At 71.6% G+C, this 111,373-nt stretch carries 108 protein-coding genes and 1 tRNA gene (1 of these 109 running past the window's edge); 61 read left to right on the top strand and 48 right to left on the bottom strand.

Annotation, left to right across the window (positions count from 1 at the left end):
• Nucleotides 1-547, bottom strand: the 5' portion of a protein-coding gene (locus tag IE246_RS01305) for a NifU family protein (protein WP_189987108.1). 17 nt of this gene lie to the left of the window's left edge; only the first 547 of its 564 coding nucleotides appear in the window; its start codon is at nt 545-547; the stop codon falls past the left edge of the window.
• Between the two features lie 87 nt (nt 548-634).
• Here IE246_RS01305 and IE246_RS01300 point away from each other — a divergent pair, with 87 nt between their 5' ends.
• Together IE246_RS01300 and murJ (IE246_RS01295) are read left to right on the top strand one after the other, a co-directional pair.
• Nucleotides 635-1,948: an adenylate/guanylate cyclase domain-containing protein gene (locus tag IE246_RS01300; RefSeq protein ID WP_189987107.1), complete on the top strand. Its 1,314-nt coding sequence runs from the start codon at nt 635-637 to the stop codon at nt 1,946-1,948.
• Between the two features lie 7 nt (nt 1,949-1,955).
• On the top strand, nt 1,956-3,326 hold the full coding sequence (gene murJ / locus IE246_RS01295) for a murein biosynthesis integral membrane protein MurJ (protein WP_189987106.1): 1,371 nt from the start codon (nt 1,956-1,958) through the stop codon (nt 3,324-3,326).
• On the opposite strand, the gene IE246_RS01290 is transcribed toward murJ (IE246_RS01295), so the two are convergent.
• Both IE246_RS01290 and trpS read right to left on the bottom strand, forming a co-directional pair.
• Nucleotides 3,323-4,468, bottom strand: coding sequence for a glycosyltransferase family 4 protein (locus IE246_RS01290; RefSeq protein WP_189987105.1), 1,146 nt, complete (start codon nt 4,466-4,468; stop codon nt 3,323-3,325). The genes murJ (IE246_RS01295) and IE246_RS01290 overlap by 4 nt on opposite strands.
• Nucleotides 4,469-4,487: 19 nt before the next feature.
• Nucleotides 4,488-5,492 (bottom strand): tryptophan--tRNA ligase, encoded by a 1,005-nt coding sequence (gene trpS, locus IE246_RS01285; protein WP_189987103.1) that lies wholly within the window; start codon nt 5,490-5,492, stop codon nt 4,488-4,490.
• Between the two features lie 114 nt (nt 5,493-5,606).
• On the opposite strand from trpS, the gene IE246_RS01280 reads away from it, so the two are divergent.
• Complete coding sequence (locus IE246_RS01280) at nt 5,607-6,434, top strand: SpoIIE family protein phosphatase (RefSeq protein WP_189987102.1); 828 nt, start codon at nt 5,607-5,609, stop codon at nt 6,432-6,434.
• Nucleotides 6,435-6,494: 60 nt separating this feature from the next.
• Here the strand turns inward: IE246_RS01280 and murJ (IE246_RS01275) are convergent, their stop codons facing one another.
• Together murJ (IE246_RS01275) and IE246_RS01270 are read right to left on the bottom strand one after the other, a co-directional pair.
• Nucleotides 6,495-8,042, bottom strand: a complete 1,548-nt coding sequence (gene murJ / locus IE246_RS01275; protein WP_189987100.1) for a murein biosynthesis integral membrane protein MurJ — start codon at nt 8,040-8,042, stop codon at nt 6,495-6,497.
• Nucleotides 8,043-8,110: 68 nt separating this feature from the next.
• The gene (locus tag IE246_RS01270; protein WP_189987098.1) at nt 8,111-10,975 is read right to left on the bottom strand and encodes a [protein-PII] uridylyltransferase; all 2,865 of its coding nucleotides are present in this window, start codon (nt 10,973-10,975) and stop codon (nt 8,111-8,113) included.
• A gap of 141 nt (nt 10,976-11,116) precedes the next feature.
• On the opposite strand from IE246_RS01270, the gene IE246_RS01265 reads away from it, so the two are divergent.
• The gene (locus IE246_RS01265) at nt 11,117-12,298 is read left to right on the top strand and encodes an NAD(P)/FAD-dependent oxidoreductase (RefSeq protein ID WP_189987097.1); all 1,182 of its coding nucleotides are present in this window, start codon (nt 11,117-11,119) and stop codon (nt 12,296-12,298) included.
• 52 nt (nt 12,299-12,350) lie between these two features.
• Here IE246_RS01265 and IE246_RS01260 read toward each other — a convergent pair whose 3' ends face one another.
• The 3 genes from IE246_RS01260 to mutS are packed head-to-tail and all read right to left on the bottom strand — an operon-like array spanning nt 12,351 to nt 15,486.
• Entirely contained in the window at nt 12,351-12,554 is a 204-nt protein-coding gene (locus tag IE246_RS01260; RefSeq protein ID WP_189987096.1) for a hypothetical protein, read from the bottom strand.
• A 1-nt stretch (nt 12,555) separates the two neighbouring features.
• Nucleotides 12,556-12,801: a hypothetical protein gene (locus IE246_RS01255; RefSeq protein WP_189987094.1), complete on the bottom strand. Its 246-nt coding sequence runs from the start codon at nt 12,799-12,801 to the stop codon at nt 12,556-12,558.
• Nucleotides 12,802-12,858: 57 nt separating this feature from the next.
• Nucleotides 12,859-15,486, bottom strand: coding sequence for a DNA mismatch repair protein MutS (mutS, locus tag IE246_RS01250; protein ID WP_189987447.1), 2,628 nt, complete (start codon nt 15,484-15,486; stop codon nt 12,859-12,861).
• 311 nt (nt 15,487-15,797) lie between these two features.
• Between mutS and IE246_RS01245 the strand changes: the two genes are divergently transcribed.
• The 8 genes from IE246_RS01245 (at nt 15,798) to phoB (ending at nt 26,082) form a co-directional block, all read left to right on the top strand.
• Nucleotides 15,798-18,062: an NADP-dependent malic enzyme gene (locus IE246_RS01245; protein WP_189987093.1), complete on the top strand. Its 2,265-nt coding sequence runs from the start codon at nt 15,798-15,800 to the stop codon at nt 18,060-18,062.
• A gap of 46 nt (nt 18,063-18,108) precedes the next feature.
• Entirely contained in the window at nt 18,109-19,620 is a 1,512-nt protein-coding gene (locus IE246_RS01240) for an ATP-binding protein (protein WP_189987090.1), read from the top strand.
• Between the two features lie 163 nt (nt 19,621-19,783).
• The gene (locus IE246_RS01235) at nt 19,784-20,821 is read left to right on the top strand and encodes a PstS family phosphate ABC transporter substrate-binding protein (RefSeq protein ID WP_189987089.1); all 1,038 of its coding nucleotides are present in this window, start codon (nt 19,784-19,786) and stop codon (nt 20,819-20,821) included.
• 215 nt (nt 20,822-21,036) lie between these two features.
• The gene (pstC, locus tag IE246_RS01230; protein ID WP_189987087.1) at nt 21,037-22,419 is read left to right on the top strand and encodes a phosphate ABC transporter permease subunit PstC; all 1,383 of its coding nucleotides are present in this window, start codon (nt 21,037-21,039) and stop codon (nt 22,417-22,419) included.
• Complete coding sequence (gene pstA, locus IE246_RS01225) at nt 22,412-23,734, top strand: phosphate ABC transporter permease PstA (protein ID WP_189987085.1); 1,323 nt, start codon at nt 22,412-22,414, stop codon at nt 23,732-23,734. Before pstC ends, pstA begins: the two co-directional genes overlap by 8 nt.
• A gap of 11 nt (nt 23,735-23,745) precedes the next feature.
• Complete coding sequence (gene pstB / locus IE246_RS01220) at nt 23,746-24,603, top strand: phosphate ABC transporter ATP-binding protein PstB (protein WP_189987083.1); 858 nt, start codon at nt 23,746-23,748, stop codon at nt 24,601-24,603.
• Between the two features lie 29 nt (nt 24,604-24,632).
• Entirely contained in the window at nt 24,633-25,361 is a 729-nt protein-coding gene (gene phoU, locus IE246_RS01215; protein ID WP_189987081.1) for a phosphate signaling complex protein PhoU, read from the top strand.
• A gap of 22 nt (nt 25,362-25,383) precedes the next feature.
• Entirely contained in the window at nt 25,384-26,082 is a 699-nt protein-coding gene (gene phoB / locus IE246_RS01210) for a phosphate regulon transcriptional regulator PhoB (RefSeq protein ID WP_189987446.1), read from the top strand.
• A gap of 4 nt (nt 26,083-26,086) precedes the next feature.
• On the opposite strand, the gene IE246_RS01205 is transcribed toward phoB, so the two are convergent.
• The 3 genes from IE246_RS01205 to IE246_RS01195 are packed head-to-tail and all read right to left on the bottom strand — an operon-like array spanning nt 26,087 to nt 28,945.
• Entirely contained in the window at nt 26,087-26,608 is a 522-nt protein-coding gene (locus tag IE246_RS01205; RefSeq protein ID WP_189987080.1) for an O-acetyl-ADP-ribose deacetylase, read from the bottom strand.
• On the bottom strand, nt 26,605-27,945 hold the full coding sequence (locus IE246_RS01200) for an AmpG family muropeptide MFS transporter (RefSeq protein WP_189987079.1): 1,341 nt from the start codon (nt 27,943-27,945) through the stop codon (nt 26,605-26,607). Before IE246_RS01200 ends, IE246_RS01205 begins: the two co-directional genes overlap by 4 nt.
• Before the next feature lie 10 nt (nt 27,946-27,955).
• Nucleotides 27,956-28,945: an adenosine kinase gene (locus IE246_RS01195; protein ID WP_189987077.1), complete on the bottom strand. Its 990-nt coding sequence runs from the start codon at nt 28,943-28,945 to the stop codon at nt 27,956-27,958.
• Nucleotides 28,946-29,182: 237 nt separating this feature from the next.
• Here IE246_RS01195 and IE246_RS01190 point away from each other — a divergent pair, with 237 nt between their 5' ends.
• The 3 genes from IE246_RS01190 to IE246_RS01180 all read left to right on the top strand — a co-directional run bounded on the left by IE246_RS01190 (nt 29,183) and on the right by IE246_RS01180 (nt 31,072).
• Nucleotides 29,183-29,881, top strand: a complete 699-nt coding sequence (locus IE246_RS01190) for an EI24 domain-containing protein (protein WP_189987076.1) — start codon at nt 29,183-29,185, stop codon at nt 29,879-29,881.
• 259 nt (nt 29,882-30,140) lie between these two features.
• Nucleotides 30,141-30,635, top strand: coding sequence for a bactofilin family protein (locus IE246_RS01185; protein ID WP_189987075.1), 495 nt, complete (start codon nt 30,141-30,143; stop codon nt 30,633-30,635).
• Nucleotides 30,632-31,072 (top strand): hypothetical protein, encoded by a 441-nt coding sequence (locus IE246_RS01180; protein WP_189987074.1) that lies wholly within the window; start codon nt 30,632-30,634, stop codon nt 31,070-31,072. Before IE246_RS01185 ends, IE246_RS01180 begins: the two co-directional genes overlap by 4 nt.
• Before the next feature lie 16 nt (nt 31,073-31,088).
• On the opposite strand, the gene nth is transcribed toward IE246_RS01180, so the two are convergent.
• A complete protein-coding gene (gene nth / locus IE246_RS01175; protein ID WP_506054836.1) occupies nt 31,089-31,730 on the bottom strand; it encodes an endonuclease III in 642 nt (213 codons plus the stop codon).
• Nucleotides 31,731-31,842: 112 nt separating this feature from the next.
• Here nth and IE246_RS01170 point away from each other — a divergent pair, with 112 nt between their 5' ends.
• The 4 genes from IE246_RS01170 (at nt 31,843) to IE246_RS01155 (ending at nt 37,390) form a co-directional block, all read left to right on the top strand.
• Nucleotides 31,843-32,370, top strand: a complete 528-nt coding sequence (locus tag IE246_RS01170; RefSeq protein WP_189987072.1) for a DUF2244 domain-containing protein — start codon at nt 31,843-31,845, stop codon at nt 32,368-32,370.
• A gap of 152 nt (nt 32,371-32,522) precedes the next feature.
• The gene (locus tag IE246_RS01165) at nt 32,523-33,515 is read left to right on the top strand and encodes an HlyD family secretion protein (RefSeq protein ID WP_189987071.1); all 993 of its coding nucleotides are present in this window, start codon (nt 32,523-32,525) and stop codon (nt 33,513-33,515) included.
• A complete protein-coding gene (gene rbbA, locus IE246_RS01160; protein ID WP_189987070.1) occupies nt 33,512-36,256 on the top strand; it encodes a ribosome-associated ATPase/putative transporter RbbA in 2,745 nt (914 codons plus the stop codon). The genes IE246_RS01165 and rbbA overlap by 4 nt, the downstream gene beginning before the upstream one ends.
• 15 nt (nt 36,257-36,271) lie before the next feature.
• Nucleotides 36,272-37,390 carry an ABC transporter permease gene (locus IE246_RS01155; RefSeq protein WP_189987069.1) on the top strand — a complete coding sequence of 373 codons (1,119 nt, stop codon included), beginning with the start codon at nt 36,272-36,274 and terminating at the stop codon, nt 37,388-37,390.
• 208 nt (nt 37,391-37,598) lie between these two features.
• Here the strand turns inward: IE246_RS01155 and hslU are convergent, their stop codons facing one another.
• From hslU to IE246_RS01135, 4 genes are all read right to left on the bottom strand, one after another.
• Nucleotides 37,599-38,909: an ATP-dependent protease ATPase subunit HslU gene (gene hslU, locus IE246_RS01150; protein ID WP_189987068.1), complete on the bottom strand. Its 1,311-nt coding sequence runs from the start codon at nt 38,907-38,909 to the stop codon at nt 37,599-37,601.
• Between the two features lie 14 nt (nt 38,910-38,923).
• Nucleotides 38,924-39,484, bottom strand: a complete 561-nt coding sequence (gene hslV / locus IE246_RS01145) for an ATP-dependent protease subunit HslV (protein WP_189987067.1) — start codon at nt 39,482-39,484, stop codon at nt 38,924-38,926.
• Nucleotides 39,485-39,564: 80 nt separating this feature from the next.
• The gene (locus tag IE246_RS01140; RefSeq protein WP_189987066.1) at nt 39,565-39,963 is read right to left on the bottom strand and encodes a type II toxin-antitoxin system VapC family toxin; all 399 of its coding nucleotides are present in this window, start codon (nt 39,961-39,963) and stop codon (nt 39,565-39,567) included.
• Nucleotides 39,963-40,208 carry an antitoxin gene (locus IE246_RS01135; protein WP_189987065.1) on the bottom strand — a complete coding sequence of 82 codons (246 nt, stop codon included), beginning with the start codon at nt 40,206-40,208 and terminating at the stop codon, nt 39,963-39,965. The genes IE246_RS01140 and IE246_RS01135 overlap by 1 nt, the downstream gene beginning before the upstream one ends.
• Nucleotides 40,209-40,389: 181 nt before the next feature.
• On the opposite strand from IE246_RS01135, the gene hisB reads away from it, so the two are divergent.
• From hisB to IE246_RS01075, 12 genes are all read left to right on the top strand, one after another.
• Nucleotides 40,390-40,989, top strand: a complete 600-nt coding sequence (gene hisB, locus IE246_RS01130; RefSeq protein ID WP_189987064.1) for an imidazoleglycerol-phosphate dehydratase HisB — start codon at nt 40,390-40,392, stop codon at nt 40,987-40,989.
• Between the two features lie 60 nt (nt 40,990-41,049).
• Nucleotides 41,050-41,715, top strand: coding sequence for an imidazole glycerol phosphate synthase subunit HisH (gene hisH / locus IE246_RS01125; RefSeq protein ID WP_189987063.1), 666 nt, complete (start codon nt 41,050-41,052; stop codon nt 41,713-41,715).
• Nucleotides 41,712-42,383 (top strand): GNAT family N-acetyltransferase, encoded by a 672-nt coding sequence (locus IE246_RS01120; protein ID WP_308434470.1) that lies wholly within the window; start codon nt 41,712-41,714, stop codon nt 42,381-42,383. The genes hisH and IE246_RS01120 overlap by 4 nt, the downstream gene beginning before the upstream one ends.
• Nucleotides 42,380-43,111: a 1-(5-phosphoribosyl)-5-[(5-phosphoribosylamino)methylideneamino]imidazole-4-carboxamide isomerase gene (gene hisA, locus IE246_RS01115; protein WP_189987062.1), complete on the top strand. Its 732-nt coding sequence runs from the start codon at nt 42,380-42,382 to the stop codon at nt 43,109-43,111. The genes IE246_RS01120 and hisA overlap by 4 nt, the downstream gene beginning before the upstream one ends.
• Nucleotides 43,111-43,875 (top strand): imidazole glycerol phosphate synthase subunit HisF, encoded by a 765-nt coding sequence (hisF, locus tag IE246_RS01110; RefSeq protein WP_189987061.1) that lies wholly within the window; start codon nt 43,111-43,113, stop codon nt 43,873-43,875. The genes hisA and hisF overlap by 1 nt, the downstream gene beginning before the upstream one ends.
• A complete protein-coding gene (locus IE246_RS01105; protein ID WP_189987060.1) occupies nt 43,875-44,228 on the top strand; it encodes a phosphoribosyl-ATP diphosphatase in 354 nt (117 codons plus the stop codon). Before hisF ends, IE246_RS01105 begins: the two co-directional genes overlap by 1 nt.
• A 27-nt stretch (nt 44,229-44,255) precedes the next feature.
• Entirely contained in the window at nt 44,256-44,624 is a 369-nt protein-coding gene (locus IE246_RS01100) for a histidine triad nucleotide-binding protein (protein ID WP_189987059.1), read from the top strand.
• Nucleotides 44,625-44,828: 204 nt separating this feature from the next.
• The gene (locus IE246_RS01095; protein WP_189987058.1) at nt 44,829-46,106 is read left to right on the top strand and encodes a pentapeptide repeat-containing protein; all 1,278 of its coding nucleotides are present in this window, start codon (nt 44,829-44,831) and stop codon (nt 46,104-46,106) included.
• Nucleotides 46,107-46,406: 300 nt separating this feature from the next.
• Nucleotides 46,407-47,924, top strand: coding sequence for a YifB family Mg chelatase-like AAA ATPase (locus tag IE246_RS01090; protein WP_189987057.1), 1,518 nt, complete (start codon nt 46,407-46,409; stop codon nt 47,922-47,924).
• A 22-nt stretch (nt 47,925-47,946) separates the two neighbouring features.
• The gene (locus IE246_RS01085) at nt 47,947-48,516 is read left to right on the top strand and encodes a HutD/Ves family protein (RefSeq protein WP_189987056.1); all 570 of its coding nucleotides are present in this window, start codon (nt 47,947-47,949) and stop codon (nt 48,514-48,516) included.
• A gap of 130 nt (nt 48,517-48,646) precedes the next feature.
• Nucleotides 48,647-49,342: a hypothetical protein gene (locus tag IE246_RS01080; RefSeq protein WP_189987055.1), complete on the top strand. Its 696-nt coding sequence runs from the start codon at nt 48,647-48,649 to the stop codon at nt 49,340-49,342.
• 14 nt (nt 49,343-49,356) lie between these two features.
• A complete protein-coding gene (locus IE246_RS01075; protein WP_189987054.1) occupies nt 49,357-51,006 on the top strand; it encodes a Na/Pi symporter in 1,650 nt (549 codons plus the stop codon).
• Nucleotides 51,007-51,181: 175 nt separating this feature from the next.
• Here IE246_RS01075 and gshB read toward each other — a convergent pair whose 3' ends face one another.
• The 4 genes from gshB to IE246_RS01055 all read right to left on the bottom strand — a co-directional run bounded on the left by gshB (nt 51,182) and on the right by IE246_RS01055 (nt 54,133).
• Nucleotides 51,182-52,120 (bottom strand): glutathione synthase, encoded by a 939-nt coding sequence (gshB, locus tag IE246_RS01070; RefSeq protein WP_189987053.1) that lies wholly within the window; start codon nt 52,118-52,120, stop codon nt 51,182-51,184.
• A gap of 122 nt (nt 52,121-52,242) precedes the next feature.
• Nucleotides 52,243-53,091: a transglutaminase family protein gene (locus IE246_RS01065; RefSeq protein ID WP_189987052.1), complete on the bottom strand. Its 849-nt coding sequence runs from the start codon at nt 53,089-53,091 to the stop codon at nt 52,243-52,245.
• A 10-nt stretch (nt 53,092-53,101) separates the two neighbouring features.
• Nucleotides 53,102-53,701, bottom strand: a complete 600-nt coding sequence (locus tag IE246_RS01060) for a BON domain-containing protein (protein WP_189987051.1) — start codon at nt 53,699-53,701, stop codon at nt 53,102-53,104.
• 69 nt (nt 53,702-53,770) lie between these two features.
• On the bottom strand, nt 53,771-54,133 hold the full coding sequence (locus IE246_RS01055) for a YraN family protein (protein WP_229836197.1): 363 nt from the start codon (nt 54,131-54,133) through the stop codon (nt 53,771-53,773).
• 111 nt (nt 54,134-54,244) lie between these two features.
• Between IE246_RS01055 and IE246_RS01050 the strand changes: the two genes are divergently transcribed.
• Nucleotides 54,245-55,555, top strand: coding sequence for a penicillin-binding protein activator (locus IE246_RS01050; RefSeq protein WP_229836195.1), 1,311 nt, complete (start codon nt 54,245-54,247; stop codon nt 55,553-55,555).
• A 4-nt stretch (nt 55,556-55,559) separates the two neighbouring features.
• Here the strand turns inward: IE246_RS01050 and IE246_RS28090 are convergent, their stop codons facing one another.
• The 4 genes from IE246_RS28090 to rph all read right to left on the bottom strand — a co-directional run bounded on the left by IE246_RS28090 (nt 55,560) and on the right by rph (nt 59,933).
• On the bottom strand, nt 55,560-57,287 hold the full coding sequence (locus tag IE246_RS28090) for a glycosyltransferase family 4 protein (protein WP_189987048.1): 1,728 nt from the start codon (nt 57,285-57,287) through the stop codon (nt 55,560-55,562).
• Nucleotides 57,288-57,368: 81 nt separating this feature from the next.
• Nucleotides 57,369-58,583, bottom strand: a complete 1,215-nt coding sequence (hemW, locus tag IE246_RS01040; RefSeq protein ID WP_189987047.1) for a radical SAM family heme chaperone HemW — start codon at nt 58,581-58,583, stop codon at nt 57,369-57,371.
• Nucleotides 58,564-59,184, bottom strand: a complete 621-nt coding sequence (gene rdgB / locus IE246_RS01035) for an RdgB/HAM1 family non-canonical purine NTP pyrophosphatase (protein ID WP_229836295.1) — start codon at nt 59,182-59,184, stop codon at nt 58,564-58,566. The genes hemW and rdgB overlap by 20 nt, the downstream gene beginning before the upstream one ends.
• Nucleotides 59,185-59,189: 5 nt before the next feature.
• Entirely contained in the window at nt 59,190-59,933 is a 744-nt protein-coding gene (gene rph, locus IE246_RS01030; protein WP_189987045.1) for a ribonuclease PH, read from the bottom strand.
• Between the two features lie 134 nt (nt 59,934-60,067).
• Between rph and hrcA the strand changes: the two genes are divergently transcribed.
• The 4 genes from hrcA (at nt 60,068) to dnaJ (ending at nt 65,192) form a co-directional block, all read left to right on the top strand.
• The gene (gene hrcA, locus IE246_RS01025) at nt 60,068-61,138 is read left to right on the top strand and encodes a heat-inducible transcriptional repressor HrcA (protein WP_189987044.1); all 1,071 of its coding nucleotides are present in this window, start codon (nt 60,068-60,070) and stop codon (nt 61,136-61,138) included.
• Between the two features lie 105 nt (nt 61,139-61,243).
• Nucleotides 61,244-61,873 (top strand): nucleotide exchange factor GrpE, encoded by a 630-nt coding sequence (gene grpE / locus IE246_RS01020; RefSeq protein WP_189987043.1) that lies wholly within the window; start codon nt 61,244-61,246, stop codon nt 61,871-61,873.
• A gap of 151 nt (nt 61,874-62,024) precedes the next feature.
• Complete coding sequence (gene dnaK, locus IE246_RS01015; protein WP_189987042.1) at nt 62,025-63,962, top strand: molecular chaperone DnaK; 1,938 nt, start codon at nt 62,025-62,027, stop codon at nt 63,960-63,962.
• 102 nt (nt 63,963-64,064) lie between these two features.
• Complete coding sequence (gene dnaJ / locus IE246_RS01010; protein ID WP_189987041.1) at nt 64,065-65,192, top strand: molecular chaperone DnaJ; 1,128 nt, start codon at nt 64,065-64,067, stop codon at nt 65,190-65,192.
• A 57-nt stretch (nt 65,193-65,249) separates the two neighbouring features.
• On the opposite strand, the gene IE246_RS01005 is transcribed toward dnaJ, so the two are convergent.
• Nucleotides 65,250-65,786, bottom strand: coding sequence for a PadR family transcriptional regulator (locus tag IE246_RS01005; RefSeq protein ID WP_189987040.1), 537 nt, complete (start codon nt 65,784-65,786; stop codon nt 65,250-65,252).
• A gap of 145 nt (nt 65,787-65,931) precedes the next feature.
• Here IE246_RS01005 and dapB point away from each other — a divergent pair, with 145 nt between their 5' ends.
• Nucleotides 65,932-66,732, top strand: coding sequence for a 4-hydroxy-tetrahydrodipicolinate reductase (dapB, locus tag IE246_RS01000; RefSeq protein WP_189987039.1), 801 nt, complete (start codon nt 65,932-65,934; stop codon nt 66,730-66,732).
• A gap of 7 nt (nt 66,733-66,739) precedes the next feature.
• On the opposite strand, the gene IE246_RS00995 is transcribed toward dapB, so the two are convergent.
• From IE246_RS00995 to IE246_RS00965, 7 genes are all read right to left on the bottom strand, one after another.
• A complete protein-coding gene (locus tag IE246_RS00995; RefSeq protein WP_189987038.1) occupies nt 66,740-67,093 on the bottom strand; it encodes a helix-turn-helix domain-containing protein in 354 nt (117 codons plus the stop codon).
• Complete coding sequence (locus IE246_RS00990) at nt 67,090-67,764, bottom strand: Smr/MutS family protein (protein WP_189987037.1); 675 nt, start codon at nt 67,762-67,764, stop codon at nt 67,090-67,092. The genes IE246_RS00995 and IE246_RS00990 overlap by 4 nt, the downstream gene beginning before the upstream one ends.
• A gap of 19 nt (nt 67,765-67,783) precedes the next feature.
• Nucleotides 67,784-68,482, bottom strand: coding sequence for a LutC/YkgG family protein (locus IE246_RS00985; RefSeq protein WP_189987036.1), 699 nt, complete (start codon nt 68,480-68,482; stop codon nt 67,784-67,786).
• Entirely contained in the window at nt 68,479-69,927 is a 1,449-nt protein-coding gene (locus IE246_RS00980; protein ID WP_189987035.1) for a LutB/LldF family L-lactate oxidation iron-sulfur protein, read from the bottom strand. The genes IE246_RS00985 and IE246_RS00980 overlap by 4 nt, the downstream gene beginning before the upstream one ends.
• A 5-nt stretch (nt 69,928-69,932) precedes the next feature.
• Nucleotides 69,933-70,703: a (Fe-S)-binding protein gene (locus tag IE246_RS00975; RefSeq protein WP_189987034.1), complete on the bottom strand. Its 771-nt coding sequence runs from the start codon at nt 70,701-70,703 to the stop codon at nt 69,933-69,935.
• Nucleotides 70,704-70,808: 105 nt separating this feature from the next.
• Nucleotides 70,809-72,023: a murein transglycosylase A gene (mltA, locus tag IE246_RS00970; protein ID WP_189987033.1), complete on the bottom strand. Its 1,215-nt coding sequence runs from the start codon at nt 72,021-72,023 to the stop codon at nt 70,809-70,811.
• Nucleotides 72,007-72,678, bottom strand: coding sequence for a Tim44/TimA family putative adaptor protein (locus IE246_RS00965; RefSeq protein ID WP_229836192.1), 672 nt, complete (start codon nt 72,676-72,678; stop codon nt 72,007-72,009). The genes mltA and IE246_RS00965 overlap by 17 nt, the downstream gene beginning before the upstream one ends.
• A 162-nt stretch (nt 72,679-72,840) precedes the next feature.
• Here IE246_RS00965 and IE246_RS00960 point away from each other — a divergent pair, with 162 nt between their 5' ends.
• Genes IE246_RS00960 through secB form a run of 3 tightly spaced genes read left to right on the top strand, consistent with a single transcriptional unit; the run spans nt 72,841 to nt 74,505 of the window.
• Nucleotides 72,841-73,395, top strand: coding sequence for an FxsA family protein (locus IE246_RS00960; RefSeq protein ID WP_189987031.1), 555 nt, complete (start codon nt 72,841-72,843; stop codon nt 73,393-73,395).
• Nucleotides 73,396-73,399: 4 nt separating this feature from the next.
• Nucleotides 73,400-73,957 carry a histidine phosphatase family protein gene (locus IE246_RS00955; protein WP_189987030.1) on the top strand — a complete coding sequence of 186 codons (558 nt, stop codon included), beginning with the start codon at nt 73,400-73,402 and terminating at the stop codon, nt 73,955-73,957.
• A 38-nt stretch (nt 73,958-73,995) separates the two neighbouring features.
• Nucleotides 73,996-74,505 (top strand): protein-export chaperone SecB, encoded by a 510-nt coding sequence (gene secB / locus IE246_RS00950; protein ID WP_189987029.1) that lies wholly within the window; start codon nt 73,996-73,998, stop codon nt 74,503-74,505.
• Between the two features lie 28 nt (nt 74,506-74,533).
• Here secB and dnaQ read toward each other — a convergent pair whose 3' ends face one another.
• From dnaQ to IE246_RS00930, 4 genes are read right to left on the bottom strand one after another with little or no spacing between them, the layout of a single operon-like run.
• On the bottom strand, nt 74,534-75,238 hold the full coding sequence (dnaQ, locus tag IE246_RS00945) for a DNA polymerase III subunit epsilon (protein WP_189987028.1): 705 nt from the start codon (nt 75,236-75,238) through the stop codon (nt 74,534-74,536).
• A complete protein-coding gene (coaE, locus tag IE246_RS00940) occupies nt 75,151-75,837 on the bottom strand; it encodes a dephospho-CoA kinase (protein WP_189987027.1) in 687 nt (228 codons plus the stop codon). Before coaE ends, dnaQ begins: the two co-directional genes overlap by 88 nt.
• Nucleotides 75,837-76,475: a Maf family protein gene (locus IE246_RS00935; RefSeq protein ID WP_189987026.1), complete on the bottom strand. Its 639-nt coding sequence runs from the start codon at nt 76,473-76,475 to the stop codon at nt 75,837-75,839. Before IE246_RS00935 ends, coaE begins: the two co-directional genes overlap by 1 nt.
• Nucleotides 76,468-77,295, bottom strand: a complete 828-nt coding sequence (locus IE246_RS00930) for a pyruvate, water dikinase regulatory protein (protein WP_189987025.1) — start codon at nt 77,293-77,295, stop codon at nt 76,468-76,470. Before IE246_RS00930 ends, IE246_RS00935 begins: the two co-directional genes overlap by 8 nt.
• A 406-nt stretch (nt 77,296-77,701) precedes the next feature.
• Between IE246_RS00930 and hemE the strand changes: the two genes are divergently transcribed.
• The 3 genes from hemE (at nt 77,702) to rho (ending at nt 80,662) form a co-directional block, all read left to right on the top strand.
• The gene (gene hemE / locus IE246_RS00925) at nt 77,702-78,724 is read left to right on the top strand and encodes a uroporphyrinogen decarboxylase (RefSeq protein WP_189987024.1); all 1,023 of its coding nucleotides are present in this window, start codon (nt 77,702-77,704) and stop codon (nt 78,722-78,724) included.
• Nucleotides 78,725-78,757: 33 nt separating this feature from the next.
• Nucleotides 78,758-79,189, top strand: a complete 432-nt coding sequence (hemJ, locus tag IE246_RS00920) for a protoporphyrinogen oxidase HemJ (protein ID WP_189987023.1) — start codon at nt 78,758-78,760, stop codon at nt 79,187-79,189.
• Between the two features lie 213 nt (nt 79,190-79,402).
• Complete coding sequence (gene rho / locus IE246_RS00915) at nt 79,403-80,662, top strand: transcription termination factor Rho (protein ID WP_189987022.1); 1,260 nt, start codon at nt 79,403-79,405, stop codon at nt 80,660-80,662.
• 163 nt (nt 80,663-80,825) lie between these two features.
• Here rho and IE246_RS00910 read toward each other — a convergent pair whose 3' ends face one another.
• From IE246_RS00910 to IE246_RS00900, 3 genes are all read right to left on the bottom strand, one after another.
• Nucleotides 80,826-81,800, bottom strand: a complete 975-nt coding sequence (locus IE246_RS00910) for a quinone oxidoreductase family protein (RefSeq protein WP_189987021.1) — start codon at nt 81,798-81,800, stop codon at nt 80,826-80,828.
• A gap of 127 nt (nt 81,801-81,927) precedes the next feature.
• Complete coding sequence (locus tag IE246_RS00905) at nt 81,928-82,623, bottom strand: dienelactone hydrolase family protein (RefSeq protein ID WP_189987020.1); 696 nt, start codon at nt 82,621-82,623, stop codon at nt 81,928-81,930.
• Nucleotides 82,624-82,727: 104 nt separating this feature from the next.
• Entirely contained in the window at nt 82,728-83,201 is a 474-nt protein-coding gene (locus IE246_RS00900; protein WP_189987019.1) for a methylated-DNA--[protein]-cysteine S-methyltransferase, read from the bottom strand.
• A gap of 198 nt (nt 83,202-83,399) precedes the next feature.
• On the opposite strand from IE246_RS00900, the gene mnmE reads away from it, so the two are divergent.
• From mnmE to IE246_RS00875, 5 genes are all read left to right on the top strand, one after another.
• Complete coding sequence (gene mnmE / locus IE246_RS00895; RefSeq protein WP_189987018.1) at nt 83,400-84,743, top strand: tRNA uridine-5-carboxymethylaminomethyl(34) synthesis GTPase MnmE; 1,344 nt, start codon at nt 83,400-83,402, stop codon at nt 84,741-84,743.
• A gap of 84 nt (nt 84,744-84,827) precedes the next feature.
• A complete protein-coding gene (mnmG, locus tag IE246_RS00890; protein WP_189987017.1) occupies nt 84,828-86,732 on the top strand; it encodes a tRNA uridine-5-carboxymethylaminomethyl(34) synthesis enzyme MnmG in 1,905 nt (634 codons plus the stop codon).
• Nucleotides 86,729-87,334 carry a 16S rRNA (guanine(527)-N(7))-methyltransferase RsmG gene (gene rsmG / locus IE246_RS00885; RefSeq protein ID WP_189987016.1) on the top strand — a complete coding sequence of 202 codons (606 nt, stop codon included), beginning with the start codon at nt 86,729-86,731 and terminating at the stop codon, nt 87,332-87,334. The genes mnmG and rsmG overlap by 4 nt, the downstream gene beginning before the upstream one ends.
• A complete protein-coding gene (locus tag IE246_RS00880) occupies nt 87,327-88,145 on the top strand; it encodes a ParA family protein (RefSeq protein WP_189987015.1) in 819 nt (272 codons plus the stop codon). Before rsmG ends, IE246_RS00880 begins: the two co-directional genes overlap by 8 nt.
• Nucleotides 88,146-88,179: 34 nt before the next feature.
• Entirely contained in the window at nt 88,180-89,322 is a 1,143-nt protein-coding gene (locus IE246_RS00875; RefSeq protein ID WP_189987014.1) for a ParB/RepB/Spo0J family partition protein, read from the top strand.
• Nucleotides 89,323-89,325: 3 nt separating this feature from the next.
• Here IE246_RS00875 and holA read toward each other — a convergent pair whose 3' ends face one another.
• The 4 genes from holA to IE246_RS00855 form a co-directional block, all read right to left on the bottom strand.
• The gene (gene holA / locus IE246_RS00870; RefSeq protein WP_189987013.1) at nt 89,326-90,366 is read right to left on the bottom strand and encodes a DNA polymerase III subunit delta; all 1,041 of its coding nucleotides are present in this window, start codon (nt 90,364-90,366) and stop codon (nt 89,326-89,328) included.
• Nucleotides 90,363-90,878, bottom strand: coding sequence for an LPS assembly lipoprotein LptE (gene lptE, locus IE246_RS00865; protein ID WP_189987012.1), 516 nt, complete (start codon nt 90,876-90,878; stop codon nt 90,363-90,365). The genes holA and lptE overlap by 4 nt, the downstream gene beginning before the upstream one ends.
• A 1-nt stretch (nt 90,879) precedes the next feature.
• On the bottom strand, nt 90,880-93,444 hold the full coding sequence (leuS, locus tag IE246_RS00860) for a leucine--tRNA ligase (protein WP_373297838.1): 2,565 nt from the start codon (nt 93,442-93,444) through the stop codon (nt 90,880-90,882).
• A gap of 72 nt (nt 93,445-93,516) precedes the next feature.
• Nucleotides 93,517-94,050: a DUF3576 domain-containing protein gene (locus IE246_RS00855; protein WP_229836182.1), complete on the bottom strand. Its 534-nt coding sequence runs from the start codon at nt 94,048-94,050 to the stop codon at nt 93,517-93,519.
• 267 nt (nt 94,051-94,317) lie between these two features.
• On the opposite strand from IE246_RS00855, the gene IE246_RS00850 reads away from it, so the two are divergent.
• The 5 genes from IE246_RS00850 to IE246_RS00830 all read left to right on the top strand — a co-directional run bounded on the left by IE246_RS00850 (nt 94,318) and on the right by IE246_RS00830 (nt 100,194).
• Entirely contained in the window at nt 94,318-95,424 is a 1,107-nt protein-coding gene (locus IE246_RS00850) for a porin (RefSeq protein WP_189987010.1), read from the top strand.
• A 113-nt stretch (nt 95,425-95,537) separates the two neighbouring features.
• Nucleotides 95,538-96,722 carry a JmjC domain-containing protein gene (locus tag IE246_RS00845; RefSeq protein ID WP_189987009.1) on the top strand — a complete coding sequence of 395 codons (1,185 nt, stop codon included), beginning with the start codon at nt 95,538-95,540 and terminating at the stop codon, nt 96,720-96,722.
• Nucleotides 96,723-96,729: 7 nt separating this feature from the next.
• On the top strand, nt 96,730-97,578 hold the full coding sequence (locus tag IE246_RS00840; RefSeq protein ID WP_189987008.1) for a sulfotransferase domain-containing protein: 849 nt from the start codon (nt 96,730-96,732) through the stop codon (nt 97,576-97,578).
• A gap of 7 nt (nt 97,579-97,585) precedes the next feature.
• A complete protein-coding gene (locus IE246_RS00835) occupies nt 97,586-99,514 on the top strand; it encodes a tetratricopeptide repeat-containing sulfotransferase family protein (protein WP_189987007.1) in 1,929 nt (642 codons plus the stop codon).
• Nucleotides 99,511-100,194, top strand: a complete 684-nt coding sequence (locus tag IE246_RS00830) for a YggS family pyridoxal phosphate-dependent enzyme (protein WP_189987006.1) — start codon at nt 99,511-99,513, stop codon at nt 100,192-100,194. Before IE246_RS00835 ends, IE246_RS00830 begins: the two co-directional genes overlap by 4 nt.
• A gap of 27 nt (nt 100,195-100,221) precedes the next feature.
• Here the strand turns inward: IE246_RS00830 and IE246_RS00825 are convergent, their stop codons facing one another.
• The 3 genes from IE246_RS00825 to ribA all read right to left on the bottom strand — a co-directional run bounded on the left by IE246_RS00825 (nt 100,222) and on the right by ribA (nt 102,908).
• Nucleotides 100,222-100,743, bottom strand: a complete 522-nt coding sequence (locus IE246_RS00825; protein WP_308434469.1) for a L,D-transpeptidase family protein — start codon at nt 100,741-100,743, stop codon at nt 100,222-100,224.
• A 15-nt stretch (nt 100,744-100,758) separates the two neighbouring features.
• Nucleotides 100,759-101,697: a hypothetical protein gene (locus tag IE246_RS00820; RefSeq protein WP_189987005.1), complete on the bottom strand. Its 939-nt coding sequence runs from the start codon at nt 101,695-101,697 to the stop codon at nt 100,759-100,761.
• 71 nt (nt 101,698-101,768) lie between these two features.
• A complete protein-coding gene (gene ribA, locus IE246_RS00815) occupies nt 101,769-102,908 on the bottom strand; it encodes a GTP cyclohydrolase II (protein WP_229836180.1) in 1,140 nt (379 codons plus the stop codon).
• Nucleotides 102,909-103,052: 144 nt separating this feature from the next.
• Between ribA and IE246_RS00810 the strand changes: the two genes are divergently transcribed.
• The 3 genes from IE246_RS00810 (at nt 103,053) to IE246_RS00800 (ending at nt 104,999) form a co-directional block, all read left to right on the top strand.
• Nucleotides 103,053-103,919, top strand: a complete 867-nt coding sequence (locus IE246_RS00810) for an alpha/beta hydrolase (RefSeq protein WP_189987003.1) — start codon at nt 103,053-103,055, stop codon at nt 103,917-103,919.
• 29 nt (nt 103,920-103,948) lie between these two features.
• Nucleotides 103,949-104,233 (top strand): DUF427 domain-containing protein, encoded by a 285-nt coding sequence (locus IE246_RS00805; protein WP_189987002.1) that lies wholly within the window; start codon nt 103,949-103,951, stop codon nt 104,231-104,233.
• Nucleotides 104,234-104,309: 76 nt separating this feature from the next.
• Nucleotides 104,310-104,999 (top strand): response regulator transcription factor, encoded by a 690-nt coding sequence (locus IE246_RS00800; RefSeq protein WP_189987001.1) that lies wholly within the window; start codon nt 104,310-104,312, stop codon nt 104,997-104,999.
• 28 nt (nt 105,000-105,027) lie between these two features.
• Here IE246_RS00800 and IE246_RS00795 read toward each other — a convergent pair whose 3' ends face one another.
• On the bottom strand, nt 105,028-106,242 hold the full coding sequence (locus IE246_RS00795) for an MFS transporter (RefSeq protein ID WP_189987000.1): 1,215 nt from the start codon (nt 106,240-106,242) through the stop codon (nt 105,028-105,030).
• A 229-nt stretch (nt 106,243-106,471) separates the two neighbouring features.
• Between IE246_RS00795 and IE246_RS00790 the strand changes: the two genes are divergently transcribed.
• The 3 genes from IE246_RS00790 to IE246_RS00780 are packed head-to-tail and all read left to right on the top strand — an operon-like array spanning nt 106,472 to nt 109,628.
• Nucleotides 106,472-107,305 (top strand): MBL fold metallo-hydrolase, encoded by an 834-nt coding sequence (locus IE246_RS00790; RefSeq protein ID WP_229836178.1) that lies wholly within the window; start codon nt 106,472-106,474, stop codon nt 107,303-107,305.
• 15 nt (nt 107,306-107,320) lie between these two features.
• Nucleotides 107,321-108,196: a class I SAM-dependent methyltransferase gene (locus tag IE246_RS00785; protein WP_189986998.1), complete on the top strand. Its 876-nt coding sequence runs from the start codon at nt 107,321-107,323 to the stop codon at nt 108,194-108,196.
• A 58-nt stretch (nt 108,197-108,254) separates the two neighbouring features.
• Entirely contained in the window at nt 108,255-109,628 is a 1,374-nt protein-coding gene (locus IE246_RS00780) for an adenylate/guanylate cyclase domain-containing protein (protein ID WP_189986997.1), read from the top strand.
• Nucleotides 109,629-109,665: 37 nt separating this feature from the next.
• Here IE246_RS00780 and IE246_RS00775 read toward each other — a convergent pair.
• Nucleotides 109,666-109,740, bottom strand: a tRNA-Gln gene (locus IE246_RS00775).
• A 121-nt stretch (nt 109,741-109,861) separates the two neighbouring features.
• Between IE246_RS00775 and IE246_RS00770 the strand changes: the two genes are divergently transcribed.
• Together IE246_RS00770 and IE246_RS00765 are read left to right on the top strand one after the other, a co-directional pair.
• Entirely contained in the window at nt 109,862-110,338 is a 477-nt protein-coding gene (locus tag IE246_RS00770) for a hypothetical protein (RefSeq protein ID WP_189986996.1), read from the top strand.
• A gap of 152 nt (nt 110,339-110,490) precedes the next feature.
• Nucleotides 110,491-111,294, top strand: coding sequence for a hypothetical protein (locus IE246_RS00765; protein ID WP_189986995.1), 804 nt, complete (start codon nt 110,491-110,493; stop codon nt 111,292-111,294).
• Nucleotides 111,295-111,373: the final 79 nt, after the last annotated feature.

Below are 111,373 nucleotides of genomic sequence, written 5' to 3'. Positions count from 1 at the left end.
CGCGCACTTCCCGGACTTCCGGGATATAGTGCCGCAGCATGTTCTCGATCCCCATCTTCAGGGTCGCCGTCGAGCTCGGGCAGCCGGCGCAGGCGCCCTGCATGTGCAGGGTCACGACTCCGTCCTCGTAGCCCTGGAACACGATGTCGCCGCCGTCCATGGCGACCGCCGGACGGACCCGGGTGTCGAGCAGTTCGCGGATCTGCGCGACGATCTCGGCGTTCTCTCCGGACACCTCGACTTCGTCGGCCGTCGCCGCATCCTCAACGATGGTCGGGCGTCCGGCCACGAAATGCTCCATGATGACGCCGAGCACGCCCGGCTTCATCAGGTACCATTCCTTGTCGTCGCGCTTGCTGACGCTGATGAAATCGTAGCCGAGGAAGACGCCCGTGACCCCGTCGACCTGGAAGAGCGCCTGGGCCAGAGGCGACCGCGGGGTCTCCTCCTCCGTCTTGAACTCGGCCGTGCCCGTCGCCATAACCTGCCGGCCCGGCAGGAACTTCAGCGTCGCCGGGTTCGGCGTCTCTTCGGTCTGAATGAACATGCTCGTCCTCCACGCGGTTCCGACATCGCGGCGCGCTCCCATCCGCGCCGACCACCGGACTCGCCCGCATACTTGGGAGCGCCGGCCGTGACGTCAAGCGATCCCCGCGCCGACCGGACGGCCGCGCTGCTGATGCCGCGCACCGATCCGAGCATCGCCAGCCACCTGCGGATCATGCACGACGGCGGCGAAGACGACGGCGAGCGGCCGGATCCTTCGATCCCGCCGATCAGCTGGCTGCTGGCCGGGGCCAGCAAGCACACCTCGACCCGCACATTGATCCGCGATCTGGCAGCACTGCTGTGCGATCGCGGCATGCCGCTGCTGCGCATCACCTGCTTCGTTCGCACCCTGCACCCGCAGGCCAGCGGCACCTCGGTGGTGTGGATGCGCGAGCGGCCGGACCCGCGGGCGGTGCGGGTGCTGCGCGGCATGGAGGACACCCCGGCGTTCCAGGCCAGCCCGCTGCCACTGATCTTCCAGGGAGCGGCCGCCATCCGCCGCCGGCTCGACGTGCCGGAGCAGACCCTGGACTTCCCGGTGCTGGCCGACCTGCGCGAGCTCGGGGCCACCGACTACGTCGCCATGCCGCTGGCGTTCTCCGACGGCATGATCAACTTCATCACCTGGGCGACCGATCGGCCGGGCGGCTTCAGCACCGAGGAGCTGACGGTGCTGTGGGAGCTGCTGCCGGCCTTGGCGCTGCGCATCGAGGTGATCGAGCGGCGCGAGCTCACCTCGCAGCTGCTGGAGGTGTATCTCGGCCGCCAGACCGGCCGCCGGGTGCTGGCCGGGGCGATCGCGCGCGGCGAGACCGCGTCGATCCGGGCAGCCGTCTGGTACTCCGACATCAAGGACTTCACGGTGCTGTCGGACCGGCTGCCGCGCGAGGACCTGATCGAGCTGCTGAACGGCTACTTCGAGGCCTCGGTCCAGGCGGTCGAGGAGCGCGGCGGCGAGATCCTGAAGTTCCTCGGCGACGGCATGCTGGCGATCTTTCCGGCCGAGGCCGACGACGTCCGGGACCAGGCCGGCGCCGACCGTGCGGCCTGCCACGCCGCCATGGCGGCCGCCCGCGACACCGTCAAGCTGGTGCGGGCGCTCAACCGGCGCCGTCTGCGCCAGGACAAGCCGACCGTCGACTTCGGCATCGCCCTGCACCTCGGCGAGGTCGGCTACGGCAACATCGGCGGCCTGGAGCGCCTGGACTTCACGGTGATCGGACCGGCGGTCAACCTGGCCAGCCGGATCGAGGGGCTGACCCGCGGCCTCGGCGTCCGGGTGCTGGCGTCGGCCGATTTCGCGGCGGCCGCCGGCGAGACCCTGACGCCGATGGGCCGCCACCCGGTCAAGGGCCTGTCGCACCCGGTCGAGGTGTTCGCCCCGTCCGACCTGCTGTGAGCCGGGCGTGAGCGCCGAGACCCCGGCCCCGAATCGGCCCGACGACGCCGGCGATCACGACGACCGATCCCACGACGACCGGGCAGTGGCGCGCGCCGGCATGACCATCGGCGTGCTGTCGGTGGTCGCCAAGCTGACCGCGTTCGTGCGCGAGGCGGCGATCGCCGCGGTGTACGGCCGCGGCCCCGAAGTCGACGCGTTCTTCCTGGCCCTGGCGGTGCCGGTGTTCCTGCTGGCCCTGATCGCCGGCTCGTTCCAGATCGCCCTGGTGCCGGCCTACCTGGCGCGCCGCCGCGCCGCCGGCGAGGCCGCCGCCGACTCGCTGTTCGCCGCCGCCTTCGGGCGCATGCTGCTGGTGGTGGCGGCCGGCTCGCTGGTCATGGCCGCCGCCGCCCCGGCCTACCTGCCGTGGCTGGCCCCGGCGCTGGCGCCGGACACCCTGGCGCTGACCGCCGACCTGCTGTGGATCATGACCCTGTTCGTGGTGGTCGGGGCCGCCGCGGTCGCCTGGGGCGGCGTGCTGAACGCCCGGCGCCGGTTCGCGCTGCCGGCGATCGCCCCGGCCTTCACGCCGCTGGTGATGGCGGTGCTGCTGCTCCTCGCCCGCGACAGTCTGGGCGTCGCCGCGCTGGCCTGGGGCGCTGTCCTCGGCACCGCGATCGAGGCCACCCTGGTCGGCGGCGCCCTGCGCCGGCTCGGCGGCCGCCTCTCACCGGCCGCCGGCGCCCCCGACCTGGCCCCGCTGCTGCGGCGCTGGGGGCCGATCCTGCTCGCCAACCTGCTGCTGTACGGCGCCGGCGTGCTCGACCAGATGATGGCCGCCATGCTCGGTCCCGGCTCGGCCTCGGCGATCGGCTACGGCGCCAAGCTGGTGCTGGCCGGCCTGCACGTCGCCACCCTGGCGATCGGCGTGGCGATCCTGCCGGCGTATTCCGACCAGGCGGCTTCCGGCGACCTCGCCGCCCTGCGCCGCCGGCTGCGCCGGCACGTCGCCGCGGTCGCCGCGCTGTCGGTGCCGGCGGTCGCGGCCGCCGCGGTCCTGGCCGAGCCGGTGGTGCGGCTGCTGTACCAGCGCGGCGCGTTCGGGGCCGACGACACCGCCCTGGTGTCCGACGTGCTGGTCGCCTACGCCGTGCAGCTGCCGCCCTACGCCGCCGCGGTGGTGCTGGTGCGGGCGGCGGCGGTGCTCGGGCTCGGCCGGGCGCTGGCCGGGGCGGCAGCGGCCAACCTGGTGCTGACCGTGGCGCTCAATGCCGGCTTCATGGCGGTCTGGGGGGTCGTCGGGATCGCCCTGGCGACCGCCCCGGCGTTCCTGGCCACGGCGCTGATCCTGTATGTCGCGGTGATGCGCGCTCCGGCGACCCGGACCGCCGGCTAGCCGAGGCGCTTGGCATACAAGGCCACCAGCTCCCGGCGCACCGCCGGCAGGCCGAACCGGTCCTCGACCCTGGCCCGGGCCGCCGCCCCCATCGCCCGCCGCCGAGCCGGGTCGGCCGCCAGGGCGGCCAGCGCATCGGCCAGCGCCACCGGGTCATGGGCCGGCACCAGCAGGCCGGTGACGCCGTGCTCGACCGCCTCGCGGCAGCCGGGGACGTCGGTCGCGACCGCCGGCCGGCCGCAGGCCGCGGCCTCCAGCACGCTCATGCCCAGGCCCTCGCGGTGCGACGGCAGCACCGCGATATGGGCGGCCCGCCACACGCCGGGCACGTCGGCGGTCGGGCCGGTCCATTCCAGGGCACCCTCGGCGCTCCAGGCCCGCAGCCGCTCCTCGGGGATCGCGGTCGGGCTCTCGCGGTCGGGCGCCCCGACCAGCCGGATCGCCACGGCGCCCCCGCGCCGGCGCAGCAGCCGGGCCGCCGCGGCGAGCTCGTCCAGCCCCTTCTCGCCCAGCATGCGGCCGACGAAGGCAGCGACCGGCGGCCCCTCGGGCTCCGGTTCGACAACGAAACGATCCAGGTCGACGCCGGTGCCGGGCAGCACCGCCACCGAGTCGAGCGGCCGGCCGGCCAGCCGGGCCACCGCGGCCCGGTCGTCGGCGTTCAGCACCATCGGGGTCACCGCCGGTCGGCCCAGCACCCGGCGCAGCAGCAGCGCGACCGCCGGCCGCAGCAACCGGGCCTTCAGGCTTCGGCCGGTGAACACGTGGCCGAGCCCGGGCAGCCAGGCGAACCGCGCCGGCACGCCGGCACGCTCGGCCGCCAGGGTGCCGTACAGCACCGGCTTCATCGCCACGCTCTGCACCAGGTCGGGCCGCAGCACGCGGCACAGCGCCGTCAGCTCGCCGACCGCGGTCAGGTCGGCGAGCGGGTTCAGCCCGGTGCGGTCGAGTCGCTGCAGCCGATGGACGGTGATCCCGGCGGCCGTCACCGCGGCCTCGGCCTCCGGCCCGCGCCGGCCGCAGCGGGCCGCCAGGTGCACCTCGGCCCCGGCTTCGACCAGGGCCGTGGCCAGCGCCAGGTAGTGCAGCCGGAAGAACCAGTCCTCGGCGACGATCCAGAGAACGCGCCTGCCGGTCAGCATCCGCGGCGCCCGAACCGCCTCAGGGCCGCAGGAAGCCAACGATGTCGTAGACTTCCTTGACGATCGGGCTCGCCAGCTCGCGGGCCCGCTCGCCGCCCTTGTGCAGGATCGCGTCGATGGTCGCCGGGTCGTTCGACAGCCGGCGCATCTCTTCGCCGATCGGGGCCAGAACCGAGACCGAGACCTCGGCCATGGCCTTCTTGAAGTCGCCGAAGCCGCGGCCGCCGAACTCGGCCAGCACCTGCTCCGGCGTCTGGTCGGCCAGCGCCGCGTAGATGCCGACCAGGTTGCGGGCCTCCGGCCGCTCGTCCAGCCCGGCGAGCTCGCTCGGCAGCGGCTCCGGGTCGGTCTTGGCCTTGCGGATCTTCTGGGCGATGGCGTCGGCGTCGTCGGTCATGTTGATGCGCGACATGTCGGACGGATCCGACTTGCTCATCTTCTTGGTGCCGTCGCGCAGGCTCATCACCCGGGTGGCGGTGCCGAAGATCTGCGGCTCCGGCAGCGGGAAGAAATCGACCCCGAACATCGAGTTGAAGGCCTGGGCGATGTCGCGGGTCAGCTCCAGGTGCTGCTTCTGGTCGTCGCCGACCGGCACGTGGGTGCCCTTGTAGGCCAGAATGTCGGCGGCCATCAGGTTCGGGTAGACGAACAGCCCGACCGTGGCGTTGTCGCGGTCCTTGCCGGCCTTCTCCTTGAACTGGGTCATGCGGCCGAGCCAGCCGACTCGGGCCACGCAGTTGAACACCCAGGCCAGCATCGCGTGCTCGGGCACGTAGGACTGGTTGAACAGGATGCAGTCGTCCGGATCGACGCCGCCGGCGATCATGCCGGCCGCCACCTCGCGGGTCGCCCGACGCAGCTCCGCCGGGTCCTGCGGCACGGTGATGGCGTGCTGGTCGACCACGCAGAAGATGCATTCGTAGCTCTTCTCGCGCTGCAGGAGCGCCCAGTTCCGGATCGCGCCCAGGTAATTGCCGAGGGTCAGGTTTCCGGAGGGCTGGATGCCGGAGAAGATGCGTCTCATCGTCGTTTGCTCGCGATGCGCGTGGTTGCCATGGTATCCGGCCGGGGGCGGGACCGCCGGACGGGCCCGGGTTTATCCCCGGCCGGGCCGCCGGAATCAAGGGAGACCGGAATCATGCTGCGCGTGCTCGACCACGCCAACGACCCCGGCAAGGGCCGGGACTCCGAGGACCGGGTCGGCCACCGCGCCGCCGAAGGCATCGCCTGGATCGTCGACGGCGCCACCGACATGTGCGCCACCCGGCTGTTCCCGGAGGCGCCGAGCGACGCGTTCTGGTTCGCCGACGCCGCCCACGACCTGCTGCGGACGCTGCCGGCGGGCGCGCCCGAGGCGGTGGTGGCGGCCCTGATCGACGGCCTGCGCGAGCGGGTCGAGGCGCATACCGGCGCGCCGGCCGGCCGCATCCCACCGGGCGACATGCCGAGCGCCGCCCTGACCCGCCTGCACGTCGATCCGGCCTCGAAACGGATGGTCTTCGCGTCGTTCCCGGACTGCACCGCGATCGTGCTGCCGGCCGCCGGCCCGGCGAGGCCGGTCGCGAAGGCGCCGCCGCGGCTGGACGAGCAGGCCCAGGCCCGCGCCCTGATCGCCGCCGGCGCCGAAATCCCGTCGGTGCTGCGGGCCCAGCGCGCCATGATGAACCGGCCGGACGGCTATCCGGTGCTGAGTGTGCACCCGGCGGCCGCCGCCCGGCTCGACCTCCGGACCGAGCCCGCCGCCGCCGGCACCCGGGTGCTGCTGTGCACCGACGGCTTCTACCGGCTGGTCGACATGTACGGGCTGTATGACGACGACGGGCTGATCCGCGCCGCCCTGGACGGCGGGCTGGCGGCCCTGGTCGGCCGGCTGCGCGGGTTCGAAGCCGACGCCGCCGAGAACGCCCGGTTCGGCCGCTTCAAGACCTCCGACGACGCCGCGGCCCTCTTGTTGGAGATCCAGTAAGCCTATGGATTGAGGGACCGATTCACCGGCCGCATCGATCCGATGCGATCGGATCGGGCCCTAGCCCCGCCGCCGCAGCGCCGACTTCAGCTCGGCCGGGCGGGCGGCGCCGAGCAGGGTCGCCGCCGTGCCGTACACCACCAGACCGACGGCGATCACCACCGCCAGGGCCGCGACGCCGTGGACGCTGCCGGCGGTCAGCCAGGGCTCGAGGCCGGCGGCCGCCGCCCACACCGCCGCCGCCATCGCCGCCACCGCCCCGGCGATCCGGAGCGCCCGCCGGCGCAGCCGGGCGTCCGGCCGGAAGTGCCCGCGGCGCATCAGCAGCCAGGCCAGCAGGCCGGCGTTCAGCCACGCCGACAGCGTGGTCGACAGCGCGATCCCGACATGCTGCAGGGTCGGCATCAGCAGGGCGTTGAACGCCAGATTGGCGGCCACCGCGCAGGCCGCGACCTTGACCGGGGTCGCGGTGTCGCGGCGCGCGAAGAACCCGGGCTGGAACACCTTGATCAGCACGAAGGCCGGCAGCCCGCCGGCATAGGCCGCCATCGCCGCGGCGGTCGCCAGGCTGTCCGCCGCCCCGAATTTGCCGCGCTCGAACAGCACCGAGGTCACCGGCAGCGCGATCACCGCCAGCGCCGCCGCCGCCGGCAGGGTCAGCAGCAACGCCATCTCGAGCGCCCGGTTCTGGGTGTCCCGGGCGTCGGCGTCGTGGCCGCCGCGCACCTGGCGCGACAGCATCGGCAAGAGCGCGGTGCCGATCGCCACCCCGACCACGCCGAGCGGCAGCTGCACCACCCGGTCGGCGTAATACAGGAACGACACCGAGCCGGCCGGCAGCAGCGAGGCCAGCAGCACGCCGATGAAGGCGTTGACCTGCACCACCCCGGCGCCGAGTGCCGCCGGCAGCATCAGCACCAGCAGCTGGCGGACCTCCGGGGTCAGCCGCGGCAGCCGGAACCTCGGCAGGGCGCCCTCGCGCCGGCACGCCTCGGCCAGGAACAGCGCCTGCGCCAGCCCGGCCGCCGCCACGCCCCAGGCCAGCGCGTGGCCGGGGGTCTCCAGCACGTTGGCCATGGTGGCCAGCGCGGCGATCAGGACCAGGTTCAGCAGGATCGGCGCCGCCGCCATCGCCCAGAACCGGTCCAGGCTGTTCAGGATTCCGCCCCACAGCGCCACCAGCGAGATCAGCGGCAGGTAGGGGAAGGTGATGCGGGTCAGCTCGACCGCCAGGCCGTAGCGTTCCGGCTCGTCGGCGAAGCCGGGGGCCAGCACCAGGATCACCCACGGCATCAGGATCTCGACCGCCAGCAGGAAGGCCAGCAGCACCGCCACCAGCACCGCCTGCACCTCGGCCGCGAACGCCACCGCGCGCTCCCTGCCGTCGGTCTCCAGCCGGCCGGCGAACAGCGGCACGAAGGCGACGGTCAGCGCCCCCTCGCCGGTCAGCCGGCGGAAGAAGTTCGGCAGCTGGAACGCCACGAAGAACGCGTCGGCCACCGGCCCGGCGCCGAGCAGGGCGGCGATCAGGATGTCGCGCACGAAGCCGGTGACCCGGCTGACCAGGGTGAAGCCGCCGACGGTGGCGATGGCGCGGGTCAGGGACATGGGCTGGAGGATCTACGCGATTCGGAGATCCACGGATAGCGCATGATCGCGGCGGAACCGCGGCGGGCTCACGCCGTCTTGCGCTCCTCCTCGGCCCCGAGCGCCTTCATCAGCGCCTTGCGAATGTCTTCGAGCTTGCTCTTGCTGTCGATCTTCAGGCCGAACACGTCCTTCAGGTAGAACACGTCGACGAACCGCTCGCCGTAGGTCGAGATCGAGGCCGAGTGGATCTGCACGCCGACCCCGGCGAGCGCCCGGGTCATCCGCCACAGCACCCCCGGCTCGTCGCGGCCGTTCACCTCCACCACCGTGTGGGTGACGCTGGCCTTGTTGTCGATCAGCACCCGCGGCGGCACCCTGAGCGCCCGGGTGCGGCGGCCGAGCGTCGGCTTGCGGGCCGCCAGCGCCCGGTCGACCCTGAGCGTGCCGCCGAGCGCCCGCTCGATCGCCGAGGCCAGCTTGGCGATCCGGTCCGGCCGGTCGAACGCCTTGCCGCCCTCGTCCTGGATCATGAAGGTGTCGAGCGCCATGCCGTTGGACAGTGTGAAGATCCGGGCGTCGACCACGTCGGCGCCGGTGGCGGCCATGGCGCCGGCGATCCGCGAGAACAGCCCCGGGTGGTCGGTGGCGTAGACCGTCACCTCGGTCACCGCGCGGTCCGCGTCGACCCGGGTTTCGACCGCCAGATGGGCGCCGTCCCGGGTCGCCTGGCGCACCAGCCGGGCATGCCGGGCGTGGGTGTCGGCATCGAACGCCAGCCAGTAGGCCGGATAGCCGAGTGCGGTGTGCGCCTCGACCTCGTCGGCGCTCCAGTCCGGCAGGGCGTCGGCCAGCCGCCGCTTGGCGGCGTCGATGCGGGCGGCGGTGCCGCGCCGCGCGGAGTCGCCCGACAGCGCCTCCTGGGCCCGGTAGTACAGGTCGCGCAGCAGCTGGGCCTTCCAGCCGTTCCAGACATGCGGCCCGACCCCGCGGATGTCGGCGACCGTCAGCACCAGCAGCAGCCGCAGCCGTTCCGGCGACTGCACGATTTTCACGAAGTCCTCGACCGTCTTCGGGTCGTTGACGTCGCGCTTGAAGGCGGTGTTCGACATCAGCAGGTGCCAGCGCACCAGCCAGGCGACGGTGTCGGTCTCCTCCTCGCTCATCCCGAAGCGCGGACACAGCCGCCGGGCCACCCGCTCGCCCAGCACCGAGTGGTCGCCGCCGCGGCCCTTGGCGATGTCGTGCAGGAACACCGCCACGTGCAGGGCCCGGCGCGACAGCACCTTGTGCACCACCTCGGTGGCGATCGGCGCCACCTCCTTGAGGGCGCCGGCCTCGATGTCGTGCAGCACCGACAGGCACTGCAGGGTATGCTCGTCGACGGTGTACAGGTGGTACATGTCGAACTGCATCTGCGCGACCACCCGGCCGAAATCCGGCACGAACTTGCCGAGCACCCGGGCCTCGCTCATCCGCCGCAGGATCGGGGCCGGGTTCTTGGTGCCGCACAGGATCTCCAGGAACAGCCGGTTGGCCTCGGGGTCCTTGCGCAGCTCGCCGTCGATCCGGTTCAGGTTCTGGGTGATCAGCCGCAGCGCGTGCGGGTGCACCATGGCGTTGCGGGCCTGCGCCTCGTGGAACATCCGGACGATGTTGACCGGGTCGCGGGCGAACGCCTCGTCGTCGGCCACGGTGATGCGGTCGGCGGCGATCCGGAAGTCGCCGAACCGCTCCTCGGTCAGCAGCCTCGGCAGCCGGATCCAGGGGCGCCGCCGCTTGTGCTGCGCCTCGATGGCGGCGCAGAAGATCCGGGTCAGGTCGCCGACGTCCTTGGCGGTCAGGTAGTAGTGCTTCATGAACCGCTCGACCGCGACCGCGCCGGCGTGGTCGGTATAGCCGAGCCGCTCGGCGATCACCGGCTGCATCTCGAAGGTCAGCCGCTCCTCGGCCCGGCCCGACAGGTAGTGCAGCCAGCAGCGGATGGTCCACAGCAGCTTCTGGGCCTTGGCGAAGCGCCTTGCCTCGCCCAGGGTCAGCACGCCGCGGTCGACCAGCCGGGTGACGTCGTCGACCCGGTAGACGTACTTGCCGATCCAGAACAGGGTGTGCAGGTCGCGCAGGCCGCCCTTGCCGTCCTTGACGTTCGGTTCGACAACGTAACGGGAATCGCCGAGCCGCTGGTGGCGCTCGTCGGACTCCTGCAGCTTGGCCTCCACGAAGTCGAGCGGCGAGCCGGCCGCGAACTCCTTGTCGAAGGCCTGCCGCAGCTCCCCGTACAGGGTCTCGTCGCCCCACAGGAACCGCGATTCCAGCAGCGCGGTGCGGATGGTCGCGTCGGCCTTGGCCTGGCGGATGCATTCGTCGCACGACCGGGTCGAGTGCCCGACCTTCAGGCCGAGGTCCCACAGCAGGTACAGCAGGTACTCGACGATCTGCTCGCCGCGCGGGGTCTGCTTGTAGGGCCGCAGGAACAGCAGGTCGACGTCGGACTGCGGTGCCATCTCGCCGCGCCCGTAGCCGCCGACCGCCGCGATGGCGATGCGTTCGGCCGTGGTCGGGTTGGTCGCCGGATACTCGCGCTCGGTGGCCAGCCGGGCCGCCGCCTCGATCAGCCGGTCCATCAGCCAGGCGTTCTGGCGCACGCAGGCGGCGCCGTCGTTGCTGGCCTCGAACCGCCGGCGGATCTCGGCGGTGCCGTCGGCCAGCGCGGTCTTCAGGCGTGCCAGGACCGCCGCGCGCCGTCGCACGCCGTCGTCTTCGCCGGCCGCGATCGACTCCATGTCGGCGGTCAGCGCCGCCGCGTCGCAGATCGCCCGGGCGTTCGGCACGCGCTTGCGCACCACCACGAGGTCGGCGACGTCGCCCGGCTCGCCGCCAGGACCGGCATCCGCGGCTCCGGCGTCGGCATCTCTCAGGGTCTCGATCTCCGACACCGACTCGGTGGCGACCATGAATCCTCCGGCAAATCGATCCGCGCGAGCATAGGGCCAGCGCCCGCCGCCGTCACCCGGCCGCCGACCCCCGCGAACCGCTTGCGGCGGCCCCGCGAATCCCCGAGGCTCGCCGGCAAGCGAGGATCGGAGGGCATCCGGGTGGCGACGCAGCGGGCGGACGTGGTGATCATCGGCGGTGGGGCCGTCGGCTCGGCAGCCGCCTACTTCCTGGCCGCCGAGGCCGGATTCGGCGGCAGCGTGGCGGTGGTCGAGCGCGACCCGACCTATGCCCGCGCCTCGACGCCGCTGTCGGCGGGCGGCATCCGCCAGCAGTTCTCGATCCTCGAGAACGTCGAGATCGGCCTGTTCGCCCGCGACTTCGTGGCCCGCGCCGGCGAGCTGCTGGCGGTCGACGGCGAAGCGCCCGACCTCGGCTTCGTCGAGGGCGGCTACCTGTTCCTGTCGACGCCGGAGGGCCGCGCGGTGCTGGCCGAGAACCACGCCGTGCAGACCGGCGCCGGCGCCGCCATCGCCTGGCTGGAGCCGGATGCGCTCACCACCCGCTTCCCCTGGCTGAACGCCGAGGGCCTGGCGGCCGGCAGCTTCGGCGAGCGCGGCGAGGGCTGGCTCGACCCCAGCACCCTGCTGCAGTCCTTCAAGCGCAAGGCCCGGTCGCTCGGCGCCGAGTACCGCACCGACGAGGTGGTGGCGATCGAGCGCGGCGCCGCCGGCGTCGAGGCGGTCCGGCTGGCCTCGGGCGATCGGATCGAATGCGGAACGGTATTGATCGCAGCCGGCGCCAATTCCGGCGCGGTGGCCGGGCTGGCCGGGGTCGCGCTGCCGGTCGGGCCGCGCATCCGCACGGTCTACCAGTTCGACTGCCGCGAGCCGCTGCCGCGCCTGCCGCTGACCATCGACCCGAGCGGGGCCTGGGTCCGCCCCGAGGGCGCCGGCTACATCTGCGGCATTTCGCCGCCCGAGGAGGACGACCCGGAGAGCTGGGCGATCGAGGTCGACTGGCGCTGGTTCGAGGACACGGTGTGGCCGGCCCTGGCGCAACGCATACCGGCGTTCGAGGCGATCAAGCTGACCGGCGCCTGGGCCGGGCCGTACGACTACAACGCGCTCGACCAGAACGCGGTGATCGGCCGGCACCCGGAGATCCCCAACCTGCTGTTCGCCACCGGGTTCTCGGGCCACGGCCTGCAGCAGGCGCCGGCCGCCGGCCGCGCCGTCACGGAGCTGGTCGTCCATGGCGGCTACCGGAGCATCGACCTCACCCGTTTCGGTATCGAACGGATCATCGAGGGCCGGCCGCTGAAGGAAAAGAACGTGGTGTAGGCGGCGGACGGCCCGGCACACCCCCTCTCTCCCTCCATTGGGTGCATGCGGCTCACGCCTCGGCGAGGTCCAGCCGCCGCTCGATGCGTTCGACCCGGCCGTCCAGCCGGTCCAGCCGGCGGTTCACGCCAGCGATCCCCTCTTCCACGCCGGTCGTCCGTCGTTTGAGATCGCCGACATCCTCGCGCAGCAACTGCACGCTGGCGTCGAGACGGCGGAGATATTCCAGAACGAGGCTCTCGTGAGAGGCGGCCATGTCACGCCTCCGCGAGGTCGAGGCGTCGCTCGATACGATCGACGCGTTCGTCCAGACGGTCCAGACGGCGGTTCACGCCGACCAGCCCCTCCTCGACGCTGAGTACCCGTCGGCTCAGAGCGACGATGCCCTCCTCGACGCCGGACATCCGGCGCTTCAGGTCGATCAGGTCCTCTCGCATCTCCTGCTGCCCCCTGTCGAGGCGACGGAGGTACTGCAGGACGAGGTTGTCGGGCTCGCGGGCCATGGCCGGATCCTATCACGGGTGCGGGTCACCGCCGCCTATGAAAGGTCCAGCGCCGTTTCACCCGTCGGCCAGCCTGGCCTTCAGCGCGTACAGCGCCTCCAGCGCCTGGCGCGGGGTCAGCTCGTCGGGATTGAGGCCGGCGAGCGCCTCCTCGACCGGGCTCGGGCCGGCCTCGGCGACCGACACGGTCATCGAGGTCGGGCGGGCCGCCGAGAACAGCGGCAGGTCCTCCATCAGGTCGCGCGGCGCCGCCCCCTGCTCGCCGGATTCCAGGCGGTGCAGCACCTCCTCGGCGCGCGCCACCACCGCCGCCGGCAGCCCGGCCAGCTTGGCGACGTGGATGCCATAGGAGCGGTCGGCCGCCCCGGCAACGACCTCGTGCAGGAACACCACGTCGCCCTTCCACTCCTTGACCGCCATGGTGTGGCAGCTCAGCGCCGCCAGCCGCTCGGCCAGCGCCGTCAGCTCGTGGTAGTGGGTGGCGAACAGCGCCCGGCAGCGGTTGCTCTCGTGCAGGCTCTCGACCGTCGCCCAGGCGATCGACAGGCCGTCGAAGGTCGCGGTGCCGCGGCCGATCTCGTCCAGGATCACCAGCGCCCGCGGCCCCGCCTGGTTCAGGATCGCCGCGGTCTCGACCATCTCGACCATGAAGGTCGAGCGGCCGCGCGCCAGGTCGTCGGCGGCCCCGACCCGGCTGAACAACCGGTCGACCACGCCGATCCGCGCGCTCGCCGCCGGCACGTAGCTGCCGGTCTGGGCCAGCACCGCGATCAGCGCGTTCTGCCGCAGGAAGGTCGACTTGCCGGCCATGTTCGGACCCGTAACGAGCCAGACCCGGTCGTCCGGGCCGAGCCGGCAGTCGTTGGCGACGAACCCGCCCGGCCCTTCCGGCAGGGTCGCCTCGACCACCGGGTGGCGGCCGGCCACCACCTCGAATTCCAGCCCGTCGTCGACCGCCGGCCGGCACCAGTCGCGCGCCGCCGCCAGCTCGGCCAGCGCGGCCGCCACGTCGAGCCGGGCCAGCGCCGCCGCCGCCAGCCCGATCGGCCCGGCCCGCTCCAGCACCTGGGCGGCCAGCGCCCGGAACACCTCCTGCTCGAGCGCCAGCGCCTTGTCGGCGGCGGTCGAGACCTCGCGCTCCAGCTCGCCGAGCTCGACGGTGGTGAAGCGCACCGCGTTGGCCATGGTCTGGCGGTGGATAAAGCCGTCGCGCCCCATCAGCTTGTCGGCGTGGGTGGCGGTGACCTCGACGAAATAGCCGAGCACGTTGTTGTGCTTGACCTTCAGCGAGGCGATCCCGGTGTCGCCGGCGTAGCGGGCCTGCAGGGCGGCGATCATCCGCCGGCTCTCGTCGCGCAGCGCCTTCAGCCGGTCGAGCTCGGGCTCGTAGCCGGCGGCGACGAAACCGCCGTCGCGGGCCAGCAGCGGCAGCTCCTCGGCCAGCGCCCGCCCGAGGGTCCCGACCAGCGCGTCGTGGCCGCCGAGCTCGTCCAGCGCCTCGACCACGGCCGGCGGCGGCGGCTCCAGCGGCCCGGTGCCGGCAACCGCCGACCGCACCGCCGGCACCTCCAGCAGCGCGTCGCGGATCGCCGCGAGGTCGCGCGGGCCGCCCCGCTCCAGCGCCAGCCGCGACAGCGCCCGGTCGACGTCGGGGATCCGCCGCAGGGTCTCGCGGAGATCGTTCCGGGCCCGCGACGACGTCACGAAGAACTGCACGGCGTCGAGCCGGCGGTCGATCGCGGCGGGATCGGTGAGCGGCGCCGCCAGCCGGGCCGCCAGCAGCCGGGCGCCGGCCCCGGTGACGGTGCGGTCGAGCACCGCCAGCAGGCTGCCGCGGCGCTCGCCGGCCAGGGTCCGGGTCAGCTCCAGGTTGCGGCGGGTGGCGGCGTCGATCTCCATCAGCCCGCCCGGGCTCCAGCGCCGCAGCGCCGCCAGTCGCGGCAGCCTGCCCTTCTGGGTCAGCTCCAGGTAGTCGACCAGCGCCCCGGCGGCCCCCAGCTCGGCCCGGCCGAACGCCCCGAAGCCGTCGAGTGCCGCGACCCCGTACAGCGCCTCCAGGCGACGGCGGCCGTTCTCGCTGTCGAACCGGCTGCCCGGCAACACCGACGCCACCGCCCGCCACTCGCCGAGCGCGGCCCGGGCCGCCGGATCCTGGTCGAGCCGCTCGGACACCAGCAGCTCGGCCGGGGCCAGCCGGGCCAGCGCCGCCTCCAGCCCGCGGCCGTCGACCGGCTGGGCCTGGAAGTCGCCGGTCGACATGTCGACCCAGGCCAGCCCCAGGCCGCCGCCGGCCTCGGCCAGCGCCGCCAGGTAGTTGTGGCGGCGGGCGTCCAGCAGGCTGTCCTCGGTCAGGGTGCCGGGGGTGACGATCCGCACCACGGCGCGCCGGACCACCGACTTGCCGCCGCGCTTCTTGGCCTCGGCCGGGTCCTCGGTCTGCTCGCACACCGCCACCCGGTGGCCCTGGCGGATCAGCCGGGCGAGGTAGGATTCGGCGGCATGGTGCGGCACCCCGCACATCGGGATCGGCTCGCCCTGGTGCTGGCCGCGCCTGGTCAGCGTGATGTCGAGGGCCCGGGCGGCGGCCACCGCGTCGTCGAAGAACAGCTCGTAGAAGTCGCCCATCCGGTAGAACAGCAGGCAGTCCGGATGCTCGCGCTTGACCTGGAAGAACTGCGCCAGCATCGGGCTGGCGCCGTCCAGCAGGGCGTCGTAGTCGGGTCCGGCGTCGCGGGAGTCGGTCTCGGGGGCGGTCGCGCTCACGGGTCGTCGTCTGCCAGTCAGGTCTGCTCTTGGGGAACCGCCGGTCGTGGTTGCCGGGCGGCGCTGCAGCCTACCATGCCGATACGGACGGTCACCATCGCGCCGGATCGCCCTTTTCGCGGAACCGGCCGCCCGCTACGGTTAATCGAGAGGCGCGTTACGACGCCGGGAGGAGACGCCGCCCCGCTCGCTGCGAAGCGGTTCGCAGTGGAGGGGCGTCCGCGAGGAGCGAGATGGAAACCGACAAGAACACCATGGCCCGGGACGCGCTGCTGTTCCACTCGACCGGACGGCCGGGCAAGATCGAGATCACCCCGACCAAGCCGCTGACCACCCAGCGCGAGCTGTCGCTCGCCTACTCGCCGGGGGTCGCGGTGCCATGCCTGGAGATCGAGAAGAACCCGGCGACGGCCTACGACTACACCAGCCGCGGCAACGTGGTGGCGGTGATCTCCAACGGCACCGCCGTGCTCGGGCTCGGCGACATCGGGGCGCTGGCCTCCAAGCCGGTGATGGAAGGCAAGGCGGTGCTGTTCAAGCGCTTCGCCGACGTCGACGGGATCGACCTGGAGGTCGACACCAAGGACGTCGACGAGTTCGTCAACTGCGTGCGCTTCCTGGGCCCCAGCTTCGGCGGCATCAACCTCGAGGACATCAAAGCGCCGGAGTGCTTCATCATCGAGCAGCGGCTCAAGGAGCTGCTCGACATCCCGGTGTTCCACGACGACCAGCACGGCACCGCGATCATCGCCGCCGCCGGGCTGATCAACGCCCTGCACCTGACCGGCCGCGACATCAAGGAGACCCGGCTGGTGGTCAACGGCGCCGGGGCGGCGGCGATCGCCTGCGTCGAGCTGCTCAAGGCCATGGGCATGCCGCACGACAACGTCATGCTGTGCGACACCCGCGGGGTGATCTACCAGGGCCGCACCCAGGGCATGAACCAGTGGAAGTCGGCGCACGCGGTGGTCACCGACCGCCGCACCCTGGCCGAGGCGCTGGACGGCGCCGACGTGTTCTTCGGGCTGTCGGCCAAGGGCGCGGTGACCCAGGACATGGTCCGCTCCATGGGTCCGCAACCGATCATCTTCGCGATGGCCAACCCGGACCCGGAGATCACCCCGGAGGAGGTCAAGGCGGTCCGCGAGGACGCGATCATCGCCACCGGCCGGTCGGACTACCCGAACCAGGTCAACAACGTGCTCGGGTTCCCGTACATCTTCCGCGGCGCGCTCGACGTGCGGGCCTCGGAGATCAACGAGGCCATGAAGATCGCCGCCGCCCAGGCGCTGGCCGCGCTGGCCCGCCAGGACGTCCCGGACGAGGTCGACGCCGCCTATTCCGGCCGGCGCCTGCATTACGGCCGCGAGTACATCATCCCCGCCCCGTTCGACCCGCGCCTGATCGTGCACGTGTCGTCGGCGGTCGCCCGGGCGGCCATGGAGACTGGCGTCGCCCGCCGGCCGATCGAGGACATGGAGGCGTATCACGCCGCCCTGAGCGCGCGGCTCGACCCGACCGCCGGCAGCCTGCAGCGGATCCTCGACACCATCCGCAAGACGCCGAAGCGCGTGGTGTTCGCCGAGGGCGAGGAGGAGAAGACGATCCGGGCCGCGGTCGCCTTCCAGGGCGGCGGCTACGGCGTGCCGATCCTGATCGGCCGCGAGGAGCGGATCCGCGACACCATCGCCGAGATGGGCATCGCCGGTGCCGACCAGCTCGAGATCCACAACGCGAGGCTGTCCCGCTTCAATCAAAAGTACATCGAGTTCCTGTACAAGCGGCTGCAGAGGAAGGGCGCGCTGCAACGGGACTGCCAGCGGATGGTCAACCAGGACCGCAACGTGTTCGCCGCCTGCATGGTGGCGACCGGCGACGCCGACGCCATGGTCACCGGGCTGACCCGGTCCTTCGGCGTCGCGGTCGACGACATCACGCGGGTCATCGACGAGCGCCCGAACGAGCTGCTGATGGCGCTCACCATGGTGATCGTGCGGGGCCGCACGGTGTTCATCGCCGACACCAACGTGCACGAGCTGCCGAGCTCGGAACAGCTCGCCGACATCGCCTGCCAGGCGGCCGCCAAGGCCCGGTCGTTCGGCCACGAGCCGCGGGTCGCCCTGATGTCGTTCTCGAACTTCGGCAACCCGCTGCGCGAGAAGGCCGAGCGGATCCGGCACGCGGTCGAGGTTCTCGACTCGCGCGACGTGGACTTCGAGTACGACGGCGAGATGTCGGCCGACGTGGCGCTCGACCCGGAGGTGCGCAAGCACTACCCGTTCTGCCGCCTCAGCGGCCCGGCGAACGTGCTGGTCATGCCGGCCCTGCACTCGGCCAACATCTCCTACAAGCTGCTGCAGCGCTTCGGCGGCGGCTCGGTGATCGGGCCGATCCTGATGGGGCTGGAGAAACCGGCGCAGATCGTCCAGATGGGCGCCACGGTGTCCGATCTGGTGAACGCGGCGGCGATTGCGGCACACGAGGCGACCATCGCCTGACCGCCGCCGCGGATCGACGGCCGGGCGGGCACGGAGTGGAGAGACCATGACCGACGACCGCCCGGTCGACCCCGAAGAGCCTGCCGCCGGGCCGGCCGGCGAGGTCGGTACCGCCGCCACGGTGCGGGTGGCGGCGGCGCGGGCCGCCATCATGCTGATCCTGCCGACGGCGGTCGCGCTGCTGGTCCTGACGGCGCTGGACGCCTTGCCGCCGTTGCACGCGCTGGCCGCGCTGGCCGCGGTGGCCGGCGGGGTATTCCTGCTGGTGCGCCGGCACTTTGCCGCGCTGGCGGTGGTCCGGCGCCGACTCGACGAGCGGGTCGCCGCCGACGACCTGCGCGCTGCCATGTCCGACGGCCGCGACGCCCTCGATGCGGTCGGCGAGGCCGGCCCGGTCGCCGACCTGGCCCTGGCGCTCGAGCGGGCCGATCGCCGCACGCTCGACTGGATGGCCCGGGCCACGGCGCTGTCCGAGGCCCGGGCCCTGGTGATCGATTCGATCCCGGACCCGCTGCTGCTGATCGACGAGCGCGGCCGCGTCTCGCAGGCCAACCGCGAAGCCCGCCGCCAGCTCGGCCGGCAGATCGTCGACCGCGACCTGTCGACCGTGCTGCGTCACCCGGAGATCCTGGCGACGGTGCGCCGGGCGCTGGCCGGCGGCCCGGGCGGCGACGTCGAGATCGGCCTGGCGGCGCCGGTGGAGCGGGTGTTCAACGTCCGCGTCGAGTCCCTGAACAAGGGCGGGCCCGGCGGCGCCGCCGCCCTGATGCTGTTCGTCGACCTGTCGTCGATCCGGCGCGCCGAGCAGATGCGCGTCGACTTCGTCGCCAACGTCAGCCACGAGCTGCGCACCCCGCTCGCCACCCTGCTGGGGTTCATCGAGACCCTGCAGGGCCCGGCCCGCGACGACGCCGAGGCGCGCGACCGGTTCCTGGACATCATGAAAGCCCAGGGCAACCGGATGAGCCGGCTGGTCCAGGACCTGCTGTCGCTGTCGCGGATCGAGACCAACGAGCACAGGCCGCCGTCGGACCGGGTGGCTCTGGGTCCCCTGCTGGAGGGCGTGAAGGCCACCCTCGACCTGGAAGCCCGGCGCAAGGACATGGCCGTGCGCCTGGACGCCGACCCGGCCCTGCCGGCGGTGATCGGGGCCGAGGACGAACTGGCCCAGGTCGCCCAGAACCTGCTGGACAACGCCATCAAGTACGGCCGCCCGGGAACCGAGATCACGGTGTCGGCGCGACCGGCCGACCGGCTGCCGGCGAGCTTTCCCGGCGGCCCGGGTGCCGCCGCCGTGGCGATCTCGGTCCGCGATCGCGGCGACGGCATCCCGGCCGAGCACATCCCGCGCCTGACCGAACGGTTCTACCGGGTCGACACCGCCCGCTCGCGCGAGCTCGGCGGCACCGGCCTGGGCCTGGCCATCGTGAAGCACATCGTCAGCCGGCACCGCGGGGCGCTGGCGATCCAGTCGACGCCCGGCGAGGGCAGCGTGTTCACGGTCTACATCCCGGCGGCCGGGGCGGAATCATGGCCGAGCGGCGCGACCGCCGCCTGACCGGTCCCGGCCGGATCCGCGGCTCTCCGGTGCCGTCATAAAACTTTCATCGATCTGTCTTAAATCCTTTGTCGCCTGGCCGGTAGTTGTCCGCCTGCCAGGGGGGCCTGCAGGGGACCCGTGGCTGACCCGAACCTCCCTAGCGAGAGACTGGAGGACCCCAATGACGACTTCTTTCGGTAAGGTGGCCGCGATCGCCGCGCTCGGCGTGTTCGCGATGGCCGCGCAGGCCGAGGCCCGCGATCAGATCCGCATCGTCGGGTCGTCCACCGTGTTCCCGTTCGCCACGGTCGTCGCCGAGAACTTCGGCAAGTCGAGCGGCTTCAAGACCCCGGTCATCGAGTCGACCGGCTCCGGCGGCGGCCTGAAGCTGTTCTGCCAGGGCGTCGGCACCGAGCATCCGGACATCACCAACTCGTCGCGCCGGATCAAGAAGTCCGAGGTCGAGCTGTGCGGCAAGAACGGCGTCGAGAGCATCACCGAGATCAAGATCGGCTTCGACGGCATCGTGCTCGCCAATTCCAAGAAGGCGCCGCACTACACCCTGACCCGCGAGCAGATCTTCCTGGCGCTGGCCAAGGAAGTGCCGGTCGACGGCAAGCTGGTCGCGAACCCGTACACCAAGTGGTCGCAGATCGACAAGTCGCTGCCGGATGAGGACATCGAGGTGCTCGGCCCGCCGCCGACCTCGGGCACCCGCGACGCCTTCGTCGAGCTGGTCATGGAGCACGCCGCCGAGCAGCTGCCGGTGGTCAAGGACCTGAAGAAGTCGGACAAGAAGCGCTTCAAGCAGGTCTTCGGCTCGATGCGCGAGGACGGCAAGTTCATCGAGGCCGGCGAGAACGACAACCTGATCGTCCAGAAGCTCGAAGCCAACCCGCACGCGCTGGGCATCTTCGGCTTCTCGTTCCTCGACCAGAACTCGGACAAGATCCAGGGCTCGACCGTCGAGGGCGCCGACCCGACCTTCGACAAGATCGCCGACGGCTCCTACCCGGTGTCGCGCTCGCTGTTCTTCTACGTGAAGAACGCCCATGTCGGCGTCATTCCGGGCATCAAGGAGTACATCGCCGAGTTCACCGCCGACAAGGCGAACGGCCAGGAGGGCTACCTGACCGACAAGGGCCTGATCCCGCTGCCGGAGGCCGAGCGCAAGAAGTACGAGGAAGCGGGCGCCACGCTCACCAAGCTGGTGCTCTGATCCCCGGCGGATCGACCGGCGGCCGGAATTGTCCCGGCCGCCGGTTTGTCCCTTCCCGGCCGGCCGGACTGCCCGACGGTTTTCTTTGACGCCTTGCCCCGCACTCCGTACCAGCATTCGTTCGTGACGTTTCGACACCACGCCGACCCCCTGGGACCGCCCGGCCGAAGCGCCGGCGGCCGCCCGCCACGCGCGCCCCGGCAAGGGAACCCCCCATGCAGAGCACGATCCTGATCCTCGCCCTGGTCGGTCTGGCGGTCGTCGGCTACGCCATGGGCCGGGCCCGCGCCCTGGTGGTCTCGCGGGGGCTCGCCCCGCTGCACTCGCTGCCGAGCTACTACGGCCTCTACGTGGCCCTGTGGGCGGCCTTGCCGGCGCTGCTGGTGCTGGCCGCCTGGCTGATCGCCGAGCCCAGGATCGTCGAGGCGGTCGTGCTAGCCGGCCTGCCGCAGGGCACGCTCGACGGCCTGCCGCCGGAGCGCGTCGGCCTGCTGCTCAACGACATCCGGAACACCGCGTTCGGCAACATCGCCAGCCGCAAGGACGACCCGGTCGTCGAGGCCGCCGCCGAGCACCTGGCGAGCCTGCATGCCACCGGTTCCGTCCTGATGGCGATCGCCAGCCTGGCGGTCGCGGCCGCCGGGCTGTGGCTGGCGCGGCGGCGGATCGCGCCGCAGCTGCGCGCCCGCAACGCGGTCGAGCGTACCGTCCACGTCATCCTGATCCTGTCGTCGCTGATCGCCATCCTGACGACCGCCGGCATCGTGCTGTCGCTGCTGTTCGAGAGCTGGCGGTTCTTCACCAAGGTGCCGGTCTGGGACTTCCTGTTCGGCCTGAACTGGAGCCCGCAGACGGCGCTGCGGGCCGACCAGGTCGGGTCGTCCGGCGCGTTCGGCGCGGTCCCGCTGATCGCCGGCACCATGCTGATCACGTTCATCGCCATGCTGGTCGCCGCCCCGGTCGGGCTGATGTCGGCGATCTACATGGCGGAGTACGCCGACCCGCGGTTCCGCGCGATCGCCAAGCCGGTCCTGGAGATCCTCGCCGGCATCCCGACCGTGGTGTACGGGTTCTTCGCCGCCCTGACGGTCGCACCGTTCATCCGCGGCTGGGGCGAGGCGTTCGGCCTGGACGTGTCGTCGGAGAGCGCCCTCGCCGCCGGCATGGTCATGGGCATCATGATCATCCCGTTCGTGTCGTCGCTGTCCGACGACGTGATCAACGCGGTGCCGCAGTCGCTGCGCGACGGCTCCTACGCGCTCGGCGCGACCAAGTCGGAGACCATCACCAGCGTGATCGTGCCGGCCGCCCTGCCGGGCATCGTCGGCGCCCTGCTGCTGGCGGTCAGCCGGGCGATCGGCGAGACCATGATCGTGGTGATGGCGGCCGGGCTGTCGGCCAGGCTCACGATCAACCCGCTGGAGGCGGTCACCACGGTGACCGTGCAGATCGTCACCCTGCTGGTCGGCGACCAGGAGTTCGACAGCGCCAAGACCCTGTCGGCCTTCGCCCTCGGCCTGCTGCTGTTCGTGATCACCCTCGGCCTCAACGTGATCGCGCTCGGCGTGGTCAGAAAGTACCGGGAAAAGTATGACTGACGCCGCCACCACCCCGCCCGATCCGGCGGCCATCCGGCGCCCGGTCCTGACCGGCCCCCACCTGGCCCGCCGCTATGCCGCCGAGCGCCGGTTCCGGCTGTACGGGCTGGCCGGCATCGCGTTCGCCGGGCTGATGCTGCTGCTGCTGGTCGGCAGCATCGTCCAAAAGGGCTACTCGGCGTTCTGGCAGACCTACATGGAGATCGAGGTCGCGTTCCCGGCGGTCCAGACCCTGAACCCCGACGGCGGCGCCCCGACCGAGGAACAGATCCGCCGCAGCGACTACCTGACGCCGCTGCGCGACGCCCTCAAGGAGCAGTTCCCGGAGGCCGCCGGCGACCGCAAGCAGCGCCGCATGCTGTACGGCCTGGTCTCGCCGGGCGCCGACCTGGCGCTGCGCGACATGGTGTTGGCCGACCGTTCGCTGCTGGGCCGGCGGGCGTCGGTCTGGATCAAGGTGTCCGACGACGTCGACAGCCTGGCCAAGGGCCATATCCGCCGCGACGTGCCGGAGGCCAACCGCCGGATCAACGACACCGAGCTCGGCTGGTTCGACACCCTCGACAAGGCCGGCCGCATCGAGGCCCGGTTCAACGTCGACCTGTTCACCCACGGCGACAGCCGCGAGCCGGTGGAAGCCGGCATCTACGGCGCCCTGATGGGCTCGATCCTGACCCTGACGGTAACCCTGCTGGTGTCGTTTCCGATCGGGGTGATGGCGGCGGTCTACCTCGAGGAGTTCGCGCCGAAGAACCGGCTGACCGACGTCATCGAGGTGAACATCAACAACCTCGCGGCGGTGCCGTCGATCGTGTTCGGCCTGCTCGGCCTGGCGGTGTTCCTGAACTTCTTCGGGCTGCCGCGCTCGGCGCCGCTGGTCGGCGGCCTGGTGCTGGCGCTGATGACCCTGCCGACCATCATCATCGCCGCCCGCTCGGCCCTGAAGGCGGTGCCGCCGTCGATCCGCGAGGCGGCGCTGGGGCTCGGCGCCTCGCCGCTGCAGGTGGTGACCCACCACGTGCTGCCGCTGGCGATGCCCGGGATCCTGACCGGCACCATCATCGGCATGGCCCAGGCGCTCGGCGAGACCGCGCCGCTGCTGATGATCGGGATGGTGGCGTTCATCGTCGACATCCCGCAGGGCTTCACCGACCCGGCGACCGTCCTGCCGGTGCAGATCTACCTCTGGGCCGACAGCCCGGAACGCGCCTTCGTCGAGCGCACCTCGGCCGCCATCCTGGTGCTGCTCGGCTTCCTGGTCGTGATGAACGCGCTGGCCGTGCTGCTGCGCAAGCGCTTCGAACGCCGCTGGTAAGGGAGAGCCCGATGTCCGACGCCACCCAGGTCGCCACCCCGGCGGCAGGCGCCCCGAAAGCCGAGGCAACCGGAGCGTCCACGGTCGCACCGGGCGCCCAGGCCGCGCCGGCGGCCGTCAAGATCGTCGCCCGCGACGTCAACGTGTTCTACGGCGAGAAACACGCCCTGAAGCACGTCGACCTCGACATCAACGAGAACGAGGTGACGGCGCTGATCGGCCCGTCCGGCTGCGGCAAGTCGACCTTCCTGCGCTGCCTGAACCGCATGAACGACGTGATCGACATCTGCCGGGTGACCGGCTCGATCACCCTCGACGGTTCCGACGTCTACGACCCGTCGCTCGACGTCGTGCAGCTGCGCGCCCGGGTCGGCATGGTGTTCCAGAAGCCGAACCCGTTCCCGAAGTCGATCTACGACAACGTCGCCTACGGCCCGCGCATCCACGGCATCGCCCGCAGCAAGAGCGAGCTCGACGCGATCGTCCACCACAGCCTGGAGCGCGCCGGCCTGATCAAGGAGGTGCACGACCGGCTCGACCAGCCGGGCACCGGCCTGTCCGGCGGCCAGCAGCAGCGGCTGTGCATCGCCCGCGCGATCGCGGTCAATCCCGAGGTCATCCTGATGGACGAGCCGTGCTCGGCGCTCGACCCGATCGCGACCGCCAAGATCGAGGAGCTGATCGACGAGCTGCGCGAGAACTTCACGATCGTCATCGTCACCCACTCGATGCAGCAGGCCGCCCGGGTGTCGCAGCGCACCGCGTTCTTCCACCTCGGCGACCTGGTCGAGGTCGGCGACACCGAGCAGATATTCACCAATCCCCGGGACAGCCGGACCCAGGGCTACATCACCGGCCGTTTCGGCTGACCCGGCGACCCGACGCGAGGACACGCACCATGGCGGACCAACACATCGTCAAGCAGTTCGACGAGGAGCTGGACGAGATGCGGGCGACCATCGCCCAGATGGGCGGGATGGTCGAGCAGCAGATGACCAACGCCATCATGGCCATCAGCCGGCGCGACGAGGTCATGGCGAAGCGCTGCCAGGAGGCCGATTCCGAGATCGACGCCATGGAGGACAAGATCGAGGCGCTGACCACCCGCATGCTGGCGCTGCGCCAGCCGGTGGCGCTCGACCTGCGGGCGATCCTGGCGGCCCTGAAGATCGCCCACAACCTGGAGCGCATGGGCGACTACGCCAAGAACGTCGCCAAGCGCGCCTCGGCGCTGGCCCAGCTGCCCGAGGTCGGTCCGGTCAACGGCATCGTCCGGATGGGCCGGCTGACCCACGGCATCATCAAGGACGTCCTGGACGCCTACGCCGAACCGAACGTCGACAAGGCGGTCGCGGCGTGGACCCGCGACCAGGAAATCGACCAGATGTACAACAGCCTGTTCCGCGAGCTCCTCACCTACATGATGGAGGATCCGCGCAACATCACGGCCTGCGCGCATCTGCTGTTCGTCGCCAAGAACATCGAGCGGATCGGCGACCACGCCACCAACATCGCCGAGACCGTGTACTTCCAGGAGAAGGGCACCCGGCTCGAGGGCCTGCGGCCGAAGAGCGACCGCACCAGCTACGCGGTCGTCGAGCCGCCGGAGGCCGATGAGGCGATCTGAGGAGGCACCGTCGAGCATGACCATGAAGCCGCTGATCCTGATCGTCGAGGACGAGGCCCCGATCGTCACCCTGCTGCGCTACAACCTGGAGCGCGAGGGGTTCCGGGTGATCGAGGCGAGCGACGGCGAGGAGGCCCTGCTGCTGGCCGCCGAGCGCAAGCCCGACCTGGTCCTGCTGGACTGGATGCTGCCGCTGTTGTCCGGCATCGAGGTCTGCCGGCGCCTGCGCCGGGCCGCCGATTCCCGCAACGTGCCGATCATCATGCTGACCGCGCGCGGCGAGGAGGGCGACCGGGTGCGCGGCCTGAACTCCGGCGCCGACGACTACGTGACCAAGCCGTTCAGCCCGTCCGAGCTGGTCGCCCGGGTGCGGGCGGTGCTGCGCCGGGCCCGGCCGTCGACCGACGAGGAGACCCTGCGCTACGGCGACCTGCTGATGGACCTCGCCTCGCACCGGGTGAAACGCAGCGACCGCGACATCCACCTCGGCCCGACCGAGTTCCGGCTGCTGCGCCACTTCCTGGAGCACCCGGGCCGGGTGTTCTCGCGCGAGCAGCTGCTGGACACGGTCTGGGGCCCGGACGTCTACGTCGAGCCGCGCACCGTCGACGTGCACATCCGCCGCCTGCGCAAGGCCCTGAACGCCGAGCAGGACGACGACCTGATCCGCACCGTCCGCTCGGCCGGCTACGCCCTCGACGCCGCCGGCGCGCTGGCCTGACCGGTCAGAGCGCCGCCAGCGCGGCCCCGTAGGCGGCCAGCGCGGCGGCCCCGAAGCAGCAGAACGTCACCCGCTGGACCCGCGGCTCGCCGGCCAGCACCTCGGCCACGGTGGCGACGGCGATCCGCGTCGCGTCCTCCAGCGGGTAGCCGTAGACGCCGGTCGAGATCGCCGGGAACGCCACGGTCCGGGCGTTGTGCTCGACGGCAAGCGCCAGGCTGTTGCGGTAGCACGCCGCCAGCAGCGCCGGCTCGCCGCGGCCGCCGCCCTGCCAGACCGGGCCGACGGTGTGGATCACGAACCGCGCCGGCAGCCGGAAGCCCGGGGTGATCCGGGCCTCGCCGGTCGGGCAGCCGCCGAGCGCCCGGCAGGCCGCCAGCAGTTCCGGCCCGGCCGCCCGGTGGATGGCGCCGTCGACCCCGCCACCGCCGAGCAGCCGCTCGTTGGCGGCGTTGACGATGGCGTCGACCGCCAGGGTAGTGATGTCGGCCTCGACGGCTTCCAGGCGGTCCCCGACGTCGGTCATGCCGGTTCCTCCGCGGGCTTCTTCGCGACGGGCGAAGGCGGGAACAGCCGCATCAGCACCACCAGCAGGGCCAGCCCCGGTACCGCGATCGCCGTCGAGGCAACGAAGAACGGCACCCAGCCGAGCTGCTCGGCCACCCAGCCGGACGGCGACGACAGCACGGTGCGGCCGAACGCCATGAACGAGCTCAGCAGGGCGTACTGAGTGGCGGTGAAGGCGACGTTGGTGAGCTGCGACAGATACGCGATGAAGGCCGCGGTGCCCATCCCGCCGGTGGCGTTCTCGACGCCGATGGTGATCACCAGCATCCAGACCTCGTGGCCGACCGCGGCCTGTGCCGCGAACACCAGGTTGGAGGCGGCCTGCAGCACGCCGCAGATCAGCAGCGCCCACATCAGCCCGAGCCGCCGCACCATGATGCCGCCGACCACCAGCCCGCCCAGCAGGGCGAACAGGCCGAACACCTTGGTGACCTCGGCGATCTCGGTCTTGCTGAAGCCGACGTCGATGTAGAACGGGTTGGTCATGGCGCCGAGGAAGGCGTCGCCGAGCTTGTACAGCAGGATGAACAGCAGGGTCAGCAGCGCCCAGGGCCGGGCCAGGAACTCGGCGAACGGCGCCACCACCGCGTCGCGGAACCACGCCGCCGCCTTCTCCGCGGAGCCTTCGCCGGCAAACGCCGGCAGCGCCGGCGCCGGCGGCTCCGGGCTCAGCAGGACGGTCGCCAGCCCGACCAGCATCAGCGCCGCCATCGCCAGATAGGCGTGGAACCAGCCGAAACTGTCGGCCAGCAGCAGCGCCCCGGCGCCGGCCGCCAGGATCCCGACCCGGTAGCCGAGCACGTAGGCGGCGGCTCCGGCGCCCTGCTCGGTCTCCTCAAGGCTCTCGATGCGATAGGCGTCGATCACGATGTCCTGGCTGGCCGAGAAGAACGCCACCAGCACCCCGAACAGCGCCATCATCAGCGGGCTGGCGATCGGGTTGGTGGTGCCCAGCCCGACCAGCGTGGCGATCAGCATCACCTGCGTCGCCAGCATCCAGCCGCGCCGCCGGCCGAGCAGCCCGGTCAGCGGCGGCAGCGCCAGCCGGTCCATGGCCGGGGCCCACAGGAACTTCACCGTGTAGGGCAGGCCGACCAGCGAGAACAGGCCGATCGAGGTCAGGTCGACCCCGACCTCGCGCATCCAGGTGCTCAGCGTCGAGAACGACAGCAGCAGCGGCAGGCCGGACGAGAAGCCGAGCAGCAGCACCACCAGCACCCGGCGCCGCAGGTACAGCGTCAGGGTGTCGCGGATCGCCGCCGCCCTGGCCCCACCCGCCCGGCTCTCGCTGACCATGCCGGGTGCCTCAGCCGAGCGTCTTCGCCACCAGCGCCTTCAGGTCGGCCTCCGGGCGGGCGCCGTAGTGCGAGATCACCTCGGCGGCGCACAGCCCGCCGAGCCGCCCGCAGCTGGCGACGTCCCGGCCCTGGGTGTAGCCGTACAGGAAGCCGGCGGCGTACAGGTCGCCGGCGCCGGTGCTGTCGACAACCCGCTCGGCCCTCTCGGCGTCGAGCACGTGGACCTCGTCCCGGTGCATCACCACCGAGCCCTTCTCGCTGCGGGTCAGGGCCGCCGTTTCGACTTCGAAACGCACCTTCTGGAGGGCCTCGTCGAAGCTGTCGGTCTCGAACAGCGAGACGATCTCGTGCTCGTTGGCGAACAGGATGTCGACGTGGTGCCGCACCAGCTCCTGGAACTCCTTGCGGTGGCGGTCCACGCAGAACGGGTCGGACAGGCTGAGCGCGACCTTGCCGCCGGTCTCGTGGGCGATCCTGGCCGCCTTCAGGAACGCCTCCTTGGCCTGCGGCGGATCCCACAGATAGCCCTCGAGGTAGACCACCTGGGCGTCGGCGATCATCGCCGGGTCGATGTCGTCCGGCGTCAGGTTCACGCAGGCGCCGAGATAGGTGTTCATCGAGCGCTGGGCGTCCGGCGTGACCAGTACCAGGCAGCGCGCCGTCGGCGGGCCGTCGGCCGCCGGCGCGGTCTCGAAGCGCACGCCCTGGGCGGTGATGTCGTGCCGGAACACCTTGCCCAGCGTGTCGTCGCTGACCTTGCCGACGTAGCCGGTGCGGGCTCCCAGCGCCGCCAGCCCGGCGGCGGTGTTGCCGGCCGAGCCGCCGGAAACCTCCAGTCCCGGCGGCATGGCGTCGTACAGCGCGTCGCTGCGCGCGGTGTCGATCAGCGTCATGGCGCCGCGCTCGACGCCGTGGGTTTCGAGAAACGCATCGTCGATGCGGGCGATCACGTCGACGATCGCATTGCCGATCGCGACGACATCCAGACTCTTCGGCATTCAGTTCCTCCAGGGTCCCGGGGGATCGCCCGGCCGGGGGCCGATGGCCCGGCCGCGGCGGCGCCAATCTAGCGGCGCCAGCGGCGCAGGGGAACCCGGCCCCCGGCCGGCCGGTCGATTTCGCCCGCTGCCCGCCTGCGGATCGGCGCGTTCGGGCGCGCGCCACGCGGCGAGCGCCCTTGCGGCCGGGCGGGCGGCATGGTTATTCCGCACCGACCGAAGCCATCGGAGGTTTGGATGTTCCAGTCCATCGCGCGAACGCTGGGCCAACTCGGCGATCCCCGGCTGCGCGGCGTGCTGGCGATCGCGGTCGCCGCGACGCTCGGGCTGATCCTGGCGCTGGCGATCGCGGTCGGCGCCGGCATCGACGCCCTGCAGGCGACCGGCATCGACTGGCTGGATGGCACGCTCAGCGTCACCGGCGCGATCGTCACCGTGGTCCTGGCCTTCCTGTTCTTCCCCGGCATGGTGCAGGTGATCAGCGGGCTGTTCGCCGACAGCGTCGCCGAAGCCGTCGAGGCCCGGCACTATCCCGGCCTCGGGGCCGCCCGGCACCAGACGATCGGGGAGATTCTCGCCGATTCGCTGCAGTTCGCGGCGGTGTCGATCGGCCTGAACCTGCTGGTCCTGCCGCTCTACCTGCTGCTTCCCGGCCTCAATCTCCTGCTGTTCTACGGGCTGAACGGCTACCTGCTGGGCCGCGAATACGCCGAGATGGTCGCGCTGCGGCGCTACGACCGCTCCGGCGTCAAGGCGTTCCGCAAGCAGAATCAAGGCGCTCTGTTCACGGCCGGGGTGGCGATCGCGGTCTTGACCACGATTCCGGTGCTCAATCTCGCGACCCCGGTCCTGGCCACCGCCTTCGCCCTGCACGAGTTCGAACGGCTGCGCCACCGGGGCGTCCCGGGCGGGGAAATTCGTGCAACGCCGCATTGACCTGTTGCGATTTAGCACCGTTCAAGGATAATCTCGATATGGCAGGTGGTTAGGGCGACGGGTTTCCAAAGGAGATTAAAATATGTTCGGGCGCCGCAAACCCATTGAGTCCGCATCGCGAAATGAGGCATCACTGGCGGGTGGCTGGAAGGCCGGTCCGGCGGAAGCCAAGGGTCCGACCCTGGTTTCCGACAACGCCGCCACCGGAAGCGACTCGAGCCCCGACAAGCCCACGCCGGAAACCACGAAAGGCCCCGACATGTCGACCCAGCCGACGTCCAAGCCGCCGAGCGGCGGCATCGTTCCCGAGATCCCGCGCCGCGCCGCCGTCGACAACATCGCCGGCACCCCGGTCCGCAAGCCGACGCCGCGCGCCAACGTCGAGAGCAAGCGCCTGCTGGTCGGCCGCGACATCTCGCTGGCCGGCGAGATCACGGCCTGCGACGTGCTGGTGGTCGAAGGCACCGTCGAGGCGACCCTCGAGCAGAGCCAGATGCTGGAGGTGACCGACAGCGGCACCTTCCGCGGCAAGGTGCAGATCGAGGAAGCGGTCATCGCGGGCCTGTTCGAGGGCACCCTGACGGCGCGCGACAAGCTGACCGTGAAGAGCACCGGCCGGATCGTCGGGACCGTGCGGTTCGGCCAGCTCGAGGTCGAGCTCGGCGGCGTGATCAAGGGCGACACCGGCCCGCTCGACGAGCCGATCAAGGACGTCCAGGCGATCGGCGAACCGAAGGCGACGGTGGCCGAATGAACCGACTGCTCGGTGCGTTGACCGCCGCCGCGGCGGCCTTGGTGCTGGCCGGCTGCGTGACCACGCCGGCGCCTGGGCCGCAGGCCGCGTCGCGGCCCGCCGCCGGCCCGGTCCGGCCGGCGTCGACCGGCACGGCCGTGGTGACGGCGCCACCGAGCGAGGCGGAACGCAACCCCGATCGGCTGCGCGGCCTCGACCCTGACGGGGTCGCCCGGCTGATCGGGATGCCCGACTACGTCCGGCGCGAGGGCGGCGCCACGGTCTGGCAGTACCACGCCGGCGCCTGCGTGATGGACCTGTTCTGGTACAAGTCGACCGCCGGCCTCCGGCTGGTCCACTACGAGGTCCGCGGCCTGCGGCTGGCCGCCGTCGCGGAACCCAGCAGCTGCCTCGGCGACCTGATCGTCAACCAGCGGCAGGAGGCCGCCACCAGCTGAGGGCGACCGCCCTCTCTCAGGCCGGCTCCTCGGTCTTGTCCGGATAGTTGCAGAACGCCCGCGCCACACAGCGCGGGCATGCCGGCTTGCGCGCCTTGCAGATGTAGCGCCCGTGCAGGATCAGCCAGTGGTGGGCGTGCCGCAGGAAGCGCGGCGGGACCCGCTTCAGCAGCGCCTTCTCGACCGCCAGCGGGGTCTTGCCCGGCGCCATGCCGGTTCTGTTGGCGACCCGGAACAGATGGGTATCGACGGCGATCGTCGGCTCGCCGAAGGCGGTGTTGAGCACCACGTTGGCGGTCTTGCGGCCGACCCCCGGCAGCGCCTCCAGGGCCTCGCGGTCGCGCGGCACCTCGCCGCCGTGCTCGGCGATCAGCCTGGCGCACAGCGCGACCACGTTCTTCGCCTTGGCGTTGAACAGGCCGATGGTCTTGATGTGCTCGCGCACGCCGTCCTCGCCGAGCGCCAGCATCTTCTGCGGCGTGTCGGCGATCGGGAACAGCTTGGCCGTGGCCTTGTTCACCCCGGTGTCGGTCGCCTGCGCCGACAGCACCACCGCGACCAGCAGGGTGAACGGGTTGACGTACTCCAGCTCGCCCTCCGGCTCCGGGTTGGCGGCCTCCAGGGCGGCGAAGAAGCCTTCCACCTGGGCGTTGGTCATGCGTCGGGCCATGGCGCGCTCTCGCTGTCGGTCGGGCCGCTAGAGGATGCCGAGGCGCCCGGCGATGTCCAGCCGCTTTGACCTGCGGCCCCGGAGGGCGCATATCTGCGCCATGAGCCTCTCGCCGCCCGCCTCCTCCGACGCGGCGCCGGCCGATGCCCGGCCGTTGCTCGACGTCGTGGTGTATCCGCATCGCAGCCTGGGCCCGACAGGGTTCCTGGTGCTGATGGCGGTGCTGATCGCCTGCTCGTTCACCGTCGGGCTGGTCTTCTACCTGAGCGGCGCCTGGCCGGTGGTCGGCTTCCTCGGGCTCGACGTCCTGATCGTGTATGTGGCGTTCCGGCTGAACTACCGGGCGGCCAGGGCCTACGAAACGGTCCGGCTGACGACGGCGGCGCTGGAGATCACCAAGGTCGACCCCCGCGGCCGCCGGCGAAGCGCCACCCTGCAGCCCTACTGGCTGGCGGTCGACATGGACGACCCGCCGCGCCGCGACAGCCGGCTGACGCTGCGCACCCACGGGCGGCGGCTGGAGATCGGCGGCTTCCTGACCCCCGACGAGAAGCTCGACCTGGCCCGCGCCCTGCGCCGCGCCCTGGACCAGGCGCGCCGGCCGCCGGCCGCCGTCCAGCCGCACTGACGACTGCGATCCGCTGCCGCGTACGGGCTGGGCTGCCGCGTCTCGACGGACGGGTGCCGTTGACCTCGCTCAATGCGCGGACCGATGCTACGGCGGATCGTCCGCGCTCCGCTGCAGTGCGGCATCACGGCCCGTCGAGAGCGAGTGCGACGATGAAGGTTCCCATCCGGCCGATCCTTTCAGTCCTGGCGGTCGTCGCCCTGCTGGCCGCCGGCGGCTACGCCTGGTGGGACGGCCGGTCGCGGCTGCCCGAGGACATCGCCGTCGGCAACGGCCGGATCGAGGCGGAGATCGTGCACGTCGCCTCGAAGAGCGCCGGCCGGGTGGTCGAGGTCAGGGTGCAGGAGGGCGATACCGTCGAGGCCCGGCAGATCGTGGCGGTGATGGATTCCCGCGAGCTGCAGGCCAGCCTGGCCCGGGCCAGGGCCGAGTTGGCGCAGGCCGGCGAGGACAAGGCCGAGGCCGAGGCGCAGATCGTCGAGAAGACCAGCCTGCTGCGGTTCGCCGAGCGCGAACTGGAGCGGGCGACCGAGCTGCTGGCGAGTGGCCACACCGCCCAGGAGCGCGTCGACCAGCGCCGCGCCGAGCGCGACAGCCTGGCCGCCGGTCTGCGTGCCGCCCGGGCCCGCAAGGCCGCCGCCGAGCGCGCCGAGGAGGCCGACCAGGCCGAGGTCGAGCGGATCCAGGCGCAGCTCGACGACACCGTGCTGCGGGCGCCGCGCGCCGGCCGGGTGCAGTACCGGCTGGCCGAGCCCGGCGAGGTGCTGGCCGCCGGCGGCCGGGTGCTGACCATCGCCGACCTGACCGACGTGACCATGACGATCTTCCTGCCGACCCTCGAGGCCGGTCGGCTGGCGATCGGCTCGGAGGCGCGGATCGTCCTGAATGCCGCGCCGGAGTACGTGTTCCCGGCCAGGGTCGGCTTCGTCGCCGACACCGCGCAGTTCACGCCGCGCGAGGTCGAGACCCGCAGCGAGCGCGACAAGCTGATGTTCCGGGTCAAGCTCCGGATCGCCCCGGAGCTGCTGCGGCAGTACGCCGAGCGGGTCAAGCCGGGGCTCCCGGGCGACGCCTACGTCCTGCTGGCGCCGGATGCCGAATGGCCGGAGAACCTTGCCGTCCGGCTGCCGCCGGCCGACCGATGACCGCCCCGGCCGTCCGCCTGCGCCGGGTCGGCCACCGCTACGGCTCCGTCACCGCGCTGCGCGACGTCGACCTCGAGCTGCCGGCCGGCGGCACCGTGGGGATCATCGGCCCGGACGGCGTCGGCAAGTCGACGCTGCTGGGGTTGATCGCCGGGGCCCGTCGCATCCAGCGAGGGCGGGTCGAGGTGCTGGGCGGCGACCTGGCCGACGACCGCCACCGCCGGGCGGTCTGCCCGCGCATCGCCTACATGCCACAGGGGCTCGGCCGGAACCTGTACGCCGAGCTCAGCGTGCACGAGAACCTGGCGTTCTTCGGCCGGCTGTTCGGGCTCGCCCGGGCCGAGCGGGAAGCGAGGATCGCCGACCTGCTGGCGGCCACCGGCCTGGACCCGTACCCCGATCGGCGGGCCGGCCACCTGTCGGGCGGCATGCGCCAGAAGCTCGGCCTGTGCTGCGCGCTGATCCACGACCCGGACCTGCTGATCCTCGACGAGCCGACCACCGGCGTCGACCCGCTGTCGCGCCGGCAGTTCTGGGAGCTGATCGACCGTATGCGCGCCGGCCGGCCCGGCATGACCGTGCTGGCCTCAACCGCGTACATGGACGAGGCGGAGCGGTTCGCCGACCTGGTCGCCGTGCACGACGGGGCGGTGCTGGCCACCGGTACGCCGGCCGAGCTGCGGGCGCGCACCGGGACCGACAGCCTGGAGGCCGCCTTCATCGCCCTGCTGCCGGAGGACCAGCGCGGCGACGCGGTCCCGCTGGTGATCCCGCCGCGGCCCGAGGCGCACGCCACGCCGGTGATCGTGGCGCGCGGCCTGACCCGCCGATTCGGCGACTTCACCGCGGTCGACCACGTCGAGTTCGAGATCGAGCGCGGCGAGATCTTCGGGTTCCTCGGCTCGAACGGCTGCGGCAAGACCACCACCATGAAGATGCTGACCGGCCTGCTGCCGGCGACCGAGGGCGAGGCCTTCGTGCTGGGCCGCCCGGTCGGCAACGGCGGGGCCGGGGCCGGCGGCCTCGAGACCCGGCGGCGGGTCGGCTACATGTCGCAGAGCTTCTCGCTGTACGGCGAACTGACGGTCGCCCAGAACCTCGACCTGCACGCCCGGCTGTTCGGGCTCGACGACCGCCACCGCGAGCAGCGGACCGCCGCCGAGATCGAGCATTTCGGGCTGCGGGACGTGCTCGACAAGCTGCCGGACGAGCTGCCGCTCGGCGTGCGCCAGCGGCTGTCGCTGGCGGTGGCGGTGATCCACGAGCCGGAGATCCTGATCCTCGACGAGCCGACCTCCGGCGTCGACCCGCTGGCCCGCGACCGGTTCTGGCGGCTGCTGGCCGCGCTGTCGCGCGAGCGCGGGGTGACGATCTTCGTGTCCACCCACTTCATGAACGAGGCGGCGCGCTGCGACCGGGTGGCGCTGATGCACGACGGCCGGGTGCTCGCCTGCGACACCCCCGAGGCGATCCGCCGGTCGGCCGGCGCCGACAGCCTCGAGGACGCCTTCATCGCCCGGTTGCTCGAGGCCAGCCCCGAGCCCGCCCCGGCGGCCCCGGGGCCGCCTGCCGCGACCGGGGCGGCCGATGCCGTGCGGTCGATCGACAGCGGGACCAGTGCCTGGCGGCGGCTCTACGCCTACAGCCTGCGCGAGGCCCTGGAAGTCATGCGCGACCCGGTTCGGCTGGCGTTCTCGCTGCTCGGCACCGCCTTCCTGATGCTGGTGTTCGGTTACGGTATCTCCTACGACATCGAGCGCCTGAACTACGCGGTGCTCGACGGCGACCGCAGCGCCGAGAGCCGGACCGTGCTCGAGGGCTTCCGCGGCTCGCGCTACTTCGTCGAGCAGCCGCCGCTGGCCGACCACGCCGACATCGACCGGCGGCTGATGCGCGGCGACCTCGCGCTCGCCATCGAGATCCCGCCCGGCTTCGGGCGCGACCTGCAGCGCGGCCGGATTCCCGAGATCGGGGTGTGGATCGACGGCAGCATGCCGTTCCGGGCCGAGACCATCCGGGGCTACGTCCAGGGGCTGGAGGTCACCTACCTGGACGACCTCGCCCGGCGCGCCAGCGGCGCCAGGCTGCCGGTCGACGTCGCCGAGATCCAGGCTCGGTTCCGCTACAACCAGGACTTCCGCAGCATCAACGCCATGGCGCCGTCCAACCTGGCGCTGCTGCTGGTGTTCATCCCGGCGATCCTGACCGCGGTCGGGGTCGTGCGGGAGAAGGAGATGGGGTCGATCACCAACCTGTACGTCACCCCGGTGACCCGGCTGGAGTTCCTGCTCGGCAAGCAGCTGCCCTACGTGGCGATCGCCATGGTCAACTTCCTGGTGATGGTGGCGATCGCCACCCTGGTGTTCGGGGTGCCGGTGCGCGGCAGCTTCCCGACCCTGGTCGCCGGCGCCCTGATCTACGTGCTGGCGACCACCGGGATCGGGCTGCTGATGTCGACCTTCACCCGCACCCAGGTCGCCGCGCTGTTCGGGACGGCGATCCTGACCGCGGTGCCGACCGTGCAGTTCTCCGGCCTGCTGCAGCCGGTCTCGTCCCTGCAGGGCGGCGCCCAGGTGATCGGGACGCTGTTCCCGGCCACCTATTTCATGAAGATCAGCGTCGGCACCTTCACCAAGGCCCTGGGGTTCGTCGACCTGCTGCCGCAGTTCGCGGCCCTGGCGCTGTTCTTCCCGATCCTGCTGGTCGCGGCGGTGCTGCTGCTGCGCGGCCAGGATCGCTGAGCGCGGAGCGCGGCCATGCAGCGACTGCGCGCGATCTTCCACCTGGGGGTCAAGGAACTGCGCAGCCTGCGGCGCGACCCGGTGATGATCGGCCTGATCGTCTGGGCGTTCAGCCTGGCGATCTACACCGCCGCCAACGGCGTCCCCCAGGACCTGCGGAACGCGTCGGTCGCGGTGGTCGACCAGGACCGCTCGCAGCTCTCGACCCGGATCCGCCAGGCGCTGCTGCCGCCGCAGTTCAAGCCGCCGGTGCTGATCGACTTCGACGAGATCGATGCGGGCATGGACAGCGGCCGCTACACCTTCGTTCTGGTGTTTCCGCCGCGCTTCGAGGCCGACGTGCTGGCCGGCAACCGGCCGAGCCTGCTGCTGGAGATCGACGCCACCGCCTCGATGCAGGCCGGCATCGGCCGCGCCTACATCACCCGGATCGTCGCCCAGGAGATCGCCGGTTACCTGAACATCGACGGCGGCGCCCCCCCGGTCGACCTGACCGTGCGCATCGACTTCAACCCGAACCTGGAATCCGCCTGGTTCACCAGCGTGATGACGCTGATCCAGAACGTCACCATGCTGTCGATCGTGCTGACCGGGGCGGCGTTCATCCGCGAGCGCGAGCACGGCACCATCGAGCACCTGCTGGTGATGCCGCTGACCCCGATGCAGATCATGCTGGCCAAGGTCTGGGCCAGCGGGCTGGTGATCCTGATCGCGGTGGCGGTCAGCCTGTGGGTGGTGATCGAGCGGCTGCTGGCGGTCGAGGTCGCCGGCTCGGTGCCGCTGTTCCTGGCCGGCACCGCGCTCTACCTGCTGTTCTCGACCAGCCTGGGAATTTTCCTGGCGACCCTGGCGCGGTCGATGCCGCAGTTCGGGCTGCTGTTCATCCTGGTGGCGCTGCCGATGAACATGCTGTCGGGCGGCAACACCCCGATCGAGAGCCAGCCCGAGACCCTGCAGACCCTGATGCAGGCGGTGCCGTCGGCCCACTACGTGGCGTTCGCCCAGGCCATCCTGTACCGCGGCGCCGGCTTCGAGGCGGTGTGGCCGCAATTCGCCGCGACCCTGGGCATCGCCGGGCTGTTTTTCGCGTTCGCCGCCGCCCGGTTCCGCCGCAGCATCGCCGCGATGGGGTAGCCCTTCGAGGGCCGCCGCCTCTCCTTCGGGTTGATCGAGCGACGGGGCAGCCGGTGGGTTCCGGATGCGTCCCGCCTTCGTCGGGCCGCTCCGGAATGACGACAGGGAGGGAAACCTCCCGTTCGATTGTCGTCATTCCGGGCGGACGCGACGCCCTCGTCGCGGTCGATCCGGAACCCGCGAAGCGACGGGCGGATAGCGCCCGGCCCTACAGGATGAACCGGCTGAGGTCGGCGTCCTTGGCCAGCTCGCCGACCCGGCTGCGGACCAGCTCGGCGTCGACCGTGACGGTGTCGCCGGTGCGGTCGGAGGCGGTGAAGCTGATCTCCTCCAGCAGCTTCTCCAGCACCGTGTGCAGCCGCCGGGCGCCGATGTTCTCGACGCTGCGGTTGATCTCGACCGCCATGTCGGCGAGCGCGTCGATGGCGTCCTCGGTGAACACCAGGGTCAGGCCCTCGGTGCCGAGCAGCGCCTTGTACTGGGTCACCAGGCTGGCCTCCGGCTCGGTCAGGATGCGCCGGAAGTCGTCGCGGGTCAGCGCATTCAGCTCGACCCGGATCGGCAGCCGGCCCTGCAGCTCCGGCAGCAGGTCGGACGGCTTGGCCAAATGGAAGGCGCCGGAGGCGATGAACAGCACGAAGTCGGTCTTCACCGGGCCATGCTTGGTGGCGACCGTGGTGCCTTCGATCAGCGGCAGCAGGTCGCGCTGCACGCCCTCGCGGCTGACGTCGCCGCCGCGGCGCTCCTCGGTACGGGCGATCTTGTCGATCTCGTCGAGGAACACGATGCCGTTCTGCTCGACCGACTCGATGGCGGCGCGGGTCACCGTCTCCTGGTCCAGCAGGTTGTCGGCCTCCTCCTTGACCAGGATCTCGTAGGAGCTCGCCACCGTCATCCGGCGCTTGCGCTTCTGGCCGCCGAACGCCTTGCCGAGCATGTCGCCGAGGTCGATCATGCCCATCTGGGCGCCCGGCATGCCGGGGATGTCGAAGGTCGGCATGCCCTGCGGGGCGCCGCCGCTGACCTCGATTTCGATCTCGCGCTCGGCCAGCGCGCCCTCGCGCAGCAACTTGCGGAACTTCTGGCGGGTGTCGGCGCTGGCGTTCTGGCCGACCAGGGCGTCGACTACGCGCTCCTCGGCGGCCAGCTCGGCCTTGGCGTGGACCTCGCGGCGCATGCGCTCGCGGGTCATGCCGATCGCCGCCTCGACCAGGTCGCGGACGATCGACTCGACGTCCCGGCCGACATAGCCGACCTCGGTGAACTTGGTGGCCTCGACCTTGATGAACGGCGCCTCGGCCAGCCGCGCCAGCCGGCGTGCGATCTCGGTCTTGCCGACGCCGGTCGGGCCGATCATCAGGATGTTCTTCGGCAGGATCTCCTGGCGCAGCGCCTCCGGCAGCTGCTGGCGGCGCCAGCGGTTGCGCAGCGCGATGGCGACGGCGCGCTTGGCGTCGGCCTGGCCGACGATGAACCGGTCGAGCTCGGAGACGATCTCGCGGGGGGAGAAGGCGGTCATCGGGGTTCCCCCAGTTACAGGGCTTCGAGGGTGACGCGGTCGTTGGTGTAGATGCAGATGTCGGCGGCGATGCCCATGGCCTTGCGGGCGATCGCCTCGGCATCCATGTCCGGCCGGTCGGCCAGCGCCCGGGCGGCCGCCAGCGCGAAGGCACCGCCGGAGCCGATGCCGATCAGCCCGTCCTCGGGCTCCAGCACGTCGCCGGTGCCGGACAGGATCAGCGACACGTCGGCGTCGACCACCGCCATCATCGCCTCCAGCCGGCGCAGGTAGCGGTCGGTGCGCCAGTCCTTGGCGAGCTCGACGCAGGCCCGCATGAGCTGGCCCGGATGCTGCTCCAGCTTGGCCTCCAGCCGCTCGAACAGGGTGAAGGCGTCGGCCGTCGCCCCGGCGAACCCGGCGATCACCTGGCCGCCGGCCAGCCGCCGCACCTTGCGGGCGCCGGCCTTGATCACGGTGTTGCCGAAGGTGACCTGGCCGTCGCCGGCGACCACGACGCGGCCGTCCTTGCGCACCGACAGGATGGTGGTGCCGTGCCAGGGCGCGGCGGAGCGGGAGTCGGAAGTGTCGGTCATGGCGAACCGTCGGTGGGTGAACGTCCGCGGAATGTAAGGATCGGGCGCCGGGGATCAAGCGCGAGGGTATGCCGCCGCCGTCAGGCTGCCTCCCAGTCCTCGACCCGCAGCCCCGCTACGCGGTCGAACTCGCGCGCGTTGCGGGTCACGAGCACGAGATCGCGCGACCGCGCCTGCCCGGCGATCAGCACGTCGTAGGCGCCGATCGGCGTGCCGGCCGCCGCCAGCGCCGCCCGCACCTCGCCGGCGTGGCGGGCATCCTCCCGGTCGAAGCCGACGGTTTCGAACTGCAGGCCGTCGACGATCGCCACGTTGCGCTCCTGCCGCCGGCTCCGGAACGCACCGAAATACAGCTCGTGCGCGACGATCGCCGGCAGGCCGATGTCCGCCGGCGTGTGCTGCCGCGCCCGCTGCGACACCCGTCCAGCCGGATCGTTCAGCAGGGCGATCACGGCGTTGGTGTCGAGCAGGTAGCGCATCAGCGGAACAACCCGTCCAGTTCCGGTCGCTCCTGCCTCTCCGGCTGCTCTTCCGCGGCTTCACGGAAGTCGGCGTCGAGCGGTCCGGCCAGGGCGTCGAGCCAGCCCCAATCGGCCGGGATCGGCTCGAGGACGACCGCCGCACCGTGCCGTCGGATGCGGACTTCCTCGGTGTCGAAGCGGAAGGCCTTGGGAAGCCGTACCGCCTGCGACCGGCCGGACCAGAATACCTTCGCCGTCGGCATCTCGGTCTCCCGCTCATGAAGCGTGATATGTATCATATGGATATATCATCCCTGTTCCGCGATCCTCAAGAACCCACAACGAACCGCCAGGGTGCTTTTCCCCAAACCCTTCCCTGCCGCGCCGGTCGCTGGTAAACGTCGCGCCGTCCTCTGCCCGAGGCGACTCCTCGAGGAGACCGGCATGGCCCGAACAGCGACCGTCGAGCGCAACACCGCCGAGACCCGGATTTCCGGGACCGTCGACCTGGACGGCACCGGCGTCTACGACGTGAAGACCGGCATCGGCTTCCTGGACCACATGCTGGAGCAGCTGTCACGGCATTCGCTGATCGACCTGACACTGCGCGCCGAGGGCGACCTGCACATCGACTTCCACCACACCACCGAGGACAGCGGCTACGTGGTCGGCGCGGCGGTCGCCAAGGCACTCGGCGAGCGCAAGGGCATCACCCGCTACGGCGCCTGCCTGCTGCCGATGGACGAGGCCCTGACCCGGGTGGCGATCGACCTGTCGGGCCGGCCGTTCCTGTCGTGGGACGTGCCGATGCCGACCCAGAAGCTCGGCGACATGGACACCGAGCTGTTCAAGGAGTGGTTCCGCGCCTTCGCCCAGGCCGCCGGCGCGACCCTGCACGTCGACAGCCTGAAGGGCGAGAACACCCACCATATCGTCGAAACCTGCTACAAGGGCCTGGCACGCGCCCTGCGCGAGGCGGTCGAGATCGACCCCCGCAAGGCCGACGCCGTGCCCTCCACCAAGGGGGCGCTCCGCAGCGACTGAGCTGCGCCCCACTGACCCAGGTCCCGGATCGCTGTCCGGGACGACCGAACGGCGACCACGATGGGCATCACCGCGATCATCGACTACGGCTCCGGCAACCTCAGGTCGGCCGCCAACGCCTTCGAGCGAGCGGCGCGCGAGTCCGGCGCGCATACCGGGATCGTCGTCACCGACGACCCCGGAATCGTGCGCACCGCCGACCGCATCGTGCTGCCCGGCGTCGGCGCGTTCGCCGACTGCCGGCGCGGCCTGTTCGCGGTCGACGGCATGGTCGACGCGCTGGCCGCCCGGGTGATCGGCGACGGCGTGCCGTTCATCGGCATCTGCGTCGGCATGCAGCTGATGGCGGCGGCCGGCTACGAGCACGTCACCTCCGAGGGCCTCGGCTGGATCGACGGCGACGTCGAGATCGTCCGGCCGGCCCCCGAGGCCGACGGCCGGCCGCGCAAGATCCCGCACATGGGCTGGAACGACCTGAGCCTGGAGCCGGCCGGCCGGGCACACCCGGTGCTGGCCGGGATCGCCGACGGCGACCACGCCTACTTCGTGCACTCCTACGCCATGACCCTGCGCGACCCGGCGCAGCGGCTCGCCACCATCGACTACGGCGGGCCGGTGACCGCGATCGTCGGACGCGACAACCTGATCGGCACGCAGTTCCACCCCGAGAAGAGCCAGGCCACCGGATTGCGACTGATCGCCAACTTCCTCGGATGGAGGCCATGAAGGACGGGAACGAGAACGCGCCGTCGGAGGCCACGCCGGAAACCGCCAGTGCCGAGCCGGCGAACAAGCACCCGGCCCTGACCGGCGACCTGCCGCTGCCGACGCCGCCGGTGCCGACGGTCGAAATGGTCGAGGCGCTCAACAGCAACGACCTGCACGATCTGTGCGACGCCGCCGAGGCCGCGATCATCGACGGCGGCGGGTTCGGCTGGCTGAAGCCGCCGCCGCGCCACACCCTCGAGGCCTACTGGAAGGGCGTCCTGCTGATCCCCGAGCGGATGCTGTTCGTGGCCCGGCTGGACGGCGTGATCGCCGGCTCCTGCCAGATCCAGAAGCCGCCGCGCAACAACGAGGCCCAGGGCTTCGCCTGCAACCTGACCACCAACTTCCTGGCCCCGTGGTCGCGCGGCCACGGCCTGGCGCGCCAGCTCATCGAGATCGCCGAACAGCATGCGCGCGCCGCCGGGTTCCGGGTGCTGAACCTGGACGTGCGCGAGACCCAGCGCGCCGCGATCCGGCTGTACGAGACCCTCGGCTACGTCAAGTTCGGCGAGCACCCGTTCTACGCCTTCGCCGGCGACCGCTACGTGCGCGGTTACTTCTACTACAAGGAGCTTCTGCCGCTGCGCCCGGTCGCGACGGCCCCGAAGCCGGAGGAGCAGCCGTGATCCTGTATCCCGCGATCGACCTGAAGGGCGGCCAGTGCGTGCGGCTGCTGCGCGGCGAGATGGACGCCGCCACGGTCTACAACGACGACCCGGCGGCGCAGGCCCGGGCGTTCCGCGACGCCGGCTGCGCCTGGGTCCACGTGGTCGACCTGGACGGCGCGTTCGCCGGCCGGCCGGTCAACGGCGACGCGGTGCGCGCGATCCTCGGCGCGGTCGACGTCCCGGTCCAGCTCGGCGGCGGCATCCGCGACAGGGCCGGGATCGATCGTTGGCTGGAGGCCGGGGTGGCGCGGGTGGTGCTCGGCACCGTCGCGCTGCGCGACCCCGACCTGGTGATCGCCGCCTGCCGGGCGCATCCGGGCCGGATCGCCGTCGGCATCGACGCCCGCGGCGGCAAGGTCGCGGTCGAGGGCTGGGCCGAGACCGCCGAGATCACCGCCACCGACCTGGCGCTGAAGTTCGAGGACGCCGGGGTCGCCGCCATCGTGTTCACCGACATCGACCGCGACGGCGCCCTGCAGGGTCCGAACCTGGACGCCACCGGCGCCCTGGCGCGCCGGCTGTCGACCCCGGTGATCGCCTCGGGCGGGGTGTCGAGCCTGGACGACCTCAAGGCGATCGCCACGCTGGCCGGCGACGGGGTGGCCGGCGCCATCGTCGGCCGGGCGCTGTACGACGGCCGGGTCGACCCGGCCGAGGCGGCGCGGGTTCTGGCGGAGGCCGCCTGATGCTGAAGATCCGGGTGATCCCCTGCCTCGACGTCAAGGACGGCCGGGTGGTCAAGGGCGTCAACTTCGTCGACCTGGTGGACGCCGGCGACCCGGTCGAGCAGGCGGCGCTGTACGACGCCGAGGGCGCCGACGAGCTGTGCTTCCTGGACATCACCGCCAGCCACGAGGACCGGGCCACGATCTTCGACGTGGTCGCCCGCACCGCCGCGCGCTGCTTCATGCCGCTGACCGTCGGCGGCGGGGTGCGCACGGTCGACGACATCCGCAAGCTGCTGCTGGCCGGCGCCGACAAGGTGTCGATCAACACCGCGGCGGTGAAGAACCCCGAATTCGTGCGCGAGGCGGCGATCAAGTTCGGCAGCCAGTGCATCACCGTGGCGGTCGACGCCAAGCAGACCGCACCCGGCCGGTTCGAGATCTTCACCCATGGCGGCCGCGAGCCGACCGGCATCGACGCGATAGCCTGGTCGCAGCGCATGGCCGAGTATGGGGCCGGCGAGATCCTGCTGACCTCGATGGACCGGGACGGCACCAAGCAGGGCTTCGACCTGCCGCTGACCCGGGCGATCTCGGACGCCGTGCCGGTGCCGGTGATCGCCTCCGGCGGCGTCGGCACGCTGGAGCATCTGGTCGAGGGCGTGCGCGACGGCCACGCCAGCGCGGTGCTGGCCGCCTCGATCTTCCACTTCGGTACGTTCCGGATCTCCGAGGCCAAGGCCGCCCTGGCCGCCGCCGGCGTCCCGGTTCGGGGAGACCGCTGATGGCCGGCGGAAGCAACGCGGGCGCGAGCGACAGCCACGTCCTGGACCGGCTGGCCGCCACCGTGGCGGCCCGCCGCGGCGCCGACCCGTCGACCAGCTACACCGCCAAGCTGCTGGCCGCCGGCCCGGCGAAGGCCGCCCAGAAGCTGGGCGAAGAGGCGGTCGAGACGGTGATCGAGGCGGTGCGCGGCGATCCGGCCAAGCTGGCGGCCGAGAGCGCCGACCTGCTGTATCACCTGACCGTGCTGTGGGCGGCCGCCGGCGTCGAGCCCGCGACGGTCTGGGCCGAGCTGGAGCGGCGCGAGGGCACCTCCGGGCTCGCCGAGAAGGCGGCGCGCAAGACCCAAGGGTAGCAGTCGCAAGGGAAAGGGAACTGAGGCATGGCCTACGATCCGAACAACATCTTCGCCCGGATCCTGCGCGGCGAGATCCCCAACAAGACGGTCTATGAGGACGAGCACGCGCTCGCCTTCCACGACATCAACCCGCAGACCCCGACCCACGTGCTGGTGATCCCGAAGGGCGCGTACGTCTCGTTCGCCGATTTCTCGGCCAAGGCCAGCGACGCCGAGATCGTCGGTTTCGTGCGCGCCGTCGGCAAGGTGGCGCGCGACCTGGGCGCCGAGGAGCCGGGCTACCGGATCCTGGCGAACAACGGCGCCGACGCCCGCCAGGAGGTCCCGCACCTCCACGTCCACGTGTTCGCCGGCACCGATCTCGGCCGGATGATCAAGCCGGCCGGCAAGTAGGCGATCCGCCAGATCCCGGTCCCGAGACTTCCGGCATTTGAGGGAAATGCCGGAAAGCCTTGATTTCCTTGATTTTTCGGCCGCCTTGTCTGCATACTCCCTAATGAAATGCCCATGATCTCCAGGGATCGTGGGCGCCGGTTGCCTAACCGCTAGATGTCGTGGTTGGGCACGGGACGCGCAAAACGCGCGGGTGGGGACGAGATGAGACCGAGCCAGGATCTCGACTGGGACGTGGCGGAGGCAGTCCGCAAGCACGGCCTCTACCTGAAGCAGTACACCGGCGGCCAGCAGGCGGATTTCCGCCACAAGACCCTGCGCGGCACCATGCTGGCGGCGGCCGACCTGCGCAATGCGCTGTTTGCCGGCGCCGACCTGCGCGGCTCCAACTTCGCCGGCGGCAACCTCGAGCGCGCGCAGTTCTCGACCGCCAAGCTGGAGAAGGCCGACTTCGCCGGCGCCAAGCTGATGCACGCCAACCTGCGCGGCGCCAACCTCAAGGGCGCCAAGCTGATGGCCGCCGACCTGACCGACGCCGATCTGCGGCCCGCCAAGATCGTCGACATGAACCGGTCGATCGAGCAGAACGCCAACCTGTCGAAGGCCGACGTCTCCAGCGCCAGGTTCATGCGCACCAACCTGACCGGCGCCAACATGTCGGCGATCGTCGCCGCCGGTGCCGAGTTCCAGTCGGCGGTGCTGCGCGACGTCAACCTCAGCCGCGCCGACCTGTCGAAGACCTCGTTCAAGGGCAGCGACCTGCGCGGCTCGAACCTGCGCGGCGTGAACTTCGCCGACGCGGTCCTGACCGACACCGACCTGACCGGCTCCGACCTCAGGTCGTGCAACCTCGACGGCGCCGACCTGTCGGGCGCCGACCTGACCGCCTGCCTGATCGCGACGGGCCTCGAGAAGGCCGCCCCCGAGGTCCAGCAGCAGGTGATCGACCACTTCGCCTGGATCAGTTCGGGCGGCAAGAAGGGCGCGCGCGCATCGTTCAAGGGTGTCGACCTGTCGGGCATCGACCTGTCGGGGGCCGACCTGTCGGCCGCCGACTTCGCCGGTGCCAGGCTCGACGGCGCCAACCTGCGGCAATGCTCGCTGCGGTTCGCCGACCTGACCGAGGCCAGCCTGGAGCGGGCCGACCTGTCGCGCAGCGACCTGCGCGGCGCCCGCCTGAAAGCCGCCCGCCTGGACGGCGCCACCCTGACCCATGCCCGGCTGACACCGATGCAGATCCTCAAGCCGTCGACCTTGGAGGTCCAGCGCGAGTGGCCGGCCGACCTGACCGGCGCCTCGCTGATCGGCGTCAAGGCCGACAAGGTCGACTTCGGCGGCGCGGTGCTGCACCGCACGGTATTCGACCACGCCGACCTCAGCCACGCCGGATTCAACGGCGCCGACATGGTGGAGTGCTCCTGGACCGACGCCACCGGCCTCGCCTCGTCGGCGGCCGGTGCCGCGGCCAGCGCGGCGGAGTGATCGGCACCCCGCGCTTCGCGGTCCGGCGGCGATCCCTTCCCGGTTCTCAATGGGTTGTCGCGGTTCCCTGCGATTTTGCTGTAATTTAGCGCGAACTTCGGGCGTGTTTCGTTAAAGTTCTACATTACCTTATGGAATCGCTCTAACCGCCCGTAATACCTCTCGAAATCGAACCGGTCGGCATTCGACTTCGGGATCGCCGGCCAATCCCTTGATTCATCGCGGAACTCGGGCAGACCGGGCGGAAACTGCCCTGGCCGCCCCATAGCCGCGGCGGGATCAGCCGAACGGAGCCGCCGCATGCCCGCCCGCGTCGCCACCGCCGCGTTCCGCGGCATCGAGACCCTCGCGGTCGACGTCCAGGTCCATGTCGGCGGCGGCGGCTGGCCCGGCATCTACGTGGTCGGTCTGCCCGACAAGGCGGTCGGCGAGAGCCGGGAGCGTGTGCACGCCGCCCTGTCGGCCCTCGGCCTGGCGATCCCGCAGAAGCGGATCGTCGTCAACCTGGCCCCGGCCGACCTGCCGAAGGAAGGCAGCCATTTCGACCTGGCGATCGCGCTCGCCATCCTGCAGGCGCTCGGGGCGCTGTCGATGGAGGACCTGGCCGGCCGGGTGGCGATGGGCGAGCTGGCGCTGGACGGCCGCATCACCGCGGTGGCCGGGGTGCTGCCGGCGGCGATCGCCGCTGCGGCGGCCGGCCACCGCGGCCTGATCTGCCCGGAGGCCTGCGGGCCGGAGGCGCGCTGGGCCGACGACCTGGAGGTGATCGCCGCCCCCGACCTGCTGTCGCTGCTGAACCACCTGCGCGGCGTCCAGGTGCTGCCCGAGCCGCCGCGCGCCGGCGCCGGCCCCGAGCCGCGCTACCCCGACCTGCGCGACATCAAGGGCCAGGAGACCGCCAAGCGGGCGCTCGAGGTGACGGCGGCCGGCGGCCACAACCTCCTGATGGTCGGCCCGCCCGGCGCCGGCAAGTCGATGATGGCGGCCCGCCTGCCGGGCCTGCTGCCGGCCCTGACCCCGGCCGAGGCGCTGGAGGCCTCGATGATCCGCTCGGTGGCGGGCGAGCTGAAGGGCGGCCGGATCGACCGCGCCCGGCCGTTCCGCAGCCCGCACCACTCGTCCTCGATGCCGGCGCTGATCGGCGGCGGCACCCGGGCCAAGCCGGGCGAGGTGTCGCTGGCCCACCGGGGCGTGCTGTTCCTGGACGAGCTCGCCGAGTTCCCGCGCCAGGTGCTCGACGCGCTCAGGCAACCCATTGAAACGGGCGAGGCGGTGATCGCCCGCGCCAACCACCACGTCACCTACCCCGCGCGGTTCCAGCTGGTGGCCGCCATGAACCCGTGCCGCTGCGGCCATCTGGCCGACCCGTCGCGCAGCTGCGGGCGGGCGCCGCGCTGCGCCCAGGACTACCAGAGCCGGCTGTCCGGCCCGCTGCTCGACCGCTTCGACCTGACCGTCCAGGTGCCCGCGGTCGCGGCCGCCGACCTCGCGCTGCCGCCGCCGGCCGAGGGCTCGGCCGAGGTCGCCGCCCGGGTCGCCGGCGCCCGCGCGCTGCAGGCCGACCGCTACCGGGCGCTCGACCGGTCCGGCGCCACCCTGACCAACGCCGAGGCCGACGGCGAGGTGCTGGCCGCCGTCGCCGAGCCGGACCCGGCCGGGCTCGACCTGCTGCGGCTGGCCGCCGAGCGCCTGAAACTGTCGGCCCGCGGCTACCACCGGGTGCTGCGGGTCGCCCGCACCCTGGCCGACCTGGACGGATCCGACGGCGTCTCCCGCGTGCACGTCGCCGAGGCGCTGGGCTATCGTGCGGGTACCTGAACCACCGCCGGGCCGACCGACCATGCAGATCCTCCGCGCCGCCGCCCACCGCACCATGCCGTGGAAGAACGGCGGTGGCTCCACGACCGAGATCGCGGTCGCGCCCGACGGCGCCGGTCTCGACGATTTCGACTGGCGGATCAGCATGGCGGTCGTGGCCGCCGACGGGCCGTTCTCGGCATTCCCCGGCGTCGACCGCACGCTCGCCGTCCTGCAGGGCAACGGGCTGGTGCTGCACGGCCTGCCCGGTGGGCCGGTGCGGCTGGAGCGCGGGGCCGCGCCGTTCGCCTTCCCGGCCGACGCGGCGGTGTCGGCGACCCTGCCGGACGGGCCGATCACCGACCTGAACGTGATGACCCGGCGCGGCCGGTTCCGCAGCCGGGTCCGGCGGATCGCCGGGTCGGCGACGCTCGATGCCGGCACCGCCATCGCCTTCGTACTCGCGGACACCCCGTGCCGGGCCGCCGTCGACGTCACCGCGCCGCTCGACCTCGCCCGGCACGACGCGCTGCGGCTCGACCGGGCCGCCGGGCTCCCGGTGACTATCGCCGGCGGCAGTGCCTGGCTGATCGAGCTGCTGCCCGACCAGTGACCCGGCCCCTCCCTTCGACCGCCGTCGAAGCTTTGCACATCAACGACTTGACCGTTCCGGCAGCGCCCGGCGGCAGCGATCCGTGCTATACCCGCCGGCGGGAGAGGCAAGCGGCGGGGAGGACAAGCGCATGGCGGCGACCGAGACCGGCTTCGGCGACCGCCAGGCCGCCCGGCGGCAGCTGGTGAAGCTGGCCGGCACCCTGGTGCTGGTCCTGGTGGTGATCAACGTGATCGCGCTGTACGGGCTCGACCGGATCCGGCGCGAGGCCGAGGCCTACGCCAAGGTCACCGAGCGGCTGATCGAGACCACCGACCTGGCGCGCGAAGCCCAGGTGGCGTTCAAGACCCAGGTCCAGGAATGGAAGAACGTGCTGCTGCGCGGCCACGATCCGAAGGACCTGCTGCGCTACCGCGACGCCTTCCACGGTCAGGAGGGGCTGGTCGAGCAGCGGCTCGGCCAGGTGCGCGAGCGGGTCGCCGAACTCGGCATGGCGACCGATGCGGTCGACGCCGTGCTGGCCCTGCACGCCGACCTGAAGACCCGCTACGCCGCGGCGCTCGACGCCCTCGACCCGGGCAGGCCGGATGCCGCCTGGGAGACCGACCGCTCGGTGCGCGGCATGGACCGGCCGCTGACCGAGGCGTTCGACACCCTGGTCGCCCGGGTCCGCGAGCTCGCCGCCGCCCGCCGGCAGGCGGTCGAGGCCAAGGTCGAGGCCATGACGGCGCTCCAGCGCAACGTGCTGATCGGCGTGCATGCCGCCGGCATCGCGCTGGTGCTGCTGACGCTGGTGCTCGCCCTCAGGGCACTGCGGCGGCGCTGACCGCCGGCCCCGCCATGGAGATCGCCGGAGACATCGCCGCCGGGCTCGGCCTGTTCTTCATCGGCATCCGGCTGATCGGCGGCAATTTGAAGGAGCTGAGCGGCCGCTGGTTCCGGCGGCTGATCGCCCGCGCCACCGGCAACCCGGTGCCGGCGGCCCTGGTCGGCACCCTGTCCGGCGCGGTCACCCAGAGCAGCAGCGCCATCACCTTCATCGTGGTCAGCATGATCTCGGCCGGGCTGCTGAACGCCCGCCGGGCGGTACCGCTGGTGGTGTGGGCCAATGTCGGGACCTCGGTGCTGGTGCTGCTGGCGGTGATCGACCTGCGGCTGCTGGTGATGTACCTGCTGGCCGCCACCGGCCTCGGCTACTTCCTGAACCTCGACCGGGCGCCGCGCTGGCGGCACGCCCTCGGCTCGGCGCTCGGGGTGGCGCTGCTGTTCCTCGGCATCGTGATGGTCAAGGAGAGCGGCGGCCACCTGCGGGCGATCCCGGCGGTCGCCGACATCCTGACATTCGCGGCCGGCTGGCCGCCGCTGGCCTTCATGGTCGGCGCCGGCCTGACCCTGGTGGCCCAGAGCTCGGCGACAGTGTCGGTGGTGGCGGTGACCCTGAGCACCGCCGGCCTGCTGACCGTCGACCAGACCGCGCTGCTGGTGTTCGGCGCCAGCGTCGGCTCCGGCCTCAGCGTCTGGCTGCTGTCGGCCAACCTGACCGGCAGCGGGAGGCAGATCGCCCTGGTCCAGGTCATGGCCAAGATCGCCGGCGTCGGCCTGCTGCTGCCGCTCTACCTCGCCGACCTTGTCTTCGCGATTCCCGGCGGCGATGCCGTGCGGGCGGCGGCGACCGCGGCACCCGACCGGGCGGTGGCGCTGCTGTACCTGGCGCTGCAGCTGGTCGCCGCCCTGGCGATGCTGCCGCTCGCCCGCCCGGCCCTGGCGCTGGCCGCACGGGCGGCGCCGGAGAGCGAGGAGGAGCGGCTGTCGCGGCCGCGCTACCTGTACGACCAGGCGGTCGAGGACCCGGAATCGGCGATCGAGCTGGTGCGGCGCGAGCAGGCCCGGATCTTCGCCCGCCTGCCGCTGCTGCTCGACTCGGTCAGGCCGGACGCGGTCGGGCCGGAGGCCGATTACGGCGCCCTGCTCGACGCCAGCCGCAACCTGGTGGCGCGCTGCGAGGTGTTCCTGACCGAGCTGCTCGACGCCACCACCTCGCGCGAGCTCATGCTGGCGGTGCTGCAGCTCGAGAAGCGCAACCAGCTGCTGGGCGAGCTGGTCGACACCGTCGACCGCCAGCTCTCGGCACCCTATCGCGGCCTCGGCCCAGCGGTACGGGGCTCGGCCGACCGGGACCGGCTGCACGGCCTGCTGGAGGCCCTGGTCGAGAGCCAGCACGCCCTGCTGGTCACGGCGGCCGATGCGCTCGACCACGAGGCCGGACAGGCCGGCGGGGTACCGGCCGAGGACGTGGCCATGCTGCTGTCGCTCAGCGGTGACCGCTCGGAGACCATGGACGCGCTGCGCCGCCGGATCGCCGCCGAGACCAGCCTGACGGCCGAGCAGCACGACACCCTGTACGCCGCCACCGCGCTGTTCGAGCGCACGGTCTGGCTAGCCCGCCGCTACGCCCTGCTGCTGGGGCGCGGGCATGGACCGTCGGACTGAGGCAGCATGCCGGTGGTTTCCGGATCGCCCGCGCCTTGGCGCGGCCGTTCGGAATGACGACAATGGAGGGTGTCTGAGGCGCGAAGGATCGTTGCCCACCCTCTCTTTTCGTCATTCCGGCCGAAGCGACGCAGTCGCACAGAGCCGGAACCCACCCGCCGCTCCACCGCAGGATCTACAGCTTCGCCTCGATGGCGTCCCACAGCATGGCCGGCACGTCGATGCCGTCGAACCGCGACAGCTCCTGGATGCCGGTCGGCGAGGTCACGTTGATCTCGGTCAGGTAGTCGCCGATCACGTCGATGCCGACGAACACCAGGCCGAGCCGCTTCAGCTCCGGGCCGATCGCCTCGCAGATCGCGTGGTCGCGCCGGGTCATCTCGCATTTCACGGCCTTGCCGCCGACATGCATGTTGGAGCGCGCCTCGCCGGCCGCCGGCACCCGGTTGATGGCGCCGACGCCCTTGCCGTCGACCAGGATCACCCGCTTGTCGCCCTGCCGGACCTCCGGCAGGTAGCGCTGCACGATCACCGGCTCGCGGTAGAACTGGGTGAACAGCTCCAGCAGCGCGTTCAGGTTCTCGTCGTCCGGCTTGATGTGGAACACGCCGGCGCCGCCGTTGCCGAACAGCGGCTTGACGATGATGTCCTTGTGCTCGTCGCGGAACGCCCTGATCTCGTCCGGGTCGTGGGCGATCAGCGTCGGCGGCATCAGGCCCTCGAAATGCGTCACGAACAGCTTCTCGGGGGCGTTGCGGACGCTGGCCGGATCGTTCACCACCAGGGTCTTCGGGTGGATGTGCTCCAGCACGTGGGTCGTGGTGATGTAGCTCATGTCGAACGGCGGGTCCTGGCGCAGCAGCACCACGTCCATGGTCGACAGGTCGACCGCCGAGCGCTCGCCCAGGGTGAAGTGGTCGCCCTCGACCCGCCGGACCTCCAGCGGCGCCGCCTTCGCCGTGACCCGGCGGTCCTTGAAGGTCAGGTGGCGCGGCAGGTAGTGGTACAGCCGGTGCCCGCGCTTCTGCGCCTCCAGCGCCAGCGCGAAGCTGCTGTCGCCGTGGATCGACACGGTCTCGATGGGATCCATCTGGATCGCGACCTCGAGGGCCATGGGCGGTCTCCCTGAACTGTGCTCGCCCCGAGCCGGGGCCATCGTTGCGTGAGGCTGGCCGACCATCCATCGCGGCCGGCCGCGGCGCAAGAGGCTTGCACGGTGGCGGCGCGGAACTTGTGTCAGTTGAGCCGGGAACCGATGCCGGCGAGCCGATCCTCCAGCGCCCGCCGGGTCGCCGGATCGCCGTGACCGGCATCCAGCCACTCGCGCAGCACCCCGCTCGCCGCCTTCAGCGCCCCGGTCGCCGCCAGAACCGCGGCCTGTTCGTGAACCAGATCCGGCAGCTCGGGAGCCATCCGCCGCATGCGGTCCAGCACCGCCAGGCCGCCGGCGGTGTCGCCGGCCTGCAGGCGCCGCAGCTTGATGTTGTTCTGCAAGCGCAACAGAACCGCCCGGTCGGGTACCGGCGCCAGGGCGGCCGGCGAAGCCTCGGCCCCGGGGGCGACCCGGCGCAGCAGCTCGCGCAGCGCCTCGGAGCCGAGCGGCTGGCCACCGTTGAACGGGTCGAGCGCCCACTGGCGCGCCTCGCCGGACCGCTCCCCTGCCTCGACCCCGATCAGGAAGTGCGAGGGCACGTTGAGCCCGGCCGCCCGGTGGCCGCGGGCCCGGGCGGCGTGGATGTACAGGATGCCGAGCGCCACCGGCAGGCCGCGCCGGCGCTCGACTACGCGGATCAGGTCGGCGTTCGCGAGGTCGTCGTAGGTCTCGGTATCGCCGGTATAGCCGAGCCGGCCGGCGATCCCGGCGGCCAGGGCGGCGGCCGGCGCGACGCCGCGGGACTCGGCCTCGGCAACCGCCGCGACGGTGGCGTCGAGCGCCTCCAGGCAGGCCCGGGTCTCCGGCGCCGGCAGCCCGGCGGCGGCGCGGTCGAGCACCGCCAGCGCCAGCGCGGTCTCGGCGATCGCCAGCGGCGCGTCGCCGGCCGCCGCCACCGCGTCGAGGGCGGCGCGCGCGGTCTCGGGGCTCACGGACGGACCCTCATCCGGGCTTCGCCACCCGCACGAAGTCGACCACCTGGCGCACGTAGGCGATGTCGCGGGCGGTGCCGAGCACGCGCTGCAGCTCGGCCTCGGTGCGCGCCACGCCCATGATGTAGACGGTCTGGTTGACCACATCGATCGAGTAGTTGATCAGCGAGACCTTGTCGTCGACCAGCAGGCGGGCCCGCAGCTTGGCGGCGATGGTGACGTCACGGCCCTTGTCGGTCAGGCTGGTCTCGTCCGACACCTTCAGCTCGTTGAGCACCTCGCGCACCTCGTCGACCGACCAGGCCAGCTTGGACGCCTGCACCCGGTCGTCCGGCTTCGGGACGACGCCGGTCAGCAGCACCCGGCCCTCCTCGACCTTGAAGGTGACGCTCTGGTACAGGTCGGCATCGGTCCTGAAGAACAGGCCGTTGAGCTCGGCCTTGATGCGGGTGTCGTCGACCGCCGCGGCGAAGCCCTTCTCGGTCTGGGTGGCGGTGGCACCCGCCGCCCCGGCACCGACGGCGACCCCGAGAGGCGTGCAGCCGGCGCTGCCGACGGCGATCGCAACGAGCACTGCGAGAAGCGGGGCCGAGGGTGTGCTGCGCGGCATCGAGGTCTCCTGATCCGGTCGGAAGAGCGGCGAGCGGTTCTCCCTATCTAGGGGTTTCGGCGCCCGCCGTCACCGGCCGGGACGCCAGACGTCGACGAGATGCACCGGCGGCCGCCAGGGCAGCATCGCGACCAGGTCGAACCGCCGGTCGAGGCCGGCCAGGTCGGGCCGTCGCGCCAGGAAGCTCTCCAGCCCGCGCGCCACCCGCAGCCGCTGGCGTGCCGACACCGAGTCGACCGCCGCCGCCAGGCTCGGCCGCGCCTTGACCTCGACCGCGACCACGACGCCGCCGCGCCGCACCACCAGGTCGACCTCGCCGGCCGGGGTCCGGACCCGCCGGGCCAGCACCCGGTAGCCCTTCAGCGTCAGCCAGACCGCCGCCCAGGCCTCGGCCCGCAGGCCGCGCCGTTCGGCCGCCCGGCGGCGCGCCACGCGGTCGTCGCCGGGCGCCGCCGCATTCCCGCCACCGCGTGCGCGTTTACTTGGCCGGCGGGCTCGATTAGCGTCCGTCACCGTCGGCGTCCGTCACCGGGGAACTGATCCATGGGCCATCCGCCGCTCCGTGTCCCGTCGCTCCACCCGCGGTCCATGCGCCGCACCGCCGCCGGCGCCGGGGTCGCGCTGCTGGCACTATGGCTCGCCGCCTGTGCCGGTGGCGAGACCGTAGCGGTGCCGCCGAGCCAGCCGCCGGCCCCGCCGCCGGTCGTCTCGGCGCCGCCACCGGCGCCGCAACCGGTGCCGCCCGCCGGGTCGCTGGAGCTCGGCCGCAGCCTGCCGGACACCGGTCCGGCGCGGCCCGCCGGCCCCCCGATGGTCGCGCTGCTGGTGCCGCTCAGCGGCCGCGCGTCCGGCGTCGGGCTGGCCATGCGCAACGCCGCCGAGCTCGCGCTGTTCGAGATCGCCGACGACGCGTTCGCGCTGTCGGTGCACGACACCGGCTCGACCCCGGACGGCGCCGCCGCGGCCGCCCGCAAGGCCATCGACGGCGGCGCCCGGATGATCATCGGACCCTTGTTCGCCGCCGGCGTCTCGGCGGTCGCGCCGGTCGCCCGACCGGCCGGCGTGCCGGTGCTCGCGTTCTCCAACGACCGATCGGTGGCGGGCGACGGGGTTTGGGTGTTCGGGCTGTTGCCGGGCCAGCAGGTCGAGCGCGTGGTGCTGTACGCCGGCGCCCGCGGCCTGTCGCGCTTCGGCGCCCTGGTGCCGGCCAACGCCTACGGCTCGACCGCGCTGCAGGCGCTGAACGCCGCGGTGGTGCGGACCGGCGGATCGGTGGTCGCCTCGGACAGCTACCCGACCGGCCGCGGCACCGAGAACGGCCCGCTGGTCGAGCGCTTCGCCCGCCGGGTCGGCGCCAGCGAGGAGGGCACGCCCTACATCGACGCCGTGCTGGTGCCGGACGGCGGTGCCGAGATCCGCAACCTGGCGCCGCTGATGGCGTATTACGACATCGACAACACCAAGGTCCGGTATCTCGGCAGCACGCTCTGGAACGACCCCGAGCTCGGCCGCGAGCCGGCGCTTGCCGGCGGCTGGTTCGCCGCCCCGTCGCCGCAGACCCGCCGGGCGTTCGAGCAGCGCTACCGCTCGGTGTTCGGGGCCCCGCCCGCCGGCCTCGCCTCGCTCGCCTACGACGCGGTGTCGCTGGCCGCGGTGCTGGCGCGCCAGCCCGGCGGCCCGGCCTTCGACCGGCAGTCGCTGACCCAGCCGAGCGGCTTCGCCGGGGTCGACGGGCTGTTCCGCCTGATGCCGGACGGCAGCAACCAGCGCGGCCTGGCGGTCCTGACCCTGACCCCGCGCGGGATCGACATCGAGGACCCGGCCCCGACCAGCTTCGAGCCGCTGCTGAACTGAGCGGTCAGCCGTCCGGGGCCGGCTGCGTCTCGGTATCCGGCAGCCAGTCGAGCAGGCCGAGCTTGGCCATCCACAGCACGGCCTGCTCGAACCGGTGGCGTTGCGGCTCGGGGCACTCGGCCAGCAGCTCGCCGACCGTGCGCACCCGGCCGCCGGCGACCAGGTCGAGGATCCGGGCGCACTCCTGGGGCGAGGCCCGCCAGAACGGATACAGGTTGTCGAGTGCGACCCCGGCCGTGCGCTCCAGGTCGGACCGGTCGACACCCGGGCGGACCGCCAGCGGCGTCCGGGACGACAGCACGCCGGTCGCGAACCCGGCGAACGCGCGGAACGGGTCGCCCGCCACCGGGTTGAGGACGCGATCGCCCGGCACCGCCGGCGCCGCGGCGCGGATCGCCGCCAGGTCGTCGACCAGCGCGTTGACCTGGGCCGCGACCACCGGCCAGTCGAACGCCTCGCGAACCCTGGCCCGGCCCGCCTGCCCCATCCGCCGTCGCAGTCCGGGCGACCGGATCAGGGCCGCCAGGGCGTCCGCCGCCCGGCCGACGTGAACCGCGGTCGACTGCGCCACCATCCCGGCATAGCTCTGGTAGGAGTCGATCTGCAGGCCGTGCCGGATCGCCAGGGTCCGGCCGAACCGCCCGGCCGACCCGAGCAGGGTCGGGACCAGGAACCCCTCCTGACCGTCGCGGACGGTGGCGCGGTAGCCGTCCCAATCGCTCACGACCACCGGCAGGCCGGCCGCCATCGCCTCGACCGGGGCGATGCCGAAGGTTTCCTGGACGTTGTCGACCAGCGACAGGAACACGTCCGCCGCCGCCCACAGCTCTGCGACGCCGGCGCGGTCGTTGCCGTCGAGGAAGTGCACCGGCACGGCCGGGGCGTAGGCGCGCGCCGCCTGCTCGTACATCTGGCGGTCCTTCACCGGGTCCGGGAACCAGCCCGCCATCGCGAAGTGGACCCGCGCGCCGGCTGCCCGGGCGGCTTCCTGGACCGCCCGGAACATCGGCTGCGGGAACGCCTTCTCGAAGAACGACAGCCGGCCGACCCACAGCACCAGCACGTCGTCGGGCGCCACGTCGAGTCGCTCGCGGACCGCCGCCCGCACCGCCGGCCGGTCGGCCAGCGCCGCCAGCCTCGCGCCGTCGACCCCGAGCGGGATCAGCGGCAGGTGCGGCCGCGACCACCGGGTCCCGCCGAACCGTTCAGCGATATAGGCGCCCCACTCCTCGAACATCCGCTCCATGGCGCTCCGCACGCTCGGGGAGGTGCAGATCAGGGCGTCCCAGGGCTGGATCGGGCCGACGGCGGCGCCGGCGATCTGGCCGCGCACGCCGGGCGGCGCGATCGTGTGGATCGTCCCGATCAGGCTGTAGGCCCGGTCGCCCAGGGTCTGGCGGCGCAGCCAGGCGAGATCGACGAGGTCGGGGCTGCCGCGCAGCATCGCGCCGGTCTCGGCCAGCCGCTGGACGTCGAGGGCGCTGCCCGGGACCAGGGCGCCGGCCGCGGCGGCGCCGGCCGGCAAGTCCCGGCCCGGCAGATCGTCGGCCAGCAGATCCTCGGCCAACTCGGCCGGGTCCATGGTCGCGTGCGACAGCACGTCGAGCCGCTCGAACCCGCCATACCGGGCGAGCGCCCGGAACAGCCCGACATTCGCCACATGCACGCCGACCAGATTGGCGCCGACGCCGATGCGCGCCCCCGGCCAGTAGACCGCCAGCCGCGATGCCATCCGCCCTCCCCCTTCGATCCTGCAAGCGGTGCCGAGGCTTATCCGCCCCGGCGGGGCAAACGGCAATCCGGTTTCGCGGGATCAGCCCGCCGGCGTCACCCCGCGCAGCAGGCGGTCGGTCACGGCGTCGAGGCGGGTCCGGCCGGCGGCGGTGGCGCGCAGACCCTCGGCGTCGAGCTCGAGGAACCCGCCGCCGGTCAGCAGCTCGATCGTTGCGGGTTCGAACAGGGTTTCCGGGCCGGTCCCGAACAGGGCGTGCCAGCGTTCGCGCGGCACCCCCCCGGCGAGCCGCAGCCCGGTCAGCGTCGCCTCGACCAGCGTCTCGTCGCGAGCCAGCGGCCGGTCGTCGACCAGCGCGTGGCCCTCGCGTTCGACCCGCTCCAGCCACAGCGCCGGGGCCCGGTGCGCCCGGGTCGCGACCTTGCGCCCGCGCTCGGTCAGCCGGCCGTGGGCGCCGGGCCCGACACCGAGGTAGTCGCGATAGCTCCAGTACACCAGGTTGTGCCGGCATTCCTGGCCCGGCCGGGCGTGGTTGGAGACCTCGTAGGCCGGCAGCCCGGCCGCCTCCAGGGTCTCCTGGGTGACGTCCCAGAGCGCCGCCGCGGCGTCCTCGTCCGGCAGCCGGAACGCACCGCGGGCGTGCAGGGAATGGAACGGCGTGGTCGGCTCGATGGTGAGCTGGTAGAGCGACAGGTGGCCGGCGGCGTGCCGCAGGGCGTCGGTCAGCTCGCGGCGCCAGGACTCCGGGCTCTGGTCCGGGCGGGCGTAGATCAGGTCGAAGCTGACCCGCTCGAACCGCTCGCGCGCGGTCGCCACCGCCGCCAGCGCCTCTTCCGCCGAGTGGGCCCGGCCCAGGAATTTCAGGACCGCGTCGTCCAGGGCCTGCACGCCGAGCGACACCCGGTTGACCCCGGCGTCGCGGAACGCCTCCAGCTTGCCGGCCTCGACCGAGGTCGGGTTGGCCTCGAGCGTGACCTCGAGGTCGTTGGACAGCCGGAACAGCCGTCCGACGGCGGCGAGTACCGCCGCCACCGTCTCCGGCGCCATCAGCGACGGCGTGCCGCCGCCGAAGAACACGCTCTCGACCCGGCGCCGGCCGATCCGCGCCGCCTGGCCTTCCAGGTCGCGGACCAGCGCGGCCCGCCAGCGGTCGTGGTCGACCGCCGCGGCGACGTGGCTGTTGAAGTCGCAGTACGGGCACTTGGACAGGCAGAACGGCCAGTGCACGTAGACCCCGATCGGCTCGTCGACGGGAAGCGCGTCGGTGGACACCGGGTCAGCGCGTCCGGCCGCCATCGAAGCACCGTTCCACCAGCTTGGCGAAGGCGTCGGCCCGGTGGCTGACCGAATGTTTCCATTCCGAATCGACCTCGCCGAAGGTAAGGTCGTGGCCGTCGGGCAGGAACATCGGGTCGTAGCCGAAGCCCTTGTCGCCGCGCGGCGGCCAGACGATCCGGCCGTGCACTTCGCCTTCGACGGTCTCGGTGTGGCCGTCCGGCCAGGCCAGGGTGAGCGCGCACACGAAGCGGGCGCCGCGGGCGTCGGAGCCGGAGGCCTGCACCGCCTCCCACACCTTCGCCATGGCGACCCGGAAATCCTTGGACGGCCCGGCCCAGCGCGCCGAGTAGACCCCGGGGTCGCCGCCGAGCGCGTCGACGCAGAACCCGGAATCGTCGGACAGTGCCGGCAGCCCCGACGCCCGGGCGGCCGCCAGCGCCTTCAGCTCGGCGTTGGCGGCGAACGTGGTGCCGGTTTCCTCGGGCTCCGGCAGGCCGCGGTCGCCGGCCGACACGATCTCCAGCCCGAACGGTTCCAGCAGCTCGCGGATCTCACGCACCTTGCCCGGGTTGTGGGAGGCCACCAGCAGGGCCGGGCCGGTGAGCTGGCGGGCCGGCACGCCGGTCACTCGACAGCTGCCTTCTGCAGGACGGTCAGCTCACCGATGCCCTTGCGGGCCAGCTTCAGCAGGGCGTCGAACTCGGATTCCTCGAACGGATCGGTCTCGGCGGTCGCCTGGATCTCGACGATGCCGCCGCGGCCGGTCAGCACGAAGTTGGCGTCGGCCTGGCAGTCGGAGTCCTCGGCATAGTCCAGGTCGAGCACCGGCTCGCCCCGGTACAGGCCGCAGGAGATCGCCGCGACGTGGTCGGTCAGCGGCATCGACTTGACCGCCCCGAACCGGACCAGGGTGGCCAGCGCGTGGTGCAGCGCCACCCAGGACCCGGTGATTGCCGCGGTGCGGGTGCCGCCGTCGGCCTGGATGACGTCGCAGTCGATCCGGATCTGCCGCTCGCCAAGGATCGCGAGATCGGTAACGGCGCGCAACGACCGCCCGATCAGGCGCTGGATCTCCTGGGTCCGGCCGGACTGCTTGCCGCGCGCCGCCTCGCGGTCGGTGCGGGTGTGGGTGGACCGCGGCAGCATGCCGTATTCGGCGGTCACCCAGCCCTTGCCGCCGCCCTTCAGCCACGGCGGCACCCGGTCCTCGATGGTGGCGGTGCACAGCACGTGGGTGTCGCCGAAGCGCGCCAGGCACGAGCCCTCGGCGTGCTTCGCGTACCCCGGCTCCAGCCGGATCGCGCGCAGGGCGTCGACGGCTCGGCCGGACGGGCGACCGTGAAAGGCGCCGGATGGGGTCTGGGTCATGCAGGACTCCTGGGACGGCTCGCAGCGGGGCGGCGGCCGGAACCTAGCGCCGCCCTGGCGGATCGTCCACCCGCCCCTGCCTCGGCACGCCGGTCGTTGACCGGTCCGGAGCCGCTACCTAGATTCTCCGCGCCATGACGAACAGCAACCACGACCGCACCTCGGGCGTCGTCAGCCGGCTGAACGACCGCTCGCGCGAGATCTTCCGGCACATCGTCGACGCCTATGTCGAGACCGGCGAACCGGTCGGGTCGCGCACCCTGTCGCGCCGGCTCGGCATCGTGCTGTCGCCGGCGACGATCCGCAACGTCATGGCCGACCTCGAGGAAGCCGGCCTGCTGTACGCGCCGCACACCTCGGCCGGCCGGCTGCCTACCGACGCCGGGCTGCGAATGTTCGTCGACGGCCTGCTGGAGATCGGCGGCGACATCAGCGCCGACGAGCGCGCCAACATCGACGGCAAGTGCGCCGCCGCCGGCCGCACGGTCGCGGAGATGCTGGAGGAGGCGTCGTCGACCCTGGCTGGGCTGTCGCGCTGCGCCGGGCTGGTGACCTCGCCGAAGTCGGAGGCGCCGCTCAAGCACATCGAGTTCGTGCCGCTCGGCAACCAGCGCGCCCTGGTGGTGATGGTCACCGAGGGCGGGCTGGTCGAGAACCGGATCGTCGAGCTGCCGGCGGGCCTGCCGACCTCGGCCCTGACCGAGGCCAGCAACTACCTGAACTCGCGCCTGAAGGGCCAGCTGCTCGGCGACCTGCGCCGGCAGGTCGAGACCGAGATCGCCCAGCGCCAGGCCGAGCTCGACGAGCTGACCAGCCGGGTCGTGCAGGCCGGGCTGGCGACCCGCGGCGAGGTTCCGCAGGGGCCGGCGCTGATCCTGCGCGGCCAGGCGCAGCTGCTGACCGACGTGTCGGCACTCGAGGACCTGGAGCGGATCCGCAGCCTGTTCGAGACCTTGGAGGAAAAGGAGAGCACCCTGCGGCTGCTCGACTCGACCGGCGAGGCCGAGGGCGTGCAGATCTTCATCGGCGCCGAGAACGCCCTGTTCCGGCACACCGGCTGCTCGATGATCATCGCGCCCTACCACGACCAGCGCCGCACCATCGTCGGCGCCATCGGGGTGATCGGGCCGACCCGGATGAACTACGCGCGGATCATCCCGATGGTCGACTACACCGCCAAGCTGATCGGGCGCCTGCTCGACTGAACGCTTTTCTTGGCGCCGCGCACGTCCTACATACCGGCGGATCAGGACGGACCACGCACTAAAGCGTCGTACACCGGGAATCAGTCAGACCGGGGAACAGTCAGCATGTCGAACGAGACCAACAAGCCCGATCACCAGAGCGAGTCGCCGATCGCCGACGACGCCGGGCTCGACGTCGGCCTCGACGCCGACGGCACCATCGACACCGGCAGCGGGGATCCGCGCGACGCCCGCATCGCCGAGCTCGAGGACCAGGTCGCCCAGCTGCGCGACCAGGCCCTGCGCGCCCTCGCCGAGGCCGAGAACGTCCGCCGCCGGACCGAGCGCGAGAAGGAGCAGACCCGGCTCTACGCCGCCGGCAACCTCGCCAAGGACCTGCTGAACGCGGTCGACAACCTGCGGCGCGCGCTCGACGCCGCCCCGAGCGACCGCGAGGCGCTCGACGACACCGTCAAGAACCTGATCGTCGGCGTCGAGATGACCGAGCGCGAGGTCCTGACCGCGTTCGAGAAGGCCGGCATCAAGAAGCTCGAGCCGCTCGGCGAGCGCTTCGACCCGAACCTCCACCAGGCGATGTTCGAGGTCGAGAACACCGGCAAGCCGGCCGGCACCGTGGTCCAGCTGCTGGCGCCCGGCTACGTGATCCACGACCGGCTGCTGCGCGCCGCCATGGTCGGCGTCGCCAAGGGCGGCCCGGCCCCGGCCGACCACTCGCGGGTCGACACCACCGCCTGATCCGGCCTGCGGCGCGGCGAATCGCCGTGCCATGCCGCTTGCACGCGTCCGGGCGGCAACTATATACCCGCTAGCTCCAGTCATCACCCGATGGGGGCGGCCGATGGTGCCTTAGGGGCCTCCGCCGCCTGCCGAAGAGAGAGGTAGGTTCATGAGCAAGGTTATCGGCATCGACCTCGGCACCACGAACTCGTGCGTCGCCGTCATGGACGGTTCGAATCCGAAGATCATCGAGAACGCCGAAGGCGCGCGCACGACGCCGTCGATGGTCGCCTTCACCGAGGGCGACGAGCGGCTGGTCGGCCAGTCCGCGAAGCGCCAGGCGGTCACCAATCCGGAAAAGACGCTGTTCGCGATCAAGCGCCTGATCGGCCGCCGGTCCGACGACGCCGCCTCCAAGAAGTTCAACGACCTGGTGCCGTACAACGTGGTCGCCGGCGACAACGGCGACGCCTGGGTCGAGGTCGGCGGCCGCAAGTACAGCCCGGCCGAGATCTCCGCGATGATCCTCCAGAAGCTGAAGGAGGATGCCGAGGCCTATCTGGGCGAGAAGGTGACCCAGGCGGTCATCACCGTCCCGGCCTACTTCAACGACGCCCAGCGCCAGGCCACCAAGGACGCCGGCAAGATCGCCGGCCTCGAGGTGCTGCGCATCATCAACGAGCCGACCGCGGCGTCGCTGGCCTACGGCCTCGACAAGAAGCAGTCCGGCACCATCGTGGTGTACGACCTCGGCGGCGGCACCTTCGACGTGTCGGTGCTGGAGATCGGCGACGGCGTGTTCGAGGTGAAGTCGACCAACGGCGACACCTTCCTCGGCGGCGAGGACTTCGACCAGCGCGTCATCGACTACCTGGCCGACGAGTTCAAGAAGGACGCCGGCATCGACCTGCGCAAGGACCGGCTGGCCCTGCAGCGCCTGAAGGAGGCCGCCGAGAAGGCCAAGATCGAGCTGTCGAGCTCGATGCAGACCGAGGTCAACCTGCCGTTCATCACCGCCGACCAGTCCGGCCCGAAGCACCTGAACATCAAGCTGACCCGCTCCAAGCTGGAGGCGCTGGTCGACGACCTGGTGAAGCGCACTGAGGGTCCCTGCAAGGCCGCGTTGAAGGATGCCGGGGTCACCGCCGGCGAGATCGACGAGGTCATCATGGTCGGCGGCATGACCCGCATGCCGAAGATCCTCGAGACCGTTAAGACCTTCTTCGGCAAGGAGCCGCACCGCGGCGTCAACCCGGACGAGGTGGTCGCGGCCGGCGCCGCGATCCAGGCCGGCGTGCTGAAGGGCGAGGTCAAGGACGTCCTGCTGCTCGACGTGACCCCGCTGTCGCTCGGCATCGAAACCCTGGGCGGCGTGTTCACCCGCCTGATCGACCGCAACACCACGATCCCGACCAAGAAGAGCCAGGTGTTCTCGACCGCCGAGGACAACCAGACCGCTGTCACCATCCGGGTGTTCCAGGGCGAGCGCGAGATGGCGGCCGACAACAAGCTGCTCGGCCAGTTCGACCTGGTCGGCATCCCGCCGGCGCCGCGCGGCGTGCCGCAGGTCGAGGTCACCTTCGACATCGACGCCAACGGCATCGTCAACGTGTCGGCCAAGGACAAGGCGACCGGCAAGGAGCAGCAGGTCCGCATCCAGGCGTCCGGCGGCCTGTCCGACGCCGACATCGAGCGGATGGTTCGCGAGGCCGAGGACAACGCCGCCGAGGACAAGAAGCGGCGCGAGCTGGTCGAGGTGAAGAACCAGGCCGACAACGTCCTGCACACCACCGAGAAGACCCTCGCGGAGTTCGGCGACAAGGTCGGCGACAGCGAGCGCAAGGCGATCGAGAACGACGTGGCCGCCCTCAAGGCGGCGGCCGAGGGCGACGACGTCGCCGCCATCCGGTCCAAGATCGACGCCCTGCAGCAGTCGTCGATGAAGCTCGGCGAGGCGATGTACAAGGCGCAGCAGGAGGCGGGTGCCGCCGAGGGCGACGCCGGACCCTCCGGGCAGGCCGGCGGTGCCGAGAGCAAGGGTGCCGACGACGTGGTGGACGCCGACTTCGAGGAAGTCGACGACCAGGACCGCAACAAGTCCGCGTGATACCGGAGAACGCCGTTATGACGGCCGCCCCCGCCCGTCCCCGCTTTCCCGCGGTCGGACGGGCGGGGTTCGCGCGTTGTATTTCCGGACGGTGACGGACCCATGGCGAAGCGTGACTACTACGACGTCCTCGGTGTCTCGCGCGGCGCGTCCAAGGACGAGCTGAAACGCGCCTACCGCAAGCTGGCGATGCAGTTCCACCCGGACCGCAATCCGGGCGACGCCGAGGCCGAGCACAAGTTCAAGGAACTCAACGAGGCCTACGACGTCCTCAAGGACGACGACAAGAAGGCCGCCTACGACCGGTTCGGCCACGCCGCGTTCGAGAACGGCGGCGGCCCGCGCCCCGGCGGTGCCGGATTCGCCGGCGGGTTCGCCGACATCTTCGAGGAGATGTTCGGCGAGTTCATGGGCGGTGCGAGGCGCGGCGCCGGTCCCGGCCGTGGCTCCGACCTGCGCTACAACATGACGATCAGCCTGGAGGACGCGTTCCGCGGCCGCCAGACCGAGATCCGCATCCCGACCTCGGCATCCTGCGAGGTCTGCGACGGCACCGGCGCCGAGAAGGGGTCGAAGCCGATTCCCTGCCCGACCTGCCACGGCGCCGGCAAGGTCCGCGCCCAGCAGGGCTTCTTCACCATCGAACGCACCTGCCCGGCCTGTGGCGGGGTCGGCCAGGTGATCGAGAATCCGTGCAAGGCCTGCACCGGCTCGGGCCGGCAGCGCAAGGACAAGACCCTGTCGGTGAACATCCCGGCCGGCGTCGAGGACGGCACCCGGATCCGGCTGGCCGGTGAGGGCGAGGCCGGCATGCGCGGGGCGCCGCCGGGCGACCTCTACCTGTTCCTGTCGATCGAACCGCACCCGATCTTCCACCGGGAGGGCCCGGACATCCATTGCCGGGTGCCGGTGGCCATGGTCACCGCCGCGCTCGGCGGCCAGATCGAGGTTCCGACCATCGAGGGGTCGCGGGCCCGGGTGGCGGTCCCGGCCGGCACCCAGTCCGGCAAGCAGTTCCGCCTCAAGGGCAAGGGCATGTCGGTGCTGCGCAGCCCGTCGCGCGGCGACATGTATGTCGAGGTTGCGGTCGAGACGCCGATGAACCTGACCAAGCGGCAACGCGAGCTGCTGGAGGAATTCCAGGCCGAGGCCGGCGACGACACCACCAGCCCGCAGAGCCACAGCTTCTTCGACAAGGTCAAGGAGCTGTGGGACGATCTGCGCGATTGAGATCGCCATGTCGCTACTCGGAAAGCCCGGTAGCGCATCGGGTAGTGACACTGTAACCTATTGGTTGGACGACAGGTTTTCGCGTTCGATCGCGGTTACGATGGCGCGGCCTTCATGCTCGAGGAAGTTGATCGCGGCGGCAATGACGGCCTGCGAATAGCGGATCGTGAAGCGCTGTCCCTCGGTCATCGCCTCGGCCGGCAGGCCGCGCAGCCGGCGCTGCTCGCCGCGCAGGCCGGCGATCCGCTCGTCGACCAGCCGGTGCACGTCGTCCATGGTCAGCAGGTGGGCGAAGAACATCCCGGCCAGGAACGGCGAGCGCACGGTCTCGCTGCCGTCGCAGGCGGCCGCCGCGTCGGCCAGCCGCTGCCGGCCGGCCGGCGTGATGCGGAACACCCGCTTCTCCAGCGGCGCGTCCGGCGCCCCGATCACCTCGATCGCGCCCCCGGCCGTCAGCTTGGCCAGCGCCGGGTAGATCGCGCCCAGGCTGGCCTGCCCGAAATGCCGGAACCAGTCCTCCACGGCCTTGCGGATCCCGTAGCCGCTGGTGTCGCCGAAGCTCAGGACTCCGAGGCAGAGCGTGCCCACGTCCATGGCCGGAACCTCGCTCGATCTGATCGCTATATCGGACGAAAAATATCCGTATTCTTAATATCGTGTATCTGCCGCTTGGGCAATCGGGCATCCGGTGGTCGGATCGGTCGGGGCGACGGCCGCCCGCAGAAAGGGAGACAGCGGCATGGCGACGCGGATTGGCGTGTTCGGAGCGAACGGACGCATGGGCCGGATGATCGTGAAGGCGGTCGCCGAGGCCGGGACCGCGGCCCTCGCCGCGGCCGGCGTAAGGCCGGGTAGTGCCGATCTGGGGGTCGATGCCGGCACGCTCGCCGGCCTGCCGCCGCTCGGCCTGGCCACCACCGACCGCAACGCCGAGGTGCTGGCCGCCGACGTGGCGATCGATTTCACCCTGCCGGACGCCACCCTGGCCCATGCCGCCGACGCCGCCGACGCGGGCACGCCGTTCGTCACCGGCACCACCGGCCTGTCGGCCGACCAAGAAGCGGCGCTGGCGGCGATCGCCACCCGGATCCCGGTGGTCTACGCCCCGAACATGAGCGTCGGCGTGAACCTGCTGCTGGCCCTGGTCGAGCGGGTGGCGGCGACGCTCGGCGATCCGTGGGACATCGAGATCGTCGAGATGCACCACAACCGCAAGGTCGACGCGCCGTCCGGGACCGCCGTCGGGCTCGGCCGGGCCGCCGCCCAGGGCCGCGGCCGGCAGTTCGAGGACGTCGCGGTGCTGTCCCGCGAGGGCCACACCGGTCCGCGGGTCGCCGGCCAGATCGGTTTCGCGACCATGCGCGGCGGCGACGTGATCGGCGAGCACACCGTGGTGTTCGCCGGACCGAGCGAGCGCATCGAGCTCGGGCACAGGGCCGGTGGCCGGCACATCTTCGCGAACGGCGCGGTGACCGCGGCGCAGTGGGCGGTCGGCCGCGCCCCGGGCCTCTACAGCATGCGCGACGTGCTCGGGCTGTGAGCGCCGCTCACGGCTCCTCCAGCTCGGCCAGCAGGGTGTCGAGCCGGGAGTCGTCGAGGTCCCGGATCCGCGCCGCGAGACGATTGGCCAGTTCGGTCGCCTTCGGGCTGAGGCCGCCGGTGTCGAGCACGACCCGCGGATCGGAGATCTCGGCCAGCCGGCGCAGTTCCTCGGCCTCGTCCCAGCCGAGATTGAAGTAGCCGTTCACCAGTTCCAGGAACACCGCCCGCGGCACCCCGCGCTTGCCGTGCTCGAGCGCCGACAGGTAGGCGGCCGAGACCCCGAGGGCGGCGGCCATCTCGCCGAGCGTGACGCCGCGGGCGGCGCGCAGGGCCCGCAGCTTCTCGCCGAGCGGGGTCATTCCGGCCCGGGATCGTCGCGGCGCCGGCGCAGCAGCACGTACCAGGCGCCGGCGCCGCCGTCCTGCGGCTGGGCCGGCGCGTACGCCAGCACCCGGTCCTTGTTGGGATGGTCGCCGAGCCAGCCCGGCAGGGCCCGGCGGATCACCCCGATCTCGCGCTCCTCGGAGCCCCAGTCCGAACGCGGCCAGTCCGGACGCTGCCAGTCCGGACGTTGCCGGTCCGGACGGCCCTTGCCGGTGATCACCAGCACGCAGCGCCGCCCCAGCGCCGCCTGCCGGGCCAGAAACGCGTTCAGCCCGGCATGGGCGCGCTCGCGGCTGAGGCCGTGCAGGTCGATCCGCGCCTCGATCGGGAACTGGCCGCGCTTCAGGCGCAGCTGGCTGCGCCGGTCGATGCCGGGTGCGGCGCCGTGGGCGTGGGCCTGGAGGGCGGCCGGCGGCGGCGCCGTCGGGGCTGGCGACGGTGGCGGCGGCGGGGGATCGGCCGGGATCCGGCCGCGCTTGCGGGCGGAAGCCTTCGCCGGCGGCGGCGTCTCGGCGGCGGCCGGTTCGGGCTCGGCCTCGACCGCCGCAACCCGGCGTCCGCGCCGCCGGAGCTTCAGCGGTTCCGCATCCGAAACGACACGGCCGAACAGCTCGAGCTCGTCCGGGCTGGGGCGTCGCCGGGTCATGCCCGCTGCCGCCCGACGCTCAATCGTCGACGACGATCACGTGCAGCCGGCGCGGGCCGTGTGCGCCCATCTGGATACGCTGCTCGATGTCGCCGGTGCGCGACGGGCCGGTGATCAGGTTGACGGTCCGCGGCATGCCGGCGCCGGCCGCCGCCGCCCCGGCCTCGGCACGGGCCGCCCGCAGCTTCGACCAGGCGTCCTCCAGCGGGCCGACCACCTGGCTGCGCCGAACCACCGCGACGTGGTTCTCCGGCAGGAAGTTGAGCCCGGTCGGGGTCGGCGCGTCGGACAGCAGCATCAGCGTGCCGGTCTCGGCGACCGCCGCGAACACCGGGGTGACGCTGGTGTCCTCGGAGCCGTCGGCGGTGCCGGTCTTGACCTCCATGGTCGGCGCCTTCGACCAGTCGAGGCCGTTGGCCAGGGCCGGGGCCTGGACCAGCCGGGCCGGCAGGTTCTCGCGCTGCAGCCAGGCCGCGATCCGGCCCGGAACCTCCGCCATCGACGCGACCTCGTCGACCGAGCAGGCCGCCTCGCCGAGCTTGCCGACCAGCTGGCGGGCCAGCCCGTCGCGGTCCAGCCCGGCGGTCCGGTCGGGGATCAGGTTGCGGGACGGGGTCGCCAGGCGCCGGTGCAGCCGGGCCGCGTCCTCGCCTTCGAGCGCCCCGCGCCCGAGCGACTTGCGGATCGAGCCGAGGATCTGGTCGCGCGCCGAACTCATCGCCCGGTTCCCCCGCTGCCGCGGCGTTCCGCCCCCTGCCGTTCCGCCCACAGGGTGTGGAAGGTCCTGCCTTCCGGCGCCGGCAGGTCGCGCACCCCGGTCCAGCCGCCGGCCATCGGCAGGCTCTTGAAGCGGCCGGCCCGGCGGCCGAGGGCACCGAGGGTCCACGCCGCCATTCCGGTGACGAAACGGTACAGCGACGGCCGGGTCGCCAGGAACGACCACAACGACAGCCCGGCCCGCACCGTGCCGGGCGCCAGGCCGCGCTCGTACTCGCGGGTCCGGTAGTGGCGCATCATCTTCGGCAGCGGGATCCGCATCGGGCAGACGCTCTCGCAGCGCCCGCAGAAGGTCGAGGCGTTCGGCAGGTGCCCGGCCTCCTCGACGCCGATCAGCGACGGCGTCAGCACCGCGCCCATCGGCCCCGGATACACCCAGCCATAGGCGTGGCCGCCGACCGCGGCGTAGACCGGGCAGTGGTTCATGCAGGCGGCGCAGCGGATGCAGCGCAGCATCTCCTGGAACTCGGTGCCCAGCATCGCCGAGCGGCCGTTGTCCAGCAGCACGACGTGGAACTCCTCGGGCCCGTCCAGGTCGCCGGGGCGCCGCGGCCCGGTCGAGAAGGTGGTGTAGACCGACATCTCCTGGCCGGTCGCCGAGCGCGCCAGCAGCCGCAGGATGGTGGCGGCGTCGTCCAGGGTCGGAACCACCTTCTCCAGGCTCGCCACCACCACATGGGCCTTGCCGAGGAGCTGGGTCATGTCCCCGTTGCCCTCGTTGGTGACGATCACGGTCGAGCCGGTCTCGGCGATCAGGAAGTTGGCGCCGGTGATGCCGACATCCGCCTGGAAGTAGCGGTCGCGCAGCTTGGCCCGGGCCTCGTCGGTGAAGTCCCGCGGCTCCTCGAGCCGGCGGTTCGGGTCGAGGTCGCTGTGGTGCCGGCGGAAGTCGTCGGCGATCTGCTCGCGGGTCACGTGGATCGCCGGCGCGATGATGTGGCTCGGCGGCTCGTGGCGGAGCTGGATGATGTACTCGCCGAGGTCGGTCTCGACCGGCTCGATGGCGTTGGCCTCGAGGAACTCGTTGAGCCCGATTTCCTCGGCGATCATCGACTTGCCCTTGGTGACCGTCCGGGCGTTGCGCCGCCGGCAGATCTCCAGGATGGTCTGGCGCGCCTCGGCCGGGGTCCGGCACCAGTGCACCACGCCGCCGGCCTCGGTCACCCGCTCCTCGAAGCGCTCGAGGTAGAAGTCGAGATTGGCCAGGGTGTGGTTCTTGATGTCGCGTCCGGCGTCGCGCAGCGCCTCGAACTCCGGCAGTGCGGCGATGACCTGGCGGCGTTTCTCCTGGAAGCCGGTCTTGATGTTGCCGAGGGCGCGCTGCAGCGTCGCGTCCTGCAGGGCGTGATGGGCGTTCTGCTTGAACGAGCGGCTGGTCGACTGCATTGCCGTCACTCCCGACCGGGCTCGCCGATCGCCGGGCCGTCGGCCATGCCGGCCAGCACCTCGGCGACGTGACGGACCTTCGTTCCGGATCCGAGACGGGAGAGTTTGCCCGACATGTTCAGCAGGCAGCCGAGATCGCCGGCCAGCAGCGTGCCGGCGCCGGTCGCCGACACGTCCCTGGCCTTCTCGGTCACCATCTTGTCGGAGATCTCCGGGTACTTGACGCAGAAGGTACCGCCGAAGCCGCAGCAGATCTCGGCGCTCGGCAGTTCGGTCAGGCTCAGCCCCTCGACGGTGCCGAGCAGGCGGCGCGGCTGGGTCTTGACCTGCAGCTCGCGCAGGCCCGAGCAGGAATCGTGGTAGGTCACGGTGCCGGGGAAGGCGGCGTCGACCCGCTCGACGTTCAACACGTCGACCAGGAACGACACCAGCTCGTGGGTGCGCTTGGCCAGGTGCTGGGCCCGCTGGGCGGTCTCCGGCTCGTCGGCGAACAGCTTCGGATAGTGCTCGTGGATCATGCCGGCGCAGGAACCGGACGGCGCCACCACGTAGTCGAAGCCCTCGAAGGCGTCGATCACGCCGCGGGCGACCGCCCTGGTGTCGGCCATGTCGCCGGAGTTGTAGGCCGGCTGGCCGCAGCAGGTCTGGGTCGCCGGCACCTCGACGGTGCAGCCGGCATCCTCCAGCAGCTTGACCGCGGCGAACCCGACGGTCGGACGGTACAGATCGACGAGGCAGGTGACGAACAGGCCGACGCGCGGGCCGCTACCGGGCATGGACGGGGCTCCGGATTGAATTCAGTACACCGTCGGCTAGCACGCTGCGGGCAGACGGGCAAGCAGAGTGGCCGGGCAAGCGGGGTGGTGGCGCCCGGCAAGCGGTCAGCCCTTGCGGTTCGGATCGACCCCGTTCGGCAGCAGCAGCCAGTAGCGGCCCTTGGCCGCCATCGGGCCGGCCAGCGCCTCGGCCGGCTTCCCGGCACCCCAGAACACGTCGGCGCGCACCGGGCCGCGGATCGCGCCGCCGGTGTCCTGGGCGATCATCAGGCGGCGCAGCGCCGGGCCGGCATCGGTCGGGTAGGCGACGTCGACCCACAGCGGCGCGCCGAGCGGCAGGTGCCGGCGGTCGACCGCCAGGCTGCGGCCCGGGGTCAGCGCCACGCCGGCGGCCCCGACCGGGCCGTCGCCGGTCAAGCGGCGGAAGAACACATAGGACGGGTTCCGGTCCATGAGCTCGCGGCGCCGTTCGGGGTGGGCCGCCAGCCAGTCGCGGATCGCCTGCAGCGACATCTTCTCCTTCGGCACCTCGCCCTCGGCGATCAGCCAGCGGCCGATCGCGTAGTAGGGGTGGCCGTTGGTGCCGTCGTAGCCGACCCTGAGGCGGCTGCCGTCCGGCAGGATCACCAGGCCGGAGCCCTGGATGTGCAGAAAGAAGGCGTCGACCGGATCGGCGAGGTAGAGCAGCGGCTCGGCTTTGCCGGCGATGCCGCCGTCCTCGATCGCCGCCCGGTCGGCATATGGCACCAGCCGGCCATTCTCGACTCTTCCGGCGATCCGCTCGCCCTTCAGGGATTCCCGGAACGCGCCGAGATCGACGTCGATCAGGTCCGGCGGCCGTTTGTACAGGGTCACCGGATAGCCGGCGGCCTTGCGCAGGGACCCTGCCAGTTCGGGCTCGAAATAGCCGGTGAACAGGTCGTCCTCGGGCTTGTCGTCGCGGGCCCGCCAAACCGTGAAGGCGCCGGCGAAGAACCGCCGCACGGCATCGGGATCGTTGGCGTCCACCGCCTCGCCGGCCCGGCAGACCGGCGCCCAGTCGGCTCTCGTACCGAACCGCCCGTCCGGCCCGACCGCCCGGCTCTGGTCGCCGCGCAGGATCGGGCCGCAGGTGCGGCGGAAGGCGGCCAGCGCCGGTCGCGGATCGTCCTGTTCCCAGCCCGGAAGATCGGCCACCGAGGCGGGCTCGACGATGAGCCGCTCGGCCGCCTCCGGGGTCGGTTCGCGGCCGCAGGCCGACAGCAGCAGCGCGACCGCCAGCAGCGCCGCGGCGGCCGTGCCGCGCCTTCCCGACCCCCTGGGCTCAGTCCTCGGGAACACGGGTCGCGACCAGCTCCCAGTTGGGATCGCGGGACCGGATGTCGCGCGCGAACGTCCAGATGTCGGTCAGGATCTCGATCCGGTCGGGATCGCCCTCGATCGCGTCGCCGGCGGCGTTGCGGGTCACCTTGACCTGCTCGGTGACGAACTCGACCGTGACCTTGGCGAAATGATTCTCCAGCGCCGCTTCGACGATGTCGGCGGAGCGGATGGTGACGATGGTGGTCTCCTGCACCTCGCCGGCCTTCTCGCGGGCCTCGATCGCCGAGGCGAAGCCGCCGTACAGCTCGCGCGACAGCAGCGGCCGCAGGGCGTCGACGTCACCCTTGGCATAGGCCTCGACCACCATGGCGAACGCCGCCTTGGCGCCGTGCAGGAATTCGCGCTCGTCGAAGGTCTCGTCGGCCAGCTTGATGCGCATGACGCCGGCGGCCATCGGGTTTTCCGGCCCGGCGTCGTCGTCGGGCGGGCCGGCGACCTCGGCCGCGCGCTCCGGCAGCCGGACCACGTTGCCGTTGTCGTTGCTCTGCGCGGGTTCCGAGAACGGATCCGGGCGCCGCCGCTCATGGCCGGTACGCCGGCCCAGCACGCTCCTCAGCTTGAAGATGACGAAGCCGGCGAACAGCGCGAGAAGTATGATGTCGAGGAACGGCACACCGTTTCCCATTGTGATCGCGGCTCGGCGCCTGGACCGGGCCGCGCCCCCACGTTTAGAGTGGCCGCCGCGATCGTACCCCACCCGGTACACGACCGCGACGCCGGAGCGGTCTCCGGACGCGTCCGGTCTAGATAGGGCCTGCACTTCGGAAGGGCAAGCATGGGCTTCCTGGTTTTGCTGGTCGTGCTCGGCCTGCCGGTCGTCGAAATCTGGCTGATGATCGAGATCGGGCGGGACATCGGGGCCTTGCCGACGGTCGCGCTGATCCTGGCGACGGCTGGGCTCGGCATGTTGCTGTTCCGGGTCCAGGGCATGGCCACCCTGGCCCGCGTGCAGGCGCATCTCGATCGCGGCGAGGCGCCGGTCGGCGAGCTGCTGTCCGGCCTCGGTCTCCTGGTCGCCGGGCTGATGCTGCTGATTCCCGGGTTCCTGACCGACGCGATCGGCCTGGTCCTGTTCATTCCGCCGGTCCGGCGCCTGCTGATCGGCACCGGCCTCGCCTGGGCGCTGGCGCGCGGCGAGACCCGCATCTGGACGTCGCGAACGCGTGGCGGCGGGCACGGGGGCGGGCGCGGCGATGGAAGGTCGGGAAGCGGTCCGATCATCGACGGCGACTTCCAGGACGTGACCGGGGCGCCGGACACCCCGGGCAGGCCGGATACCCAGGTTGGGCCGGATCCCCGGCGGATCGACCGCGACGACCGCAGGAGTTGACGCGATGTACTTCGTCCGCCACGGCCAGAGCGAATTCAACGTCCATTTCGCGAAAACCCGGATCGATCCCGGGATCGAGGACCCGGCCCTGACCGAGCTCGGGCGCCGGCAGGCTCGCTCGGCCGCCGCGGCGCTTGCCCCGCGCGGGCCGGTCCGGATCGTCGCCAGCCCGTACCGGCGGACCCTGGAAACCGCCGCGATCCTGGCCGAGGCCCTCGGCCTGCCGGTCGAGGTCGATGCGCTGGTGCGGGAGCGCTGCTGGTTCGCCTGCGACATCGGCACGCCGGCCTCCACGCTGCGCACCCTGTGGCCGCATCTCGACTTCGACCGGCTCGGCGAGCGCTGGTGGCCGGCGCACGGCGAGTCCGAGGCCCAGCTGTCGGCCCGCTGCGGGGTTTTCGCCAGCCGCCTGCACCGCGCGACCGACTGGGGCGAGACCGTCTACGTCAGCCACTGGGGGTTCATCCGGGGGCTGACCGGCCTGACCGTCGGCAACGGTACGGTGGTCGAGATCCGGCCCGGTCCGGACGCCTCGGTTGTACACTCTCCGGAACCGTGTTAGGCGACCGGCCATCACCAGCAACGGGAAGCGTTCGCGCCATGTCCGACACCTCCGGGGCCCAGCCCGCCGTCGCGCTGCCGATCCAGATCCACGCGCAGTACGTCAAGGACCTGTCGTTCGAGAACCCTCGGGCGCCGGCCAGCCTGCAGCCGCAGAGCGAACAGCCGCGGATCGAGGTGAACGTCGACGTCCAGGCCGCCAAGGTGGCGGACAATGACATCTACGAAGTGACGCTGCGGGTCACCGCGTCGGGCACCAGCGCCGGCAACCAGCTGTTCCTGGCCGAGCTGTCCTATGGCGGGCTGTTCACCCTGCAGGGCGTTCCCGAGGACTCGCTGCACCCGGTGCTCCTGATCGAATGCCCGCGGATCCTGTTCCCGTTCGCCCGCGCGATCATCGCCGACGTTACCCGCGACGGCGGTTTCCCGCCGCTGCTGATCCAGCCGGTCGACTTCGCCGCGATGTACCGGCAGAGCGCCGAGCAGGGCGCCAGCAGCGGCCGCGCCACGCCGGCTTCCGAAGGCCTGATCCTGCCGCCGGAGGCCTGACGCCGGGGCCCGCGGGCAACGGTTCGGGTCAACCGGCCGGCTGAGCCGCGAGCCAGAGCGGTTCCTTGAGCGATTCGAGGAACGCCCGGTGGGCGGCGAGTTCCTCCGCGCTCGGCGCGTGCGGACGCGGCTCGCGGTACGGTCGGACCGCCTGCTCGACCGTCCGGCTGCCGGCCGCCCCGCCGTCCGTACCCGCTTCGGTCGCCAGCGCCAGATCCGGCTGGCGGCCGCCGATCAGCTCGAGATAGACCGCCGCCAGCAGGTCGGCGTCCAGCAACGCTCCGTGCAGGGTGCGGTGGCCGTTGTCGATCTCGAACCGCCGGCACAGCGCGTCCAGGCTGACCTGGGCGCCCGGGTACTTGCGGCGGGCCAGCTGCACGGTGTCGAGGGCCTGGCTCATCGGGATCTCCGGCCGGCCGAGGCGCCGCAGTTCGCTGTTGATGAACTTCATGTCGAACGCCGCGTTGTGGATCACCAGCACGGCGTCGCCGAGGAACTCCACGATCTCGTCGGCCAGCGCCGCGAACACCGGGTAACCGGACAGGAACTCGGTCGAGAGGCCGTGCACCTCGAACGCGGCCTGCGGCATGTCGCGCTCGGGATTGATGTAATGGTGCAGGGTACGGCCGGTCGGCACGTGGTTGATCAGCTCGAGGCAGCCGATCTCGACGATCCGGTCGCCGGTCTCGGGGTCCAGGCCCGTCGTCTCCGTGTCGAGCACGATCTCGCGCATTCCGGTTCCTCGTTCCGTCGCAGTTTCCGAACCAGCCGTTTGAGCCGCCGCATGGTGACCGCCCGGCCGAGCCCGGTCGGGATCACCACGTCGGCGCGCCGCCGCTTCTCGGCGTCCGGCATCTGTTTCGCCAGGATAGCCGCCAGCCGCGACTCCGTCATCCCGGGACGGGCCATCACGCGCTGACGCTGCAGCCAGGCCGGCGCGCTCACCACCGCCACCAGGTCGCAGTGCCGGTGGCCGCCGCCTTCCAGCAGCAGCGGCACGTCCAGCACCGCGACCGGCACCCGCCGCCGCCGGCACCGGGCCAGGAACCGCGCGGTCTCGTGCTTGACCAGCGGGTGCACGATCGCCTCCAGCCGGGCCAGGGCCGCCGGATCGCCGAACACCCGGGCCCCGAGGGCAGCACGGTCGACCGCCCCGTCCTCGACCACCCCGGGGAACGCCGTGTCGATCGCCGGCACCGCCGCCCCGCCCTTGGCCAGCAACCGGTGCACCGCCGCGTCGGCATCGTGCACCGGCAGGCCCAGCCGTCGCAGCATGCCGGCGGCCGTCGACTTGCCCATGCCGATGGAACCGGTGAGGCCGAGCACCTTCATCAGCGGGCCAGCACCCCGTGGGCCCGCAGGAAGTCGAGCAGCGGCAGCAGCGGCAGGCCGAGCACCGTGAAGTAGTCGCCCTCGACGGCGGTGAACAGCTGGGCCCCGAGCCCTTCCAGCTGATAGGCGCCGACCGACGACCGGACATCCTCGCCGACCGCGTCGAGGTAGCTCTCGATGAAGGCCTCGCTCAGCGGCCGCATCCGCATCCTGACGGTTTGCGACGCGTGCCAGATGCGCGAGCCGGCACGCGCCACCACGACGCTGGTGACCAGGCGGTGGTCGCGGCCGGCCAGCGCCTGCAGGGTGGCCCGGGCATGGTCGCGGTCGGCCGGCTTCTCGAACCAGACGCCGTTGCAGTCGAGCATCTGGTCGGAACCGATCACCAGGGCGTCCGGATGCCGCCGCGACACCGCCATCGCCTTGAGCTCGGCCAGCGCCGTCGCGACGTCCTCGGTCGACGCCCCTTCGGCACCGAGGGATTCCCGGACCGCGGCCTCGTCGACGCCGGCCACCACCACGCTGAACGGCACGCCGGCCGCCCGCAGCATCTGGGCCCGGAACCGGCTGCCCGACGCCAGCACGACCGGCACCGTCTCGGCCGCCGGGCCGGGCAGCGCGACCCGCGGGTTATCCATTGTCGTTGTCTCCGGTCTCGAGGTGCTGCAGGACTGCCGCCGCGGTCTCCTCGATCGAACGTCGGGTGACGTCGATCACCGGCCACCCGTTGCGCTCGAACATGCGGCGCGCGTCGGCCACCTCTCGGCGGACCTGCTCGAGCGCCACGTAGTCGGTCTCCTCGCGCTGCTTCAGCATCAGCACGCGGTTGCGGCGGACCTGGATCAGACGGGTCGGATCGGTGGTGAACGCCACCACCAGCGGCTTGCGCAGATGAAAGATCTCGTCCGGCGGATCGATGCCCGGAACGATCGGCACGTTGGCGGTCTTGTAGCCGCGGTTGGCCAGGTACAGCGAGGTCGGGGTCTTCGAGGTCCGCGACACGCCGACCACCACGATGTCGGCGTCCTCGAGATCGTGGACGTGCTGGCCGTCGTCATGCGCCAGGGTGTAGTCCATCGCTTCGATCCGCCGGAAATACGCGGCGTCCAGCTCGTGCTGGCGACCCGGCCGGCCGTGGGACTTCAGGCCGAGGTGACTGCCGAGCGCCGACAGCACCGGGTCGAGGATGGCGATGCACGGCACTTCGAGGCGCCGGCACGCCTCCTCCAGCCGGCGCCGCAGCTCCGGCTCGACCAGGGTGAACAGCACCGGTCCCGGATGCGCCTCCAGCCCGGCGATCACCTTGTCGAGATAGCTGCGGGTCCGCACCAGGGACCAGACGTGCTCCTTGGCACGGACACCGTCGAACTGGACGAGGCAGGCCCTGGCGATCTGGTGGTTGGTCTCGCCGGTCGCGTCGGACACCAGGTGGATGTGCAGGGTCGGCGGAGAAATCATGCACAGCGCCTTGGGGACAGGGTGTGGGCCAGGCAGGAGCTTATCCCCACCGGCGTCCGATCGCTCGAAGATATGCCGAACCGCCAGTCGCGCAACCGCCGGGATTCCCACCGGTGGACGACTCCGACAGGGTAGCCTGCAAGCCGGGGAGAAATCCGTTTCACGGGAAACATCCCCGTTATCCACGGTTTTCGAGTCCGGGCGCCCATTCCCCGATCCTGCGGGAGTCCGGGAACCATCCACCGCCGGCAGCGACGCGATCCGCCGGTGTCGTCGAACCCGATCGGGCTGTGGACGATTCCCGGGACTGCCGGTAATCCCCGGACTTCCACCCGCCAACTACCACCTCCCTTCATTTTCTAAATAAATAGGGTAGTGATAGGGATCACCGACGGAGCCCCACCGGATGACCCGATCCCCGTTTCTGCGTGCCCTCGCCGGCGAGACCCTCGACACGCCTCCGATCTGGCTGATGCGTCAGGCCGGACGCTATCTGCCGGAGTATCGCGAGGTTCGGGCCAGGGCCGGCAGTTTCGTCGACCTGTGCCTGGCGCCCGAGCTGGCGGCCGAGGTGACCCTGCAACCGATACGGCGGTACGGGTTCGATGCGGCGATCCTGTTCGCCGACATCCTGATGGTTCCGTACGGGCTCGGCCAGCCGCTGCGCTTCGAGACCGGCCGCGGCCCGGTGCTCGAGCCGATCCGCGACCGGGCGGCTGTGCCTGGCTTCGATCCCGACGCGTTTCACGGCGCGGTGGGGCCGATCTACGACACCGTGGCCCGGGTGCGGGCGGCACTCGGTCCGGAGACGGCGCTGATCGGCTTCGCAGGGTCGCCGTGGACGGTGGCGTCCTACATGGTCGAAGGCGGCAGCAGCCGCGACTTTGCCGCCTTGAAGCTCTGGGCGTTTCGGGATCCGGACGGTTTCGGCGCCTTGATGGAGACGATCGTCGAGGCCACGATCGCCTATCTGGATCGGCAGATCCGGGCCGGCGCCCAGGCCGTCAAGCTGTTCGACAGCTGGGCCGGGGCGGCGCCCGAGACGCTGTTCGAGCGCTGGGTCGTTCAGCCGACCGCGGCGATCGTGCGGCGGTTGCGCGGGATGCATCCGGACGTACCGATCATCGGGTTCGCCAAGGGCGCGGGGGCGTTGACCCGGGGCTACGGCTCGGCAACGGGCGTCACGGCCCTGACGCTGGATTCCAGCATTCCGCTGGCGATGGCCTGCGCATTGCAGGCCGAGCGCCCGGTCCAGGGCAATCTCGATCCGATCGCCCTGCTCGCCGGCGGACCGGCACTGGAGTCGGAGACCGACCGGATCCTCGAGGCGCTCGGCGGCGGGCCCTTCGTCTTCAATCTCGGGCACGGCATCGTGCCGCAGACGCCGCCGGAGCACGTGGCCGCTCTGGTCGCGCGGGTACGCGGCTGACCGGCCCGGCCGTCCATCCAGGGGGAGGGAAGCATGGACTGGTATCCGGTGGTGAAGGCGCTGCACGTGATCAGCGTGATCGCCTGGATGGCCGGCATGTTCTACCTGCCGCGGCTGTTCGTGTACCACGCCGAGGCCGGACCCGGCACGCCGCAGTCCGAGACCTTCAAGGTGATGGAGAGGCGGCTGCTGCGGGCCATCATGAACCCGGCGATGATCGCCACCTGGGTGTTCGGGATCGCCATGCTGGCGATGGTGCCGGACTGGCTTTCGGATGGTTGGATGCACGCCAAGCTGACCCTGGTGGCGGCGATGACCGTGGTGCATCATCTGTACGGCCGCTGGCGCAAGGCGTTCGAGCGCGACGAGAACGTCCGGCCGTCCAGGTTCTACCGGATCTGGAACGAGGCCCCGACGCTGTTGCTGGTCGGGATCGTGTTCCTGGTGATCCTGAAGCCGTTCTGATCGGCCCGGGCAGGGGACAGTCCCGGCCTTTGTATACAGAACTCCGTGATTGACAAGGTGAACGGGTTTCGGTAACGCGTTTAGAAAACCCGCCACAAGGCGGTGGCAACTCCTTCCGGAACAACTCGCCCCGACACGACACTGGCCGCTGGCCGGTGAGACCGGCAGAACCGAAGCGCCGAGTCGTTCCGCCAATCCATAAGTTCGGATCCAATGAATCTCCAAGAACTGAAATCCAAGTCGCCCGCCGATCTTCTGGCCTTTGCCGAAGAACTCGAGATCGAGAACGCCAGTACCCTGCGAAAGCAGGACATGATGTTCGCGATCCTCAAGCAGTTGGCCGACAACGACGTTCCGATCTATGGTCAGGGTGTGCTGGAAACGCTGCCCGACGGCTTCGGTTTTCTGCGATCGCCTGAGTCCAACTACTTACCGGGTCCGGACGACATCTACGTGTCGCCGAGCCAGGTCCGGCGTTTCGGCCTGCGGACCGGCGATACCGTCGAAGGCGAGATCCGGGCCCCGAAGGACGGCGAGCGCTATTTCGCGCTGCTGAAGGTCAACTCGATCAACTTCGAGGACCCGGAAGCCGTCCGGCACCGCATCAACTTCGACAACCTGACCCCGCTGTATCCCGACAGCAAGCTGAAGCTCGAGCTGCCGTTCAAGCCCGAGAACAAGGAATACACCACCCGGGTCATCGACCTGATCTCGCCGCTCGGCAAGGGCCAGCGCGCGCTGATCGTGGCGCCCCCGCGAACCGGCAAGACCGTGATGCTGCAGAACATCGCGCACGCGATCGCCGAGAACCATCCCGAGGTCTACCTGATCGTGCTGCTGATCGACGAGCGGCCGGAGGAAGTGACCGACATGGACCGCTCGGTGAAGGGCGAGGTGATCTCCTCGACCTTCGACGAGCCGGCGACCCGCCACGTGGCGGTCACCGAGATGGTCATCGAGAAGGCCAAGCGCCTGGTCGAGCACAAGCGCGACGTGGTGATCCTGCTGGACTCGATCACCCGCCTGGCGCGCGCCTACAACACCGTGGTGCCGTCGTCCGGCAAGGTGCTGACCGGCGGTGTCGACGCCAACGCCCTGCAGCGGCCGAAGCGGTTCTTCGGTGCCGCCCGGAACATCGAGGAGGGCGGCTCGCTGACCATCATCGCGACCGCGCTGATCGATACCGGTTCGCGCATGGACGAGGTCATCTTCGAGGAGTTCAAGGGTACCGGTAACTCGGAGATCATCCTGGACCGCAAGCTGGCCGACAAGCGGACCTTCCCGGCGATCGACATCACCCGCTCCGGCACCCGCAAGGAGGAGCTGCTGGTCGACAAGCCGACGCTCTCGAAGATGTGGGTGCTGCGCCGAATCCTCATGCAGATGGGCACGGTCGACGCCATGGAGTTCCTGGTCGACAAGCTCAAGCACTCGAAGAACAACTCAGATTTCTTCGACGCCATGAATTCCTAGGGTGGGGACTGCCGTCGCCCGGTAGGTCCCGGATCGCTGCCAAAGCAGCGTCCGGGATGAGGAGCAAGGGCGAGCACATCCTTACCGAACCTCATCCCGGCCGTAGCAGCTTGCTGCGGAGCGCCGGGACCCACCCGCCGCTCCGCCCTGGTCGAAACGTCTCCTACGGCAGGATCACCGTCGAGCCGGTGGTCTTGCGGCCCTCCAGGTCCTGGTGCGCCTTGACGATATCGGCGAGCGCATAGGTCTGCTCGATGTTGATCTTCACCTTGCCGGAAGAGACCGCGGCGAACAGGTCGGCCGCCATCTCGTCGAGGCCCGCCTTGGTGGCGGTGAAGGTCATCAGGGTCGGCCGGGTGAACTGCAGCGAGCCCTTGGCCGCGAAGATCCCGAGGTCGACCGGCGGGATCGGCCCCGAGGACTGGCCGAAGCTGACCATCATGCCGCGCGGCCGCAGCACGTCGAGCGACTTCGGCCAGGTGTCCTTGCCGATCGAGTCGTAGACCACGGGCAGCTTCTTGCCGCCGGTGATCTCCAGGGTCTTCTCGACGAAGTCGTCGCGGCTGTAGACGATCGGGTGGTCGCAGCCATTGGCCTTGGCGAGCTCGGCCTTGGCGTCCGACCCGACGGTGCCGATCACGGTCGCGCCGAGGGCCTTGGCCCACTGGCACACGATCAGGCCGACGCCGCCGGCGGCAGCATGGATCAGGATCGTGTCGCCGGCCTGCACCTTATAGACCTGCCGGATCAGGTACTGCGCGGTCATGCCCTTAAGCATCATCGCCGCGGCGGTCTTGTCGTCGACGCCGGCCGGCACCTTCACGACCTTGCTCGCCTCGATGTTGCGGGCCTCGGAATACGAGCCCGGCGGCGGCGCGGCATAGGCGACCCGGTCGCCCACCGCGAAGTCTCTGACCCCGTCGCCGACCGCGGCCACCGTGCCGGCGCCCTCCATGCCGAGGCCGTGCGGCAGCGCCAGCGGGTACAGCCCGCTGCGGTGATAGGTGTCGATGTAGTTCAGGCCGATCGCGGTGTGCCTGATCTGGATCTGGCCGGCGGCCGGGGCGGCCAGCTCGATATCCTCGAGCTGCATCACCTCGGGGCCGCCGGGCTTATGGAAACGGATGGCCTTGACCATGGTCCAAGTCTCCCAGTGGACGATGTTTCGTACGGACTCTGACGGTGCCGTCGTGCCGAACCTAGGGTGGGACGGCCGGGCCGGAAAGGCCCGGCGCGGCAGGACATATGTGCCGCGCCGGGAGCGATCAACCCAGGTTGGCGGCCAGGAAGTCGCGGGTGCGGCCGTTCGCCAGGTCGGCGGAGGCCTTGTCGTAATGCTTGCCGCCGACCCGGGCGAAGGCGTGGTCCTGCCCCGCGTAGACATGGACGGTCGCCTTCGGGTGCTGCTCCAGGACCGGGACGAACTTGGCCTGGGCCTCGGGCGGCACGAAGCCGTCGTTCTCGGCGACGTGGCTGAGATACGGCTTCGTGATGGCGCCGGCCTCGTCGATCATCCCGTCCAGCCCGACGCCGTAGTAGCTGACGTTGGCGTCGGAATCCGAGCGGGCCGCCATCAGGTAGGCCAGCTTGCCGCCCAGACAGTAGCCGACCGAGCCGGCCTTGCCGGTGCATTCCGGCATTCCCCGGACGTGGTCGAGGGTGGCGATCAGGTCCTGCACGCCGTTGTCGACGTCGAACTTGCCGAACAGGTCGAAGGCCTTCTGCCACTCGGCCTCGGTCTGGTCGGTAATGTCGACGCCGGGCTCGATGCGCCAGAAGATGTCAGGGCAGATCGCCACATAGCCCTGGGCGGCGAAGGAATCCGTCAGGTCGCGCATGACCTTGTTGACGCCGAAGATCTCCTGGATGACCACCAGGCCGGGCGCCGGGGTCCTGGCGGGCATCGCCACATAGGCCTGGAACGTTCCGCCGTCCTTGGCCTTGACGGTCACATGGGGCATGGGTGCCTCCCTCTCGGGGTTGGTGACGGGGAGGCGAAACCCTAGGACGCACGGTCGCCCAGCGTCTACAGGCCAGGATCCAGGGGAGTTGGAACGTCAGGACGTCAGAACAGCCGGGTCTGGCCGCGCTCGAAGTCGAGCAGCCACTGCTTGGTGGCGACGCCCTCGGCCCCGGAGAACCCGACCAGCTTGCCGTCGGAGCCGACCACCCGGTGGCACGGCACGATGATCGGGATCGGGTTGCGGCCGCAGGCGCCGCCGACCGCCCGGGCGACGCCGCCGGTGAGGGCCGCGAGATCGCCGTAGGTTCGGGTCTGGCCCCACGGGATGTCGAGCATGGCGTTCCAGATCGCGCGCTCGAACTCGCTGCCGCCGCGGAACCGCAGAGGAACGTCGAACCGGGTGAGGGTGCCGGCGAAATAGGCCTCGAGCTGGGCGGCTGTTTCACGTGAAACGGCGTCGCTCTCCGCCGCCTCAACGATCGTTCCGGGATCGATCCAGGTCACCCGGACGATGGATTCGCCGTCGCTGACCGCGCGGACCCGTCCGGTCGGGGTGTCGAGATCGCTGGCCGCCATTCGGCCTCTCCCTTGCGACTGCCCGCCGGGCGGTGTGCCGGCGGCCTTGACGGTGGCGAACGGGCCGTTCATCACCCCGGTCTGGGGCGGGCGGTGCTGCGGCCACTCGCCGGATCTTAGACGGCCGGAGCCCGGGCCTGAACGACAATCGGACCGACGCCCGGGGCCCAACCGGCGGAGACCGACCAGGGGGACCGGATGACGGCGACGGACGACGGTGACGGCGACAGCATCGTGGCGGTGGCGACGGCCCCGGGGCGGGCCGGCGTCGCGGTGATCAGGCTGTCCGGACCGGCCGCCCGCCCGACGCTGGCGGCCCTGGCGGGCCGGATCCCGGAGCCGCGGCGACTGACCCGGGCGCTGATCCGCCATCCGGTGTCCACGGAGCCGCTCGACGACGCCCTGGTGGCGCTGTTCCCGGGCCCGGCAAGCTTCACCGGCGAGGACGTCGCCGAATTCCACGTCCATGGCGGCCGCGCGGTACCGGCGGCGGTTCTGGCGGCGCTGCTCGGGTTGCCGGGGGTCCGGCCGGCCGAACCGGGGGAATTCACCCGGCGGGCGTTCCTGAACGATCGAATCGACCTGACCGCCGCCGAGGGGATCCTCGACCTGATCGACGCCGAGACCGAGGCTCAGCGCCGCCAAGCCCTGCGGCAGGCGTCGGGCGGGCTGGCGGCGGTGTACGAGGCCTGGCGCGGCGAACTGGTGACCGCGATGGCCCGGCTGGAGGCCTGGATCGACTTTCCCGACGAAGACTTGCCGGGAGACGTGCTCGACGCGGTGCTGGACGGCCTCGGCCGGCTGACCGGGGACTTCCAACGGCATCTCGCCGATTCCCAGCGCGGGGAGCGCCTGCGGGAAGGGCTGCGTATAGCCATTGTCGGACCCCCGAATGCCGGCAAGTCATCCCTGCTGAACTGGCTTGCAAAGCGGGACGTAGCCATCGTCAGCGCGACTGCCGGGACGACCCGGGATGTCCTGGAGGTATACCTGGATATAAATGGGTATCCGGCCACGGTAGCGGACACCGCCGGATTGCGCGAAACCGCCGATTCGGTGGAGCAGGAGGGGGTCCGGCGGGCCCTGGCGCGGGCCGAGGATGCCGACCTGCGGCTGCTGGTGGTGGATTGGAGCGCCGGCGCTGACGCTCGCGCGGGCGTCGACCGATGGCTGGGAGCCGATACGATCGCGGTCGCCAACAAGATCGACCGGGGCGGCACGCCGCCCGAGCCGTGGATTCCGGTTTCCGTGACCACCGGAGCGGGCCTTGACCGCCTGATCGAGCGGCTGGGCGGCGAGCTCGAGGCCCGGATGGCGGTGCGGGAGACGCCGGCCCTGACCCGTGAGCGCCACCGGCACGCGGTTGGCCAGGCCGGAGAGGCCGTCGATCGCGCGATCGACGGGCTCAGGGCCGGGATACCGCTGGAACTGCCGGCCGAGGACCTGCGATTGGCGGCCCGAATGCTCGGACGGATCACCGGAAAGGTCGATGTCGAGGAGATCCTGGACGCGGTGTTCCGGGAATTCTGCGTCGGGAAGTGACCGGTCGGCAGTCGGACTGGTGTTTCACGTGAAACATCGCCGTCCGGCTTTGACAGGTCGAGGCGGACGCCGTATCTCCTGGGCATGGGCGACATCGCGACAGCGACGGGATACGACGTCATCGTCGTGGGCGGCGGCCACGCAGGCTGCGAGGCGGCCGCTGCGGCGGCGCGCATCGGTGCCCGGACCCTGCTGCTGACCCACCGGATCGACACCATGGGGGCGATGTCCTGCAACCCCGCGATCGGCGGGCTGGGCAAGGGCCATCTGGTCCGCGAGATCGACGCGCTCGACGGCATCATGGCGCGGGCGATCGACCGGGCGGGCATCCAGTTCCGGGTACTGAACCGCTCCAAGGGCCCGGCGGTCCGCGGTCCGCGGGCCCAGGCCGACCGGGCCCTGTACAAGCGAGCGATCGCCGAGATCCTGGCCGAGTTCGAGGCCCTGACGATCGAGGCGGGGGCGGTCGAGGACCTGGTGCTCCGCGACGGTCGCTGTGTCGGGGTGCGGCTGGGGGACGGCGCGGAACGGCGGGCGGCGGCGGTGGTGCTGACCACCGGGACCTTTCTGCGCGGCGAGATCCATCTGGGCGAGGAACGGCGGCCGGCCGGCCGGGTCGGCGACGCGCCGGCAATCGGGTTGGCCCGGACCCTGGAGGCGCTGGGGTTCCCGCTCGGGCGACTGAAGACCGGGACCCCGCCACGGCTCGACGGCCGGACCATCGACTGGTCCGGGCTGGAGCCGCAGCCGGGCGACGATCCGCCGGAGCCGTTCTCGACCCTGACCGAGCGGATCGCGGTGCCGCAGACGGTCTGCCACATCACCTATACGTCCGAGCGCGCCCACGATCTGATCCGGGCGAACCTGCACAGGGCGCCGATGTATTCCGGCCAGATCAGTGGCACCGGCCCGCGCTATTGTCCGTCGATCGAGGACAAGGTGGTTCGGTTCGCCGACAAACCGCGCCACCAGATCTTCCTGGAACCCGAGGGACTCGACGATCCGACGGTCTATCCGAACGGAATCTCGACCTCGCTACCGCGGGATGTCCAGGATGCCGTGGTGGCCTCGATACCGGGCCTGGAGCAGGCAAAGATCCTGCAGCACGGATACGCCATCGAGTATGACTATGTCGATCCCCGCGACCTCCGGGCGACCCTGGAGACCCACCGCCTGCCGGGGCTTTACCTGGCCGGGCAGATCAACGGCACCACGGGCTATGAAGAGGCCGCGGCCCAGGGGCTGATCGCCGGTGCCAACGCCGCGCTGGCGGCCGGCGGAAGCGATGCGCTCTCGATCGACCGGGCCGACGGCTATATGGGCGTGATGGTCGACGACCTGATCACCCGGGGCGCGCCGGAACCGTACCGGATGTTCACCTCGCGCGCGGAGTATCGCCTGCGGTTGCGGGCCGATAACGCCGATCAGCGCCTGACCGCGAAGGGGCGGGAGATCGGTCTGGTCGGAAACCGGCGGTGGGCGGCCTACGAGGCCAAGCGCGAATCGCTCCGTGTTTCACGTGAAACACTCGAAGGGCTGGCCGGGACGCCGCAGGAACTGGGGCGGCGGGGCATTGCGGTGAACCAGGACGGTCAGCGGCGCAGCGCCTGGAATCTTCTCGGCCACGCCGCGGTGTCGCGCGCGCAGATCCTGGCCGCCTGGCCGGAGATCGCCGCGATCCCGGGGCCGATCCTGGAGCAGCTGGCGATCGAGGCCCTGTACGCCGGATACCTGGACCGCCAGGAAGCCGACGTCCGGGCGTTCCGCCGGGACGAGGCCCTTGCGCTGCCGGAGACCCTGAACCCGGACGAGATCGGCTCCCTGTCGGCCGAGATCCGCGACATCCTGCGTCGGGCGAGGCCACGGACCCTCGGTCAGGCGGCCCGACTACCGGGCGTGACGCCAGCCGCTACCCTGGCGTTGCTGCGCTACCTGAAGACACGAAATCCGCGGTCTTCCGAGGGTTCCGGGGAGACCGACGCGGCATGACACCGTCAGATGTCCAGCAAAAGATCGGGTTCGACGACGCTACGCGGGCCCGGCTCGAGGCCTATGTGGCGCTGCTGACGAAGTGGCAGGCCCGGATCAACCTGGTGGCGCCGGCGACGCTACCCGAAGTCTGGAACCGCCATGTCCTGGACTCCGCGCAGCTGCTGTCGTACATGGCCGGACATCCCGGTCCGGTGCTCGACCTGGGGTCCGGTGCCGGCTTTCCCGGCCTGGTGCTGGCGGTCCTCGGCCGCGACGACGTGATTCTGGTCGAGGCCGACCGGCGCAAGGCGGCGTTTCTCCAGGAAGCGGCCCGGGCGACCGGGACCAAGGTCCGTATCGAGGCCTGCCGTATCGAGGCACTACGCCCGATTCGCGCCGGCATCGTCACCGCGCGGGCCCTCGCGACGGTATCGGAGCTCATGCACTACGCCCGTCCATTCACCGACGAATCAACCCTCTACCTGTTCCTCAAGGGAGAGCGTGCGGATGACGAGTTGACTACCGCGCGAGAACGCTGGAACATGACGGTTGACAAGGCCCCGAGCCTGAGTGACGCGCGCGGGGTCATACTCCGGTTGGAGGGTGTGACCGATGTCTGACCTGGCTTCCTCGGCGGTAGTGGCACCGCGCATCCTGGCGATCGTCAACCAGAAGGGCGGGGTCGGCAAGACGACGACCGCCGTCAACCTGGCGACCGCGATGGCCGCCTGCCGCAAGCGGGTGCTGGTGATCGACCTCGACCCGCAGGGCAACGCCTCGACCGGTTTCGGCATTCCGCGCAAAGCCCGCGAGGCGGATTCCTACGCCGTGCTGATCGGCGAGGCGTCGATCGCCGAGGCGGCGATCGAGACCGCGGTGCCGGGGCTGGAGATCGTGCCGGCCTCGCCGGACCTGTCCGGCGCCGAGATCGAGCTGGTCGCCATGGAGCATCGCGAGTTCCGGCTGCGCGAGGCCGTGGTCCGGCACGTCGCGGCATCGCCCTACGACTACATCCTGATCGACTGCCCGCCGTCGCTCGGCCTGCTGACCCTCAACGCGCTGGTCGCGGCGGATGCCGTGCTGGTGCCGCTGCAGTGCGAGTTCTACGCGCTGGAAGGGTTGTCGCAGCTGATCCGGACGGTCGAGCGGGTCCGCAAGGCGCTGAACCCGAGCCTGGAGATCCAGGGGGTGGTGCTGACCATGTTCGATCGCCGCAACAACCTCTCGGAGCAGGTCGCCGCCGACGTGCGCGGGCATTTCGGCGACGTGGTGTACCGCACGGTGATCCCGCGCAACGTGCGGATCTCCGAGGCCCCGTCCTACGGCAAGCCGGTGATCGTGTACGATACCGGCTGCACCGGCGCCCGCGCCTATCTCGACCTCGCCCGCGAGGTTTTGAGGCGCGAGCAGTCGCTCGCAGACGCCGCCTGACTCGACGCCGCCTGAGCAGAAGGCTTCCGACCGCATGACCGACGACTCCACCCGCCGCCGATCGAACAAGCTCGGACGCGGCCTGTCCGCGCTGCTCGGCGACGAGGAGGAGGATCAGGCCCAGCTCGACCGGCTGCGGCAGACCCGGTCGCTGCCGGTCGAGCGGCTGGCCCCGGGGCCGTTCCAGCCGCGCCGCCGGTTCGATGCCGAGGACCTGTCGGAGCTGGCCGAGAGCATCCGCGAGCAGGGGGTGCTGCAGCCGGTGCTGGTGCGCCGTGCCGCCGACGGCGAGACCTACGAGATCATCGCCGGCGAACGCCGCTGGCGGGCCGCCCAGCTCGCCCAGCTGCACGAGATCCCGGTGCTGGTACGCGAGTTCGACGACCGCACCGCCATGGAGATCGCGCTGGTCGAGAACGTCCAGCGCCGCGACCTGACCGCCCTCGAGGAGGCCGACGGCTACCACCGGCTGATCGCGGAGTACGGGCACTCCCAGGAGGACATCGCCAGGGCGGTCGGGAAGAGCCGCAGCCACGTCGCCAACACCCTGCGCCTGCTGAACCTGCCGACCGAGGTCCGCGCGCTGCTGGAGGACGGCCAGCTCACCGCCGGCCACGCCCGGGCGCTGCTCGGCCAGGACGACGCGGCCGAGCTGGCGCGCGAGGTGGTGACCCGCAAGCTGAACGTCCGCGACACCGAGAAGCTGGTGCAGCGTCGGCGCATGGAGCCGTCGGCGCCGCGCCCGCGCAAGCCGCGCGGCCAGGGGGGCGGGCAGGCGGCCGACAAGGATCCGGACACCCTGGCGGTCGAGAGGGATCTCGGCGACCGGCTCGGCCTCGCGGTCTCGATCGACCACGACGCCGGCTCGGGCGGCGGCAGCGTTACGGTCCGCTACAGCGATCTCGACCAGCTCGATCTGGTGATCGAGCGGCTGTCGGGGATCTCGACCGGCAGCGCCGTGGCAGCGCCGGCCGCGGAGGAGGACGACGAGGGCCCGCCGCGCTGGTCGTTCGACGACGACGAGGAGGACGTCTCGGGGGTCGATCTCGAGGACTCCGAGACCGCCGCCGCCGACGAGCCCGGGGAAGGGTCGGCACTCGACCGGGCCTGGGCCCAGCTCGGCGACGACGAGGAAGACGAGGATCCCGACGACCCGCTCGTTCCGAAAGCGGAATAGGGCTCAGCGGCTGCGGCGGGCGGCCCGCAGGGCCATGCGGGCGACGTCGATCAGGGCCTGCCCGCATTCCGCCTGATCCGGAAACCCGGTGGTCTTGCAGCGGATCTCGGCCTCGCCGAGGCGGGCCAGGGCGGCCGCCAGCGCGCTCGGATTCCAGCGTGCGACCTGCCGGGTCATCGGCTCGACGGCCTTGAAGAACACCGGCGGCCGCAAGGACTTGACCGCATCGGCCGGGCTCCGGCCCTCGGCCGCCCGGCTGGCCGCCAAGTGCAGGCGCTGGAAGTATCCCTGGGCCTGGCGCAGAACCCGGATCGGCGACTCGCCCTGGCGAAACGCCCGGTCCAGACCCGGAACGATCCCGTCGGGGCGGCCCTCGGCGGCGGCCGAGACCAGGGCGTCGATCTCCAGGGCGGCGCTGTCGCCGACCGCCTCCATGGCGGTTTCCAGGTCGATCGTCCCGCCCGGCCCGACCAGCAGCGCCAGCTTGTCGATCTCGGTGCGGGTCGCCATGCGGTCGTTGCCGAGCCGTTCCGACAGCAGCTGGACGGCGTCCGGCGCGATCCGCACGCCGGCCGCCTCCAGGGTCTCGCGGATGACCCGGGAGACGTCGCGCGCCTCGTCGGCGTAGCAGGCGATCGCCGCCAGGTCGGTGCGCTTGTCCTCGAACAGCTTGCGCAGGCCGGTCCCGGCCTTGAGCTCGCCGGCCTCGACCACGATCAGGGTGTCGGTTTCCGGCCCGTCGAAGGCGTTGCCGAGCGCGTCGGCGGTGCGGTCGCGGGCGTCGCGCAGGCGGACCAGGCGGCGCCCGCCCATCAGCGACCGGGCCGCGGCCTCGTCGGCCAGCCGGGCCGGATCGGCCTCGGCCTCCTCGCCGGACAGCACGGTGACGTTGAAGGGATCGGCGAGGTCCGCCACCACGGTGCGGCCGAGACGCTCGGCGGTCTCCCGAACCTTGCCGCCGTCGGGCCCGTAGACCAGGACGCCGCGGAGCCCGGCCGGCGGCCGCTTGACGAAGCCGTCGAGCTCGCGCGGCTGGACCTTCATCCGCCGCGCTTGAAGAACAGCCCGAGGCGCAGGCGGATGTCCTCGGCGATGCCGGTGACCACGCGGCGACGGGCGTCCTCCTCGGCCTGCAGCGAGGCGAATTCGGACGAGCTGATCGAGTAGCTGGCGATCCGCCGGGACTGGCCCTTGGTCGCCGGCGCGTCGGTCGCGAGGTCGACCAGCACCCATTTGGCGTCGCCGACGTACTTGGCGAAGGTCGCGGTGGCGTCGCGCAGGATCACCAGGTCGTTCTTGGTCTCCTTGAACGACACGTCCAGCCGCCAGCGCGGCTTGTCCGGCAGCCCGGTCGGGACCAGCCGGTCGCGCAGTTCGTTGCGCAGCATCTGGCCGGCCCGGTCCGGGATCGGCGGAATGCTGATCTGCGCCATCTCCGGGGTCGCCGCCGGGCCGCCGCGCCCGCTGCCGTACAGCGGCTGGAAGCCGCAGCCCGCCAGCAGCGCCGGCAGCATCCCCAGCAGCGAGCGGCGCCCGACGGTTCCAGGCCAGCCCATCTCAGGCCACCAGGTTGACGATCTTGTTGGGTACCGCGATCACCTTGCGCGGCTGCTTGCCGTCGAGCTGCTTCTGGACGTTCGGATGCCCGAGTGCCTGCTCGATCAGGGCGTCCTTGCCGGTGTCCTTGGCGACCTCGATGGTGGCCCGCAGCTTGCCGTTGATCTGCACCGCGATGGTGACCGTCTCGTCCTCCGCCAGCGCCGGATCGGCGTCCGGCCAGGGCGTCTCGGCCAGCATGGTCGTGTGCCCGAGACGGACCCACAGCTCCTCGGCGACGTGCGGCATCATCGGCGCCAGCAGGCGCACGGCGGTCTCCCAGCCGAACCGCAGCACCCAGGCCTCGCCGGCGCCCTTGCCGTCGAGCGCGAACAGCAGGTTGGTCAGCTCGCGGATCTGCGCCACCGCGGTGTTGAAGCGGAACCGCTCGATCGCGTCGGCGACGCCGAGGATGGTCTTGTGGCAGGCCCGCCAGGCCTGCTCGGCGGCCGGCGACAGCTCGGTCGGCTTGGGCGTCCCCGGCGGCGGCAATGCGATATCTGACTCGGTGATCGCGCGCCACAGCCTGTTGAGGTAGCGCCAGGCGCCGTCGACTCCGGCCTCGGTCCACTCCAGGTCGCGTTCCGGCGGGCTGTCCGACAGCATGAACAGCCGCGCGGTGTCGGCCCCGTAGGCGTCGATGATGTTCGCCGGGTCGACGGTGTTGCGCTTCGATTTCGACATCTTCTCGACGCGGCCGACCGTCACCGGCTTGCCGCCGTCGACGGTGACCGTGGCTCCGCCGTCGCCCTTGGCGACCTCGGACGGGTACAGCCACTTGCCGTCCGGGCCCTTGTAGGTCTCGTGGCAGACCATGCCCTGGGTGACCAGGCCGGCGAACGGCTCGGCGATGCCGAGATAGCCGCAGTCGCGCAGGGCCCGGGTGAAGAACCGCGAGTACAGCAGGTGCAGCACGGCGTGCTCGACGCCGCCGATGTACTGGTCGACCGGCAGCCAGTAGTCGGCCTCGGCGCGTCCGAACGCGGTCTCGGCCTGGGCGTCGGCGAACCGGGCGAAGTACCAGGACGACTCGAAGAAGGTGTCGAAAGTGTCGGTCTCGCGCCGGGCGTCGGCCCCGCAGCTCGGGCAGGTCGTGTGCTTCCAGCTCGGGTGCCGGTCGAGCGGGTTGCCCGGGCTGTCGAAGTCGACGTCCTGGGGCAGGGTGACCGGCAGCTGGTCCTCCGGCACCGGCACCGGTCCGCAGGACTCGCAGTGGATGATCGGGATCGGGCAGCCCCAGTAGCGCTGGCGCGACACGCCCCAGTCGCGCAGCCGCCAGGTGATGGTGCCCTCGCCGCGGCCGATCGCCGTCAGCCGCTCGGCGACGGCGGCCTTGGCGGCCTCGACCTCCATGCCGTCGAGAAAGTCCGAGTTGTAGATGGTGCCGGGGCCGACATAGGCCTCGTCGCCGACCGCGAAGGCGGCCGGGTCGGCCTTCGGCGGCAGCACCACCGGGATCACCGGGAGTTCGTACTTGCGGGCGAAGTCCAGGTCGCGCTGGTCGTGCGCCGGGCAGCCGAAGATCGCCCCGGTGCCGTACTCCATCAGCACGAAGTTGGCGACGTAGACCGGCAGGGTGACGCCGTCGCGGAACGGGTGCCGGACCCGCAGCGGCGTCAGGTAGCCCTTCTTCTCGGCGGTCTCGATGTCGGCTTCGCTGGTGCTGGAGCGGTTGCACTCGGCGACGAAGGCCGCCAGGGCCGGGTCCTTCTCGGCGAACTCCGCGACCAGCGGATGATTGGCCGAGACCGCGCAGAAGCTGGCGCCGAACAGGGTGTCCGGGCGGGTCGTGAAGATCTCCAGGACGTCGTCGCGGCCGACCAGCTCGAACCGGACGCGCGCGCCTTCCGACCGGCCGATCCAGTTGTGCTGCATCAGCCGGACCTTGTCGGGCCAGCGCTCCAGGCCCTCCAGCGCGTCCAGCAGGTCCTGGGCGTAGTGGGTGATGCGCAGGAACCACTGGCTGAGCTTGCGCTTCTCGACCAGGGCGCCGGACCGCCAGCCGCGGCCGTCGATCACCTGCTCGTTGGCCAGCACGGTGTTCTCGACCGGATCCCAGTTGACCCAGCTCTCCTTCCGGTAGGCCAGGCCGGCCTTCAGGAAGTCCAGGAACATCTTCTGCTCGTGGCGGTAGTAGCTGGGATCGCAGGTCGCCACCTCGCGCCGCCAGTCGTAGCTCAGGCCCATGCCCCTGAGCTGCTCGCGCATGGCCTCGATGTTCTCCCGGGTCCAGCCGGCCGGATGGACCCCGCGCTCGATCGCGGCGTTCTCGGCCGGCAGCCCGAAGGCGTCCCAGCCCATCGGGTGCAGGACGTTGAAGCCCTTGGCCTTCTTGTAGCGCGCCACGACGTCGCCGAGGGTGTAGTTGCGCACGTGGCCCATGTGGATGCGGCCCGACGGGTACGGGAACATCTCCAGCACGTAGTATTTCGGCTTGCCCGGGTCGGCCTCGACCTCGAAGCATCCGGCCTCGGACCAGCGCTGCTGCCAGCGGGACTCGGTTTCCTTGACGTTGTAGCGCGCCATGCGGTCGGTCTTTCGAATACGGGGTCGGCGGAAGATCGGGGGCGGGACCGGCGGGCGGTCCCCGCCGCCGGGTCACGAGGCGGTCTGCTGGATCCGGATCTGCCGGGCCCGGGTCAGGATCGCGTCTTCCAGGTCCTTGCCGAGCTTCGGCTCGACCGCGGCGTCGATCCACTGCCCGTCCGGGGTCCGCTGCTGCCGGAACACGTTGGCCCGGACGCCGTCGGAGCGCAGGGCGCGGTCGAGGATGTAGACGGTGATCTTGAACCGTTCGCCCTGGGACTGCGGCGGGGTATACCAGTCGGTGATGATGACCCCGCCGAACGGGTCGGCCGAGGACAGCGGTATGAACGACAGGGTGTCGAGCGAGGCCCGCCACAGGAACGCGTTGACCGCGACCCCGCCGCCGCCGGTGTCCGGCGCACTGCCCTTGCCGAGCGAGAAGATGTCCAGACCGTCGGGTCCGGTCAGCTTCTCCTGCTTCTCGTAGGTCGGTTTGCCGCCCGGCCCCGTGGTCGGGTACGAGTATTCGACCGGGACGTCGGCGCAGCCGGCGACGAGCAGGGCGGCGGCGGCGAACGCGATGGTCGTTGATGTCCTGCGGGTCATGACACGGGTCCTCGACATTTGGCCCTTGTATTACCGGTGGCCGTTGCGCCACGCAATCGCCCCAGCAACGGGGCCGGCCAACGGGTTGTGGCATTTTCGTCACAATGAGACAGTTTTGCACCGGCTCAGTGGCGAGGTTTGTTGACGGTGCCGAAGCGCCGGAATAGCAATACCGGCGACGCGGCGACACAACGTCGGATGACGGACTCCGTCAAGCAAAGACGTCGTCGCGTGCCCGGAAAACACCTCGAACTCGGGAGTAGGGGAATGAAGAAGGTTCTTCTCGGCACGACGGCGATCGTCGCCGCGGGCATGATCGCCTCCAGCCCCGCCTCGGCGGCCGAAAAGATTTCGGCCAAGGTCGGCGGTTACATGGAGCAGTGGATTGGTTACGCGACGGTCGACCAGTCCGGTTCGACCCGTGATCTGGACGGCTTCGACGTCAAGTCGGACTCGGAAATCCACTTCACCGGTTCGACCACCCTGGACAACGGCATCGAGTTCGGTGTCAACGTCCAGCTGGAGGCCAACACCAACACCGGCGACCAGATCGACGAGTCGTATCTGATCGTGAAGGGCAGCTTCGGCGAGATCAATCTCGGTTCCGAAAACTCTGCCATGTACAAGATGCACTACGCCCCGACCGATTACGGCATCACCCTGAACTCGGGTGACCAGATCGACTGGGCCGGCGTCTCCGGGTCGGGCATCTCGACCGGCGGCTACTTCCGGAACCCGTACGGCTCGACCTACGCTGAGCCGGGTCAGGCCAACGACTCCGAGAAGCTGACCTACTACACGCCGCGCTTCGGCGGCTTCCAGGTCGGTGTGTCCTACTCGCCGGACGGCACCCAGGACAGCAACACCAGCCCGGACCGGAACGCGGCGGCGACCGACATGGTCGCCATCGGTGCCAACTTCAAGGGTGACTTCGCTGGCGCGTCGGTCGGTATCTCCGGCGGCTACGGCAAGTTCATGAACAGCGCGACCGGCTCCAGCAACGAGCCGGAGGCCTGGAACGTCGGTGCCAACATCGGCTTCGGCGGCTTCTCGTTCGGCGCGTCGTACGCGAACGCCGACGAGAACACCAACGGCTCGAACGGCGACGGCTACAACATCGGCGTCGCCTACTCGACCGGCCCGCTGGGCGTCAGCCTCACCTACTTCAACGGTGAGCGCGACGGCACCACCACCGCGGGTGTGACCACCGGCCACGCCGAGCAGAGCACTGTTCACCTGTCGGCCAACTACACCCTCGGCCCGGGCGTCACCGCTGCGGCGACCCTCGGCCACGCCAACTTCGAGTCGAACGACACCGGCGTGAGCGAGATCGAGGCCACCTACTTCGTCACCGGTATCAAGCTCAGCTTCTGATCTGAGATACGGGTTACGTGTAGTTCGGGGAGGAGCCGCCTTCGGGCGGCTCCTCTTCCATTTGGGGATCGGGCAGCCTAAAAGGGGTCGGCGTCACCAGGGGGAGAGCTGACATGGATGTCGACTTCGATCGGCTGTTCAAAGCGATCGACCGTCAGACCTTCGTGCGGGACTATCTCGACCAGCGCGTCTATCACGAGGCCGGCTCCGTGCAGGATGTCGGCCGTCTGTTTTCCTGGGCCAAGGTCAACGACCTGCTGGAGCGCCCGAAGCTGTGGGACGGCCACTCGGTGGAGATGGCGCTCGCCGGCCGGGTCCTGGAGCCCCGCGAATACTGCCGGCCCGGGATCGGCCGGACCGGCGAGCAGAACCTGCGGCCCGACCGCCAGCGGGTCACCGCCCTGCTGCAGAAGGGCGCCACCTTCGTGCTGGATTTCCTCGAGGGCATCGACCCCGAGATCGCCGCCGTCACCCGCTGCCTGGAGCGCCTGTTCGGCACCCACACCTCGTGCAACATGTACTGCTCCTGGCAGAGCGTGCCGGGCTACGCCTCGCATTTCGACACGATGGACGTGATCGCCATCCAGATCGAAGGCGAGAAGCGCTGGAACATCTACGAGGGGCGGTTCCGGGAAGCGACCTTCACGCCCGGCATCCGGCCCAGCGACTTCACCACCGAACAGCACGACCGGATGAAGGGCCGCGTCGCCCAGCAGATCACGACGCGCCCGGGCGACATCCTGTACCTGCCGCGCGGCGTCTACCACGACGCGCTCGCGACCGACGCCGCGTCGCTGCACCTGTCCTTCGGGGCGGCACCCCTGGTCGGGTTCACGGTGGTCAGCATGCTGGCGAGCGAGGCGCCGAAGCAGGAGTTCCTGCGCAGGCGGCTGCCGCACTTCGAGGACCGCGCCGAGCTGGCGGCGTACCTGGCGGCAGTCGGCGACCATGTGAAGGCGACGCTGAGCGATCCGGCGTTCGTCGACGGCGTGATCGACTACCAGCAGGGCCGGGTGTTCGAGAAGGTCACCGGCTACCGGTTCCCGGACCGCAGCGGCGACCGCTACTTCTACGTGTCGCGCCACCGGCCGGCGGTCGAGGGGACGCTGGCGCGCACCCGCGACGGCGGCGAGATCGCCGTGCCGGCGGAGGATCGCGCCATGTTCGACTGGATCGTGGAGCGCGAGGTGTTCTGGCTGTCCGAGCTGAACGCCGCCCACGGGGCGCGCGGCCCGGCCGGCGAACGGCTCCTGAAGACCCTGATCGACAATCGGGTGGTGTTCCCGATCCACGTCTGAGGCGGCAATGGCCGGCGGCATCCTCTGGCTCGCGTCGTATCCGAAGTCGGGCAATACCTGGGTCCGGATCTTCCTCGAGAACCTGTTCCGCGACGCCGCCCGGCCGGTGTCGATCAACGAGCTGAACGTCGTCGGCTTCGGCGACGCCCATATCCCGCTGTACGAGCGCATCGCCGGCCGGCCGGTGGCCGGGATGGACGACGCCGCGCTGCATGCGCTGCGCGAGCCGCTGCAGCGCCATCTCGCGAACCGGCCCGAGACCAGCATCGTCAAGACCCACAACATCCTGGCCGACTACGAAGGCCGGCCGCTGATCCATCTGGCCTACTCGATGGGCGCCATCTACATCGTCCGCAACGTGTTCGACGTCACGGTCTCGCTGGCCCGGCACTACGACCGCAGCGTCGCCGACACCGTGGAGGCGATCTGCTCGCCGGCGATGAAGACGCCGACGACCGCGGCGGCGGTGTTCCAGATCCTCGGACCGTGGTGGGACCACTACCGCTCCTGGACCACGGTGCCGGGCTTCCAGCCGCTGGTGCTGCGCTACGAGGACATGAAGGCCAAGCCCCTGAAGGCCTTCCAGAAGGTCGTGAAGTTCCTGAACCTGCCGGCCGGCCCGGACCGGGTGGCCAAGGCGGTGAAGTTCAGCAGCTTCGAGGAGGTGTCGCGCCAGGAGCGGGCCGCCGGCTTCCGCGAGCGCGTGCGCGCGGACCACGTATTCTTTCATTCCGGCCGGGTCGGCGGCTGGCGCCAGCACCTGTCCCAGGACCAGGTGGCCCGCCTGATCGACGTGCATGGCGAGGTGCTGCGCGAGCTCGGCTATCTCGACAAGCAGGGCCGCCCGACGGTCTGACCCGGCGATGGCGAGCCGACTGTCCCCGACCCTCCGCGCCCGCATCGACCGCGCCGTCGCGGCCGGCGATCCGACGGCGGCGCGGCCGCACTACCGGGCCCTGGCGTCGGCCGCCGACGTGCCGCCGGGGCTGCTGTACCGGCTGGCCATGCTGGAGGCCCGCGCGGGCGAGACGGCGACCGCCGTGCGCCTGCTGGAGGCGGCCCGGCGGAAGGCGCCGCGCGACCCGGACCTGCTGGCCAATCTCGGGCAGCTCCGGCTCGGTCTCGGGGACGCCGCCGGCGCCCTCGAGTGCCTCGACACGCTGGCCGAGCCGGCCCGCTCGCACCCGGCGATCGCCCGGCTGCGGGGCGACGCGCTGTGCGAGCTCGGGCGCCACGAAGAGGCCGCGGACGCCTACCGCTCCGGCTTGGCCAAAACGCCCAGGGACGCGGCCATGCACGCCAACCTGGGCGCCGCCTGCCGGGCGGCCGGGCGCTGGCAGGAGGCCGCCCGGCATCTCGAGACCGCGCTGGCGCTGGCGCCGTCGGTCGAGGCGCGCATCAACCTGGCGGGGCTGCTGGTCGACCTCGACCAGTCCGACCGGGCGATCGCGGTGCTGGGCGAAGGGATCGCGGGCGCTCCGGCGACCGCGGCGTTCCACCGCCAGCTCGCGGCCGCCGCCCGGGCCGAAGGCGATGCCGGGCTGGCCGGGCGGGCGGCCCGGCGGGCGGCGGTGCTGGGCCCGGGCGACGGGTCGGCCGCGACCGCGGTCGCCGAGCTCGCCGACAACCGGGCCGATCTGGCGGTGGCGGAGCGCTGGATCCGGCGCGCCCTGGCCGCCGGCCCGGGACACACCCCGGCGGTCCAGCTCGCGGTCCGGCTGGCGCGCCGGCGCCGGCGCCCGGACGAGGCGCTGGCCGTCGCCGACCGCTGGCTCGCCCGCGAGACCGCCCCGGCCCGCCGCTATCCGGTGCTGTTCGAACGCGCCCAGGCGCTGGAAGCGGCCGGCCGTGCGCGCGACGCGTTCGCGGCCTTCGTCGAGGCGAACGCCGCCCAGCGCTCGACCGCGCCACCCTACCTGGACCCGGAGCACGCCCACCGGCAGATCGAAGCGCTCGGCCGGCTGTATGCCGCCGGCCGGCCGGCGGTGCCGGCCGCCGGGGCCGAGGAGGACGGGCCGACGCCGCTGTTCCTGGTCGGCTTCCCGCGCTCCGGCACCACCCTGCTCGACCAGGTGCTGGACGCCCACCCGGACGTCTCGGTGGTCGAGGAGCGGCCGCTGGTGGCCGGCCTGATCGCCCGGTTCACGGTGTCCGGCCGCCGCTACCCCGAGGCGCTGGCGGAGCTGGCCGCGGCCGAGCGCCGGGACATGCGCCGATGGTACCGGGATCGCATGGCGCGGTTCCTGCCGGCCGCGCCGACCCGCTACATGGTCGACAAGATGCCGCTCAACCTGGTGCATGCCGGGCTGATCCGGGCGGTGTTCCCGGAGGCGCGGTTCCTTCTGGCCCTCCGCCATCCCTGCGACGTGGTGCTGTCCTGCTTCATGCAGAGCTTCCAGCTGAACACCTGGATGGCCTCGTTCACCAGCCTCGAAGCGGCGGCCCGGCTGTACCGGGCGACGCTCGGGGTGTGGGAGGGCTACGCCGCCGCCTTCGACCCGCCGCGCCTCGCGGTGCGCTACGAGGACCTGGTCGCCGACCTGCCGGGCCAGGCGGCCCGGATCCTCGATTTCCTCGAGCTGCCGTGGGACGATGCGGTGACCCGGTTCCACGAGCATGCCCGGCAGCGCGGTGTCCTGGCGACGCCGAGCGCCGCCCAGGTGACCCAACCGATCTACCGTACGGCGCTCGACCGCTGGCGGCGCTATGATTTCGCCATGGAGCCGATCGCCCGGATGCTGGCCGAGGAGATCCGGCGCTACGGATACGACCAGCAGGAGGACGAGGCATGAGCGACGTCGAAGCCGAGGTCGCCGGGAACCTCGCGGCGGTCCGGGCCCGGATCGCCGCGGCGGCGGCCGAGGCCGAGCGCGATCCGGACGAGGTGACGCTGATCGCGGTCGGCAAGGTGCAGCCGGTCGAGCGGGTCGAGGCGGCGCTGGCCGCCGGGCAGCGGGTGTTCGGCGAGAACCGGGTGCAGGAGGCCCAGGGCAAGTGGCCGGCCCTGCGCGCGCGCTATCCCGACGTCGAGCTGCACCTGATCGGCCCGCTGCAGTCCAACAAGACCCGCGAGGCCGTAGCGCTGTTCGACGTCATCCAGACGGTCGACCGGCCAAAGCTGGCGGCCGAGCTGGCGAAGGAGATGGCCAGGCAGGGTCGCCGGCCGGACTGCTACGTCCAGGTCAACACCGGCGAGGAGCCGCAGAAGGCCGGGGTGCTGCCGGCCGACGCGGACGCGTTCATCGAGACCTGCCGGGTCGAGCATGGCCTGCCGCTGGTCGGGCTGATGTGCATCCCGCCGGCCGACGAGGACCCGACCCTGCATTTCGCCCTGCTGCGTGAGCTGGCCAAGCGCCACGGCCTGACCCGGCTGTCGATGGGGATGAGCGGCGACTACGAGGACGCGGTCCGGCTCGGGGCTACCCATGTCCGCGTCGGAACGGCGATTTTCGGGGCGAGGCACTACGAGTAGGACTATCTATCGGCGCCGGTAGTGCCGTCAGATCGCGGCGATGTCGATCAGGCTTTCGGGGCCGATGGCGGCCAGCACCGCCAGCAGGTCGGCACGCTCCATGGCGACGCAGCCCTCGGTCGGCGCCCAGTCCGGGCGGGCCAGGTGCAGGAAGATGGCGCTGCCGGATCCCGGCCGCGGCGGGGCGTCGTTGTAGCCGATCTCGACCACCAGGTCGTACAGCCCGTCGTCGCGCCACATCCGTTCATGGCCGGCCGCGAACGGCAACCGGACCAGCCGGTTGTACAGAGACGGCTCGGCCGGATCGTCGCACCAGCCGAGATCCTCGGCCAGCGGCAGGGCCGGCAGGCCGGTCGCGGGTGGGGCCTCGCGGTCCGGGCGGTAGAACAGGCGGCGCAGCGGGAACCGGCCGATCGGGGTCGCGCCGTCGCCTTCGCGCTTGTGGTCGGTCAGGCCGGCCCGCCCGAGCGCGCACGGCCGCATCCGCTCGCCGACGGCGAGCGTGCCGCGGGTGGCACCGTAGGCGGCGCGGACGCTCAGCAGGGTCACCACGACTCCGGTCGGTCAGCTGGATTCCTGTTTGCGCATATGCTCGTACTTGTCGAGCGCCCGCAACATCCACTGGTTGACGCTGCTGGCGTCGCCGCCGGCGAGTGCCAGTTCGGCGCCGTCGGACGCCGTGCCGGGGCCGCCCCGGCCGCCGGCCGCCGGCTGGCCGGCGGTGGCCGGGTCGCCGATACCCGGGGGCTTCAGGGCAGTCGCCTGCAACCGTGTCGGATCGATGCTGCCGGGCAGGGCCGGGCGGGTGGTCGGCGGTTCGGCCCGGTGCATCGGCGCCAGCGGGTTGTTGCGCCGGACGGCATTGGCCTGCCGGATGAACGCGTCCAGCCGGTCGGCGCTGCGGCCCTGGAAGTCGGTGGTCGGGTGCGCGGCCTGGGCCGGCGATGCGTCCGCCGTCCGGGCCGGCGTCGCGTCGGGCCCGGCGGCCGCCGCGGCCCGGGCGGCGACGGCCTGCGGCGAGGCGTTGGCGGCCGCGACCGTCACCGGCGCGGCGTTGATCGGGGCCGCCAGGGTCTTCGGCTGCCGGGCGTCGGCGAGGGCGGTCGCGGCATCGCCGCCGGCATCGGGCTCGTCGGTCAGCCACGCCATGGCGGCGCCGCCGATGTCCTGGCCGGCCTCGCGCTCGACGACGACGTTGGCCAGAGCCCCGATGACCCCCAACGGGCCGCCGTACAGCGCGCCGCCGGCCATGCGGGCGGCCTCGCCGATAGTGTCGCCGGTCAGGGCCCGGTAGATCGTGCCGACCACCGGCAGATGTTGCAGGGGGTTGATGACGTCGAGGAAGTCCCCGAACCCGAGCGCGGCTCCGGCCGCCGTCGGCTCCTCGCCCGGCATGAGGTCGCCGTCCGGCGTGGTTCGCGGCCCGTTCCAGACGGTCTGGGACGCTGCGCTCGGCTTGGCGGCGTGCGGCGTGGTCGGGTCGGCGGTGGGCAAGATCGTCATGGGTGCGTTCCTTCCGTCGCCGGAAGAGACGCAAGCCGTGTGCCAGCGTGCGGGGACCCGGATGCGCGGCGCTAGAACAGGTGGCCCGAGCGCCTGGCCTTGGCCTCGAGATAGCGCTCGTTGTGGCGGTTGGACGGGAACACGTGCCGGACCCGCTCGACCACCTCGACCCCGCAGGCCGCGAGCTGGCCGATCTTCTCGGGGTTGTTGGTCATCATCCGCACCCGCCGGATGCCGAGCTGCTCGAGCATCTCGGCGGCCGGGAAGTACACCCGCTCGTCGTCGTCGTAGCCGAGCATGGTGTTGGCGTCGATGGTGTCGGCGCCCAGATCCTGCAGGCTGTAGGCCTTGAGCTTGTTGATCAGGCCGATGTCGCGGCCTTCCTGGGCGAGGTACAGCAGCACGCCGCCGCCGGCCTCGGCGATCGCGCGGATCGCGCCGCGCAGCTGGTCGCCGCAGTCGCAGCGCAGGCTCCCGAGCAGGTCGCCGGTCAGGCAGGCCGAATGCAGGCGGATCAGCACCGGCTGGTCCGGGTCGGGGCTGCCGATGCGGATCGCCACGTGCTCCAGCCCGCCGTCCAGCGGACGGAAGGCGATCAGTTCGCAATCCTCGGCGTCGGCCAGCGGGACCCGGGCCGCCGCCGCCCGCACCAGGCGGGCCGCCGCCGCCCGGCGATGGGTATCGATGGCGTCGGAATCGACCAGCAGCAGCGCGTGGTCGCGCGCCCAGGCCTCCATCCGGTCGGCCGGCACGTCGGGAACCGACGCGACCAGGGTGGCCGGCAGCAGCCGGGCGAGCTTGGCCAGGCGGACCGCCGCGGCGGCCGGGCCGGTCTCGGGCTCGGGCAGGGTGGTCAGGCCGCGGGTCTCGACCGGGCCGGTGGTCGGATCCGCCAGCGCCGCCATCCGGTCGGCCGGCATGCCGGCCGGCAGGGTCAGCGAGACCACCGGGGCGGACCCGCCGGAGCCGAGCGCCGCCGCGCGGTTGCGGGTGATCGCCAGGACCGGGTCGGAGCCGGCCAGCACCCGCAAGCGGGCCACCGCCTCGTCGGTGATCATCTCGGCGGCGACGGCCAGGGCCAGGCGGTCGCGCTCGGGACCGCCGCGCACCGCGACCGTTCCGCCGCGCCGCAGCTCGGCGACGCCGCGGTCGACGGCCAGCTGATCGCCCGGGCGCGGCGCGGTGACGGCGGGGGAGGGGTCGTTCGGCATGGCGCGCATATTGAGGAGGTCGGGCCGGGAATCAAGAGAACTCGTCGGGTGCCGCCGGATTGCCCGGTCGATTGCCCCATCGGATTGCCCCATCGGATTCGGTTCCGCTACTGTTGCCGCCCCGATGTCCGGCAGGTGACGGTGATGCAGGTTTACGGTTCCTACGACCAGGCGGGCCTGGACGCCCAGTACGACAACCGCCGCAAGGTCCCGGAGTCGGGTGCGATCGCCGAGCGCTGGATGGCGGCCGGCGCGGAGGCGCGCGGCCTGCTGTCCTGCGACCTGGACCTCGCCTACGGCGGGCATCCCCGGCAGGCGGTCGACGTGTTCCCGGCGGCGCGCGGCGACGCGCCGATCCTGGCGTTCGTGCACGGCGGCTACTGGCATTCGCGCGACCGCACCCTGGTGCACTTCCTGGCGCCGACCTACGTCGCCGCCGACATCACCTTCGTGTCGATCGGCTACCGGCTGTGCCCCGAAGTCACGGTGGCCGACGTCGCCGACGACGTGCGTGCCGCACTCGGCTGGATCCACGCCAACGCGTCCGGAATCGGCGGCGACCCGCGCCGGCTGTTCGTGGCCGGGCATTCGGCCGGCGGCCACCTGGCGGCGCTGATGACCGGGCCGGCCGGAGTGCCGGATCTGCTGAAGGGCGGCTGCAGCGTGTCCGGGCTGCACGACCTGGAGCCGATCCGCCTCAGCTACCTGAACGAGCAGCTTCACCTGCGCGCCGAGGACGTCGCCGGGCTGAGCCCGATCGCGCTGGCCGAGGCGCTCGAGCCGGGCGAGCGCCGGCTGCCGCCGCTGATCGCCACCGTCGGCATGGACGAGGGGCCCGAGTACCTCGGCCAGCGCGACCGGCTGGTGGCGGCGCTGAAGGCGGCCCGGCAGCCGGTCGAGAGCGTCGACGTGCCGGGCGGCAACCACTTCACCGCGCTCGAGGCGTTCGGCGACCCGCATCACCCGCTGTGCCAGGCGATGCTGCGGCTGATCCTGGCGCCGAGCTTCTGAGAGGCGGAACCGGGACACCGGATCGTGAGATGGCGCGAGCGACCCTGAACGGCGTGGTGCTGGCCGAGAGCCAGACGGTCGAGACCATCGAAGGCTGCGTGTACTTCCCGCGCGCCGCCGTGCGGATAGAGCACCTGGAACCGTGCGCGACCCGCACGGTCTGCCCGTGGCGCGGGGTCGCGACCTACTACGACGTCCGGGTCGGGGACCGGCTGGAGCCGGCCGCCGCCTGGTCCTACGAGGCGCCGAAGCGCCGGGCCCGACGGATCGAGGGGGCGGTGGCGTTCTGGAAGGGAATCGACGTCGAGCCTTGAGGCCGGTGTGGCGTTACATTATCTGCCGCGGAGCATTGAGGTCCGTGACGCAGGCAAATCGGGGCGGGAACACGGCATGACGAGCGGACGCAAGATCCTCCTGGTCGACGACGACGACGCGCTGCGCTCGACCCTGGCCGAACAGCTGCAGCTCCACGAGGAGTTCGTCACCGCCGAGGCGGCGACCGCGGCCGACGGCCTGGCGGCGGTCAAGGACACCCACTACGACCTGATCCTGCTGGACGTCGGCCTGCCCGACATGGACGGCCGCGAGCTGTGCCGGCTGATGCGCAAGCACGGGGTCAAGGCCCCGGTCATCATGCTGACCGCCCAGGATTCCGACGCCGACACCATCCTCGGGCTGGAGGCCGGGGCCAACGACTACGTCACCAAGCCGTTCAAGGTCGCGATCCTGCTGGCCCGGATCCGCGCCCAGCTGCGCCAGCACGAGCAGAGCGACGACGCGGTCTTCACCATCGGCCCGTACAGCTTCAAGCCGGCCGCCAAGATCCTGCTGGACGAGACCCGCAACAGGAAGGTCCGCCTGACCGAGAAGGAAACGGCGATCCTGAAGTACCTGTACCGGGCCGGCGACCGCATGGTGAAGCGCGAGACCCTGCTGAACGAGGTCTGGGGCTACAACGCCGGGGTCACCACGCATACGCTGGAGACCCACGTCTACCGGCTGCGCCAGAAGATCGAGCCGGATCCGCAGCGGGCCAGCATCCTGGTCACCGATTCCGGCGGCTACCGGCTCGTTCCGTAACCGGAACGGATGTTAGCCCCTGTTGCCGTCAATCCGGCCCCCGCCGGCCCATCCGTGCGAGGCCGAGCGCCAGCAGCACGGCGCCGATCGCGTCGAGCGTGGTGATCGCGCCGAACACCGGTCCGCTCGAGCTCCAGCCCCAGGGCAGGGTCAGCACCACCGGCAGCAGCACCGGCCCGATCAGCACCCCGAGATTGCGCCCGGTCATGATCGTCGCGAACGCGCCCGGCCCGGCCCGGCGCGCGCCCAGGATGGTGCTCGGCATGGCGAACAGGCAGACCGGCGTGACGCCGATACCGATCCCGTAGACCAGCAGCGACGCGACACCGGCGGCCAGCCCGTCGGTCCACGGCATCGCCCACCAGACCCCGGCCTGCAGCACCAGCGAGCCGGCCAGCAGCGGCCCGACCGCGGCGCCGCGCCGGATCCAGGTCGAGGTCGCCAGCCCGACCACGATCAGGGTCGCCACCGGCACCGAGTAGGCCAGGGTCGCCAGTCCCGGCTCCAGCCCGTGCGCCTCCACCAGGAACTGCGGCAGCCAGGTCATGTAGGCGAAGTACTGGGCCGACCACAGGGTGAACAGCAGGGCCGCCAGGCTCAGCGCCCAGCGCTCCTCGCCGCGGATCGGCGCCTGGCCGGCGGCCGGACGGCGCCGCAGGTCGAGATCGGTGCCGCCGCGCGCCCGGATCGCCAGGGTCCAGGCCGCCATCACCGCGGTCGCGCCGGCGGTCGCCAGCCAGGCGATCCGCCAGCCGACCGTGATCTCGGCAACCGGCACCAGCAGGTTGGCGGCGATCTGCCCGACCGGGATCCAGATCGCGGTCAGCGCGATCGCCAGCGGCAGGTGCCGCGCCGAGGCGTTGCGGTTGGCGTAGACCGGGCCGGCGATCGCGAACACCGCGAACGCGAAGCCTTCCAGCGCCCGCGAGCCCAGCACCATCCAGGCGTCGCCGGGCATGGCCAGCGCCAGGGCGTTGCCGGCGATCGCGGTGACGAAGGCGAGCCCGAGGATCGCGCCGGTCGGGATCCGCATCATCAGCCCGCCGAGCGCCAGCGACATCGCCAGCCCGATCACCGCGTAGACCGACATGAAGCCGCCGGCGAGCATCTTGGGATAGCCGAACTCCGCCAGCATCGCCGGCAGCATCGGCGGCAGCTTGAACTGCTGGAACGCCGCCAGCGACGCCAGCAGAAACCCGAACATCACGCCGGTCCAGTTGGTGCGGGCCTGGTCGAGCGGCATGGGCGGGCGGTTCCGGCCGGGGGTTTCGGGAGGGGGGTCGGCAAGGGCGACGGTGGCCGCGGGCGCGGCGGCGGCAGTCTGGTCCGGGACCGGCACCGAGGCAAGCCGGGCGGCGTTCCCGGCTTGGAACGGGTGTGATATGGGTGGTCGGCCGCCCGGATTCGGGTGGAAGCGCGCTGCTGCAGGCCCGGGGGCCGCGCGCCCGACCGACGCGCGGCGGGAGGAGCTGTTGGCCGACGAAGGTATCCTGATCCGGATCTGGGGAGCGCGCGGAAGCATTCCCTGCCCCGGGCCGAAGACGGCGCGCTACGGCGGCGACACCGCCTGCATCGAGGTGCGCTGCGGCCCGCACCTGCTGGTGTTCGACGGCGGCACCGGCATCCACGCTCTCGGCCGCGAGCTCGGCATGCAGGCGCCGGTCGACGTCGACGTCTACCTGACCCATTTCCACCTCGACCATGTGCTGGGCCTGCCGTTCTTCAAGCCGGCCTACGGCCCGGAGAACCGGGTGCACCTGCACGCCGCCCGGCTCGACAGCAGCCTGTCGCTCAAGACCATCCTGGCCCGGATGATGTCGCCGCCGCTGTTCCCGGTGCCGATCGACATGTACCGGGCCGACGTCGACTATCTGGACTTCGCGGTCGGCGACCGGCTGGAGCCGCATCCCGGCCTGGTCCTGCACACCCGCCGGCTCAACCACCCGGGCGGCGCCTGCGGCTACCGGCTGGAGTGGCGGGGCCGCAGCTTCGCCTACGTGACCGATACCGAGCACCCGCAGGACGGCAGCCTCGATCCGAACGTCCAGGACCTGATGCGCGATGCCGACGTGGCGATCTACGACGCGACCTACACCGACGAGGAATACGAGGTGTATCGCGGCTGGGGGCACTCGACCTGGAGTGCCGGGGTGCGGGCGGCCGAGGCCGCCGGGGTCGGCACGCTGGTGCTGTTCCACCACGATCCGTCGCACGACGACGAGGCCATGGACCGGATCGCGGCGGACGCCGACGCAGCCCGGCCGGGGACCCTGGTCGCCAAGGACGGCATGCTGATCCGTCGGTAGTCGGTCATACTGAATATGAACCTCAAGTCCTTGAAACGCCGCGTATCGGCGGTCTCGACCGTCCTTGGTATTACCCGGGAAGGCTTCTTCGTGCCGCACCGGTATGCCGGTTCGGTCCGGCCGCTCCCGGGGTATCCCGAGCTGGCGCCGCTGTTCCGGCGGGCCGAGCCGGCGTTCCGCGAGGTGCTGGCCGCGATCGACCGGCACGGCGACATCGTCGAGCGGTTCGACGGCACCCGTCCGCCGCTGCCGCGCTGGCAGCAGGACTGGTTCCCCGGGCTCGACGGGGCGGCGGCCTACGCCCTGGTCCGCGAGGCCCGGCCGGCCCGGATCGTCGAGATCGGCTCCGGCCACTCGACCCGGTTCCTGGCGCGCGCCGTGATCGACGGCGGGCTGGACACCGAGATGCTGTGCGTCGACCCGGCGCCGCGCGCCGACATCGCCGGCCTGGCCGACGCGCTGGCGATCCGGATCCTGAACCGGACCCTGCAGGACGCCGGGGTCGAGGCGCTGCCGGCGCTGCGGCCGGGCGACGTGCTGGTGATCGATTCCAGCCACCTGGCGCTGCCCGGGACCGACGTCGACCTGCTGTTCGGCCGGGTCCTGCCGGGCCTGCCCGCCGGCGTCCTGGTCCATGTCCACGACGTCTTCCTGCCGGACGGCTATCCGGAGTCCTGGGCCTGGCGGCAGTACGCCGAGCAGATGGTGGTGGCGGCGTGGCTGGCGGCCGGGGGACTGCGCCTGCGGTTCGCGAGCCGCTGGGTGCGCACCCGCATGGCGGCCGAGCTGGCGGGATCGGCGGCCGGGCGGATCCCGGTGAGCGCCCGGGCCTTCGAGTCCAGCCTGTGGGCGGTGACCGCCGGCCCGGTTGCGGACGGCTCGGCGCCATGACCCGGCGGTCACGCTTCGTTGATCGGCGGCCCGGCGCTCGGGCCGCTACGATCGGGCGATGAGCAGGCCGCCCGCCGTCCCGGAGGTTTCGACGCCCGCCAAAGCCGGCGACGGAAGGGGCGGCGAGGGCGTGCTGCCGGCCCGGGTGCGGGCCGCGCTGCGCGAACAGCAGGGCTCCAGCGAGATCCTGATCGGCTGGATCCAACTGGCCGTGGTGACCGCGTTCGGGACGCTGTACGCGATCTCGCCGAAGGCGTTCCCGCCGGAGGTCGAGTTCCGGCCGATCCCGTGGTTCCTCGGCTGCTACCTGGCGTTCACCCTGGCCCGGCTGGCGCTCGCCCATGCCCGCCGGCTGCCGCGCTGGTTCCTCGCCCTGTCGGTGCTGGCCGACATGGTGCTGCTGCTCGGGATGATCTGGAGCTTCCACCTGCAGTACATGCAGCCGGCGGCGTTCTACCTGAAGGCCCCGACCCTGCTGTACGTGTTCATCTTCATCGCGCTGCGCACCCTGCGGTTCGAGCCGGTCTTCGTGCTGCTGGCCGGCGGGGCGGCGGCGGTCGGCTGGCTGCTGATGGCCGGCTACGCGCTGATGTGGGACCCGCACGCCGCCCCGGTCACCCGCGACTACGTGCTGTACCTGACCTCCAACAGCGTGCTGATCGGCGCCGAGTTCGACAAGGTGGTCTCGATCCTCACGGTGACCGGCATCCTGGCGCTGGCGATCGTCCGGGCCCGCCGCCTGCTGGTGCGGGCGGTGCGCGAGAGCCTGGCGGCCCGCGAGCTGTCGCGGTTCTTCTCGCGCGACGTCGCCGACCGCATCACCGACCTGGACGCCGGGGTCGAGATCGGCCGCGGCGAGCTGCGCGACGCCGCCGTCCTGAACGTCGACATGCGGGGGTTCTCGCGGCTGGCCACCGAGATCGCGCCGGACGACCTGATCGCGCTGCTGGCCGAGTACCAGCGCCTGGTGGTGCCGCTGGTGCAGAGCCACGGCGGCAGCATCGACAAGTTCCTCGGCGACGGGGTGATGGCGACCTTCGGGGCGACCCGGCCGAGCGACACCGCGGCCGCCGACGCCCTGCGGGCGGTCGACGAGCTGGTGGCCGCGACCGCCGCCTGGACCGACGGCCGACTGGCGGCCGGGCTGCCGGCCCCGCCGGGCGGCCTGGCGGTCGCCGCCGGGCCGGTGGTGTTCGGGGCGGTCGGCGACGAGAGCCGGCTCGAATACACGGTGATCGGCACGCCGGTGAACCTGTCGGCCAAGCTGGAGAAGCACACCAAGGCCGAGGCGGTGCGGGCGCTGACCGACGCCGAGACCTACGAGGCCGGGCTCCGGCAGGGCTACCGGCCGGGGCGGCCGGCCGAACGCCGGCCGGGACGCGCGGTCGCCGGCCTGGACGTGCCGCTCGATCTGGTGGTGCTGGCGGGCTGACCGGAAGCTCCGGGCGGGCGAAGGACACCCACGGGAATGGCTGGGGCGCCAGGATTCGAACCTGGGAATGGCGGTACCAAAAACCGCTGCCTTACCGCTTGGCTACGCCCCATCCGCCGGCGCGCCGACCATACGCAGGACGCCGGTCCGCGGCAAGCGCCGGATCACCGGATGCGCCCGATGGGCGGAGCCGTTACAATGCGCCGATTCGCAGCCACGAGAGGAACCGAGGGTTGGCTCGGCGCGATGGCAAGGCCCGCATGCCCTGGAGCGTCAAAGGGGTGAGCGCCGAGGCGCGCGAGCTCGCCAAGTCGGCGACCGCGCGCGAGGGCGACACCATGGGGCAGTGGCTGAGCGACGTGATCCGTCGGGTCGGGGCCGCCCAGGCCGCCGGCCGGCCGGTCGGCGTGGCCCACCACCGCCGCAGCGTACCGGCGGTCGGAGCGCCAGGGCCCGGCGGGCGCTCGGCAACCGGCGGCACGGTGCCGGCGGCCGCGCCCCGGCCGGCCGCCGGGCCGGCGGACTCGGTCGACGAGGAGGTGCTGGCGACCCTGATCGCCGAGCGCGTCGAGCGCAGCGAGACCCGGCTGGTCGGGCTGCTGCATTCGCTGGAGGACATCGTCGGCCGGCTGGCCGATCGCCTCGATCACCTGGAGCGCACCCTCGACGACGCCGACCGCGGTCCAGCCCGCTCGCTGCCCCCGAGATGACCGGTCTTAACGACGGGGTACCCCCGGCGATTCCGGCTCTGCCGGCTGCTTGTGGACAATTCGCGAAAATCCCATATAATCCGGTCGCCCCCGTGGTCATACCCGCGGTTTGACTGGGGATGATCTGACAAACGGGTGACGAGCCGCCCCGGATGCCCGAGGGAGACTTCATGACCGGCGCCTCGCCGTGGAGCGTCAAAGGTATCTCCGCCGAGGAGCGCGAACTCGCCAAGCAGGCGGCCCGTCGGGCCGGCGTGCCGATCGGTCAGTGGCTGTCTCGCCAGATCCGCGAGGCCGCCGAGATGGAGCGATCCGGCCGGCCAGCCGGCGAGACCCGCTTCGGGCATCCGCAACCGGGATGGCGGGACGGGGACGGCCGGGCAACGGGGCAGTCTGGCCCGAGCCCGACGGCGGCGGCCTGGCGCAGCGCCCTGTCTGCCCCGCCGATGGCTGCCCCGCCGATGGCCGCCCCGCCGATGGCCCCAGAGATGGCGCACCCGGCGCCGGTGCAATACGCCCCCCCGCCACCGCCTGCGGCGGCCCGTCCGCAACCGCCGGCCGTCGAGCCGGCGCGGGTACGCGACCTGGAACGCCGGGTTCAGGAGCTGCGCGACCTCGAAACCCGGCTCGCCGCGGTGGAGAAGCTCGAACGCCGGATCGGCGCGGTGGCGGCGGAGCTGAGTGCCCTGGGCGCCCGCATCGAGGACGTCGAGAAGCGGATCGACAGCCAGGCGGCGGCGGTTTCGCGCGAGATCAAGGCGCTCGGCGAGGACGTCGAGGAGTTGCGGTCGCAGCCCGTCGGCGGCGGTGATGCGGTCGGCTCGATCGCGGCCAGCACCGCGCCGATCGAACGGGCGGTGATGCGGCTGGCCGAGCGGCTGCAGCGGGTCGAGGAACTGACCCTGCCGGAGGAACGTGCCGGGCGCGGCCTGTTCGCCCGTCTGTTCCGCCGCTGACCGGCCGGCGCCCGGCACTACAGCCGCCCCGCGCTTTGAATAACGGCGCTACCGTCCTATACTAGCGGCGCTACCCCGT

It is taken from the genome of Thalassobaculum fulvum (assembly GCF_014652915.1).
Classification (GTDB): Bacteria; Pseudomonadota; Alphaproteobacteria; order Thalassobaculales; family Thalassobaculaceae; genus Thalassobaculum_A; species Thalassobaculum_A fulvum.
Note: the sequence above shows the minus strand (reverse complement) of the source record. Positions and strands in the feature narration are given on the sequence as shown.

Coding starts and splice junctions, on each gene's coding strand:
- IE246_RS00975 (WP_189987034.1), bottom strand. CDS start 70,703: ATGCCCGGTAGCGGCCCGCGCGTCGGCCTGTTCGTCACCTGCCTCGTC.
- mnmG (WP_189987017.1), top strand. CDS start 84,828: ATGGGCGACATCGCGACAGCGACGGGATACGACGTCATCGTCGTGGGC.
- hslV (WP_189987067.1), bottom strand. CDS start 39,484: ATGACCGACACTTCCGACTCCCGCTCCGCCGCGCCCTGGCACGGCACC.
- IE246_RS01140 (WP_189987066.1), bottom strand. CDS start 39,963: ATGCGCTACCTGCTCGACACCAACGCCGTGATCGCCCTGCTGAACGAT.
- secB (WP_189987029.1), top strand. CDS start 73,996: ATGTCCGACACCTCCGGGGCCCAGCCCGCCGTCGCGCTGCCGATCCAG.
- IE246_RS01120 (WP_308434470.1), top strand. CDS start 41,712: ATGAAGGACGGGAACGAGAACGCGCCGTCGGAGGCCACGCCGGAAACC.
- hrcA (WP_189987044.1), top strand. CDS start 60,068: ATGACGAACAGCAACCACGACCGCACCTCGGGCGTCGTCAGCCGGCTG.
- trpS (WP_189987103.1), bottom strand. CDS start 5,492: ATGAGACGCATCTTCTCCGGCATCCAGCCCTCCGGAAACCTGACCCTC.
- IE246_RS00765 (WP_189986995.1), top strand. CDS start 110,491: ATGCCCGAGGGAGACTTCATGACCGGCGCCTCGCCGTGGAGCGTCAAA.
- nth (WP_506054836.1), bottom strand. CDS start 31,730: ATGACCAACGCCCAGGTGGAAGGCTTCTTCGCCGCCCTGGAGGCCGCC.
- hemJ (WP_189987023.1), top strand. CDS start 78,758: ATGGACTGGTATCCGGTGGTGAAGGCGCTGCACGTGATCAGCGTGATC.
- IE246_RS00900 (WP_189987019.1), bottom strand. CDS start 83,201: ATGGCGGCCAGCGATCTCGACACCCCGACCGGACGGGTCCGCGCGGTC.
- mnmE (WP_189987018.1), top strand. CDS start 83,400: ATGACGGCGACGGACGACGGTGACGGCGACAGCATCGTGGCGGTGGCG.
- IE246_RS00845 (WP_189987009.1), top strand. CDS start 95,538: ATGGATGTCGACTTCGATCGGCTGTTCAAAGCGATCGACCGTCAGACC.
- IE246_RS00880 (WP_189987015.1), top strand. CDS start 87,327: ATGTCTGACCTGGCTTCCTCGGCGGTAGTGGCACCGCGCATCCTGGCG.
- IE246_RS01240 (WP_189987090.1), top strand. CDS start 18,109: ATGACCGACGACCGCCCGGTCGACCCCGAAGAGCCTGCCGCCGGGCCG.
- IE246_RS00820 (WP_189987005.1), bottom strand. CDS start 101,697: ATGACGATCTTGCCCACCGCCGACCCGACCACGCCGCACGCCGCCAAG.
- IE246_RS00805 (WP_189987002.1), top strand. CDS start 103,949: ATGGCGCGAGCGACCCTGAACGGCGTGGTGCTGGCCGAGAGCCAGACG.
- hemW (WP_189987047.1), bottom strand. CDS start 58,583: ATGGCGGCCGGACGCGCTGACCCGGTGTCCACCGACGCGCTTCCCGTC.
- IE246_RS01100 (WP_189987059.1), top strand. CDS start 44,256: ATGGCCTACGATCCGAACAACATCTTCGCCCGGATCCTGCGCGGCGAG.
- IE246_RS00985 (WP_189987036.1), bottom strand. CDS start 68,482: ATGAGTTCGGCGCGCGACCAGATCCTCGGCTCGATCCGCAAGTCGCTC.
- IE246_RS00830 (WP_189987006.1), top strand. CDS start 99,511: ATGAGCGACGTCGAAGCCGAGGTCGCCGGGAACCTCGCGGCGGTCCGG.
- IE246_RS01170 (WP_189987072.1), top strand. CDS start 31,843: ATGAGCCTCTCGCCGCCCGCCTCCTCCGACGCGGCGCCGGCCGATGCC.
- grpE (WP_189987043.1), top strand. CDS start 61,244: ATGTCGAACGAGACCAACAAGCCCGATCACCAGAGCGAGTCGCCGATC.
- IE246_RS01280 (WP_189987102.1), top strand. CDS start 5,607: ATGCTGCGCGTGCTCGACCACGCCAACGACCCCGGCAAGGGCCGGGAC.
- IE246_RS01095 (WP_189987058.1), top strand. CDS start 44,829: ATGAGACCGAGCCAGGATCTCGACTGGGACGTGGCGGAGGCAGTCCGC.
- IE246_RS00850 (WP_189987010.1), top strand. CDS start 94,318: ATGAAGAAGGTTCTTCTCGGCACGACGGCGATCGTCGCCGCGGGCATG.
- IE246_RS01080 (WP_189987055.1), top strand. CDS start 48,647: ATGGCGGCGACCGAGACCGGCTTCGGCGACCGCCAGGCCGCCCGGCGG.
- IE246_RS00955 (WP_189987030.1), top strand. CDS start 73,400: ATGTACTTCGTCCGCCACGGCCAGAGCGAATTCAACGTCCATTTCGCG.
- phoB (WP_189987446.1), top strand. CDS start 25,384: ATGAAGCCGCTGATCCTGATCGTCGAGGACGAGGCCCCGATCGTCACC.
- rbbA (WP_189987070.1), top strand. CDS start 33,512: ATGACCGCCCCGGCCGTCCGCCTGCGCCGGGTCGGCCACCGCTACGGC.
- rsmG (WP_189987016.1), top strand. CDS start 86,729: ATGACACCGTCAGATGTCCAGCAAAAGATCGGGTTCGACGACGCTACG.
- IE246_RS00935 (WP_189987026.1), bottom strand. CDS start 76,475: ATGGATAACCCGCGGGTCGCGCTGCCCGGCCCGGCGGCCGAGACGGTG.
- IE246_RS01185 (WP_189987075.1), top strand. CDS start 30,141: ATGTCGACCCAGCCGACGTCCAAGCCGCCGAGCGGCGGCATCGTTCCC.
- rph (WP_189987045.1), bottom strand. CDS start 59,933: ATGACCCAGACCCCATCCGGCGCCTTTCACGGTCGCCCGTCCGGCCGA.
- IE246_RS01155 (WP_189987069.1), top strand. CDS start 36,272: ATGCAGCGACTGCGCGCGATCTTCCACCTGGGGGTCAAGGAACTGCGC.
- IE246_RS01270 (WP_189987098.1), bottom strand. CDS start 10,975: ATGGTCGCCACCGAGTCGGTGTCGGAGATCGAGACCCTGAGAGATGCC.
- IE246_RS01290 (WP_189987105.1), bottom strand. CDS start 4,468: ATGCTGACCGGCAGGCGCGTTCTCTGGATCGTCGCCGAGGACTGGTTC.
- IE246_RS28090 (WP_189987048.1), bottom strand. CDS start 57,287: ATGGCATCGCGGCTGGCGGTCTACTGGCCGGGGGCGCGCATCGGCGTC.
- IE246_RS01165 (WP_189987071.1), top strand. CDS start 32,523: ATGAAGGTTCCCATCCGGCCGATCCTTTCAGTCCTGGCGGTCGTCGCC.
- dnaK (WP_189987042.1), top strand. CDS start 62,025: ATGAGCAAGGTTATCGGCATCGACCTCGGCACCACGAACTCGTGCGTC.
- holA (WP_189987013.1), bottom strand. CDS start 90,366: ATGAAGGTCCAGCCGCGCGAGCTCGACGGCTTCGTCAAGCGGCCGCCG.
- dnaJ (WP_189987041.1), top strand. CDS start 64,065: ATGGCGAAGCGTGACTACTACGACGTCCTCGGTGTCTCGCGCGGCGCG.
- IE246_RS01085 (WP_189987056.1), top strand. CDS start 47,947: ATGCAGATCCTCCGCGCCGCCGCCCACCGCACCATGCCGTGGAAGAAC.
- IE246_RS00780 (WP_189986997.1), top strand. CDS start 108,255: ATGAGCAGGCCGCCCGCCGTCCCGGAGGTTTCGACGCCCGCCAAAGCC.
- IE246_RS01075 (WP_189987054.1), top strand. CDS start 49,357: ATGGAGATCGCCGGAGACATCGCCGCCGGGCTCGGCCTGTTCTTCATC.
- IE246_RS01060 (WP_189987051.1), bottom strand. CDS start 53,701: ATGCCGCGCAGCACACCCTCGGCCCCGCTTCTCGCAGTGCTCGTTGCG.
- IE246_RS00905 (WP_189987020.1), bottom strand. CDS start 82,623: ATGCCCCATGTGACCGTCAAGGCCAAGGACGGCGGAACGTTCCAGGCC.
- pstC (WP_189987087.1), top strand. CDS start 21,037: ATGCAGAGCACGATCCTGATCCTCGCCCTGGTCGGTCTGGCGGTCGTC.
- IE246_RS00910 (WP_189987021.1), bottom strand. CDS start 81,800: ATGGTCAAGGCCATCCGTTTCCATAAGCCCGGCGGCCCCGAGGTGATG.
- IE246_RS00875 (WP_189987014.1), top strand. CDS start 88,180: ATGACCGACGACTCCACCCGCCGCCGATCGAACAAGCTCGGACGCGGC.
- IE246_RS00835 (WP_189987007.1), top strand. CDS start 97,586: ATGGCGAGCCGACTGTCCCCGACCCTCCGCGCCCGCATCGACCGCGCC.
- IE246_RS01105 (WP_189987060.1), top strand. CDS start 43,875: ATGGCCGGCGGAAGCAACGCGGGCGCGAGCGACAGCCACGTCCTGGAC.
- IE246_RS01180 (WP_189987074.1), top strand. CDS start 30,632: ATGAACCGACTGCTCGGTGCGTTGACCGCCGCCGCGGCGGCCTTGGTG.
- IE246_RS01195 (WP_189987077.1), bottom strand. CDS start 28,945: ATGCCGAAGAGTCTGGATGTCGTCGCGATCGGCAATGCGATCGTCGAC.
- rho (WP_189987022.1), top strand. CDS start 79,403: ATGAATCTCCAAGAACTGAAATCCAAGTCGCCCGCCGATCTTCTGGCC.
- coaE (WP_189987027.1), bottom strand. CDS start 75,837: ATGAAGGTGCTCGGCCTCACCGGTTCCATCGGCATGGGCAAGTCGACG.
- IE246_RS00810 (WP_189987003.1), top strand. CDS start 103,053: ATGCAGGTTTACGGTTCCTACGACCAGGCGGGCCTGGACGCCCAGTAC.
- IE246_RS00840 (WP_189987008.1), top strand. CDS start 96,730: ATGGCCGGCGGCATCCTCTGGCTCGCGTCGTATCCGAAGTCGGGCAAT.
- IE246_RS01090 (WP_189987057.1), top strand. CDS start 46,407: ATGCCCGCCCGCGTCGCCACCGCCGCGTTCCGCGGCATCGAGACCCTC.
- IE246_RS00960 (WP_189987031.1), top strand. CDS start 72,841: ATGGGCTTCCTGGTTTTGCTGGTCGTGCTCGGCCTGCCGGTCGTCGAA.
- hslU (WP_189987068.1), bottom strand. CDS start 38,909: ATGACCGCCTTCTCCCCCCGCGAGATCGTCTCCGAGCTCGACCGGTTC.
- IE246_RS00990 (WP_189987037.1), bottom strand. CDS start 67,764: ATGACCCGGCGACGCCCCAGCCCGGACGAGCTCGAGCTGTTCGGCCGT.
- mutS (WP_189987447.1), bottom strand. CDS start 15,486: ATGCTGGCGCAGTTCTTCCAGGTCAAGCGCGAGCATCCGGACTGCCTG.
- IE246_RS01260 (WP_189987096.1), bottom strand. CDS start 12,554: ATGGCCGCCTCTCACGAGAGCCTCGTTCTGGAATATCTCCGCCGTCTC.
- IE246_RS01235 (WP_189987089.1), top strand. CDS start 19,784: ATGACGACTTCTTTCGGTAAGGTGGCCGCGATCGCCGCGCTCGGCGTG.
- leuS (WP_373297838.1), bottom strand. CDS start 93,444: ATGGCGCGCTACAACGTCAAGGAAACCGAGTCCCGCTGGCAGCAGCGC.
- murJ (WP_189987100.1), bottom strand. CDS start 8,042: ATGTCCCTGACCCGCGCCATCGCCACCGTCGGCGGCTTCACCCTGGTC.
- dnaQ (WP_189987028.1), bottom strand. CDS start 75,238: ATGCGCGAGATCGTGCTCGACACGGAGACGACGGGCCTGGACCCCGAG.
- dapB (WP_189987039.1), top strand. CDS start 65,932: ATGGCGACGCGGATTGGCGTGTTCGGAGCGAACGGACGCATGGGCCGG.
- phoU (WP_189987081.1), top strand. CDS start 24,633: ATGGCGGACCAACACATCGTCAAGCAGTTCGACGAGGAGCTGGACGAG.
- hisH (WP_189987063.1), top strand. CDS start 41,050: ATGGGCATCACCGCGATCATCGACTACGGCTCCGGCAACCTCAGGTCG.
- IE246_RS01050 (WP_229836195.1), top strand. CDS start 54,245: ATGGGCCATCCGCCGCTCCGTGTCCCGTCGCTCCACCCGCGGTCCATG.
- IE246_RS01205 (WP_189987080.1), bottom strand. CDS start 26,608: ATGACCGACGTCGGGGACCGCCTGGAAGCCGTCGAGGCCGACATCACT.
- IE246_RS00785 (WP_189986998.1), top strand. CDS start 107,321: ATGAACCTCAAGTCCTTGAAACGCCGCGTATCGGCGGTCTCGACCGTC.
- hisF (WP_189987061.1), top strand. CDS start 43,111: ATGCTGAAGATCCGGGTGATCCCCTGCCTCGACGTCAAGGACGGCCGG.
- gshB (WP_189987053.1), bottom strand. CDS start 52,120: ATGGCCCTCGAGGTCGCGATCCAGATGGATCCCATCGAGACCGTGTCG.
- ribA (WP_229836180.1), bottom strand. CDS start 102,908: ATGCCGAACGACCCCTCCCCCGCCGTCACCGCGCCGCGCCCGGGCGAT.
- IE246_RS00855 (WP_229836182.1), bottom strand. CDS start 94,050: ATGACCCGCAGGACATCAACGACCATCGCGTTCGCCGCCGCCGCCCTG.
- IE246_RS01245 (WP_189987093.1), top strand. CDS start 15,798: ATGGAAACCGACAAGAACACCATGGCCCGGGACGCGCTGCTGTTCCAC.
- IE246_RS01255 (WP_189987094.1), bottom strand. CDS start 12,801: ATGGCCCGCGAGCCCGACAACCTCGTCCTGCAGTACCTCCGTCGCCTC.
- hemE (WP_189987024.1), top strand. CDS start 77,702: ATGACCCGATCCCCGTTTCTGCGTGCCCTCGCCGGCGAGACCCTCGAC.
- IE246_RS00995 (WP_189987038.1), bottom strand. CDS start 67,093: ATGACCCCGCTCGGCGAGAAGCTGCGGGCCCTGCGCGCCGCCCGCGGC.
- IE246_RS00980 (WP_189987035.1), bottom strand. CDS start 69,927: ATGCAGTCGACCAGCCGCTCGTTCAAGCAGAACGCCCATCACGCCCTG.
- hisB (WP_189987064.1), top strand. CDS start 40,390: ATGGCCCGAACAGCGACCGTCGAGCGCAACACCGCCGAGACCCGGATT.
- IE246_RS00930 (WP_189987025.1), bottom strand. CDS start 77,295: ATGATTTCTCCGCCGACCCTGCACATCCACCTGGTGTCCGACGCGACC.
- IE246_RS00800 (WP_189987001.1), top strand. CDS start 104,310: ATGACGAGCGGACGCAAGATCCTCCTGGTCGACGACGACGACGCGCTG.
- pstB (WP_189987083.1), top strand. CDS start 23,746: ATGTCCGACGCCACCCAGGTCGCCACCCCGGCGGCAGGCGCCCCGAAA.
- IE246_RS01135 (WP_189987065.1), bottom strand. CDS start 40,208: ATGCCGACGGCGAAGGTATTCTGGTCCGGCCGGTCGCAGGCGGTACGG.
- IE246_RS00795 (WP_189987000.1), bottom strand. CDS start 106,242: ATGCCGCTCGACCAGGCCCGCACCAACTGGACCGGCGTGATGTTCGGG.
- IE246_RS01190 (WP_189987076.1), top strand. CDS start 29,183: ATGTTCCAGTCCATCGCGCGAACGCTGGGCCAACTCGGCGATCCCCGG.
- lptE (WP_189987012.1), bottom strand. CDS start 90,878: ATGGGCTGGCCTGGAACCGTCGGGCGCCGCTCGCTGCTGGGGATGCTG.
- IE246_RS01200 (WP_189987079.1), bottom strand. CDS start 27,945: ATGGTCAGCGAGAGCCGGGCGGGTGGGGCCAGGGCGGCGGCGATCCGC.
- pstA (WP_189987085.1), top strand. CDS start 22,412: ATGACTGACGCCGCCACCACCCCGCCCGATCCGGCGGCCATCCGGCGC.
- IE246_RS01005 (WP_189987040.1), bottom strand. CDS start 65,786: ATGGACGTGGGCACGCTCTGCCTCGGAGTCCTGAGCTTCGGCGACACC.